Annotated in this window: 95 protein-coding genes (2 of these 95 only partly in view); 29 read left to right on the top strand and 66 right to left on the bottom strand. The window is 57.6% G+C overall.

Annotation, left to right across the window (positions count from 1 at the left end):
• From H8K11_05495 to H8K11_05315, 37 genes are all read right to left on the bottom strand, one after another.
• Window positions 1–300 carry the 5' portion of a low molecular weight phosphotyrosine protein phosphatase gene (locus H8K11_05495; GenBank protein MCS6263194.1) on the bottom strand. Its footprint begins 243 nt before the window's first position, so the window shows 300 of its 543 coding nt (coding positions 1–300); its start codon is at window positions 298–300; its stop codon lies beyond the left edge, outside the window.
• Window positions 301–354: 54 nt separating this feature from the next.
• Entirely contained in the window at window positions 355–1341 is a 987-nt protein-coding gene (locus tag H8K11_05490) for an ATP-grasp domain-containing protein (GenBank protein MCS6263193.1), read from the bottom strand.
• 252 nt (window positions 1342–1593) lie between these two features.
• Complete coding sequence (locus H8K11_05485; GenBank protein ID MCS6263192.1) at window positions 1594–2652, bottom strand: polysaccharide deacetylase family protein; 1059 nt, start codon at window positions 2650–2652, stop codon at window positions 1594–1596.
• Window positions 2653–2668: 16 nt separating this feature from the next.
• A complete protein-coding gene (locus H8K11_05480) occupies window positions 2669–2821 on the bottom strand; it encodes a hypothetical protein (GenBank protein ID MCS6263191.1) in 153 nt (50 codons plus the stop codon).
• A 16-nt stretch (window positions 2822–2837) separates the two neighbouring features.
• The gene (locus H8K11_05475) at window positions 2838–3233 is read right to left on the bottom strand and encodes a sxtJ (protein MCS6263190.1); all 396 of its coding nucleotides are present in this window, start codon (window positions 3231–3233) and stop codon (window positions 2838–2840) included.
• Between the two features lie 62 nt (window positions 3234–3295).
• Window positions 3296–4435: a glycosyltransferase family 2 protein gene (locus tag H8K11_05470; protein MCS6263189.1), complete on the bottom strand. Its 1140-nt coding sequence runs from the start codon at window positions 4433–4435 to the stop codon at window positions 3296–3298.
• Between the two features lie 60 nt (window positions 4436–4495).
• A complete protein-coding gene (locus H8K11_05465; protein MCS6263188.1) occupies window positions 4496–5773 on the bottom strand; it encodes a DegT/DnrJ/EryC1/StrS family aminotransferase in 1278 nt (425 codons plus the stop codon).
• A complete protein-coding gene (locus tag H8K11_05460; protein ID MCS6263187.1) occupies window positions 5770–6807 on the bottom strand; it encodes a FemAB family PEP-CTERM system-associated protein in 1038 nt (345 codons plus the stop codon). The genes H8K11_05465 and H8K11_05460 overlap by 4 nt, the downstream gene beginning before the upstream one ends.
• Before the next feature lie 19 nt (window positions 6808–6826).
• Entirely contained in the window at window positions 6827–8098 is a 1272-nt protein-coding gene (locus H8K11_05455; protein MCS6263186.1) for a glycosyltransferase, read from the bottom strand.
• Window positions 8099–8378: 280 nt separating this feature from the next.
• Window positions 8379–10271, bottom strand: a complete 1893-nt coding sequence (asnB, locus tag H8K11_05450; GenBank protein MCS6263185.1) for an asparagine synthase (glutamine-hydrolyzing) — start codon at window positions 10269–10271, stop codon at window positions 8379–8381.
• A 52-nt stretch (window positions 10272–10323) separates the two neighbouring features.
• Window positions 10324–11334, bottom strand: coding sequence for an SDR family oxidoreductase (locus H8K11_05445; protein ID MCS6263184.1), 1011 nt, complete (start codon window positions 11332–11334; stop codon window positions 10324–10326).
• Between the two features lie 36 nt (window positions 11335–11370).
• Window positions 11371–13215 carry a carbamoyltransferase gene (locus tag H8K11_05440; protein MCS6263183.1) on the bottom strand — a complete coding sequence of 615 codons (1845 nt, stop codon included), beginning with the start codon at window positions 13213–13215 and terminating at the stop codon, window positions 11371–11373.
• A gap of 124 nt (window positions 13216–13339) precedes the next feature.
• A complete protein-coding gene (locus tag H8K11_05435; GenBank protein ID MCS6263182.1) occupies window positions 13340–14503 on the bottom strand; it encodes a glycosyltransferase family 4 protein in 1164 nt (387 codons plus the stop codon).
• Between the two features lie 68 nt (window positions 14504–14571).
• Complete coding sequence (locus H8K11_05430; GenBank protein ID MCS6263181.1) at window positions 14572–15480, bottom strand: glycosyltransferase; 909 nt, start codon at window positions 15478–15480, stop codon at window positions 14572–14574.
• A gap of 26 nt (window positions 15481–15506) precedes the next feature.
• The gene (locus H8K11_05425) at window positions 15507–16745 is read right to left on the bottom strand and encodes a glycosyltransferase family 4 protein (protein MCS6263180.1); all 1239 of its coding nucleotides are present in this window, start codon (window positions 16743–16745) and stop codon (window positions 15507–15509) included.
• Window positions 16746–16786: 41 nt separating this feature from the next.
• Window positions 16787–17857 (bottom strand): NAD-dependent epimerase/dehydratase family protein, encoded by a 1071-nt coding sequence (locus tag H8K11_05420; GenBank protein MCS6263179.1) that lies wholly within the window; start codon window positions 17855–17857, stop codon window positions 16787–16789.
• 48 nt (window positions 17858–17905) lie between these two features.
• The gene (locus H8K11_05415; GenBank protein MCS6263178.1) at window positions 17906–18988 is read right to left on the bottom strand and encodes an SGNH/GDSL hydrolase family protein; all 1083 of its coding nucleotides are present in this window, start codon (window positions 18986–18988) and stop codon (window positions 17906–17908) included.
• Between the two features lie 36 nt (window positions 18989–19024).
• Window positions 19025–19861 (bottom strand): hypothetical protein, encoded by an 837-nt coding sequence (locus tag H8K11_05410; protein ID MCS6263177.1) that lies wholly within the window; start codon window positions 19859–19861, stop codon window positions 19025–19027.
• 141 nt (window positions 19862–20002) lie between these two features.
• Entirely contained in the window at window positions 20003–21454 is a 1452-nt protein-coding gene (locus tag H8K11_05405; GenBank protein ID MCS6263176.1) for a hypothetical protein, read from the bottom strand.
• 92 nt (window positions 21455–21546) lie between these two features.
• Window positions 21547–22770, bottom strand: coding sequence for a glycosyltransferase (locus H8K11_05400; GenBank protein ID MCS6263175.1), 1224 nt, complete (start codon window positions 22768–22770; stop codon window positions 21547–21549).
• Complete coding sequence (locus H8K11_05395; protein ID MCS6263174.1) at window positions 22749–23750, bottom strand: hypothetical protein; 1002 nt, start codon at window positions 23748–23750, stop codon at window positions 22749–22751. Before H8K11_05395 ends, H8K11_05400 begins: the two co-directional genes overlap by 22 nt.
• The gene (locus H8K11_05390) at window positions 23747–24712 is read right to left on the bottom strand and encodes an NAD-dependent epimerase/dehydratase family protein (GenBank protein MCS6263173.1); all 966 of its coding nucleotides are present in this window, start codon (window positions 24710–24712) and stop codon (window positions 23747–23749) included. Before H8K11_05390 ends, H8K11_05395 begins: the two co-directional genes overlap by 4 nt.
• Window positions 24690–25631 (bottom strand): phytanoyl-CoA dioxygenase family protein, encoded by a 942-nt coding sequence (locus H8K11_05385; protein MCS6263172.1) that lies wholly within the window; start codon window positions 25629–25631, stop codon window positions 24690–24692. The genes H8K11_05390 and H8K11_05385 overlap by 23 nt, the downstream gene beginning before the upstream one ends.
• Before the next feature lie 158 nt (window positions 25632–25789).
• On the bottom strand, window positions 25790–27049 hold the full coding sequence (locus H8K11_05380; protein MCS6263171.1) for a DUF4910 domain-containing protein: 1260 nt from the start codon (window positions 27047–27049) through the stop codon (window positions 25790–25792).
• A 121-nt stretch (window positions 27050–27170) separates the two neighbouring features.
• Window positions 27171–28406: a class I SAM-dependent methyltransferase gene (locus H8K11_05375; GenBank protein MCS6263170.1), complete on the bottom strand. Its 1236-nt coding sequence runs from the start codon at window positions 28404–28406 to the stop codon at window positions 27171–27173.
• Between the two features lie 65 nt (window positions 28407–28471).
• Window positions 28472–29833 (bottom strand): UDP-glucose/GDP-mannose dehydrogenase family protein, encoded by a 1362-nt coding sequence (locus tag H8K11_05370; GenBank protein MCS6263169.1) that lies wholly within the window; start codon window positions 29831–29833, stop codon window positions 28472–28474.
• Between the two features lie 14 nt (window positions 29834–29847).
• On the bottom strand, window positions 29848–30981 hold the full coding sequence (locus H8K11_05365) for an NAD-dependent epimerase/dehydratase family protein (protein MCS6263168.1): 1134 nt from the start codon (window positions 30979–30981) through the stop codon (window positions 29848–29850).
• 85 nt (window positions 30982–31066) lie between these two features.
• Entirely contained in the window at window positions 31067–31837 is a 771-nt protein-coding gene (rfbF, locus tag H8K11_05360; GenBank protein ID MCS6263167.1) for a glucose-1-phosphate cytidylyltransferase, read from the bottom strand.
• A gap of 515 nt (window positions 31838–32352) precedes the next feature.
• Window positions 32353–33624 (bottom strand): ABC transporter ATP-binding protein, encoded by a 1272-nt coding sequence (locus H8K11_05355; protein MCS6263166.1) that lies wholly within the window; start codon window positions 33622–33624, stop codon window positions 32353–32355.
• Complete coding sequence (locus tag H8K11_05350; protein ID MCS6263165.1) at window positions 33625–34470, bottom strand: ABC transporter permease; 846 nt, start codon at window positions 34468–34470, stop codon at window positions 33625–33627.
• Window positions 34471–35022: 552 nt separating this feature from the next.
• A complete protein-coding gene (locus H8K11_05345; GenBank protein MCS6263164.1) occupies window positions 35023–35910 on the bottom strand; it encodes a DUF3473 domain-containing protein in 888 nt (295 codons plus the stop codon).
• 9 nt (window positions 35911–35919) lie between these two features.
• Window positions 35920–36987, bottom strand: a complete 1068-nt coding sequence (locus H8K11_05340; GenBank protein ID MCS6263163.1) for a TIGR03013 family PEP-CTERM/XrtA system glycosyltransferase — start codon at window positions 36985–36987, stop codon at window positions 35920–35922.
• Window positions 36971–39325 carry an AAA family ATPase gene (locus tag H8K11_05335; protein ID MCS6263162.1) on the bottom strand — a complete coding sequence of 785 codons (2355 nt, stop codon included), beginning with the start codon at window positions 39323–39325 and terminating at the stop codon, window positions 36971–36973. The genes H8K11_05340 and H8K11_05335 overlap by 17 nt, the downstream gene beginning before the upstream one ends.
• A complete protein-coding gene (locus H8K11_05330) occupies window positions 39322–40812 on the bottom strand; it encodes a hypothetical protein (GenBank protein MCS6263161.1) in 1491 nt (496 codons plus the stop codon). The genes H8K11_05335 and H8K11_05330 overlap by 4 nt, the downstream gene beginning before the upstream one ends.
• Before the next feature lie 91 nt (window positions 40813–40903).
• On the bottom strand, window positions 40904–41527 hold the full coding sequence (locus tag H8K11_05325; protein ID MCS6263160.1) for a polysaccharide biosynthesis/export family protein: 624 nt from the start codon (window positions 41525–41527) through the stop codon (window positions 40904–40906).
• Window positions 41528–41588: 61 nt separating this feature from the next.
• Window positions 41589–42290 (bottom strand): polysaccharide biosynthesis/export family protein, encoded by a 702-nt coding sequence (locus tag H8K11_05320; protein MCS6263159.1) that lies wholly within the window; start codon window positions 42288–42290, stop codon window positions 41589–41591.
• 54 nt (window positions 42291–42344) lie between these two features.
• Window positions 42345–42743: a PilZ domain-containing protein gene (locus tag H8K11_05315; protein ID MCS6263158.1), complete on the bottom strand. Its 399-nt coding sequence runs from the start codon at window positions 42741–42743 to the stop codon at window positions 42345–42347.
• A 464-nt stretch (window positions 42744–43207) separates the two neighbouring features.
• Here H8K11_05315 and H8K11_05310 point away from each other — a divergent pair, with 464 nt between their 5' ends.
• Complete coding sequence (locus H8K11_05310) at window positions 43208–43729, top strand: response regulator transcription factor (protein ID MCS6263157.1); 522 nt, start codon at window positions 43208–43210, stop codon at window positions 43727–43729.
• 138 nt (window positions 43730–43867) lie between these two features.
• Here the strand turns inward: H8K11_05310 and aepY are convergent, their stop codons facing one another.
• On the bottom strand, window positions 43868–44995 hold the full coding sequence (aepY, locus tag H8K11_05305; protein ID MCS6263156.1) for a phosphonopyruvate decarboxylase: 1128 nt from the start codon (window positions 44993–44995) through the stop codon (window positions 43868–43870).
• A gap of 117 nt (window positions 44996–45112) precedes the next feature.
• On the bottom strand, window positions 45113–46747 hold the full coding sequence (gene aepX / locus H8K11_05300; protein MCS6263155.1) for a phosphoenolpyruvate mutase: 1635 nt from the start codon (window positions 46745–46747) through the stop codon (window positions 45113–45115).
• A gap of 809 nt (window positions 46748–47556) precedes the next feature.
• Between aepX and H8K11_05295 the strand changes: the two genes are divergently transcribed.
• Window positions 47557–48054: a hypothetical protein gene (locus H8K11_05295; protein ID MCS6263154.1), complete on the top strand. Its 498-nt coding sequence runs from the start codon at window positions 47557–47559 to the stop codon at window positions 48052–48054.
• A gap of 25 nt (window positions 48055–48079) precedes the next feature.
• On the opposite strand, the gene glgA is transcribed toward H8K11_05295, so the two are convergent.
• From glgA to H8K11_05210, 17 genes are all read right to left on the bottom strand, one after another.
• Window positions 48080–49570 (bottom strand): glycogen synthase GlgA, encoded by a 1491-nt coding sequence (gene glgA, locus H8K11_05290; GenBank protein MCS6263153.1) that lies wholly within the window; start codon window positions 49568–49570, stop codon window positions 48080–48082.
• 63 nt (window positions 49571–49633) lie between these two features.
• Window positions 49634–50095 carry a hypothetical protein gene (locus H8K11_05285; GenBank protein MCS6263152.1) on the bottom strand — a complete coding sequence of 154 codons (462 nt, stop codon included), beginning with the start codon at window positions 50093–50095 and terminating at the stop codon, window positions 49634–49636.
• A gap of 43 nt (window positions 50096–50138) precedes the next feature.
• Window positions 50139–50495, bottom strand: coding sequence for a DUF971 domain-containing protein (locus tag H8K11_05280; protein MCS6263151.1), 357 nt, complete (start codon window positions 50493–50495; stop codon window positions 50139–50141).
• A 63-nt stretch (window positions 50496–50558) separates the two neighbouring features.
• Window positions 50559–51362 carry a DNA repair protein RecO gene (gene recO / locus H8K11_05275; protein MCS6263150.1) on the bottom strand — a complete coding sequence of 268 codons (804 nt, stop codon included), beginning with the start codon at window positions 51360–51362 and terminating at the stop codon, window positions 50559–50561.
• Window positions 51363–51371: 9 nt separating this feature from the next.
• Window positions 51372–52709, bottom strand: coding sequence for a magnesium transporter (mgtE, locus tag H8K11_05270; protein MCS6263149.1), 1338 nt, complete (start codon window positions 52707–52709; stop codon window positions 51372–51374).
• Between the two features lie 103 nt (window positions 52710–52812).
• Window positions 52813–53697 carry a GTPase Era gene (era, locus tag H8K11_05265; protein MCS6263148.1) on the bottom strand — a complete coding sequence of 295 codons (885 nt, stop codon included), beginning with the start codon at window positions 53695–53697 and terminating at the stop codon, window positions 52813–52815.
• On the bottom strand, window positions 53694–54059 hold the full coding sequence (locus H8K11_05260; protein ID MCS6263147.1) for a septum formation initiator family protein: 366 nt from the start codon (window positions 54057–54059) through the stop codon (window positions 53694–53696). The genes era and H8K11_05260 overlap by 4 nt, the downstream gene beginning before the upstream one ends.
• Before the next feature lie 2 nt (window positions 54060–54061).
• Window positions 54062–55348 (bottom strand): phosphopyruvate hydratase, encoded by a 1287-nt coding sequence (gene eno / locus H8K11_05255; GenBank protein MCS6263146.1) that lies wholly within the window; start codon window positions 55346–55348, stop codon window positions 54062–54064.
• A gap of 112 nt (window positions 55349–55460) precedes the next feature.
• A complete protein-coding gene (gene gatB, locus H8K11_05250; protein ID MCS6263145.1) occupies window positions 55461–56888 on the bottom strand; it encodes an Asp-tRNA(Asn)/Glu-tRNA(Gln) amidotransferase subunit GatB in 1428 nt (475 codons plus the stop codon).
• Between the two features lie 2 nt (window positions 56889–56890).
• Entirely contained in the window at window positions 56891–57211 is a 321-nt protein-coding gene (locus tag H8K11_05245; protein MCS6263144.1) for a YtxH domain-containing protein, read from the bottom strand.
• Window positions 57201–57602, bottom strand: coding sequence for a DUF948 domain-containing protein (locus H8K11_05240; GenBank protein ID MCS6263143.1), 402 nt, complete (start codon window positions 57600–57602; stop codon window positions 57201–57203). Before H8K11_05240 ends, H8K11_05245 begins: the two co-directional genes overlap by 11 nt.
• Before the next feature lie 18 nt (window positions 57603–57620).
• Complete coding sequence (gene gatA, locus H8K11_05235) at window positions 57621–59096, bottom strand: Asp-tRNA(Asn)/Glu-tRNA(Gln) amidotransferase subunit GatA (protein MCS6263142.1); 1476 nt, start codon at window positions 59094–59096, stop codon at window positions 57621–57623.
• Window positions 59096–59461, bottom strand: coding sequence for an aspartate 1-decarboxylase (locus H8K11_05230; GenBank protein MCS6263141.1), 366 nt, complete (start codon window positions 59459–59461; stop codon window positions 59096–59098). The genes gatA and H8K11_05230 overlap by 1 nt, the downstream gene beginning before the upstream one ends.
• A gap of 25 nt (window positions 59462–59486) precedes the next feature.
• Complete coding sequence (gene gatC / locus H8K11_05225; protein ID MCS6263140.1) at window positions 59487–59780, bottom strand: Asp-tRNA(Asn)/Glu-tRNA(Gln) amidotransferase subunit GatC; 294 nt, start codon at window positions 59778–59780, stop codon at window positions 59487–59489.
• Window positions 59781–59925: 145 nt separating this feature from the next.
• Window positions 59926–61758: a glutamine--fructose-6-phosphate transaminase (isomerizing) gene (gene glmS / locus H8K11_05220; GenBank protein ID MCS6263139.1), complete on the bottom strand. Its 1833-nt coding sequence runs from the start codon at window positions 61756–61758 to the stop codon at window positions 59926–59928.
• A 9-nt stretch (window positions 61759–61767) separates the two neighbouring features.
• On the bottom strand, window positions 61768–63393 hold the full coding sequence (gene glmU, locus H8K11_05215; protein MCS6263138.1) for a bifunctional UDP-N-acetylglucosamine diphosphorylase/glucosamine-1-phosphate N-acetyltransferase GlmU: 1626 nt from the start codon (window positions 63391–63393) through the stop codon (window positions 61768–61770).
• A gap of 51 nt (window positions 63394–63444) precedes the next feature.
• On the bottom strand, window positions 63445–64119 hold the full coding sequence (locus tag H8K11_05210) for a DUF502 domain-containing protein (GenBank protein MCS6263137.1): 675 nt from the start codon (window positions 64117–64119) through the stop codon (window positions 63445–63447).
• Between the two features lie 131 nt (window positions 64120–64250).
• Here H8K11_05210 and H8K11_05205 point away from each other — a divergent pair, with 131 nt between their 5' ends.
• The 7 genes from H8K11_05205 (at window position 64251) to H8K11_05175 (ending at window position 72859) form a co-directional block, all read left to right on the top strand.
• Window positions 64251–64979 carry a dTMP kinase gene (locus H8K11_05205; GenBank protein ID MCS6263136.1) on the top strand — a complete coding sequence of 243 codons (729 nt, stop codon included), beginning with the start codon at window positions 64251–64253 and terminating at the stop codon, window positions 64977–64979.
• Complete coding sequence (holB, locus tag H8K11_05200) at window positions 64966–65997, top strand: DNA polymerase III subunit delta' (GenBank protein ID MCS6263135.1); 1032 nt, start codon at window positions 64966–64968, stop codon at window positions 65995–65997. The genes H8K11_05205 and holB overlap by 14 nt, the downstream gene beginning before the upstream one ends.
• Window positions 65998–66042: 45 nt before the next feature.
• Window positions 66043–68034 carry a methionine--tRNA ligase gene (metG, locus tag H8K11_05195; protein ID MCS6263134.1) on the top strand — a complete coding sequence of 664 codons (1992 nt, stop codon included), beginning with the start codon at window positions 66043–66045 and terminating at the stop codon, window positions 68032–68034.
• A gap of 1 nt (window position 68035) precedes the next feature.
• Complete coding sequence (locus H8K11_05190; protein ID MCS6263133.1) at window positions 68036–68902, top strand: hypothetical protein; 867 nt, start codon at window positions 68036–68038, stop codon at window positions 68900–68902.
• A gap of 87 nt (window positions 68903–68989) precedes the next feature.
• Entirely contained in the window at window positions 68990–70774 is a 1785-nt protein-coding gene (gene hflB, locus H8K11_05185; protein ID MCS6263132.1) for an ATP-dependent zinc metalloprotease FtsH, read from the top strand.
• A 104-nt stretch (window positions 70775–70878) separates the two neighbouring features.
• Window positions 70879–71820 carry a cation transporter gene (locus H8K11_05180; GenBank protein ID MCS6263131.1) on the top strand — a complete coding sequence of 314 codons (942 nt, stop codon included), beginning with the start codon at window positions 70879–70881 and terminating at the stop codon, window positions 71818–71820.
• A 73-nt stretch (window positions 71821–71893) separates the two neighbouring features.
• Window positions 71894–72859: a GTP-binding protein gene (locus tag H8K11_05175; GenBank protein ID MCS6263130.1), complete on the top strand. Its 966-nt coding sequence runs from the start codon at window positions 71894–71896 to the stop codon at window positions 72857–72859.
• Between the two features lie 5 nt (window positions 72860–72864).
• On the opposite strand, the gene H8K11_05170 is transcribed toward H8K11_05175, so the two are convergent.
• The 4 genes from H8K11_05170 to H8K11_05155 form a co-directional block, all read right to left on the bottom strand.
• Window positions 72865–73452 carry a phosphatase PAP2 family protein gene (locus tag H8K11_05170; protein ID MCS6263129.1) on the bottom strand — a complete coding sequence of 196 codons (588 nt, stop codon included), beginning with the start codon at window positions 73450–73452 and terminating at the stop codon, window positions 72865–72867.
• A 5-nt stretch (window positions 73453–73457) separates the two neighbouring features.
• The gene (locus H8K11_05165; protein ID MCS6263128.1) at window positions 73458–73700 is read right to left on the bottom strand and encodes a type II toxin-antitoxin system HicA family toxin; all 243 of its coding nucleotides are present in this window, start codon (window positions 73698–73700) and stop codon (window positions 73458–73460) included.
• Between the two features lie 332 nt (window positions 73701–74032).
• Window positions 74033–74455 (bottom strand): hypothetical protein, encoded by a 423-nt coding sequence (locus H8K11_05160; protein MCS6263127.1) that lies wholly within the window; start codon window positions 74453–74455, stop codon window positions 74033–74035.
• A 223-nt stretch (window positions 74456–74678) separates the two neighbouring features.
• Entirely contained in the window at window positions 74679–74984 is a 306-nt protein-coding gene (locus H8K11_05155) for an antibiotic biosynthesis monooxygenase (protein MCS6263126.1), read from the bottom strand.
• 308 nt (window positions 74985–75292) lie between these two features.
• Here H8K11_05155 and H8K11_05150 point away from each other — a divergent pair, with 308 nt between their 5' ends.
• The 6 genes from H8K11_05150 to H8K11_05125 all read left to right on the top strand — a co-directional run bounded on the left by H8K11_05150 (window position 75293) and on the right by H8K11_05125 (window position 80551).
• Entirely contained in the window at window positions 75293–75586 is a 294-nt protein-coding gene (locus tag H8K11_05150; GenBank protein MCS6263125.1) for a type II toxin-antitoxin system Phd/YefM family antitoxin, read from the top strand.
• Entirely contained in the window at window positions 75576–75887 is a 312-nt protein-coding gene (locus H8K11_05145; protein ID MCS6263124.1) for a type II toxin-antitoxin system RelE/ParE family toxin, read from the top strand. Before H8K11_05150 ends, H8K11_05145 begins: the two co-directional genes overlap by 11 nt.
• A gap of 243 nt (window positions 75888–76130) precedes the next feature.
• The gene (locus tag H8K11_05140; protein MCS6263123.1) at window positions 76131–76952 is read left to right on the top strand and encodes a hypothetical protein; all 822 of its coding nucleotides are present in this window, start codon (window positions 76131–76133) and stop codon (window positions 76950–76952) included.
• 571 nt (window positions 76953–77523) lie between these two features.
• Window positions 77524–79314 (top strand): hypothetical protein, encoded by a 1791-nt coding sequence (locus H8K11_05135; GenBank protein ID MCS6263122.1) that lies wholly within the window; start codon window positions 77524–77526, stop codon window positions 79312–79314.
• Window positions 79311–80021 (top strand): DUF1508 domain-containing protein, encoded by a 711-nt coding sequence (locus H8K11_05130; GenBank protein ID MCS6263121.1) that lies wholly within the window; start codon window positions 79311–79313, stop codon window positions 80019–80021. The genes H8K11_05135 and H8K11_05130 overlap by 4 nt, the downstream gene beginning before the upstream one ends.
• A 155-nt stretch (window positions 80022–80176) precedes the next feature.
• Window positions 80177–80551, top strand: a complete 375-nt coding sequence (locus H8K11_05125) for a hypothetical protein (protein ID MCS6263120.1) — start codon at window positions 80177–80179, stop codon at window positions 80549–80551.
• A gap of 248 nt (window positions 80552–80799) precedes the next feature.
• Here H8K11_05125 and H8K11_05120 read toward each other — a convergent pair whose 3' ends face one another.
• Together H8K11_05120 and H8K11_05115 are read right to left on the bottom strand one after the other, a co-directional pair.
• Window positions 80800–81282 (bottom strand): hypothetical protein, encoded by a 483-nt coding sequence (locus tag H8K11_05120; protein MCS6263119.1) that lies wholly within the window; start codon window positions 81280–81282, stop codon window positions 80800–80802.
• A gap of 63 nt (window positions 81283–81345) precedes the next feature.
• Entirely contained in the window at window positions 81346–81993 is a 648-nt protein-coding gene (locus H8K11_05115) for a hypothetical protein (protein ID MCS6263118.1), read from the bottom strand.
• A gap of 355 nt (window positions 81994–82348) precedes the next feature.
• Between H8K11_05115 and H8K11_05110 the strand changes: the two genes are divergently transcribed.
• The 11 genes from H8K11_05110 to H8K11_05060 all read left to right on the top strand — a co-directional run bounded on the left by H8K11_05110 (window position 82349) and on the right by H8K11_05060 (window position 105548).
• A complete protein-coding gene (locus H8K11_05110; GenBank protein ID MCS6263117.1) occupies window positions 82349–82840 on the top strand; it encodes a DUF3015 family protein in 492 nt (163 codons plus the stop codon).
• Window positions 82841–83028: 188 nt separating this feature from the next.
• Window positions 83029–85290 (top strand): hypothetical protein, encoded by a 2262-nt coding sequence (locus H8K11_05105; protein ID MCS6263116.1) that lies wholly within the window; start codon window positions 83029–83031, stop codon window positions 85288–85290.
• Window positions 85275–88598: a hypothetical protein gene (locus H8K11_05100; GenBank protein ID MCS6263115.1), complete on the top strand. Its 3324-nt coding sequence runs from the start codon at window positions 85275–85277 to the stop codon at window positions 88596–88598. The genes H8K11_05105 and H8K11_05100 overlap by 16 nt, the downstream gene beginning before the upstream one ends.
• Before the next feature lie 13 nt (window positions 88599–88611).
• Complete coding sequence (locus tag H8K11_05095) at window positions 88612–91038, top strand: S8 family serine peptidase (protein ID MCS6263114.1); 2427 nt, start codon at window positions 88612–88614, stop codon at window positions 91036–91038.
• On the top strand, window positions 91035–94313 hold the full coding sequence (locus tag H8K11_05090) for a hypothetical protein (GenBank protein MCS6263113.1): 3279 nt from the start codon (window positions 91035–91037) through the stop codon (window positions 94311–94313). The genes H8K11_05095 and H8K11_05090 overlap by 4 nt, the downstream gene beginning before the upstream one ends.
• Window positions 94314–94333: 20 nt before the next feature.
• Window positions 94334–96931, top strand: a complete 2598-nt coding sequence (locus tag H8K11_05085) for a hypothetical protein (GenBank protein MCS6263112.1) — start codon at window positions 94334–94336, stop codon at window positions 96929–96931.
• Between the two features lie 20 nt (window positions 96932–96951).
• Window positions 96952–97761, top strand: coding sequence for a hypothetical protein (locus H8K11_05080; protein ID MCS6263111.1), 810 nt, complete (start codon window positions 96952–96954; stop codon window positions 97759–97761).
• A gap of 27 nt (window positions 97762–97788) precedes the next feature.
• Window positions 97789–103107, top strand: coding sequence for a hypothetical protein (locus tag H8K11_05075; protein MCS6263110.1), 5319 nt, complete (start codon window positions 97789–97791; stop codon window positions 103105–103107).
• 2 nt (window positions 103108–103109) lie between these two features.
• Window positions 103110–104825 carry a hypothetical protein gene (locus tag H8K11_05070; GenBank protein ID MCS6263109.1) on the top strand — a complete coding sequence of 572 codons (1716 nt, stop codon included), beginning with the start codon at window positions 103110–103112 and terminating at the stop codon, window positions 104823–104825.
• Window positions 104826–104925: 100 nt separating this feature from the next.
• Window positions 104926–105258 carry a type II toxin-antitoxin system RelE/ParE family toxin gene (locus H8K11_05065; protein MCS6263108.1) on the top strand — a complete coding sequence of 111 codons (333 nt, stop codon included), beginning with the start codon at window positions 104926–104928 and terminating at the stop codon, window positions 105256–105258.
• A complete protein-coding gene (locus tag H8K11_05060; GenBank protein MCS6263107.1) occupies window positions 105255–105548 on the top strand; it encodes a putative addiction module antidote protein in 294 nt (97 codons plus the stop codon). The genes H8K11_05065 and H8K11_05060 overlap by 4 nt, the downstream gene beginning before the upstream one ends.
• An 805-nt stretch (window positions 105549–106353) precedes the next feature.
• Here the strand turns inward: H8K11_05060 and H8K11_05055 are convergent.
• Window positions 106354–106845, bottom strand: a complete 492-nt coding sequence (locus H8K11_05055; GenBank protein MCS6263106.1) for a MarR family transcriptional regulator — start codon at window positions 106843–106845, stop codon at window positions 106354–106356.
• A gap of 241 nt (window positions 106846–107086) precedes the next feature.
• Here H8K11_05055 and H8K11_05050 point away from each other — a divergent pair, with 241 nt between their 5' ends.
• Window positions 107087–108253, top strand: coding sequence for an efflux RND transporter periplasmic adaptor subunit (locus H8K11_05050; GenBank protein MCS6263105.1), 1167 nt, complete (start codon window positions 107087–107089; stop codon window positions 108251–108253).
• Window positions 108254–108265: 12 nt separating this feature from the next.
• A complete protein-coding gene (locus tag H8K11_05045) occupies window positions 108266–111463 on the top strand; it encodes a multidrug efflux RND transporter permease subunit (protein ID MCS6263104.1) in 3198 nt (1065 codons plus the stop codon).
• A 90-nt stretch (window positions 111464–111553) separates the two neighbouring features.
• On the opposite strand, the gene H8K11_05040 is transcribed toward H8K11_05045, so the two are convergent.
• The 3 genes from H8K11_05040 to H8K11_05030 form a co-directional block, all read right to left on the bottom strand.
• The gene (locus H8K11_05040) at window positions 111554–112021 is read right to left on the bottom strand and encodes an energy transducer TonB (GenBank protein MCS6263103.1); all 468 of its coding nucleotides are present in this window, start codon (window positions 112019–112021) and stop codon (window positions 111554–111556) included.
• A 204-nt stretch (window positions 112022–112225) separates the two neighbouring features.
• Window positions 112226–114664, bottom strand: a complete 2439-nt coding sequence (locus H8K11_05035; GenBank protein MCS6263102.1) for a TonB-dependent receptor — start codon at window positions 114662–114664, stop codon at window positions 112226–112228.
• Between the two features lie 104 nt (window positions 114665–114768).
• Window positions 114769–115089: a hypothetical protein gene (locus H8K11_05030; GenBank protein ID MCS6263101.1), complete on the bottom strand. Its 321-nt coding sequence runs from the start codon at window positions 115087–115089 to the stop codon at window positions 114769–114771.
• Between the two features lie 173 nt (window positions 115090–115262).
• Here H8K11_05030 and H8K11_05025 point away from each other — a divergent pair, with 173 nt between their 5' ends.
• Window positions 115263–115343, top strand: partial view of a 3-deoxy-7-phosphoheptulonate synthase gene (locus H8K11_05025; protein MCS6263100.1) — the start only. It continues 978 nt past the right edge of the window; the window shows 81 of its 1059 coding nt (coding positions 1–81); its start codon is at window positions 115263–115265; its stop codon lies beyond the right edge, outside the window.

The following is a 115343-nucleotide window of genomic DNA, read 5'->3' as shown; positions in this document are numbered from 1 at the left end:
TTCTTTGTGCAGTGGTTGCGTTGCATGCTTGGTGAGCAAAAGCCCCCCCTGCGTGCCGACGACTTGCGCGAGCGGATGCGCCGCCTTTCCAAACGATGTTTCAAGCCCCGCTGATTCAACCACAATCGGTAACCCATGCTTTTCAACTCGATGCTTGAGATAGGCCTCTGCTAACGGGCTGCGACAGATATTACCTTTACAGACAACTAAGATCGCACGAACGGGACTCGGAAAGGCCTGCCGACTAATCAGGCTCCGATAGCGCCACTGATCTAACGCCTCGTTCACAGCCCTCTTCATCGAACGAGCGACTCCTCGCAGAGAAGCAGAATCAACTTGGGACATCACAATTCCCTATGCCAGCTTAAAATACCGCATGACCTCAAGCCGACTAGGCCCGAAATCATCAATACGCTCAACTTCATAAAATGTATTCCGTTCGAAAAACCGGCAGAAGGACAGGACTGCTTGAAGCCTGGATGGGGTGCCAGGCGGAAGATTCAACGCACGATCACTCTTCCTGATGCGCATGACTAATTGATCCAAATCACCAAGCAACCACCGGGACTTGACTCCGACACGATATCCATTTTCAGGTATCGTCTCGGGCACTCCCATTGCCATATTGAGTAAGTGAAGGGGAAAATTGACGCCCGCATCCACAGCCAGCTGGAGCGATCCCCAAAACCGCCCATTAATTTCCATAAGCAAGGGACGCTGAGTGGCGGCATCTACTTTGAATTCCACCATGGCCACCCCATGCCACTTCACACGCTGTAACAACTTCAGGGTAGCCTCAACCATGGGTTTCGGCAAGGCAATACTCTCGCGCAATACGCTGACTCCGCCGGAGGGAGGCCGTTCACGCACTCGCCTGTGAGCAAACATCCCCAAGGGTGTTCCCTCCTGCATCAACACAAACAGCCCCTGGCCTTCACCGATCACACGTCGCTGGATCAACGAGGGCTGCCGAAGATAAGGCTTATCACGATAGATGCTCAGAAGCTCCTCACGGGACTCGGCATAGCAGACACTGGTTTTTGTCCACCGATTGCCGTCTTTCACCAATGAACAACCGGGCTTCACCACCACGGGAAAATCAACAATTTCCTGTACGACCCGTTCGACCTGACCATCAGGGAGAAAAATGGTATCGGGAATTGCTACACCCTCCGTAATAGCCTGTTGCATCAATCGATACTTATCGGAGATTTCTTGAAATGCCTGGGGACTGGGAGCCGGAAAATGCGTATATTTTTCGAATTGAGCCTTCTCTGGTCCGAGGACATGCATGGCAATATCAGACAAAGGAATTAAGGCATCGACTCGATGGGTTCGCACGGCCTCCATTAATGTGGCGATGAAACGTTCAGGTTCTTGATAAGGAGACGGATAGGCAATGCTCTGTCGGCAGTAACGCGAGGAACCTGCAAGAGACCGTTGGGACTCTGCCCCAACAATCACCTCTACTTGCTCACCTCCCAGTGCCCTGGTGACCGCAAGCGCAGCCCGCTCATTTCCGTCAGTAATCAATACTTTCACAAGTATTCCCGCCCCAAAGCGATTCCTCTCATATCCATTGCCCTTGTCGACCTACACCGAACTCGGTTGGGGACCGAACAATCGGAAAGAAAAAAGCGGGATGGTGTCCGATATGTCGTTGTGTATTCCTATCCGGCGAATGGCATACCTATTTTCTGGGCAGTTCCCTTCGAAGCCCATTCGCACTGACACTGCAGCTTCATATCCATGAGCTTTAACCAGATCCTCAATGGAAGCGTCGCTGTTCCCATTCGGGTAACAATAGACCGGCACAAAGTTGACACCCTGATCAAAAAGAACCTGCCTTGACCTCACAAGCTCTTCGGAAACCTCGTCCAATGTGATGGTCGTCATAATACGATGTGTGCAGGAGTGGGAACCGAATGACACCCCTCCCCGAGACATTTCACGCACCTCGTCCCAATTTACAATCACCCGATCCAGCGGTAATGTCACTCGTACTTTTGCAGCCAACGCCTGCACCAATTCTCGGATGCGCTCTATCGGCAAATGCTTACAGCGCTCGATAATTTCGTCCCCTAGTTGCTCTTGGCGAACCGACGCTTCAACCAACCGAGAAGCATCTTCACCCAGGAAACCGGACAACACACCCTCAACCGCTGCCAGAGGTTCCTGACGCTGTTTCCGATCCGCCACAACTTTACACAAAACCGCCAGTTGATCAGGCCAAAACCACTCGTTCCTTCCCACATAGTCAGTGGGAAGAAAAATCGTCGCGGGCATACGCAGCTGCTTCAAAACTGGATACGCGTGGCGATAGTTATCCAACCAGCCATCATCGAAGGTAATCACGCAATACCGCGCATGGGCACTCCACTCGCCCCGTTGCCACAGATCCAGAAGTTCCTGGAGCGACAGCACCGTAAAATTACGCCTTACAAAAGACATCTGTTGAGCAAATACGCTGTCGAGCACGTACATTCCCGGCTGAACCGGATAACGAGCAACTTCATCTTTGGTCAGCACGCGGTGATACATTAGCACCGCCACCTTGCCTCGATGACGCCATCGATAGATAGATGAAGCGTGGAATGTCCCTGCTACCGCAAAGCGAATTGTTTTTTTTAACCGTCCCAGCGAGAAGTTCATCTCAACAACTGAGTAATTAGAACAACGTATAGATAAACGGAGCCACCGCTGATCCTTGCGTCAGCACGATCAAGCTGCCCAATAGCACGAGCATCACAATAATCGGCAGCAGCCAGAATTTTTTACGTTCTTTCATAAAGGCCCACAGCTCTGTTAGGAACTCGCCCATATCGCCCTCCGTTTGCTTAAAATTGCCTGGTCATGTGGTTGCGTGGCCTCGCCTGCCGCACGACTCGATAACTTTCGGCATCTCGCCTTAGCGCTCTTCGCATGGAGTCCCAACCAAACATCCGCATGATCACCCCCATCGGGGTGATGAGTCCAAAATACAGAATCCCTAAAATGATCCTGGTGTTAATCCATCCCATCACGTGGCCGACTTTCATCCACACTTTGAAAAGAGGCACAAGAATGGTCGGCGCGGCTAATCCCAATGGAACTAACAGTACCCCCGGCACGATGGCCCATAGACGAATCCCCTCACCATAACGAATCATAGGCCAGACGCCGATCAGAATGAAAACACCACCAACAATCAACCCAAAGTTTCGCAACTCCTTCTTTTCAACCATCGTATCCATTCAGTACCTCACTGTAACTATGTTTTCCTACGCGACCGGCTGATCGATCTGCCCACCCTCGCTCAACGTTTAGACGGCTCCCAACGAAACACCCGATCTCCCCGAAAATACCGCACCCAGGCGTCGATGATCGAAAGGTTCACAAGAACAAAAAACGAAGGCAACCGAAACACATTGCTCTTTGGCATCCAACTACAGCCAGCATAGGCTGCCGCAATGGCATAAAATAGGACCTGTCCCAGCAGAAGAATCCGGTATAACCCCGAATCTATTGCCAACACAATATTCGAAGCCAGCATACCAATCATCGCGAATGGCACCAACCATCGGCATAGCTTGTGGCTGAAGAGCTGCCAGGCAAAGATACCGTACCGAAACGGATTGAGCATGGGAAGGCTTCGCATCAACACCGCGATTCCCCTTAGAACGGTCCGGACCTTACGCTGATATTCCTTCTTCTCATCAGTCAAGTTTTTATAATAGCCCACGCTCGCCGGATCCGAGACACCACGTAGTCCGGCCTTCATTGAATTCAGCAATGTATTAAAGTCGCTTTGCAGATCGTCTGCCCAAGGACTACAGACAGTCCTCCTGGCGGCAAAGAATGAGCCGCTAAGGCCGACCAAGGTATTCACCTTCGTTTCCAACTGACGCAGCAGCATCTCATACTTGACATACGCGCCCTCCCCGCTGAGATTGCCCTGGGCATCCACAAACTGATCCACACTACTGACGCAGCCGACGGTGGGATCGTTGAACGACTTCACGATATTGACAATACCTTGAGGAGGCAAGGTCGTAGCGACATCGGAGAATACCAGTATCTCTCCGTCTGTCTGGCTGACCGCCAGCTTCTGAGCCGCTTCTTTGCCTTTTCGCTCTTGCGCACGCACGAGGCGCACACCGGAAGCTGCGTACGATCGCACAATGTCATCGGTACGGTCCGACGAACAATCAGAGGCCACAACAATTTCAAGGCACTCAGGGGGATACTGCTGCTGGAGACTGTTCTCAATCTTCTCTCTAATGCGGGCTTCTTCATTGTAAGCGGTTATTACAAACGAAACCCGCGGTTGAATATCGCCAACCAGCACCGGTCGATTTCTAAAAAAAGACAGGATGAGCAACGCGAGCAGGTATCCGGCATAGGAATAAAACATGAATACCAGCGAGCCCCAGAATATCCATTCCATAAACCACATCATTAGCGTCCTACCGTGTGACCACTCTACCGCCGCTCACCCCCCCCATCAGCCAAGCGATTAAGTTATCCGGGGCAGCGCAGGAGCCTGAGGTTGCCCGCTCGTAAAATCCTGAGGAGGAACCGTGGCTGCACCGCCAACGCGCTGAGCCGCTTGAATGGCACTGGAAATCCGATCGATATCATCACCTGACACCAGTTCATGCGTTGGAAGCGTCACAAGCCGCTCTGCGATCAGAGTGGACTGGGGCACATCCTGACTTGAGAGGGTGTCACGAAGCTCAACAATCTGCTGAAGTGACGATGGATACAAGGGACTGATTCCCAGCCCCTGATCGGCTGAGGCACGACATACTGCATCCTTTTCCTGCTTCGAACGCATCAGCACGGGCAATCGCAGATACACTGACTGTCCTTGCCCAGAGGGTTTGATAGTCTGCACATTCGATCGAGCCAACGAGCGGAGCATCTGTTCGGAATGCATCACTCGACTGGTGGTCGAATTGGCGAGCCGACGTTTCCAGCGACGCAACAATCCGGCACGGATTGGGTCCAGACGCACGATGGGAAAATCCGTGTAAAACTTTGTCTCCCCCAACTTTAGAAACGGAAGTCCAGCCGGGAGCCAATAGAGCGCAGGGTTGATCAACACCTTCGTAACCGCGACCTCGAGCCAATTCTTTAACATATCGATCAGCGATACTTGGGGAAGCAGCGCATATTCACGAGCCAAGGCTTCTCCTATTCGATCCTCATTCGTAAGAATAGCGCCTCCTGAACCACAGGTAATATTTTTCCCTCTCCCAAAACTGAGAAACGAGACATTACCCATCGACCCGAACGGTACTCCCGCGCGTTCACCGCCAAACGCCTGCGCTACATCCTCCACGACAAAAATGCCCCGTTGACGACACAGATCCACGACCCGGGGGACATCAACACCAATTCCCAACAGGTGGGTGACCAAGACACACAAGGCACTCGAATCAGCCACTGTGGAAAGTTTTCCAAAATCGAAATCCAACGACACCGGATCCACGTCACATAGAGCCACCGACAGTCGAGCACGAACAACAGCCGACGGCACAGAAAAGCACGTATATCCCGGAAGAACCACCTTATTGCGACCGGACAGACCATGCAGTGCGCTGAGAATAAGACTGAGAGCGGCCTTTCCCGATGACACAAACCACACATGTTTCACACCGAAGTGCTGGCGAAAGTCATCCTGCAGTCGCTCAACTGCCGCTTCCGAATGCACAAGACCTAGTAACCCCTCCAAGAGGTCTTGCCATTCGATCGGTGCAGCCGATGGAGGAAGCGTTCGCTGGACTTTCATGGAAGATGTTTCACAATGTGGGGCCCAAGCACGTTGGCGACAACCACAGGCAGTTGCTGCCACAGACGAATTGCAAGAGCATATTTAGGGTTCTGCGGGTTGAGTTGAGGAACTGCGTGCCCATCTTTCATCCAATAGTACCAGTACAGCTGATGAGGCAGAGCTCCCCACTGCTCCTTGAATCGATACGTTCCGCTATCGGGACTCGAGCGGCCAAAATCGAAAATCTGAAACCCTTGCTGACAGGCAAATTCCAACACCGTGCCATAGAGCAACATGTTTGGAGCCAGCTTGTTGAACCGCTTGTCGGACGCGGCCCAGGGAATCTCCAGCGAAGAACGGAATCCATAGAGAAAACCTGCAGCAACCGGCGTCTGCCCATGAGAAACGATGCAGATGCGCGCCTCCTTCGGAAACACCTCAAGAATCTTTGCAAAGAATCCCTTCGCATAAACCGGCGTCCCTAAATCGCGCATGCATCGAGAAAAGACAGTGTAAAACTCATCGAGGCACTCACTTCCCCCTACCCGGGCCGTCATGCCTTCTTTTTGAGCCCGACGAACCTGGCTTCGCAATTTGGAGGGAAATCCTTTTACCAACTGCTCATACGTGCTCGGCAACGGAAGCCGCATAGACACTTTTCGTTCGGTGGACACCCAAGAAGTATCCATCAACGCCTGATGTCGAAGCTCGATATGGTCCGCATTCAGCTCCCGAGCTTGCTCAACAGCATGCGCTTCAAGCAGACGATATGCTTCCGATGAACTCGCAACTACGCCGCCGTAATTTAGAAACGGCAGGGATACGAGGAAACGGCCAAACCCTCGGCTGGCCAGAAACACCAGCGGCAGAACGCCCTGCGGTTCGCCGTCTCTCCCCCGCACCAGCAGATAGTATGTTGGATGCCCAAAGGCCTCCTCAATCACCCGCCGCCAGCCGCACTGATGGTATGCCGACGCGAGGGGAGAACTTAGAACATAACTTTCCCATGCGAGGATTTCGGCATCGGTTCGGCCAAGTCTTGAAGAGACCATCGTACTCATAATGCCAACACTAGGAACGTTCCTTCGCCCCGACGGCCGCATCGAGTACAGCCGCCAATTCTCCTGTCAACGATCGATAATCGAACCGGTTCACACGCGTCACGTCAGGCCGAACAAGTTTTCGCACCCCGGTTGCCAGCTCGTCGAGAAGCCGTTTGATCGCCGCCAGCTGATTCGGACTACTGATACCCAAGGCATGCCGAGTGACTAAATCGGCGGTTGCACCCTCCCCACCGATCAATAGCAGCGGACGACCAGTCGCAACATATTCGTAGATTTTTGCCGGTACCTGCAACGGGGAGTCCGGTTGAAGCACCAACAGCACGCTGGATCGCTGCATCTCCATCAGGCACAGGCTGTGCGGGATCGGCGGCTCGCGCCGCAAAAACGAGTGTTTCTCGAGCTCTGCGGCATATCGCTCACACTCCAGATCGGTCGAGTCCCACCCGCCGACGAAACGCAATCGGATCGCGTCGGGTTTCAATCGACCCTCTTGAAACAACTCCCATATTGCCTGCAGTAAGACACGCGGAGTCCGCTTCCCGTAGACCGTCCCGAAATGACACAGTTCGTATCCTGCCGAGGAGGAGGGAGCATCCACTTGTTCAGCAGGGATCTTCCCGAGAGGCAACACGTCTCGATCAAACCCGTTGGGGATCCAAGTACAGCGATCTCGGAGCTCGCTATATTCCGCAATGAGTCTCTCACGAAGTTCCTCGGTATTGGCGATGACATGACTAGCGGCCTGGCACACTCTTGCCTCAACCACTTGTGATTTCCTAGTAAGCATCCGAGAACTAAAAGAATAATAGGGGTTACAATTCCATGGATCGCGATAATCCAGCACCAGTGGCCGATTGAACTGCTTGGCAAGGATTGAGCCGACCAAAAAACTTGTCCAAGGCCCACCCGTTGCAAAAACCACGTCCGGAATCTGATTTTCGTCGAAATGCTGAAAATGGCGCACAACCTCCCCGAGCCAGCCACATTGGCGATCCGGAAATGCAAATGCCCAATCCAGCAGAAAACCTTTCAGCGTTGAACGATCGGTCTCTGATTGAGGCGGCGAAGAAGGCGCTTGGTTTGATTGAATCTTCACCGTCTTATTCTGCCCCACTTGTCCTTTCAGCATCCCCCGGACCACGTCGCGATAGTGCAACATCTGCTGAAGGCGATCGGTATAGGGCACACGAGTCACGCCGACCGTCCCCGGCACACGTTCACCAAGCTTCTCATCAACTTGGTGCGCCGGATAGACACACTCCGGAGACGTTGTCAGCACGTGAGGTTGCCATCCAAATGTCGGTAGATTTCGGCAGAAACCAAGCGGGCGCATCGCACCACTCGCCGCAACTGGCGGAAAATAGTAGGCGACTATGAGGACTCGCTTCACAGACTCACCATCTGTCCCCCGACGTGGCGACGTTGGTTGGATAGACCTTCGGCAAGCTGGCGAACACGCCTGGGATCACAATGTGGGGAAACGATGAGTTCAGAAACATGGCCATCCCGCAACCGAACAGACACCAATGTCTAACGGAACTCACCAGAACACTTAACAGCTATGCGAGACCGGAATCATGACGCAGGAGATCTGAAAAAATCTCGAATTCCGCAACGTGGAATAGCTTATTGGCGAAGTCTGATTCTCCTCGGTGGTGACGCTCCAAATCCGCCGTCAATGCACCAACGTTGTAGATACCTCGCTCCCGAACAACCCGACTCCCAAGAATATCGCGAAGCGGCTCATAGAGATCATGCGCAAACCACTTCTTACTGGCAGTGGGAAAACCCATCTTGTCCACACGTGATCGCACTGACTCTGGGATCCGACCCCTCATGCCTTCTCGAAGCACATATTTATTCCAGGGCCCACGTATCTTCCAGTCATCGGAAAGGCCCGACACGAATGAGACCAGGCGATAGTCCAAAAAAGGAAGCCGCGCTTCCACCGAGTGTGCCATAGAGTTGCGATCCTCAATCCGTAAGTACAGAGGCAACGGCGCGGAAACAACTGACTGCTTCAATGAGTTCGACAAGGTCATAGACGTCGGGGGGACATCTTCGTTGATAAAATGTTTGGTGAGGTCATCCGTAAACCACGGATTTTGACGGAGACGTGCCTGGCGCCGAGCCAGTGCCCAACCACGGTACGCGTTCACTTTATACATTTCCCATGAGAGGCACCGGACAGCAGCCGCAGCAAGACGTTGACGCGAATTCCCGCCATGAGCCTCTGTATAGGCGGTCACAGCCTGCCACGCTTCTCGCACATGCCCTTGTCGAAGAAGTGATACCCAATAGTCCTGGAAATAACTGGAATAGCCCCCAATGGTCTCATCAGCTCCCTGTCCGTTTAATACAACACGGATTCCATGGGAGGCAGCTAGACGCATGAGCTGGTAGCCCACTACGGCAGTCATCGTGTGCACCGGCTCGTCTTGAAACCAGAGAAGTTGTCGCAAGTCACTCCATAGCTCTGCGGGACTAGTTTCGAGTTGCCTGAGTTGCGCTCGGGTTTGAGTCAACGTGTCGGTAATATATTTCGACTCGTCGAACTCCTTTGCCATATAGCAAAAAGCCTGGAGAGATTCGGACTGCCCAGCAGCCGTCTCACCTCGCTGACGAGCTGCTGCACAAATAATCGCTGTCGAATCAAGTCCCCCGGACAAACATACTCCCACTGGAACATCGCTTCGCATTCGAATTCGAACCGAATCTTCAAACAGCTCCGCAAACGTCGCTGCAGGGTTCTTGGATGCACTCGGAGGCAACTCATCAAGCGACCAAAAAGACCATTGATGCCAGGTGCCATCCAGCGTCAGTTCAAACCCGCTGCCCGGAGGAATCTGCTCGATACCTTGGTAGAACGTCTCAACCTGGCTGTCCAATCGACCCTCGAACAGGAACCTGGCCGCAGTCCGCCAATTGATCTCACCCGGCTGATAGCCAGATGCTCGCAACGCCTTAATCTCCGAAGCGAATTGCATCACATCGGAGGTACGGCTGTAGTACAGCGGTTTGACACCAAATCGATCGCGCGAGCCAAAAATCAGCCGATGTCGACGATCATAGATCACAAACGCCCACATCCCATTGAGTTTGGACAAGCACTCACGACCCCATTCACGATATGCCGCAAGCAGGACCTCGCTGTCCCCACTGGACCGAAACTGATACCCCAATTGACGAAGTTCCGATCGCAGTTCGACATAATTGAAGATTTCGCCGTTGAAGACCAGCACATACTGCCCATCCTCACTGACCATGGGCTGATGGCCCGCTTCTGACAAATCAAGAATCGAAAGACGACGAAATCCCATTCCGACAGCACCATCCAGATAGATGCCACCGTCATCGGGGCCCCGATGAAGCAAACTTTTGGCCATCCGTTCAACGGCCACTCGCTCGATGGGGCGACCATTCAGCCCTATGACGATTGCAATCCCACACATAATAACTATCTGCCACCCCTGCCCTTTCTAGCCTAGCGTCACCGGACACCCATTACTTCGCAATAACCTGGCGAAAGTACTCCGTGGCCTTCCGAATACCATCTTCGAGTTCTACTTTCGGTTCCCATTCTAAGAGACTCTTGGCTCTCGTAATATCAGGCCGACGAACCTTCGGATCATCTGCTGGGAGCGGACGCTCTTCGATGACACTCTTGGAACCGGTAATTTTCAGAATGATCTCAGCAATACCACGAACCGTAAGTTCTCGTGGATTCCCGATATTGACCGGATCATGAATGCTGTCCAGGATAGCGTCGGGCTTCTGAGTGAGGAACTTCGTACGATCAGTGCGTTCCGCCACAGACTTGTCTGATTTCACCATCAATAACGCCACGATACCACGAACCAAATCATCGACATAGCAAAAGCTACGTGTCTGGGAGCCGTCGCCAAAGACCGTCAGCGGTTTTCCCTGAAGGGCCTGTACGATGAAATTCGAGACGACCCGACCATCCTTCGGCCTCATCCTGGGGCCGTACGTATTGAATATCCGAACGATTCTTGTGTCGACTCCATGATATCGGTGATAGGCCATCGTCATAGCCTCAGCAAATCTCTTCGCCTCATCATAGACCCCCCGCGCGCCGATGGGATTCACATTACCCCAGTAGGTTTCCGGTTGAGGATTGAGCAACGGGTCGCCATAGACTTCAGAGGTGCTCGCCAATAGAAACCGGGCCCCTTTGGCTTTCGCCAATCCCAACGCCTTGTGTGTTCCCAAGGCCCCCACCTTCAAAGTCGCAATGGGCATCTCAAGATAATCCTGAGGGCTCGCCGGGGACGCAAAATGCATTACCGCGTCCAATTGCCCATCGACATGCAAATAGTCACACACGTTGTATTTCACAAAGCTGAATTTCGGATTTCCGATCAGGTGAGAAATATTTTCCGCTCGTCCGGTGATCAAATTATCCAGCGCAATCACATCATGCCCCTGCCCAATCAGCAGATCGGATAAGTGACTACCGAGAAACCCTGCTCCACCCGTAATCAGAATTCGCATGAACCAATTCCTCCTTCGTATTCACTATCTTACTGGTTAGTCGAGCTCAAACTCTTTCTTCCAATCAGAATCGCCTTCAAGCGGCTTCTGATCGCCTTTCAGCAACACGCAATTCTCCAGCACGAGCACGTCCATTTCCGTTCGCATAAAACATCGATAGGCATCTTCCGGCGTGCTGACAATTGGTTCCCCCCTCACATTGAAGGAAGTATTTACCAACACGGCATGCCCCGTCTTTGCTTCAAAAGCTTTTAGCAACGAATAGTAGCGTGGATTTGTGTCCTGATGGACAGTTTGAATCCGCGCTGAGTAGTCAAGGTGAGTCACAGCGGGAATATCAGACCGCGGGATATTCAACAGTTCGATCCCCCACAATCCATCTTGCGCGGAACTCACAGGAAGACGTCGTTCTTCTACGACAGGAGCTACGAGTAGCATATAGGGGCTGTCGGCATCGAGGACGAAATAGTCGGAGACTCGTTCGCGCAAGACCGACGGTGCGAAGGGCCGAAACGATTCCCGATACTTAATCTTAAGGTTCATCACAGACTGCATGTCCCGATTGCGCGCATCGCCTAGTATGCTACGGCCTCCCAATGCCCGAGGTCCAAATTCCATTCGTCCCTGTAGCCAACCCACGACCTTCCCTGCAGCAAGTTCTTCGGCTACACGGGCATAGAGTTGATTCTCATCGAGCCTGACATACGGCGCATCAACCTTTTTCAGATAGGCTTCAATTTCCTCGTTGGTATGACAGGGACCTAAATATGATCCCTTAATACCATCCTTGCCGGAAGTCACCTTGCGCGGTTGTTGTTCATACTGATGCCAGGCAGTTAATGCAGCACCTAACGCACCTCCGGCATCGCCTGCAGCAGGCTGTATCCAGAGACCCTTGAAGGGTCCCTCCCGAAGAATACGCCCGTTCCCGACACAATTCAGCGCCACACCACCGGCCATACACATATAGTCTACTCCGGTCTCTCGATGGAGCGTCCGCGACAGACGTAGCATGACCTCTTCTGTCACTTCTTGAACTGAACGAGCTAAATCCATCTCCCGCTGCGTCAGCTTGGATTCAGGTTTGCGAGGTGGCCCCCCAAATACATCATCAAACTTGCCGCCGGTCATCGTCAGTCCGGTGCAATAATTGAAATAATCCATGTTGAGCCGGAACGTTCCATCCGGCTTGAGGTCCAGCAAATGTTCGTAAATCGCTTTCACATACTTCGGCTCGCCATAGGGCGCCAAACCCATTACCTTATACTCGCCCGAATTCACCTTGAAACCCGTATAGTACGTGAAGGCGGAATACAGCAGTCCAATGGAATGAGGGAAAGGAATTTCCCATAGTGGCGTCAACGTGTTCCCTTGCCCAAGCCACGCCGACGTAGTAGCCCACTCCCCAACCCCGTCCATGCACAAAACCACCGCTCTCTCGTAGGGAGAAGGGAAAAAAGCCGATGCCGCATGGGATTCATGGTGCTCGGAAAACAAAATCTGTGGCAGGGAAGATGTCGTCAAGTCCGGGGCATGCTGGAGGAATTCCTTCTGCAGTAAACTCTTCAACAGAAGCTTCTCTTTCAACCACACCGGCATGGCAGCCACGAAAGATTGAACACCCCTAGGCGCAAAAGCAAGATAGGTTTCTAGCAATCGCTCAAACTTCACCAGCGGCTTGTCATAGAAGACGAGGTGCCGCACATCTTTGAGCTCTATCTGTCCTTCACGAAGACAGTAGTCGATGGCTTTATGAGGAAACCCCGGATCATGCTTCTTCCTCGTGAAGCGCTCTTCCTGAGCCGCGGCAATGATTTCCCCGTCGCGCACCAAACATGCGGCACTGTCGTGGTAAAAGGCAGAAATACCAAGAATATTCATCGCGACTCCCCGCCTGTAAAAGAAATGTGTCTCTGCACTAATCTAGCACCGTTTAAGCAATCCCACAGTACTCTGTGAGAGGGGGTAGCCCCGGCTTCTACTGAGATGGTTATTATCATGATACTTACCGGTGGGCCTGGCACTCCTCGATGAAGCCAAGGTATCGATGTGCAATTGCTTCCCAGTTGTATTCTCGACAGGCCCACTCTTTTCCCTGCTTAGCGAGAGTCTCCCGAAAAGCTACGTCAGAACACAACCGGATCAGGCCTGTTGCGAGAGCTCCAGAATCCTCTGCCGGCACCAGAATTCCGGTTGTGCCGTCATGAACAATTTCTGGTACACCGTCAATATTGCTCGCAATGACAGCCTTCCCACATGCCATCGCCTCTGCGATGACCAAAGGCATCCCCTCTGCTCGCGAGGCCAGCACAAAAGCAAGGCACGTCTTCATCAGACTGAGTACCTGCCTATGGGATTGATTGCCCAAAAATCGCACCTGACTTGACACGCCCTGGTCGCGTGACTGGCGTATCAAATTTTCCCGTTCCGGTCCATCACCTGCAACAACAAGCCGCAACACCACACCCCGCTCTTTCGCTTCCCGCAATGCGGCGATCACGAGGTCTATCCCCTTCCGCTGAATCAGGTGTCCAGCGGTCAAAAGATAGTCTGGAGGCAGATCAGAACCCGCCTCACCTGCTTCCACCGACCGGATAACGTCTAGCGGTGCGCCATTGGGAAGCTGTCGACTGCGCCTAAGCTGGACGCCCTGCAAAACTGATTCAACTTTGGCCAGGAGCGTTCGTGAGACGCCCAACACCAGGTCAGCCTTCTCCAATAAGAACCGAACCAATCGTTGTTCTCGCCGATCCCATAGACATAAGTCATGCGCATCGTTTCCTTGATAGGTGATGAGCAGAGTTCCTCCGAATACACGCTTTAATATCCCAAAATAGAACATCGCAGGAAGCGGATACTGAATTAACACTGCATCCAGCTGTTTCTTCTTAGCCAGCCAGATGAGTTGTACCATCGTAATCGGAAACCAAATACAACACATGACCATGGCACGAAGAGGATACTGCGAAGAGACAGGCGACCGGAGATACATGCCGTAGACTGGGATTTCATCCAGTGTTTCAATTTGACGAAGCCGATTCTCGCGGTCGGCAACAAAAATGGTGATATTGTGACCTTTCTTCTGAAATTCCCCCGTCAACCGCGCAACAACGGTACTGATCCCCCCGGTGAGGGAAGGTCTCCAGGGGGTAACGAGCATAATGTTCATAGTTGAATTGCACCCACTCCTACAAACCGCCTGCCGCTTTCGTTATTAAACCAGAGGGTTCGTTGCCGTCAGGACACTTGCCGACTGACATAGGTCTTGGCGAAGTCCATATACAGCTCCAGATTTAGCGGCCACTGTCGGATTAGGGCACCAAGCCGTTGCCGCGCTACTGCACCCGAACATTCCCGTCGCTCAAGATACGCCAGTTGCCGCTGAGTTGTGTACAGCTGAGCTTTCACCAGTTGCATGATCTCAGGCCCCTGCGACCGTTCAAGACCATACTCCGTTGAGAGAATTTCGTATATCTTCACAAAATCTCCCAGAAGCCGACGCTGGCTGGACATGAGACTCCCCGCCCTCCAGCGATATTGGCCCAGCGGTTCAGGCAGATATCCAATTCCATACCCCTGTAGGCCCACACTAATCCAATGCAAATAATCCTGAGCAACCGGCAGGCGCGGATCAAATTTTCCTGCATCGTCAAATGCGGTGCGACGCTCCACCACCGTCAACGTCTGGATATGAGACCGCAGCAACAGATCCCTGACACACTGCCCCTGGGGAATAGGTCTCTTGGTGTCCTGATTGAAGCAGGCGTGCAGGACTGTGTCCTGTTCATCGATTACCGACACCTCTGTATGGACAAATCCGCAGGTGGAATGCGCATCAAGAAATTCGACCTGTCGAGACAACTTGTCGGGGCGCCAAAGATCATCGGCGTCCAGGTAAGCGATAAGTTCTCCGCTCGCTCTCGACAGGGCTGCATTCCGTGCCGCCGAAGCCCCCTGATTGGTTTGATAGACGTACCGTACCGATTCCTCGTAGGCCGCTATCAACGCCTGGGTGCCATCCGTCGATCCATCATCGACGACAATGATTTCGAAATCTCGGTAGGTCTGTCTCAACGCAGAGTCGATAGTCCGCCCAAGAAATTTGGCACAGTTATAAGTCGGAACTACTACGGATACGCGGGGCATGTGGGAATGTACCCAGGAAAAGCGACCTATACAACCTTGCCCGACAGCCGCGGTCGCAAAGCGGCCAGTGTCTTCTCCGTCGCAGTCTCCCAGGAAAACCACTCGGCGGCAAGCTTGACAGCACCAGATCGAAGGCGTTCACGAAGATCAGCACGGTCCATCACTTCCAGCAGGAGCCTCGTCACGGCCAGATGATCTTTGGGTTCGCAGGTCAGAACATTTTCTCCATGGACAAATGCCTTGTCCATTAAAGGCCCGCGCGTCACGATGATGGGAAGCCCGTGCGCAACCATCGAAGCGAAGGAGCTGTTGTTTAGCTGAACGCCTTCAAGAAAAGGTAGCACACATACGTCTGACGCATGAAGAAACAGCGATGCTTCCTCCTCCTCAGACTTAAATGCGCCTGTCCATGTTGTGACTCCGTCTATGTGCAACTCCTTCGCAAGCGCCTGCATCTCATCAAAATAGGAGGCACCACCTTCAACCTCCAAGCCAACCTTCCCTCCAATGAACAGGAGACGGGCTTCGGGTCGTTGCGCGGATACAGCCGCAAAAGCCCGTAACAGTGTTTCAATGCCTTTAATCGGATAGAGATATCCGAAAAACGTGACAACAAATTCGGATGACGTGATGCCTAACCGTTTCCGTCCGCGTTCGCGTGCCGTGCCCCCCGCATTCGACGCGATGAACAAGTTCGGAGGTGGAGGGATTAACGCCACCTTTGGGCTGACGGGAGGCCATTCTTCGTGCAACATAGCACGGTGACGTTCGCACAATGCGATGACAACATCACTATCCCGCAACAGTGTCCCCGAGCTATACGCCACATCCTTCCCGCCAGCCCATTGAACCATCAGCTTCCTGAACAAACGCGAAACAATGCCTGTCTTCGACGGATCAGCCCCCACAAACGCGCTCTCATACCGGGTTACAAACGGAACGTTTCGAAACAACCCCTTGGAAAGCGTGGGCAGGAAAGTCACCATTGGATGAAATTTGTACATGAGTCCGATATACATGAGAAACACAGCATCCGGCGAACAGTTTTTGAGAAAAGACCGAACCCTTAGCAACTCAAGCCAGCCCCATGTCTGCATGATAGGATACACGCGAATCTGAGGATCGTCGGTACCAACATTGCCAACCGACGTGAGCACATGTACGTCAATACCCCGCTCAGTCAATTGCCGACACAAGTGGTAGGTATTGGTAGCCTCCCCTGCATGCATCGGAAGATAGGCTGCTGAAATTACCAGGACCTTCATGGCGTATGTATTTCTTCCAAGTCTGAGTTAGCACAGATTTTTCAGATCGGCCCATTCATCGCAGCAGCCCGTTTCATCCAGGACTGGTGAATTTCCTCGAAGATGTGCTTCAACGTTTTCGTAATCCCCCAGCCGGGATACTGCGTCGTCATTTTCTTCAGATTACTGATATAGCAAATATGATCACCTTCGCGATTCTTGTCGACATATTCATACAGCATCTTCTTACCAGAAATAGCTTCGATCATCTCGAATGCCTCATAAATGGAGCAACTGTTTCCACGCCCCCCTCCGAGGTTGTACACCTCACCGCTTCGTGGGTTCTCGATGAACGCGTGAATGAATCGTGCGACATCCAGGGAATGAATATTGTCCCGAACCTGTTTTCCTTTATAGCCGAAGATGCTGTACTTCTTACCTTCCAAATTGCATTTGACGAGATAACTCAAAAATCCATGCAACTCCACGCCTGAATGATTGGGTCCGGTGAGGCAACCTCCACGCAAACAACAGGTCTTCATGCCGAAATAACGCCCATATTCCTGCACCATGACATCCGCGGCCACTTTCGAGGCACCGAAAAGCGAATGCTTTGACTGATCGATGCGCATGTGCTCCGTGATTCCATCAAAATCATTGGGAGACGCATAATCCCAACGTTTATCCTGCTCCACGAGGGGCAACTCATTCGGGGCATCGCCATACACTTTATTCGTAGACATATGGACAAACACTGCTCCTGGCGTGTGCAACCTGGTCGCTTCAAGGAGGTTCAGCGTACCCACCGCATTGGTATCGAAATCATCGAACGGAATCTTGGCCGCGAGATCATGCGAGGGCTGTGCTGCCGTATGCACAATCACATCAGGCTTGAGCTCTTGAATGAGCGCCAATGCACCCTTGCGGTCTCGGATGTCGAGTTCATGGTGGCGGAACTGTTTCAGATCAGCCTGCAGCCTGCGTTGATTCCAACGCGTGTCGCCTTGTGGTCCAAAAAACGTGGCCCGAGTGTTGTTGTCAACTCCATGAATTGACCATCCTTGACCATGGAAGTACGCGCACACCTCAGAACCGATGAGACCAGAAGACCCGGTAACAAGCATTCGCTTCATGATGTGCTTACTCCCTCCCTATTCTCGACTCACTATACTCAACATTCATCAAGGGCGGGCTCCAGTTCTCATTTCAGCGCGAAAATGACTGGCGAGCGCCTCTGCTGCCAATTGATGCCCCCGCTCATTCCAATGACCACCATCTGCAGCGTAGACGTCTTCCCCACGATGGTGGGCTTCATGAACTACCGACGCCACATCGTCCCAATAGGCAATGCCATGACGGGCCGAGATGTCACGAAATGCTTGATCGTAGGGCTCGGCTCGCACGCAATTGAATGCCATGATCGATCGATTTCCCACTTTCCTCCGGACCCTCCCCATCAACTCATCGGTAACTCCTACCGCACGAACAAATCCAGGATGTCGCATCCCCTCCGATTCAATAGCCACTTCAACCGTGTCACGAGTCCTCACCGCTCGCAGCCGGTCAATACGGCTCACAATAAAATAGAGGAACCGACTCCTACGGTTGATCCACTCTCGAACTTGAAGTGAGGACTCCTTCGGTGATAACAGCTGCACCTGCCCCTTCTGCAAATAAGGCCTGACCCACCCATTGTTATTCACAAGGCTCAATCGCTCAAGCTCATTATCATTATTGATAAAGTCGTTCGCGCAATACTGCCAGAGAATGACGTCTGGTCGAATGGTATCGATATACCGATCGAGTATCATGAGTTCCTGCAGTGTCCCGTAACCACCAGCACCGTAAGCAAATACCTCAACGCCCAGTAGCTGGGCTAATAAAGCATGGTACGTACGATCATCCGAAACTGCCGTGGCATGAGTAAACGAATCGCCAATCACCAGAAGCCGAATTTTCTTGGAGTCGAGATCGCCGAACTGGCGAAATCCGTACTGTTTTTGAGAGCGCCGAACTGTATAGGGCCGACCTGCATTGGTTCTCTCTACCAATGTCTCCTGGTAATGTTCGGTCGCTTTCCAGCCGAGTTCGTGATCTAGGCTAATAGGTCCAATCCTTCCACCGTCGACACTTTCGAAAAATGGAATTCCGTCTCTCAGCAAATGGATAGACCGAATCGTCAGTTCGCCAAGACCAAGCATGATCGCAGCAGAAACTACCGTGGCGACACCTAGCGCCACGACCATCGCAAAACGTCTTGCCATCGCCGACCCCATCTGTGGCTACACTGGCCCTGTCGATCAAGCCGCGTGCGGCGTAATCAGATAGGGTTCCCAAAAAGAGCGATCGTAGCGTGGCCAGGCATGACATCCAAATGGCAACTGGTGGTGATTCATGTCGTAACACAAGCGAGGTGCCACCTCGAACGCAAAGCGCAGGCCGACTTCGACCGAGGCGACTCTGAAGTCAGGCACATAGTGCTTGGCACGATCAGACCAAAAATGGTCTTCATTCTTGGTCCCGTCAGGACGGAGGTGCCACTGTGACATCTCAAGACGTGCATTGTTCAGCCAGGATAGCCGCTTTGCAAAACGCCTCGGCAGATTAAGCATTCGGACATAGGCAGGCATTCCTGCATACCTCTCCCGCCAATATTCTTCCGGCTCCATCCAATAGACGTCCGATTGGAATACCTTGAGGAAACTCTCGATCTTCCGCAGAGACAACCCGCCATTTCCCACCCGTGCTTCCTTCACCCAGGGGCTGTCCGCACAGTGAATCCATGGAGGACCGATATAGTCCAGCCCCATATCGCACCAGGCTTCTAACTGATCCGAAAACACCAACGCATCAAGATGATAAATCAGTATGTATTGGTACTCACTGAAGGAACGGTAAAAGGTTTCGGACAATAGGAGGCGTGTATTCGCGGCAACACTCCCGAAATATTCATCGCCAAAACGCTTGAGCGAACAGCTGGGTAAATCGATGTTGAGTGAGTTCGGCACCACCAGATACTTGTCATACGCATGCAGATAATGTGTGAGATGTTGAAAAGAGATCTGCTCATCAGGAGTGAGCTCACTCCGATTATGCATCGGCACTACGACAGCTACTTTTTTTTGATGTGTATTCACCGTTTCAACCTGTCCATTTCAAAGCATTCTGTTCTGATCGACCTCAAGAACGCAAGAATCGGAGCCACCGCAGGCCACAAACAGGTATGTAGCAGAACACACTTACCGGCTCGATATTTCGACACACACGATCGGCAGACGTCACAGTTTCCCTAACTGCCTGACCACCTCTTCGCCTACGAGCTTATGCCCGGCTTCATTGTAGTGAGCGTATCGTCGAAACGGAAAAAGCGATAAGGGATCCGGATGGGTGACAAATACCTCATGCATGTCCATTACATGCACCTTCAACCGCCTGGCGATCCCCAGCACGTTGTCGCGATCCTTGCTGGCCAGTTCAGGGAGGCGATATCGTTCCCACGTTGGCAGATAGACAAATACGACACGCCCTTCCCAGGTCTTTGCCGTCGCCTGGGCCTCGGCCAGAATATGCTCGAACAGTTGAAGGTCTTCCGGAGCAGCGGGTGCGCCGGAATGACGAAGGAACTCCATCAATTCAGCCGGAAACCCCTGTTCTGCTGGGCGGCGCTCATAAAATGACTGCACGGCATGACGGAGATGGTGAAGCTTCAGGATGTTCTCAAGAGAGATCGGAGCGGTCGCCTTTGCCATTGCGGCATCAAGATAGTCCCTCAACAAACGATCGATTTCAAGTTGCCGCTCAAATAAGTGTTGAGAAAATGAGGGTGACAAATACTTCATCAAGAGCGGAGAGTTCTTCTCCCATCCGTCGAGATCTCTGAGATCATTGCCTTCATAATAAAACCACAGCACCAGTTTCGGCTTAAGAACCGGACCGTACTCTTTAAGCGTCGCTAAGCTCGTGAGCGGACCATGGCTATTTACGCCCAAATTCATCGTATTCGGATGATGTCCCCGGACCACTGCCACGAATCCTTTATCTGACGAAACGCACACTCCATGGGTATAGGAATCACCCAGCGCAAGAAGTTCGACCGGTCTGTGTTCCCACATGCCACGCGGATTGTGAAAGCCGTGCTCATCGCTTTCGTATACGACATACTCCCCGCTCTCGTTGCAAAATACCGTCGTCGTAGCGGCCATTCCAGCCACTGGCAAGAATTCCTCCTGCTGGCTAGTCAGTACGGATTGGATACTGTCACTGGATGACGGTGCAAACAGGACCATTGGGAAGACATCCGGATACGCATTGACGCCATGTGCCCGCATATCCAGGATCACCTCCAACCGCGAACGAGCATCGAACTTCTGGTGAGTCTCCTGCACAGTCTTCATTCGTTCAGCCGCAACCCGTACGTTTTCGTCCTGAGGGAAGCTTAACCACCCTTGAGCCCCCAAGGAGGTAATTGCTGTGCCGGAATAGGCGAGGAGCAATTCAGCCAGATATACCGCGACACATGTGGATACGCCGACAAGCACACTGTTGATCCTGGCGGATTCCGACATTCGTACGCCGAGCGCCAGTATCACTGCAAGCCCCACGAACACCAGATAGCGGAGCGACATGCCATGGCGCCATGCCAAGAAAGCGAACAAGCCCGCACAGAGCGCAGCCCCTAACAAAAGCACACAATTTGCCAATATTCCCAGCTGACGCCCAAGCTTAGCCATTCGTCGGTGCGCTCCCTACGCCCCACAGAGGCTTGACGGCGAAGACATGGTCCTCCGCCTTCTCCGAATCGAACATCTTTCGGCAAATGCTGCTATCGTCTTCCATGCTTTGCCAAAATCATTTCTATCGTTGCACGATAGGAACGCGCAAATTTCTCCGGCGTGTTATTGTTGTGGGCCGCTTCCCACGCTTTTTTAGCCTTCCGACGCAATTCATCCACAGACATCGCGGCAATCTCGCGCACCTGACGCATGATGGTTTCGATCGAGGCGTCCGCCAAAAGGAAACCAAAATTCTCCACGTCAATTGAAGCTTCATAGGTCACCACAGGGATTACCCCTGCAGCCATGGTCTCTACCACAGCCGCCGCCCCTGCCTCAGAACAAGAGGGAAAGACATGTGCGAGGGATTGCTCCAAAACCATTCGAAACTCCTCACTGGACTTATCAAGCCAACCTACACACTTGATATTCGGCGTGTGGAACAATTCCTTCCGATAAACATTCACAAACTCTGGTTCATTGCTTACGGGGCCCACAATGGTAAGCTGGTATTCCGGCATTCTCGCGAAAGCCTCCAGCACCAAGTCGAGTCCCTTGTGAACCATTCCTCGACTTCCAAACCAAAGAAACCGGTGGCGGGACACATCGAAGTCTTTGTTCTCCGGCCAAGGCCACATCTGCTGGACAACCATGGGTAACCGAAAAATCGGCTTATCCGCATAGGTATATGTGTTCACCGTAAACTCATTGCCGCAGGTCGTGAGGTAATCCGCGTGTTCAACCCCTAAATGCGGTGTTTCCAATCGATTCGCCGGAACCGTGAGCCCCTTCCGCCGTTGAAACGCCAACATTCTGCCCATTTCAGCCGCGTTTTGGTAGACAATCTGAGCCGTATCACAGTGCAAAATCTTGATGCAGGTAGAAGGCAAATAAGGTTGTAGTCGCTGCAAATTCAGACGTGTATCAACCACAATATCGTATGGCTTCCAGGGAATGAATCTCTGATTCTCACAGTGAATCACATCTACGTCATAGCCCAAATCGACAAAGGTCTGCGCCATGATGATAGTCTTCAGAAACTGAGGGTGGCTGGTGGGTATGGGTTGCTCTCGCATTTTACAGAGCAACCCGTGATTGTCGTAAGAAATTAACACGTGACCGTGTGAACTTCCCGCGGCGTGCAAGAAAACAACACCCCCACGGAACTGAGGCCAGACACGGCGAGCCGCAGCAATCACTTCTCGTACCCATAGATACAGTTGGTACCGTTGCAAGTATCGCCACAATCGTTTCAACACGTCGCCCTCTGCCACCCTTCAGGAATCGGCCACCCAACTTGCCGCCAGCCATCTACTGCGGCAATCCATTGATGGGAATCCAGAGGATGGGAATCGATATGATGCATCCCGCCTTGGGTCCAGAGCCTCCAGCTCGGACCGAATAATGGACCACGCGAAGCGGGCTGCTCACGGTAGGTTGAAGGAGTCAGCTCCGTAATTTCGAACGCCCGCACCCTGGTTCCATAGACCGGAAAACAGTCCTGGGCAAACCTGAGGATACGATCGCCCACAACCACGACTCGTCCCGCCGGCCTTGCGATATGGGGGTTCTCTTGAATGATCGGAGATCGAGGATGCTCCTGCCAGGGCCCCCGAAGGTCAGGAGCATGATAGAGACGAAGCGTATCGTGAGCCAAGGTAGGGTTGGTTTCACTGAATAACCACCATCTACCGTGATGATAAAAGATTGAACTATCATTGAAACGATGGCCTCGGAGCAATGTGTCGGTACACTCCCACTTTGTCGGAAATGATCGAGCCTCGTAGAGACGCACACTCTCCGCCTGGTGGGTTTCCGGAATCATGTAATATCGGCCGTGCCACTCGAAGACGTAGGGATAGGACAGGTGAAATGATTCTTGTAATACAACTTTCTGATAGGTCCAGGCAAACCCATCCTTGCTGGTAGCCCAGGCAATCTCGCCACGATCAGCATCAAAATTATACACCTCGAAAAACATGTGCCACAGATCCCCGACTCGAAGCAGGAATGGATCCGCGACGAACATCGCCCTCACGTCCGAAACATCTTCCCGAGTTAGTACCGGATTGAGTCCGCCTGGCGCGTGACGAAGACGCAAGGGCGACGCACCGGTGACAATCCCTATCGACCAGAGTTGATGAATGGCCCCCTGTTCCCCCAACAATCGGTCCGCAATGCTCAAAGGACAAAGCTCGCGAATTTTTCGCTTCGCATACCACTTTAGGACCTGCTGCATCGCTGTGGCGGTCATGCATACCCCATAGCAGCATGAGTAGTGTACCAAGCAATCGTCCGCCTCAAGCCCTCATCCAGGGAAATCTGTGCACGCCACTTCAACAGTTGGTTGATTTGCATGATATCGGCGCTTCGCACCGGTTCCGACGGGCGATCCGGCAACATACCGAATAGCGGTTGCGTCTGCTCTCCCATCAGTAAGAAAATCCGCTCGACCACTGACCGGACTGTCCGGTTAGTTCCCGTTCCCACATCAAAACAGTTCCCCTCAATGTCCGGAACCGCCGCAGCCGCCAGGAACGCCTCCACGAGATCATCGATAAAAATCCAATCCACCTCCCAGAGGCAGGAAGACAGCCGAGGGGATTCTCGCCTGAGAAGTGAAAGAATGACTGACGGAATAATTTTGCTTCGGTCCTGGCCGGGCCCGAATGTCATGAATGGAGTAAGAACTACGGTCGGCGTCTGATAGAGCAGATGAAACATTCTCGCATAGGCGCTCGACGTCCATTTCGCCGCCGCATAGGGAGAACTTGGAATCGGTGCGTGCTCGCTCCAAGCCGGTTCAGTAAGTGATCCGGTCATCACAATACGGCCAGAGCCAGCCTCTGTTCCCGCCACAAGTATATTAACAGCGCTTACCACAAGCCCTTCGAGGGTAGGTAATACGAGATCAAGATCCGGTTTCGCGCCGGCAGAGCCAGCCAAATGGTACACCACCATTGGCTTCAAGTCCGTCAGCAGTTTCCGCACACGATCGATGGCCGTAAGATCAACCTGCCACCAATTCGGCCCACCCGGCTGCGATCTCCGCTCAACGCGTGAAGTCGCGTGTACTTCCGCCCCCAGCTCGAGCAACCGTCGACACAGATGTGATCCGAGAAACCCACTGCCTCCCGTTACGAGTATTCTTTGGCCACGCCACCGATTAAGATTTGGCATAGAAGCAATACGTTTACAGAGACGAAGTAGGGACATCCTTTGGCTTGTACTGCAACTCGCCGTTTTCCTGCACGCCATCATCGTAGAGTGCGACGATCTCGGCAGGGATCTGGGACAAGTCTGTTCCGCGCAGGTAGTCTCGCATGGTCGTTCCCGTGCACTCTTCATCAACGTGAGGTGCGCCCCGGCGAGCGGCAGCATCATCCACATTCACCACACGGAAATCGATACTGAATCGGGTCTTGCCGGAGGTATTCGGCACACTCGAATGCAGCTGAGCCGCCGAAAACAGAATAATTCCGCCGGCAGGAACAATGATGCGAATTTGGGGATCGATCTCAATCGTTTCAATAGGCTTGGAAAGAGGTCGTGGGTCGGCTTTCAGAAATTGAGAGACATGTCCACCCCGATGTTGCTTGTTCCACTCGTAGTAATTGTGACTGCGGGAATCATTCTTGACAGCCCGATTCCAGTACTTGGGATGAAAGGCCATCGCATTATCCGAACGGATGTCGTAAATAGGAATCCACCAATTGATTTGACAAGGCGGGGCTGAATACCAGGTATCCCGATGCGGATGCCACGCATACGCTATTCCGGTCGTCAGATAGTTATCGCTGGTTGAACTTCGCATTTTGGGGACATCAAAGTAAGTTTTCTCGGGATCAGCCCCCATCTCCGCCAACAACGCTCTCAGGTGTTTCTTGGAATCCTGGTGATGAATAAAGTGTGGCTTCAGTTTACCTAGCACTTCGGCGTATTGCTCAACCGGCAAGTGATATTGCGCGGTCTCAGGATCGAGCGGGGCAAAAGCCTCTTCGATCAACTTGCGTGCATGGGCCACTAACGCTAGGGAATGCTCTCGAGGTGAATACGCTACCAGCTGCCCTTCAAAAATCAGTTTCCTTCTCTCGTCATCAGTCAATTGGGCATCATAGTAAATTGTGTTATTCATTCGGTACCTCCTTTGGCGTTACGCGCTTGATGATGCGCGTTCGCAACTGGACCGCGACACGGCGCTCACTCACAAACACCCAGACCCTCCAAGAACCATCGCATTGCGGCTAGCATCACTGAGAGTTCTGATTCCCATCTGCGCACGCTCTCGGCACCCTAACCAGCAGGACGTAGCAATCCCTGACCTTCCAACGCATCAGCGGCTAGCTTGATGGTTGAAAAGGGCAACCCCGCTCGCTCAGCTATTTGCAATAAGGTGTGCGCCCCGTCAGACAGGTTCAAGACCCAGAGAAGAGCCATTTCCGCGCTCTGCCCCGTGACGTTTCCTCCGATTGTGCGATAGAGACCACGTTTGCCTAGCTGTGGTTCGCCATGGGGGGACGTGTTGACGTACCCCCTATTTGACTCCAACACCTCTACGACTGACTGGACCACTTGGAGGGATCGCGACAGTGATGTCGGTTTGACAAAATCAAGATTGTCGGCAGACGTGTGATACTCCGGATACCCTCCATTCGCCCGACGCATGAAACATCCGACGGGAAGGTTAAATCCCGGTGAACCATACTGGCGCTCATCGTATCCATATGGGATAAATTCAGTGACCGCAAACGACTCTCCCGAGTGTCGTAAGACATGGGCAAATGCCGCATCAATGTCGGCATTGCCATCTCGACTTTTCTTGTAGGTGAAGCCCCCCTCATCACCCACGCCGGTCAGGACAAAGCCATGCTTGATGTTGGACACCTTCTGCTGGTTGAGGGCTAGCCAGGTGATCGCCCCGATAGTAACCGGAAGGAAGAGGAAACGATATGAGTATCGACGTGAGCCAGTCTGTAACGATTTAGCCAGGAACGTCGCTACCGCAATTCCTGATAGGTTGTCATTACACAGTGATGGATGGCAGGCATGACATGAAATGAGCACCTCTTCTGTAGTGTCCCCGGGCAAATAGTATTCGCCATAGGTGAGGTGTCCCGGCTTCAAGGACGAGTCAATCACGACGTCATAGTCTTCATCACGAAGGTCCAGATATTTACGATGGCTCAGACAAAATCCCCAGGACTCTTTGTAATAGGACGTTCTATAGGGGATCCAATCCGGATGATCCGGCAGCGTGAAGAGGTGCGCTTTGAGCTCGCGTAGCGGCATACGCGCTGCGGTCGGGATGCTATAACTCACCACATGCAAGTTGGATTGCTTAAAATCAATAACTCGCACCCCCTGACGATCAGCCACGTATGCATCCCGAATATTCCACTCGAGCGGGACCGTCCAATCAAACACCTGCGTTCCGCTTGGCACGGCAGTTATGCTCAACGGGATATGCTGTTGAATGCGCCCGAACGTGTCCCGGATACCCTGTCCTGTAATACTTCGACAGATCGGATAGAGTTCAGAGATAAATCGATACATCTCCTCGCCGCAACCGTCCGGCAAAACTCTGCTTGCATCAAAACTCTTCACGTCACCAGGCCCCTCAATATCCTCACCCACCAAGATTCATTCGGCAAAACAGCTTCTCTCTACACATCGATCAGGGGCATATTCGAACTTCCGGAATCGGCACAACAAACTGCCCACCCCAATTTCTGACGTAGCTCATTTGCTTCATGATTTCTTCTTTGAGATTCCAGGCAAGAATCAACACATAGTCGGGCTTCGTTTCCTTGATGCGTTCGGGGTCATGAATGGGAATATGCACCCCGGGTAGCCAGTGTCCTTGCTTGTACGTGCTTCTATCCACGAGATAGTCAACAAAGTCCTGGCGTACCCCGCAATAATTGAGCAGCGTACTGGCCTTCGCCGCGGCACCATATGCGACTACTGATTTCCCTTCACGTTTTGCCCGAATCAGGAACTCCAAAAGCGCTCGTTTCGTCTCCCGGGCTTTCTCAGAAAAAGAAAGATAGTGAGCGAGTGTCGCGAATCCCTGTATTTCTTCCTTCTTCTTCAGGGCCATCAACCGCTCGGTCACCGGCTTTGAATGATGCTCATCATGACGAGCGTAGATTCTCAACGAACCACCATGCGTCGATATTTCATCGACATCGAAAATGGTCAGGCCATGTTTCGCGAAGACCTGGTTCACGGTAGTCAGTGAAAAGTAGGAAAAATGCTCATGATAAATCGTATCGAACTGATTCAGGCCCATGAGATGCATCAGATGAGGAAACTCAATCGTGATAATCCCCTCAGGTGCCAAGAGGATTTTGAGCCCTCCGACGAAATCATTCAGGTCCGGCACGTGCGCCAAGACATTATTGCCGATGATCAAGTCAGGACGCCTTTCCTCCGCTACTAACTCTCGTGCCGTCTGGGTCCCGAAAAACTTCACGCAGGACGGAACACCCTTCTTGACGGCCACTTCAGCCACATTCTTGGCCGGTTCGATCCCCAGCACGCGAATGCCTCGTGCCACAAAATTTTGCAGTAGATAGCCGTCATTGCTCGCGATCTCCACGACATAACTTTTGGCGCTCAGCGAGAATCGTTCCACGGCCATATCGACATAATCTTTGGCATGTTGGAGAAACACGTCGGAGAACGAAGAGAAATATGCGTAATCGGAGAAGATGTGGTCAGGGCTCTCAAATTCTTCTAGTTGGACTAACAGACACCGCTCACACACAAATGCCCGTAACGGATAGAACGGCTCCATCTGGTTTAGTTGATGGGCCTTTAAATATGAATTGGCCAACGGAGACATGCCCAGATCAAGAAAGACGTGCTGCAGAAGCGTCCCACAAAATCGACATCCGTCACGAAGCATGACCTGTTCTCCTTTGGCTAGAACGATAACGATACGGGCGCGCAGTCACTCAAGGGAGTCTTTCTCTAGGTAGATTCTGGCGTGTATCCAACGCCGCGCCACACGACCCCTGCCGCGGCCATTGCTGCAGGCTCGAATACGCCACGACCATCAATCACAAGAGCACGGGTCATCAATTTTTGAAAATTAGTCGGCTGAATACTTCGATACTCTGGCCACGCCGTCACGAGACAACAGGCGTCGCTCTTCCTCAACGCTTCAGCCCAATCTTCAGCAAACACGACATCCCGGAATTCCGGCCGCTTCTTCGCATGGGGCATGGCAATGGGGTCATGGACGAGCACCTTCGCGCCTTTCTTCCGAAGCTCAGCCACCAAGGGCAAAGCCGGTGATTCCCGCAAATCATCCGTTCCAGGTTTAAATGCGAGGCCCAGCACGGCCACAGTCTTGCCTGCTAGGCTCAACTCTTTTTCCAGCAGGGCAACCATTCGGAGAGGCTGGTCGGCATTAATGTCCAACACGGCGTCCAACATCCGAGTCTGTTCGCCCACCGTACGCCCAAAGCTTCGAAGCGCCGCCACATCTTTCGGAAAACAACTGCCGCCAAACCCCAAACCATGCCAAAGATACTCCGTTACTCCTGCCGCCCCACCTACCGGTCCATTGATTGGCGTGAGCCGCCTATCAAGATGAACCCCCTTCCACACCAAACGTGCGTCGACACCGGGTACTGCGGAACACATATTGCCGATTTCATTCGAGAATGAAATCATCGTGGCAAGCAGGGAATTTGATACATACTTAATCATCTCAGCCGTGCGCGGGGTTGTCACCAATTTAGGACAGGTGAAATCGGCATAGACGTTTAGAAACACCTCTGCGGTCATGGAGTCTGTGGCACCGACCACAATGCGGTCCGGAACACGAAAGTCCTCGACGGCACGACCTTCCCTCAAAAACTCCGGATTCATGCACAACCCCCAGCCGTCGCCCACTTTCCTACCCGAGTGAGACTCAATAGCAGCCTTCACCGGTCCCTCCGTGGTTCCAGGCAATACCGTACTCTTCACTGCCACAACATGGTATCCACGTTTACTCGCTAGAGCTGACCCGATTTCCTTTGCGGCAGCCACAATTTGCGACATGTCCATCCGACCATCCACCGTGGGCGTACCAACACAGATTAGCGTTACATCAGAACCAAGAATGGCGGTCTTGGCATCCGTGGTGGCAGACAGCGTTCCCTTGTCGCGCGCCGAACGGAGTAAATTATCTAATCCTATTTCATGAATCGGTGGACGTCCGGCGTTAATTTCCTGTACCACCTCAGGCCTGATATCGATACAGGTCACCTGATGCCCGCGCTCTGCCAAGCAGGTCCCTGATACAAGCCCCACGTATCCTGTCCCCATCACTGATATCTTCATGGTCACCCTAATGGTTAGCCGACACGTTCATCTTTCGCCAGCTCTTCCAAGCCAACGAACTTCTTGTACCACTGTAGCATTCTGCTCAGTCCAAACCGGAGATCGACCAGCGGGGTATAGCCGAGAAGCGATCGAGACTTCTCAAGATTCGGGCAACGGCGGTTAGGATTATCCGTCAGATAGTCGACTTCCTCACTCGGCGTATGGATAACTTTCCGCTTACTACCGGCCACCTCCAGCAACATACGCCCAAGCTCACGCATTGAAATTTCGGGAGAATCACTACCTATGTTGAACGGTTCAGCATGATGCGATGATAATAGGGTCAAGAGATATCCGGTCAGTGCATCCGAGACATAGCAAAACGTGCGGGTCGGACTCCCATCCGAGCGAAGGACGATATCGCGATCGGCCAGGATATCGCGACAAAAATCAGGCAACACGCGGCCGTCGGCCAGACGCAATCCAGGGCCAAAGTTGTTAAACGGTCGGACGATCTTCGCGCGCACATCATGTTGCTGATGGTACAAATAGCAGAGCGTCTCGCCCAAACGCTTCGATTCGTCATAACACGCCCGAGGACCGATACATGACACATTGCCACGATAGGCTTCGTTCGTTGGAATTTCATGAGCCGGCGGATCACCGTAAATCTCACTTGAGCTGAAGTAGAGGATACTTTCAGCCCGATGACTCTTGGCAAGCTCGAGCATATGCCGCAAACCGGAGATATTCGTATCCAAAGTTTCCAACGGGTATTGTCGATACACTTTCGGGCTGGCTATGGATGCACCGTGAATAATGAAATCGAACCGATGGCCCGCTGGTCCTGTCCAGGGCTTGGTAATATCTTGTCGAACCAGCTGTATGTCGGGGCTTGCAGCGACTAGCTCAGTCAGCCAGCGTGGACAACCCCGAATGTAATTGTCGGCGGCGACAATGGACAGACGCCCAGTCTTTAAGAGGTTCCTATTGAGATACGAAAAAAAATGGAGGAATCCGAACCCGAGAAATCCCGCTGCCCCCGTAACAAGAATATGCTTCCCGCGAAACGCCTCCAACCGAGGGCCCAGCGTCTTCTCCATTCGCACCCAATCTTCATCCAACCATGCCTGCGCCTGTGCGAACAAAGATGTATCAGCCGTCATTGACATTTGCTCCTCTCTGCCGGTCCACGATGCCGCCGAACGTCCGCGACTTTATGCATTTCAGAATCCCTATATTCAGTGTTCGTCACCATAACTTCCAGGGAGCCTTGCCAGAATTCCACAACTCCTCCAGGTAACTTTTTTCTTTTAGGGTATCCATGCACGACCAGAATCCGTAGTGTTTATACCCTACCATCTCGCCGGCGTGAGCGAGACGTTCGACAGGCTCACGCTCCCACGCCGTATGATCACCATCAATATAGTCCAGGGCTTTTGTGTTGAGGACAAAAAATCCGCCGTTGATCCACCCTTCCCCAGACTCAGGCTTCTCAAAAAACTCAGTCACTCGGTCTCCGTCAAACCCAATCCGACCAAATCTCGCTGGGGACCGGACTGAGGTCATGGTTGCAATTTTTCCATGGGAACGATGAAACTCCAGCAACTTGCTAATGTTCAGATCTGCCACGCCGTCTCCGTACGTCAACATGAATGTTTCATCGTTTTCTAGCCATTTCTTCAAACGCCTTACCCGTCCACCCGTCTGCGTTGTCTGTCCTGTATCGGCCAGATGAACGGTCCACTTCGGCTGGTTTCCATCATGGATTGTCGTTTTTCCCGTTGAAAGATCCACCGACAAGTCATTGTTGATGGCAAAGAAATTCAGGAAGTACTCTTTGATCATTTCCCCTTTGTAGCCAAGGGCGATGATAAACTCGGTCACCCCATACACCGCATGAATTTGCATGATATGCCAGAGGATTGGCTTGCCGCCGATTTCAACCATCGGCTTTGGACGAAGCACTGTTTCCTCGGACAATCGAGTTCCCAATCCCCCAGCTAAAATCACCGCTTTCATGTCCCTACCTCCAGCAATCAATCATTGTCGCCATCCGTACTGACATGGAAACCTACGTCAGAGCGTCGAGTACACTTCCTTCGCCTTCCCAGCATACGCCTACCTGCAGCAAGCACGAGGCATACTTGACCGGTAAGGCATTAGTCTTTACCATACCATCTTTAAGCTGAAAGACCTCCTCAAATGGCATTCTACTCGCAAGAAGGTGCAGCTGAGCTTTCCCGTTAAGACTTCCCATCGTCTCTGCATCATTCACACACACAAGGATCATTCCCACAGCCCAACGAGCCAGGAAACGTGAGGCTTATCTCGATCTCCGGCGTTACACAGACGACTATCTCCTATTCACACCGAAATCCTGCTCGCAGGCCAACAGAGTTACTTCTACGAACACATTTGCTTGCGTATTAGCCAGTCACAGAAAAACCAACAGCACAACGCTATCAATTGTCATGATGCCATCCTCTCAACCCAGCGAGGAGCAACCATACCAGTACTACCTACTGGTTCCCTCGTTATAGCGAGCGATGCTCTGTTGTCCATCGAAGCAAGGGCCTTACAACCCCCTCCCACCGTCCTGTCACGTCACCCCGTGCCGTATCACCGGTCCCGGGATCCACAACGCGAAAACCCACAGCTCGCGGCACATCACAATGTTCATGCCAAGGATCTTCCGAAAAGATCCCTCCCCCTACTACCATTGTTCCCTCTGACAGAAAGTTCCCAGGAATCCAGGCGGTACTGATATATCGACCTACTGGACGAGGACGCCTGTACCATACTGGGTCCCGGTCGTTGACGATGAACGCGATCACGTCTTCTTCGGTATTGAAACCAAATTGCGCAACAACCATCTGCCCTGGCTTGAGGATGTCATACTCGATTTCTACGCGCATAGGCTTTCGAATATCGATGACATCCGTAACTTGCCCCGCTTCGGATCTGACCCGTAAGGCACGGAGGCGAGCGACGTCATTGCCCGGAGCCTGGGTTGGATCCGGCCATTCCACTGCCGGTTGGATGTGTCCGGCATGGAGGTAGTGATTCACCACCTCATGCGCCGGCCCTGCCTGCACGATCTCCCCCTTGTTCAGCAGAATCGCGCGAGAACACATCCGCGTGATGGCCGGCATGTCGTGGGAGACGAGGATCACCGTCCGCCCATGCTGCCCCACATCTTCCATCTTCCCCATGCACTTCTTTTGAAACCGGACGTCCCCGACCGCCAACACCTCATCGACGATCAGAATGTCCGGATCCATATGGGCCAGCACGGAGAACCCTAACCGGACATACATGCCGCTGGAGTAATGTTTCACCGGTGTGTCGATGAACGGCTCCACTTCGGCGAACGCCACGATCTCGTCGAACTTGCGGGCGATTTCCTGTCGCTTCATGCCGAGAATCGCGCCGCTCATGAAGACGTTGTCGCGACCGGTCAGTTCCGGATGAAAGCCCGTGCCCACTTCCAAGAGGCCACAAAAGCGGCCGTGGATGAGCGCACGGCCTCGGGTGGGTTCCGTCACCCGCGAGAGGATCTTAAGGAGTGTGCTCTTACCCGAGCCGTTGGTGCCGATGACTCCGAAGACTTCGCCTTTTTTGATCTCAAACGACACGTCGCGCAGCGCCCACAGGGTGTCTTGGGTCTGGGGGGACGCCGGCTGCCCATTGATGAGACGGCGGAGCCCACGCGTCAAGGCTCCGGCCAGAGAGCCGTCTTGAGCATGCGTCGTCCCCAGGCGATAGCACTTGGAGAGCCCGGTGACGCTGACAGCGATGTTGCTCATCTAAATCAGATCAGCGAAGGTTCGCTCCACTCTCCGAAAAAACATGACACCTCCGATCAGCAAGAATCCCACAACAACCAAACTCACCGCCACCATAGTCCAGTCGGGGGCCGACTTGCCGAGTAGCGCCCACCGAAATCCCTCGATCACACCTGCCATAGGATTTAAACCGTAGTACCACCGGAGCGACTCGGGTACCAGAGATGCCGGGTAGAGCACCGGAGAGGCGAACATCCACAACTGCGTCATCAATGGGACGACCGAAGCCACATCACGATATTTCACATTGAGGGCCGACAGCCACAAACTTACCGACAACGCCGTGAGCAGCGCGACAACAACGAACAGAGGTAGAAACAGCACCGTCCACTGGGGCAGCACTTGATACCACGTCATCATTCCCATAAGGATCAGCAGACCGACGGTAAAATCAACGAGATTAATGAAGGTGGCAGCGATTGGAATGATTAGCCGTGGAAAGTAGACTTTCTTAATCAGGCCGCCTTCGGTCACCACGCTCAATGTGCTGCGCTCCAGGCTTCTCGCAAACAGGGACCATGGAAGAATGGCAGCGAATGCAAAGAGTGGATAAGGCAGTCCATCCGAAGGCACTTTTGCCAAGTGGCTGAATACCAGGGTGAAGATCAGCGTGCTGAGCAAAGGCTGCATGAGGGCCCAGCCAGCCCCGATAGCAGTCTGAGCATAGCGGGTTTTGAGATCACGCCATGCGAGAAAGTACAATAATTCCCGTGAAGCCCACAATTCACGCCATCCCACCTGGATATAACCTGTGCGGGGTTCTATTACCAACACGGCCATGCTTTCCTGCTCTACCGTAGATTCCATCGTGATACCTAGCTATTGGATTCCGCCACCCGAGGCGAAAGTTCCGGCGCAACTACCTCTCTGCTCCTTCTCGAGCACATGACCGGAATCCACTTCTTTTCATAGGTCTCCCCCAAGCGGAATATGTCAACGAATGTTGACGGATCCACACCACAAGAGTAGCACAGCCGCAGGAAATGATTTCTATCCTAATCAAATGCACTGCTTATGATCGAAGAATAGTGCACACACAATGAAGGCAAGCGAATACGCTTCTCGAGAGGCAGAGAACCATCCTGTTGAACTACAAGCACCCGCGCTTATGCATGTGAGAGAAGCGACTCGAGACGGGATCTGCTGATACCACTCTCGCAATGCGCCCCAACAGGCAAGAAGTCGACCCACGATGCGACTACTGAACGTCAGCACAGTTTGAGTTTTGTCGACATAAGGAGGAACTATCTAATCGCGAGCAACAAAACGTCAGTGAAGCCTGGGTATTGTCAATTTCAAAAATTGCCCTGAGAAGGATACTAACTGGGTAATGCCGGACGGACTTCTTTCACAATGCACCTACACTCCAGAAATCTGAGAAACCAGCCGCGCACTGTGCATTTGTTCAATTTGTGGAAAGACTTCTCGAATTGGAGCAAAAGAGAAATCTTGCAAGAGTTTCCGCATTCTGATTTCGGTCTTATCAAGATTCAAGTAGTGTCGCATTCGCGACACCACCGAACCCTCCATTCTTGGCTGATCTGGGTCGAATTCCCACGGATGCATATACATCACTAGTGAAGCTCCCTCGGCTTCCAACTTGTGAAGGAGCGCACGCAACAGCGCATACGGATACAACCGAAAATACCCACCACCAGCAACGGGTAGCCGCACCCCCAAGCACTTAACCGTTGAGGGAGGTACCTCCCACAGGAGACCTGATGCGGTCAACAGTTGATGTGCCTCCGGGTTTGCAGAGGGCACGCCATAGCGATCGTGGAGTACCGGAAAAATACTGGAATCGTAAACATAGCCCTCTTCAACCAGGATCTGAGTCGCCCACATCGTCTCTTTGGTGATGGAAAAGCTTGGTGCGCGATAGCCAAGTATAGGCTGAGAAAGAATGTTCTCTAAGATGCCCTTGGCCTTACGAACATCCTCGCGAAAAATACCAGGAGTTTGGCTTGTTATGAGTTCATGGGCATACCCATGTGAAGCCACTTCGTGCCCACTGGATGCGATACGGCGAACTAACGAAGGATACCGCTCTGCTACCCATCCTAGAATAAAGAAGGTTGCGTGAACGCCTCGACTTTCTAGCAACCCAAGCAGTCTCTCGGTATTGCCTTCGACGCGACTCTCAAATTGCCCCCAGTGCCTTCTTCGCATTGGGGTTTCAAATGCCGAGACCTGAAAATGTTCCTCGACGTCAAATGACAAACAATGTCCAGGAATTGCATCAGGCATTTGCGCCCCCTACCGTGCCCCCTCACCCATCAACATTACTTTCACTGTATGAATAACAATTCGCAAATCCAACGCCAATGACAAATTCTTCACATAGAAGAGGTCATATTGAAGCTTGACGTGCGAGTCTTCCTTCGATGCACCATACCGAAAACGGGTTTGTGCCCACCCTGTGATTCCTGGACGAACGGTATGCCTCAGATCGTAATAAGGTATGGTGTTTCTGAGTTCCTGCACAAACACCGGCCGCTCCGGTCTTGGGCCAACCAAACTCATCTCGCCCCTCATCACATTGATCAGTTGAGGAAGTTCATCCAACCTCCACTTCCGAATCCATCGACCAACTCTGGATACCCTAGGATCTTCACTTGTGGCCCATCTCGCCCCGCTTTGTTCAGCATCTTGTCGCATGGACCTGAACTTCCAGATCATGTAAGGGCGGCCGCGAAGCCCGACTCGCATTTGCCGGTAGAACACAGGACCGGACGAGTCTACCTTGATAAGGATAGAGAGAAGCAATACCAGCGGCACCAGTGCGACTACTCCTACGATTGCCACTAAAACATCCAGGCACCGTTTCAGGAGCATCGTGACTAGTCGACGCCGGAACCCCGTCGAAAAAATGAGTGCACTCGGCTTGAGATGGTCAATCGAAAGGCGGCCTGATTCTTCCTCATACAGATAGTGGCCATCAACAACATCACGCCCCATGGCCTTCATGTCCAACAACGTCTGAACGGGCAGAACTGCGCGACGATCTTCCAAACACACAGCCACGGTATGAACTTGATATCGCTCCGCAATCTCAAATAGTTGATCGTACGTGCCGATGATGCTCGGATTTACCAACCGCTCACCAACCCGACTCGCATCCTTATCAAGAAATCCCACCACTTCGGTAAAACCGGTTCGTTTAGACAGAAGGGTCTGACAGAGATCTCGAGCAAGAGGCCCAACACCTAAAATTAACACTCGCCGCGTGAATTTAGGAAAGCTGACCGACACCGAAACCAGTGGTGGTTGGGTGACCACATTCTCGAGGCCGATCTCCTGTTCGGACTTACTTGAGCTGTTCATGGTGGGCTTCGCGGTAATACTCCTGCTGCATATAGTAGGGAGTGGTATGTGCATCTAAGCCATTCAAGATAATCCCCACATTGGTGGTATCACCGATGACCCTCAATGCCTTTTGTACAACATCGCGACCAGTCATGCTTGCCTTCACCACATAGGCGAGAAGATCTCCCATGCTTGCCAATACCTGCATATCAGCAAGTGGCAACACCGGCGGAGCATCAATGATCACGTAATCAAATTTTTCTTTCAGTTCAGCAATCAGATCAGCCAACTGATGCATTTTCGATAAGGCCAACGGGTTATCTCCGACCGCCCCTGCGGTAAGAATCCATGGGCCCGCCTCCCCAAGTTTCTGCAAGCAATCTTCGACCGCCTTGGTGCCACGCAGAACTTCAGCCAGGCCCGGCTGCTGCCAGACTCCTGCATAGATATGTTGCATAGGCCGCTTGAGGTCGCAATCGATCACTATGGTTCTACGATCAAGATCTTTCGCCAGCACGTAGCCCAAATTAAGGGCCGTAGAGGACTTTCCCTCTCCCATGACAGCACTAGTCACAACTATCGCCGTACTCTTTCGATCCCCTGTCATCAACTCAAGCCGTGTGGCCGCAACACGATATTGCTCCGCCACAAATGAAAGCGGTCGCCACATTGAGACCAACTCTAGACCAGGAGTTGGGTCATTTAGCTTCCCATTGGCACCTCTGGACTTGCTAACCGATGCAGCGGGAAGGCCTCCAGAAATCTCCAGACTTTCACCCTGTTTTCCATAACGCGGGAGCAACACTGCAGTATTTCGGCTTTTGCCAGATAGTGCCCGCACGGTTTGCATTGATCCGCCGAACGCACTTTCGTACAGTGGAATTGAAGCAATCACCGGGAGGCCCAAAGTCAGCTCGACCTCTTCCGCAGACCGGAATCCTCGTCCCATCAGCTCAAGCCCGACGGCACCGCCAAAACCCAACGCGCAGCCAAGGACAAGTCCCGCCGCCATAACCAACGGAATATTGGGCACAACAGGAACAACCGGCGTATAGGCCGGATCTACGATGCTAAACTTGGCACCCTTGCGTCCTTGGGCCAAACTCTTCTGCATACCGGCACTAAGCTTCTTGTCCAGAAGCGATTGATAATTCTTTTGAAGGTTTTCATAGTCCCGTTCAAGTGTCTTTAGCTTCTGTTCCCGCTCTGGGGTATGTTCCACCCTCCGCTCATACTGAGATATTTCACTAGAAATATGTGCCTGGTGGCGTTTTACCGCATCCAACTCAAGAACAATCTCCTCACGCTGTTTGAGAAGTTCAGCATGGTATGGATCAATTGCCTTGCGCTTAGACTTCTTCCCAACAGCCGGTTCTTCAACGCCCTCGCTATCAGGCAACAAATCGCGATATTGAGCTGAAGTCATCTCTCGGAGTTTCTTAATCTCCTCCTTAACTTGTACCAGATCGGGATAGGTCTCTTTATATATTGAGGACAGCTCCACTAACCGCCGCTCCAATTCCTTGATTCTCCCAAGGCGTGGATCCTTATTACGCTTGCTGGAACCGCCGACCGGCGAATCACTACTGATTTCTCCAGTCTCCTCGTAATCTTTAATTGACTTGTCGATTTGGGCCAATCGATTGGCCAGATTCTGGGCCTGCTCACTCTGCGACCGCATGTCATCCTGAAGTCGATCCAGCTTACGAAGATTGGCATCTATCTGCTGCGGAAGTTCACCGAGATGTTGTTGTTTGAACTCTGAGATAGTTTTCTCTTTTACCTCGAGTTCGGCTTTTGCGTGCTTTAACTCTAGCCCGAGAAAATCTTCGGCCGCCTCAACGCCTCGCTCCCGATCCTTCAACGTCTCTTCAATGAACAGATCACTAAGCCTTGACGTCACATCTCTCGCGATGATCGGATCTTCATTAGAGAATGAAAGAGTGATAAACAGCTTGTCCTTGGTAGGCTCAACCTTAATCGATCCCCGCATGGCTCTGATGGCATTCTCTGATTCTGGAGCATCCGGATGATCTTTTTCGTATCCAAAAAGCCCAAACTCTCCCGCAATTTGCCCAAGAGTTTTTCTCCCCATCACAAACTGTCGCACTTCCATGACGCGATCATCCAGTGTAGGGGAATAGCCGCTTCCAGCTGGAGTAGGCCCGCTCACAATGGACTCTTCGATCTTCGCACCCTCAAACCACATTTTGGTCGCTGACTGATAAATCTTCGGCATGAGCGCACATACCACACCAGCAATACTCAGCGAGACCAAGACTGCAGAAATAACAAACCACTTTCTGCTGACAACCGCTCGCCAATAATCCTCCGGAGACAATGTGCGCGTGTTCATTTCTTTGTATCCACTCCTCCTGATCCAGATTTACTCACTCCTGACTCAGCAGACGAGGAGGCACCGGAGGGACCTTCCCAGAAAGCACCAGACCGGAAAAAATCTCCTCGTGGTGAATACGCGTATGTGAAACCAAGCAGAACTACTTGTTTTGCAAAGCCGAAATCCGCAGCACTCACACCACTCGCCTGATTATCAAACTTGAGCCACTGGTGACTTAGTCTGGCAGTCAACATAGGTGTGATGAGGTAATTGAGGGATACAGTCGTCCCATAGGTGCTGAACGTCGTACCAATGGCTTCAGATGTGTAACTGCTCCGAGCATAGTTAAAAAGCGCCTGAGCACTCAGCCTATCAGTGATTCCAGCGGTACCACCCAATAAGATCGTATGCGTATATATAGGCCCAGCAGATTGAACAAAGCTTGGAAACACGCCGAGGTTATACATGAGGGTGACTCGATAAGACCCGGGAGCTGCAATTCCTCCGGGCATATTCATTCCAGCAAGAAGTGGAAGAAAGCCTCCACCTCCTACAGAACCGGCACCACTCGTTCCAGTCGCCTCTTGAATTTCACTGCCTAACTTCCTAAGAAAGGAAGAGCCTGAGGCATACGTTACGCTAAAACCCCCAGTCGGAAACATTGTGGCAGGGATTCTTCGCTGCCCTCCGGTAGTAGAGAGGTCCGGAATAGGCTCAACAAGAGTCAGCCCCCCGTTAAGCGAGGAACTCAACTCCTTGGTCCACGCTCTCCCCCAGCCAAGTGTCCCACCATGCGTCGCATAGTCGCCAAATTGGGCTTGAGACATTTGCATAAACGTATACTTCACGGTTAAGGTGTCGATAGCGGAAATCTGTGACGTCGGCCCTGCTGAAATGGAATGGGTCGTGGTATCGAACACCGTGTTCTGGGCTTGCCCGGACACTGTCGTAGATGGGGTGAATGACCCACCGAAACTAAGCTGAGAATAGGTGTAGGTAGTTTGAAAATCTGTAGTCGGCGAAAGGGAGTAAGAGTTTGCAAACCCAGCGTTGAACATGGTGGTTCTAATTCGCTGAGTGAGCAGTCCCGAGTCAATCGGCCCTGCAATCCCGATCCCTCCTCCTCCGAAACCTCCCCCTCCCATTCCAGCCCCACCCCCGAGGCTGCCAGCACCGAATGCAGGGGCCGAAGGGGTATACATGTATGTTCCAAAGATCCGAGCCCCTCGCATTCGTGGCAGAATCCTATTCACAGCTTGGGAGAGATCAATTCCCGTACTCGCGTTGAATCCGACGTTGTCCAGGGCTGAGTTATTTACGAATTTCTGAACAACCGCGCCAACTGACAGATTTGTTTTCACCAGTGAGTTACTCTGCATAAAATTTAGCTGAGGAGTAACTACAGTGATAAAATCATCGACTTTTGTACCTGGTGCCAATAACGACTTCGGTGTGAAAAATACGTTACTGTCGTACTGCTCGATAACCGAGATTGACGGCACCACGCGTATCTGTTGCGCGGCAGAGTCGGATATAGTCCAACACGACACCAGGGCAAAAACGCCGCAACACAACCAACCTATCTTCAAGCACTGGTCACGGCACAACAATGACATCACCCGCCTTGAGGAAGAAATTTCCCTCCGAGTTTTTACCTTGAATAATGTCTTCATAGGGAACAGGAATTTGAACCTGTTTCGGCTGCCCTTGACCATTGGGAACAACCCGAAGCACATGGATTTTATTTCTCGAAGCAAACGTTGTGAAACCTCCAGCCAACGAGATGCCTTGCAAAACCGTCGCATACGACTTTAGCGGCACCTTACCCGGCTTTGATACTTCGCCGAGAACGTACACATAATAACTATTGACCTCTTTGACTTGCACCGACACTGTCGGATTGGACATAAACTCAGCCAACCCATCTGCGATTCTCTTCGCCAAAACATTGGATGTCATTCCTGCGGCCTGAACATCGCCAATTAAAGGCATGGAGATTTTCCCATCAGGACGAATGATGACTTCTCGGGACAACTCTTGATTTCGCCAAATATTTACAACAAGAACGTCCTCCGGTCCCAACAAGAACTCATTCGGTGGGATATAGGTAACATTAAAGTCGATTTGTTCATTCCCGATCCAGCACCCTGGGAGAGGTAGAAGCAGGCTGAAAACAATACATACCCCCCCTCGCAACCATCTGCAACCGAAAGTTTTCAATTTCCCCACTCCTTTGGCTCGCTTCAGCGAAATGTCACCCGTAAATTCGACCGACGAGGCTCTACCTTGACGGCAACACCACCATCGTTTCAGAAGGCACGACAATCTGATCTCCGGGCTTTAGCTCTATGTTTTGATCGGATCCATCTCTCAGAACAATATCGTCGTAACTCGCCTTAATCTTGTTCAGCCCCTCGCCGTCTTTCCCGAATCGAAATACCACAATCTTATTGCGCGCAGCCACTTGCGTAAAACCATGCGCGATCGTAATCGCTTGCAGCAAGGTTGTTTTGCTTTTTAAAGGGTACTTACCAGGTGCATTCACCTCACCAAGAACATAAATTTGATAACTATTTACCTCTCGAACCAAGATCGAAACTGTCGGGTTTTCCATGTAAGACTTCAGTCGAGCAGAAATCTCTTCGGTCAGCTGAGCCGCAGTTCGTCCCACTGCTGAGACATCGCCAATGAGCGGAAGTGAAATCCTTCCATCAGGTCGAACTTGAACTTGCTTGGAAAGATCAGCATTTTTCCAGACTGTAATCTCTAACACATCTTCTGGGCCCATAATATAATCCGGGGTCACCGTAAGGGATGATTTTTCTGCCCCTTCGCCTCCGTGGCGGACCCCAGACGAACTTGCCCCTGGAGACGATCCCGCTACTAACGTCGGCTTGGGCACCTGGTCAAATTGTCCGGCATGCGCCACACCGATCACATTTCCCACAAGGATAATCCCGCTCAATAAGGCCTTACCATTCATGACTTATTCTCCTGAAGAAATTCCAGCTGGCCACTTGCAACAACTGCCTAGCATCTACCTTCCCGCCGAGAACAAAAACTTCAAACCCACGAAAAAGGATGCCTCACTTCCCGACGCTGAAAAGGGGACTTTTCTAATCCAGCGCACTTCCGCAAGTGTTGGGGTCTCGGCCAGCGCAACAGGGGTCGGAACATGTACCTTGATGACCTGATCAAGCAGTGGCGCCTGAGCCATGAGGATCAACATCCCACCACTGCTAATGTTCAATGAGAGCGCCCGTCCGTGGAACACGCTGGGTCCGTTTTGACCACTTTCATGATTCGGTAGGGACATTTCATAAGGAATTGGGCGAAGGAGCGCTAGCCGCTCGGCGTGCTTCTCGCTGGCCGCAATTGTGGGCCAGTCCCATCCGTCCTGGGCTACAGGCCCATTTTGACTGCTTAGATCACGCATCTCCAGGGACCTCATTACCGCACAAAACTTTACAAAGCGCCTGGCTGGAACCCACCATGGCCTATACCATTAATAACTAAGCAATTTACGGTTGATGGACAGATCCGGTACGCCCATTGAACACCGGCTAGCGAAGTCATTTACCAGTTCATCTCATGCTAGCTGCCCTAACCAACGATAATTGCCTCTGCTTTTGCAGTATAGAAGTACGAGCGCCAACGAACAATACCAATGACGTACGGATAACTCCCCCACAAGTATAATTTGACTACCTCGAAAGTATTATGTAGCATTACTAGTAACAGACACATGCTTTAGGTTATCAGAAATAGCCTGATTGTCTAGAGAGATTAAGGACCATACGGAGTATAACCGTGGCTCAAAACGCTGTTCACTCTCAGGAACCTGCAGATAACCTGGCTGACCAACGTGCAGGTGCCGGAATCGTCGTTTTATCCTCCTCCATGCAACTGCTGCATATGAATCGACAAGCCGCTGAGCTGTCCAAGCTCATCAATATGGCTGAAAACGGTGGCGCACCTGCAAAGTCCGCCCAGGGGGTGCTTCCCGCTGCCTTGACCGAACTCTGCACCGAAGTTCTGAAAGCACTCCAAGTTCGCACCGAGGCAAAGGACTGGGAACAATTTGAGGTCAAACGAATCGCAGGAAACCCAAATCAGCCCGTCCTCCTTCGAGGATTTGGCTTACCCGATCGAGGTGGCATCCAGTATGCCCGCCTTGTCGTAACACTAGAAGAACTTGGCCGCCGGCAGCAACTTAATACCGATCAAGCCAAGGAACGCTTTCAGCTCACAAACAGAGAACAATCAGTGGTCGAAAATCTGGCAAAGGGATGGACCAATAAGGAAATCGCCAACGCGCTGAAGATCACCGAACAGACAGTGAAGGAACACATCAAACACATTATGCGAAAGACAAATTCAACGACTCGAACAGGAGTTCTAGTCCAAGTGTTCCGATCTTAGCATTCTAGTTGTCATCCTGCGAGAATAAGATTATGGATTTCAATCGGAGCCAGCCACAGACCTGACGCTCACTTACTAGACTGAGCTTCGCCCAAACTACCATCCTGCCCAAAACGCTCGAGCGAACCACCCCACGCCTCAATTCTCGACAAAATCCATGAACGCATTCTTGTTCTGACTTGGAGTTGTTACCGGGCGCCCGATATCCTTCCTGGCACCACAGCGTACTCGGACCTCCAACAAGCTCGGACCACTTGAACGCTGTAACTCTGCCAGACGGGACTGAAGTTCCTGCTTAGTTTGAGCACAAAATACCGATTCGTAGCCGCTAGCATGGGCAATGCCCGGAACATCGACATCAAAGGCCACAGTCGGCTGCCCGCCTACCGAATCGTGAGCCCCATTGTTCACAATGATATGCTTAAAATTGCGGGGTTTGAGAGCGCCAGTGATAGCAAGAGCCCCCATGTGCATGAGCAGAGCGCCATCTCCATCAAGACAATAGACGGGACGTCCCGGTTTTTGGAGCGCAATTCCCAGGGCAATTTGGGAAGCGTGCCCCATCCCTCCCACGGTTAAGAAATCCCGCTGATGGCCTTCCCCCCGCTTGCTCCTATACTCATATACTTCACGCGATGGCATGCCGGTCGTAGAAATGAGCACATCGCGTTCGCCCAACGATTCGATCACCTGCTGAATCGCCTCTTCCCGGGAGAGCGGAAACTCTGTTTTCTCAACCTTGGGTACAGTAAACGGTTTAAAAGTCCCTTTCTTGATGACGAGCGCATACGGTGCGCTCATCTTTCGAACATGAGCCAGGGCATCCGCCAGCGCTGCCTGCGGATCAACTAACTCAGGCCCCAAAATGGAATGGGGAATTTCCATCGCTTCGAGCATGGAGAGCATCACCCGCCCTTGCTTCTTGTGTTGCGGTTCATCATGGACACCTGGCTCTCCCCGCCACCCGATCACAAGCAAGAGAGGAACCGAATATACTTCGGGGTCGGCCAATGACAAAAGAGGATTGATGATGTTTCCCAACCCGGAATTCTGCAGATAGACCAGCGGAACCTTTCGTGTTGCGAGATGGTACCCGAGTGCCAGTGCCACAGCACCCCCTTCGTTAGCACCGATGATGTGGTGACCGGCACGAGGCAGATGTTCAAGGCAGGCACAGAATTCCTTCAACAGAGAATCAGGTACCCCAGTGCAAAACTCCACCCCATTGGCCTGAAGGTGCTTAATAAAATCCTGCGGATCAATCATGCCGTCGTATCTCCTGAGGCGGACGCCTCGTGTAGCTGGACCTCACCTGTGCTTCTACTGCAGACAGGATTTTTCATCCGGCCATAACCACCTAACCGAATCTACTTGGGTGGAAACTCAGAAATTCCCAGCCTGGACAACATCCTCCAGGCTGTTGACATCCAACCAATGACCGACCGTATACAACACACGAACCGGGACGTCCTGTTTCAGAAGTGCCTGCAGCAATTGCGGAATGCCGGCCCTTCGATTCGCCGGATCGGCAAGCATGTCCAACAGGAGATCATTGACCTGGCTGGCCGCGCTGGAAGAGAGCTTAAGAAACCCCATCCAGACTCCATGGATCGACTCTTCGGGAAGGGTCTTCCCCAATTGCTTGAGATGGATTTTGGCATTGAAGGCCTTCCGCGAATTCGGAATGGAGCATTCGGCAAAACCGCCCAAGCGGGCATAACTGCTCTGATCTCTCCAGTTGCTGTCGACGAAAATCACGCAGTCATCCTGCTCCTGGCACAACGCCTGCGGAATATATTTATTGAACAATACATCTCCATAGGAAACGATCGTCGGCTGGAAACGACCCCTTCTGGATTGCAATGCCTGGGACAAGGAGGCCAACTCGCCGGTCTCAGCAAATTCGAGATTGTCGATATACGTCAAGTTGGGGAGGTTCACCGCCTCCTTCTTATAGCCACGGACGACTAAAATATCTTTAATCCCGACCGCATTATACGCATCGACGATATGGCTCAGGATGGGAACGCCCTGCACTTTCACCATGGTCTTGGGTTGGTCCTCGGTCAGCTCCCCCAATTCCTCTCCCCGGGAAGCGGCCAATACTACCGCTGAGGTGCCCTCGGCACCTCGGGGCAGATAACGTTCTTCCGCCTCCAGCAACTCCGCGGCATTCTGCAGCCGAAATATTTCGGAGACCGGCGCGACCTTATCCTCAATGGAGAGGAGATGCTCACTCTCCTTCAACGCGCGCGCGGTTTTCTGCATGCTGGCCACGGCCGCACGCAGCATATGATTTGCCCAGATCACCATCGAAAAACCATGCTGCCGAAACACATCCGTCGGCGTCGCATAGTATTTCGTGGGCACAATCACCACCGGACAACGATTGCCCCATTCCCGCTTGAACGCGAGGATCTCATCCGGCACCGAGAGCGCGCTATGAATGAGAATGCCGTCCGCGCCCGCCTGATGATAGGCCTCCGCACGCCGCAGCGCCTCCGCCAGCCCCCACCCGCAGATAAAGGCCTCAACCCTGGCAATCAGGCAAAAATCAGGGTCGGTCTGCGCATCTTTCCCAGCTTTAATTTTGCCGCAAAATTCCTGCATATCGGCGAGCGGCTGCGCATCGCCCTTGAGAAAACTGTTGGTCTTGGGGAACAGCTTATCTTCGATGCACACCGCGGCGATGTTGCGCTGTTCGAGTTTGCGAATGAGCCGCTGCATGTTGTTGAAATTGCCGTACCCCGTGTCACCGTCAAGGAGGATCGGAATGCGGGTGGCATCGGACATGAATTCCAGGTCTTCAAGCACCTGGGTCCAGCTGGCCTCATTGTTGTCACGTACGCCGAACTGAGCCGAAATAGAGAGCCCGCTGGCCCAAATACCGGGGAACCCGGCCTCTTGGACGATTTTCGCGCTGAGTCCGTTGTGGGCTTCGCAGATGAACTGCAGTTGTTCAGAGAGGAGGAGGTTTCTGAATTGACGTGTCTTGGTCAACGCTTGGCTCGCATTCATGAGCGGAGGAACCTTTCACCAAAAGGATGGCACTCGATACGGTTTGACTGCTGGGATAGATGTCAAAACGGTCAGGCAGTCGGATGGCAACAACCGCCCCATCTGCGGAACCAGCTGCTTGAAGCAACGCGTGCCGCCGGGGTACATGACCAGACACACTGCAGAGGACATGCACACCACGAGTCCCCGACAATATCAGCCACGCACAAAATTCGCTAGAGCCACAACCGCCAGCACTCTACCCGAACCATGTGAGGGGCATTCACCCAACAATGGGCTCCTTCATCTTTAGCTACCACTGATGCCCCACTTCGCTACATCCGCCGCCCAGTTGCAGAATAGTAGCCCAGTGACGGGCACTGCCGCCACCGCATCGTCACAGGAATACCATCTCGCATCCGTCGTCCTGCGAGCGATGGCCGAGCACGGACTCGGTCATGGAAAAAGTCTGTATCACCGAATCTGCGAAATACCGCCGAGACCATCGCAGGGCAACGCTAACCAGCACTGAAAACTCAGCTACACCGGACACTACCCCTCGGTCACCAGGCGATCCGCGCAATCTCAACATCTGGATGGACCTCCAGGGAAGGCACGCTGCGACCACCGTTTGGTCATTCAAGATCCCTGTCCGGCTCTCATCTTTCGTGTTCTATTCAACACAGTGACATATTATTGAGACAGGAACGGCCTCAAATCACGAACTTTACCTCAACTATTTCAATTATTTATGATTGCACACCCTGGCCCGACACTTGCTCAATACCTTGATGTCTCGACAAAGAGACAGGGATTGGAGGAGGCGGCACATGAGCGATAGACGAGACATCAGAGTCGGCATCCTCGCCATTCTGGTCGCTGCCCTGTCGGTCGTTGGTTGCCAATCCAACCCTGCGACCACCTCGGTTCGATACGATAATGTCCGATTTATGGATGTGTGGAGCACCTACACACATTGCTTGGCCTCGAACCAAAGCCAATCGGCCCTCCTCGATTCGCACAAATTACGCGAGGTCAGTCAGGCCCAAGCTCTCCGCTCACCACTCGAAAACTTCCTCCCGACCAAGCTGAAGAGCATGGTGACCCAGCCGGCCTCGAGACTGGCGGTGGACGTTCATGCCATGGCCGCTGCCTGTAGCCTGTATGCTGGGAATCTGGCCGTGTCAGTCGGAGAACATGATCTGGCAAGAAATGAGTTCAGGCTGGTGCTAGAAAACCAGACACAATCCGACTATTCTTACTACGCCTCGCAAGCTCGAGAACGGCTGTCGTACCTCGACCTCACACTCCAAGCCGCTCTCCGGTAGTCTCTACGCTTCGCGCAGGTGAGCCCTACTTCCGCTGCGGCGCTTCCCCTTCAAGCAGCTCCTGGAATAACCGCAGATAGATCTTGGCTGATCGAGCCCACGACAAATCTTGCTCCATGCCCGCCCTGACGATGCGGTGCCAATCCGCCTTTTTCCGGTAGATCGACAATGCAAGCAAGAGACAGGTCAAAAGCGAGTCCGCGCTGGTATCCGTAAAGCTGAAACCGGTGACACGCGATCCCTTGAAAGCGCTCGGCGTATAGTTGACCACAGTGTCGGCCAACCCTCCGGTCTTCCTCACGATAGGAACAGTACCATAGCGAAGGCTGTATAACTGACTGAGGCCGCAAGGCTCATAACGGGACGGCATGAGAAACATATCCGCGCCGGCTTCAATCCGATGGGCCAGCCCTTCGTCAAAGACGTTGCGCACCGCGAGTCGCCCGGGATACCGTTCCGCCAACTCACGCACCAGCTGCTCATACTTCACATCTCCGGTCCCGAGAATCACGACCTGCACATCGAGTTCCATCAGTTCCGGAATAATATCGATCACGAGATCGATACCCTTCTGACCGGTCAGTCTCGCAATCACCCCGACAAGCGGCCCCTTGTCGGTACGAAGCTTCAGTTCACGCTGAAGCCCTTTCTTGGATCGCGCCTTTCCGGACATATCGGACAGAGAATACTGGGTCGGCAGGTGGGGATCCTTGGCGGGATTCCAGATCTCAGCATCAATGCCATTCACGATTCCGTGCAGCACGTCCTTCCGCCCGCTGATCACCCCTTCCAGCCCACAACCATATTCTGGCGTCTGAATCTCTTCACTGTACGTGGGACTTACCGTGGTGAGCAGATCGGCGAAGACAAGCCCTCCTTTTAAGAGATTCAGTTTCCCGTAAAACTCAAGCGCAGCGGGGGTAAACAGCTGGGCAGGCAGGCCGGTGAGGGAAAAATGTTCAGCCGGAAATAATCCCTGATATCCCAGATTATGGATGGTCAGCACGCTGCGGATCTTGCTGAGGGCGGACTTCGCTTGATAGAGCGTCCGCAAGTAGACTGCACACAGGGCGGCTTGCCAATCATGCACATGCAGCAGATCCGCCTGCCATCTGTCCTTTTCACCGAAGTGCACCAACAATTCCATGACGGCTCGACAAAAAAATGCGAACCGCTCGAGATTGTCGGGATAGTCGTGACCGGCCTCCTGGTAGAGACCTGAGCGGGAAAAGAACGCATCGTGGCGAACAGTCAACACTCGCAGGCGTCCAGAACCTGTCACATGCGAATGCGGGCCGGTGCGCTCTTGGATACGCGCCTCTACCAGCCCCTGCGCGGTCGGCACCGCCAACCGGGCATAGTCGACCACCTGATAGCCCAGCGCATCGACCTGCCGATAGGCAGGAAGCAGCACACAGACATCATGCCCCAGCCTGGCAAACTCGGTCGCGAGGGCTCCGACCACATCGGCGAGTCCGCCCGTCTTCGCAAAGGGTACGACCTCGGAGGACACCATACAGATCTTCAGGGGACGATGATTGGAAGGAGGAGCCATCATAGGAGGAGGAGCCGCCACCACTTACTTCATGGCCGGAGATAATTCGAGTCGCGTCTTGAACTGAGATTCGTACTTCCAGGTCTTGCCGACAGCATGAACCTTCTCGGGCGTCATGGCCTCATGGTACACGAGCGCCTCATCGAGAAACACCAGATACTGGCCACGATCGGCATAGGCCAGGAATAACGCATCGCCCGCGGCAAGCCCCGTCTCCCACCCCTGCGGAGACTCTCCGAGCGCCATGCGCGACTGAGGAATCAGTTGCCCGTCCTGCATCCCGAAGAAATGCGTGAACTGCTGATGGGTATAGGTCGGTTCCCCCCAGGTTTCAACGAAGGCTCTCGGGGTCAGCTGATGGATTCGATAGTCCCCCTGCTGAACCAGCTGTTTTTGCTGATCCAACGAAGGAAGACTCGAACAGCCCGCCGAGAGGATAGCGACAAGCCACCACCATCCCACAGCAATGATTCGCGCTTGTGTCATCTGAGTAGACCTCCCGTTCCGTCATACACCTGCGTCCGACCGATCAGAGCAACCGTCTGGACCGCGGCTCCACAGGTTTCACCGGCTGGCACACATCGCACTGGCACATCCGCCGAAGAAACGTATAGGAATAGATCCCCGTATCGTGCCCGTCACTCCATGTAAATTGGAACGCATACCGTCCCACCGGCTGCACATCCTGCAACATCATCACCATCGGCACGTCATCCGGTTTCAGCCGAAGCTCTCCCGTCCACTCGTCCGTACAGGCGGCGCACGGGCAATGCTGCCGGAGATAACGGACAGGATAGAGCGCCTTGTGCCCGTCACTCCACGTGATGCTCAAGACACCCTTCGCCACCCATTCCATGTCGGTCGGTTCAAGCACCGTCTCAGTCATAACAGGCAACGCTCCCTTACTAGAAATCCGAAAACACCTGCAACACTCAAACCGGATGCCCTTTTACACAGGGCTTCCACTGGTCAAAAAATCGACCGGCGGAAGTCGTCGCCCCGCCACCACCGTGACATAACTTTCTATGGCCGACTCGACTTCAGTCCGCACCTGGCCGGCCGCATGCAATCGATTCAAGAGCGCCGGCTGCATATGCAACGCTTGATGGAGAAATGCGACGCTTCCGCGGGACAACGCCGTACAACGAAACGGCTGACGGCTCGCGCACCGCTCGCACACGATCCCCCCGGCCATGGGTGAAAATTGCGGGAGCGAACTTCGATGCACTTGGCCGCAGGTCGCGCACTGCTCGGTTTGCGGCCGGAACCCCGTCATCCCCAACAGTCGAATCTGGAACAATAAGGTCGTCCATGCCGCGTCCCGACTCTCCAACAACGTGCGCAACCCCGACTCCAACATCTCAAATACCCGCGGCTCCGGATCGCCTTCCGCCATGACGGCACTCACAAGGTTGACCATGCGCCCCGCGGCGGTCATGAGGGTCAGATCGTCTCGAAATTTGGCGAACGGCTCATCCAGCGCGACCTGTGAAATCCGGTAGAGTGAATCGCCGGGCTTCTCAAACAGATCCAGCTGGCAGAGGGTAAAGGGCTCGATCATCCCGCCGAGACGGCTCTTCAACCGACGCGCGCCGCGCGCGACCCCGCGCAACTTGCCTATACGCATCGTATAGAACGTGACGATCCGGTCGGCGTCACCCCACTTTCGGCTGTGCAGCACGATGGCAGCAGTCTTCACCAACGGCATCTCACCACCCAGCGTGAAGGATGACAGGGAAACGAGGAGACCCACCGCGCATCATTATCGAATTTGCTCGAGGAAGATCGTCGCCAGCGTGAGGTAAATAGCAATGCCGGTGATGTCATTGGCCGTCGTCACGAACGGACCGGCGGCGACGGCAGGATCCACGCCCATCCGCTTCAAGACAATCGGCATCACCGTCGCCATACTCGTCGAGACCAGGAACGCCGTAATGAGCGACACACCGACCACCATGCCCAAAAAGACCTGATGCCACAGCCAGCCCACTACGGTCAGCATCAGGCTACAGGCAATGCCCATCAAAAAGGCAATCTTCGCTTCGCGAAAGAAAATCTTCCACACGTCGGTGAGTTCCACCAGGCCGGTGGCGAGCCCTCGAATAATCAGCGTGGAGGACTGCAACCCGACGTTGCCCCCCATGGCCGCGATGACGGGGATAAAACTGACGATGGCCACCACTTCCTGAATGGTATACCGGAACATCCATAACAGCATGCCGGACAGGAGGCTCCCGACGAGATTGGTAAAGAGCCACGGCAGGCGCACACGAGCAGCGGCCATGCTGGAGGACTTGAACATCGCATCCTCTTCGATGGCGCCGGCCATTTTCAACATGTCTTCGGTCGCTTCTTCACGGATGACATCGACGACGTCGTCTACCGTGATGATGCCGACCAATTTGCCGTCTTTCTCCACCACCGGAATGGCCAGCAGGTTGTAGCTCGCGACCTGGCGCGAGACCTCCTCCTGATCCATGTCCACGGCCACGCTGATCAGATCCCGGGTCATGATGTTCTTCAACGGAGTCGCCGGAGGGACGGTCAGTAATTGGCGGAGCGATAACACACCGACAAGCCGGTCCTCCTTGTCCGTTACATAGATGTAGAACACCATTTCCGCGTCGGTGGCCTGCTGCAAGCGACGAATGGCTTCCTGCGCCGTGGCATCCTCGAAGAGCGCGAAGAACTCCGTGGTCATGATGCCGCCGGCCGTGCCTTTGGGATACTTCAGCAGGTCGGCGATTTCAGTGGAGTCCTCCGTCCGCATCAGCGCCAGGATCTCCTTGGCGCGATCGTTCGGAATCACACTCAAAATGTAGGCGATATCGTCGGAACCGAGGTCTTTTAACAACCAGGCGGCATCGGAAGGCAGCAGATCGGACAACACCAGCGTGATGCTCTCGCCGTCCAATTCGCTGAGCACCTGCCCACGCTTGACGTCTCCGCGCACCAGTTCGAAGATTTCGCGTTTTTCTTTCAGTGAGGAAAGATGGTCGATGACGTTGGCAATATCCGCCGGATGCATGCGCGCCAGCATCTTGGCCAGATTGGTGATGGCGCCACGGCGCAGAAGCCGCTGAATGGAGACCAGCCGCACGTCGGGCTTAGCCTGTCCGCCGCCGGCGTCACGAGACGCATCTTTCCCGAGCGGCTCCCGATCAGGAAGTCGCGCAGGCTCGGGCGGTTGGATGGTGAGGTCGTTAATAACCTAACTCCGCAAGCGTTTGTTCGTCTTCCCGCCAGGATTCGCGCACTTTGACCCAGACCTTCAAAAAGACCTTCGTCCCGAACAGGCGTTCCATATCTTCCCGGGCCGCCGTCCCCACCAGCTTGAGACGTTCGCCGTGTTTGCCGATCAGAATGCCTTTCTGCGACTCTTTCTCGACCAGCACCACGGCGCCGATCTTGGTCAATTTCTTGGTCTCGATAAACTCCTCGATCTCGACCGCCACCGAGTGAGGCACCTCTTCGTAGGTCTGCTGCAGAATTTTCTCCCGGATCAGTTCCGCCGCGAGGGTGCGCATCGATTGATCCGTGACCACATCGTCGCCAAACGTCGCCTCACCTTCCGCCAGGAGCGACACCGTCACCGACAACAGGCGATCCACATTGTCCGCGGTTTCCGCCGAGACCGGAACGATTTCCGTCCAGGGGAAAATCCGCAGATACTGCTCCATCAATGGCAACAAACGCGACTTGTTCACCAGATCGACTTTATTGATCACTAGCACCACCGGCCGCGCCTGCTTGGCAACCGCCTGCTTCACATGTTCGATGACGGCGAGATCACCAGGGCCTGGCTGAGCGGTGGCTTCGACCACCACATACAGCACATCAGCATCGTCGAAGGTGTCCAGTGTCGTGCGCACCATGCGGCGGTTCAACAAGTGATGCGGCTCGTGAAACCCGGGCGTATCGAGAAAGACAATTTGAGCGCCCTCAACATGCGCCACACCCAGAATCCGCGTCCTGGTGGTCTGCGGCTTGTCGGAGACAATGGCGATTTTTTCTTTCAGCAGACGATTGAGGAGCGTCGATTTCCCGACATTCGACCGTCCGATGATGGCCACACTTCCAAACTTCATGGTGTCCTCACCGTGGGAAACCGTTCCTTCTCTCCAATCGGAGCCAATTGATACACCGTTTCTCCTTTCCGCACATACCCTAACCGTTCCCGAGCCAGTTCTTCAATGCGAGTCGGATCGTATTGCACACGATCCAGATCCGTGCGCAGTTCACCGTTCAACCGCTGAAGCTCGGCCAGCTCCTGATCAAGCTGCTCCGCATGGTCACGCAAATGCAAATACCGCGAAATCCCCATCTCGCCGAACAGCAGGGTTCCCATCATGAGGAACAGCGCTCCGAGCCCCACCCACTTGCCGGCGGAACAGAGCTTCCGTTGCCAATCCAACCAGTCGCGACCCCGGTTCGGCTTGATCATCATCACGATTAGGCCCTCGATGGGACCGCTGCACGGCCTCGATAGACGGCCGCTGCGCCCAATTCATCCTCAATGCGAAGCAGTTGGTTGTACTTTGCGACTCGATCCGTCCGGGACAACGACCCGGTCTTGATCAATCCGCTGTTCGTCGCCACCGCGACATCCGCGATCGTCGTATCTTCCGTTTCCCCCGAGCGATGGGAGATGATGGCCGTATACCCGGACCGCTTGGCGAGTTCAATGGCATCCAGCGTCTCCGTCAACGTGCCGATCTGGTTGAGCTTGATCAGGATCGAATTGCCGATGCCCTCTGCAATCCCCTTGGCAAAGATCTCGACGTTCGTGACGAAAATGTCGTCGCCCACGAGTTGCACTCGCTTGCCGAGCTTTTCCGTCAGAATCTTCCACCCCTTCCAATCCAGTTCGCTCAAGCCGTCTTCGATCGAAAGGATCGGATAACGATCCAACAGCTTGCCGTAATAGGCCACCATTTCCTCGGATGAACGCTCAGGATTCTTTTCAGCCTCCAGCCGATACCGCCCTTTTTCATACAGTTCGCTGGCCGCGCAGTCTAAAGCCAGCGCGATATCCTGACCGGGGCGATACCCGGCGGCTTCGATCGCTTCCATAATCAGCGCGAGGGCCTCTTCATTCGATTGCAAATCAGGCGCGAATCCCCCCTCGTCGCCGACAGCCGTGTTGAGCCCTTTTTTCTTCAGGAGCGACTTCAGCGTATGAAACACTTCCGTGGCCATCCGCAACGCATCACTGAAGCGGGGCGCACCCACCGGCATGATCATAAACTCCTGCAGATCGAGCCGGTTATCCGCATGAGCGCCGCCGTTGATAATGTTCATGAGCGGCACCGGCAACACCCGCGCGTTCGTTCCACCAAGATAGCGATAGAGCGGTTGACCGGTCTCGTTGGCCGCGGCCTTGGCCACCGCCAGTGACACGCCCAGAATGGCATTGGCGCCCAATTTTCCCTTGGTCTTCGTTCCATCCAGCGCGATCATTTCGTGATCGACGGCCGCCTGATCCAACGCCTCCATGCCCATCAGCCTTGGCGCGATGGTCTTACTCACATTCGCAACCGCCTTGGAGACACCCTTCCCCATCCAGCGCTTCTTGTCGCCGTCACGCAATTCGATGGCTTCCTTTTCACCGGTCGACGCCCCGGACGGCACCGCCGCACGACCGTGCGCACCGCTCTCCAGGAGCACTTCGACTTCCACCGTGGGATTGCCCCGTGAATCAATGATCTGCCGCGCCTTCACGTTTCTGATTCCGCTCATGCTCGTGTCTCCTCCAGGTACTCACACTGAACCATCAACACTGCCGTCTCGCTAACCGCTTCACCGAACACCGCGTCGCCATGCGTGACGCGGCGACCACCGGACACCAGCCTCAGGCCAAGGCTTTCTTCAGCAACTCATTCACTTTCCCGGGATTGGCCTTACCGCCGGACGCCTTCATCACCTGTCCGACGAGGAACCCCAGCACCTGCTGCTTGCCTTCCTTAAATTGCCCGACCTGGGCAGGATTTTTCTTCAAGACTTCATCAATCATCGTCGCCAAAGCCCCTTCATCGGAGACCTGCGTCAGTCCCTTTTCCTGGACGATCCGGGCCGGCGCCTTACCCGAGGCATAGACATCAGGGAAAATCTCTCGTGCCACCTTGAGACTGACCATCCCTTGATCCACCAGGGTCAATAACTCGACCAACCGTTCAGGCGTCACGGGAGAAGCGTCCGCTTCAGTCCCGGAGTTGTTTAATTCACGCAGCAATTCGCCCATCACCCAATTGCTCACCGTTTTGGGTTGCGGGTACAGTTTCACGCAGGCGTCGAAATACATCGCCAGCGCTTTGCTGGAAGTCAGAATCCCCGCATCATACTCGGGCACGCCGTACTCCGTGATAAATCGCTGTTGCTTGGTCGAGGCCAGTTCCGGCAGTCCCTCGCGCAGTTGCTCGATCCATTCGGACGAAATCTCCATCGGGACCAAGTCAGGGTCTGGAAAATACCGATAGTCATGCGCCTCTTCCTTGCTACGCATCACAGCGGTTTCCCCGCGCTCGTGATTCCAGAGCCTGGTTTCCTGATAAATCTTCCCGCCCTCGTTGAGCACCTTGGTTTGCCGCTTGATTTCGAAATCAACCGCGTCCTTCACGAACTTGAACGAGTTGATGTTCTTCAACTCAACCTTCGTCCCGAAGGTGGTCTGCCCAACAGGCCGCAGAGACAGATTCGGCTCGCAGCGGAAGCTCCCCTCTTCCATGTTTCCGTCACAGACATCGAGATACATCAAGAGGTCGCGCAAGGCCTTGAGGTACGCCACTACCTCTTCAGAAGAGCTCAAGTCCGGTTCGGTCACGATTTCCAACAGAGGCGTCCCGGCGCGATTCAGATCCACGAGGCTCATCCCGCTGCCGGCCTCATGCAGATTCTTTCCCGCGTCTTCTTCCAAATGCGCGCGCCGGATGCGCACACGCTTGCGACTGCCGCCGGCCGCAATTTCAATCCAGCCGTGTTCACAAATCGGCGCTTCGTATTGCGAAATCTGATACCCCTTCGGCAGGTCCGGGTAAAAATAGTTTTTGCGCGCAAAGCGGTTGCGGATCCCGATCGTGCCGTTCATAGCCAACCCCGCACGTACCGCCATCTCTACGGCCTTCTCATTGATGACCGGCAAGGTCCCTGGCAAGCCGAGGCACACCGGACAGGTCTGCGAATTGGCCGTGAGACCGAACGTCGTCCCGCAGGCACAAAACAACTTCGACTGCGTGCGCAGCTGCGCATGCACTTCCACACCGATGACGACTTCGTATGCCACGCTCAGCTCTGCTCCCCCTTCGTAAACTGCTCACGCTCCCGGCGCATCGCTTCCCGCCCGGCATCGAACGCATCCCGCAACACGGTTTTCTTCGATTCAATGAAGTCGCGACCTTCCTCGACCGCCCCTTCAAACCGCTCACCCGCTTCGCCGACCAAATCCCGCAACCCGTCCTCCGCGCGCCGGGCATAGCCGCGTAGCATCTCACGTGATTCCTGTCCGGTTCGCGGCGCCAACAAGATCGCTGTTACCGCACCCAACGCCGCTCCGCTCAGGAAGCCCAACAATACCGCTGCCGACGATGGACCTTGATTATCCGCCATTGTGATGCCCTCCCTCTTTGAAACGTTCCGTCACCACTTGCTTGGCCGCGCGAAACCCCGCCACGACACTGGCCACATTGGCCAACAACGAACCGCCTGAGCCCCGCACCATACTATGTACCTGATTGACCGATTCGCCGATCTCGCCCACGGCATGCAGCAGAACTGCCGCATGCTCAACCCCGCCGCGTGCCTGCTCGGTCACATCATTCAAATTCTGACTCATCGCGCGCAATTCGGTAATTAGCGTCGGCAACTCGACGTTCAACTTCGTCACCAGCTGCTCCGATTCGGCCACCATCTTGCGTATTTGAATCAAGAGCGGGACGAGGTAGCCCACGAGCACCGCAAAGGCAATGGCAACCAGAATCGCGGCGACATCAACAATCATAGGGCCTCCTTGTCAGGCTCACCGAATCGCCGGCCGTTTTGCCCGCCAGTTCGTTGCCTGCTCGTAGGCATGCGCCCCACGCAACAGGGTCTCTTCTTCAAACGGCCGACCGATCAACTGAAAGCCGATCGGCAATCCCGCCTTGCTGAATCCACAAGGCAACGCAATGGCGGGCAGCCCGGCCAGATTCGCCGAAATCGTGTAGATGTCGGACAAATACATCTGCAACGGATCCTGGGCCTTCTCTCCGAACTTGAACGCGGTGGTCGGAGTCACGGGGGTGACGATCAGATCGACCGTCTGGAACGCCGCCTCAAATTCCTGCCGGATCAACGTCCTGACCGCCTGCGCCTTCCCGTAGTATGCGTCATAGTAGCCTGCGCTCAGCACATAGGTCCCCAGCATGATCCGGCGTTTGACCTCCGGGCCGAATCCTTCCGCTCGGGTCTTCAAGTACATATCCAGGAGATCTTTGCTCTCCGCTGCCCGCAAACCGAACTTCACGCCGTCGTATCGTGCCAGGTTCGAGCTGGCCTCGGCGGTGGCGATGACATAGTAGGTCGCGACGGCCGCATCGGTGGTCGGCAGTTTGATCTCGCGGATGTCTGCCCCGAGTTCCCGCAGGCCTTCGATAGCCGTGCGCACCGCCTGCTCCACTTCCGGATCGAGCCCGTCGGCAAAATACTCGGCGGGCACACCCACCTTCAGCCGTTTGAGATCTTTCCGTTTGAGTGCCTTGAGGTAATCCGGAACCGGCACGTTCGCGGACGTCGAATCGCGCGGATCGTGGCCCGCAATGGCGCCCAACAAAATGGCCGCATCCGTCACATCCTTCGTGATCGGACCGATTTGATCCAGCGAGGAGGCAAAGGCCACCAATCCATATCGAGACACACGGCCGTAGGTCGGTTTCAACCCCACGACGCCGCAAAACGCCGCAGGCTGGCGAATGGAACCGCCGGTGTCGGATCCCAGTGCCGCAACACATTCATCAGCCGCCACCGCTACCGCAGACCCGCCGCTCGATCCGCCGGGAACAGTCTGAATGTTCCAGGGATTGCGGCTGGCGCCGAAGGCCGAATTTTCGGTGGACGACCCCATCGCAAATTCATCCAGATTGGTCTTGCCGAGCAAGAGATAGTTCTGCGCCCGCAACTTGGCGACTACGGTCGCGTCATAGGGCGGCACGAAGGTGTCGAGCATCCGGGAGGCGCAGGTCGTCCGCACGCCTTCCGTGCAGATATTGTCCTTCACCGCCAGGGGCATGGCCATCATCGGCGTGGTTTTCCGCCACCCCTTCAGGGCCTGGTCGAGACGCTCCGCCTGCGCGAGGGCCGCTTCTTTGCACTGCGTGAGATAGGCGTTCACCTTCGGCTCGACCTGCGTCACCCGCAGGAAGTAAGCGCGGACGATCTCCGTCGCCGTGACATCCCCGGCCGTGAACTTCCGCTGCAATTCCGACAGCGTGAGTTTGTGCAGCAACGTCAGTGCCATCAGCGCTTCACAGCCTTACGAGTAATACGGTTTTTGCCATCGACCTGGATGATCTTCGGCTTATGCCGCTTGATCTCTTCATCGCTGTAATACTCGTAGCAGAAAATAATAATCTGATCCCCCACCGCCGCCTTGCGGGCGGTCGGCCCGTTCAGCACGATCTCCCCTCGTCCGCGCTTTCCCTTCATGGCGTAGGTCATGAACCGTTCGCCGTTGTTGAGATTGGAACAGACGATCGCTTCATAGGGCAGAATACCCGCCGCGTCCAACAGATCTTCGTCCACCGTGAGGCTGCCTTCATATTCCAGACAGGCCTCGGTCACCGTCGCTCGATGTATCTTTGCCCGCAACATTTGTCGAAACATAGTCGATTGATGCTCCTTCGATCGCTTAGGATTCTTGGATGATTTTCGGAACCCGGAAACACTGCGCCTCCGCATCGGGAGCATTGCTCAACGCTTGCTCGGTGGACAGCGACGCCTGCACCTGGTCCGGACGAAAGACGTTACTCTGCCCCGGCACGGTCGACGTCGGCTCCACGCCCTCTGTGGAAAACGATTTCAACTTCTGTACATAGCCCACGATCTGATTCAGCTGCTGCGAAAAGGCCGTGGTCTCGGCCTCGGTCAACGCCAACCGCGCCAACTTGGCCACCTTCTCGACTTCCTGCTTCGTGATCTCCATCTCATGCTCCCAGTTCTGTAAGGATGTTCAGCATGGTCTTCCAACAAGGCTGCAGGAAGCCCGGCGACGAGTCGTACCCTCTGGGTACGTCGCAGGAGGCCGGGCGACCGGGAACGCAGTCGGAAGCCATATGTTCAACATCCGACTACTCCACCGTCACACTCTTGGCAAGGTTCCGCGGCTGATCCACATCTTCCCCGCGCAAGACCGCAATGTGATAGGCCAACAACTGCAGCGGGATCGTGAAGAGAATGGGCGACAGCAACGGATGCACATCGGGAATCGTGAACACCGCATCGGCGATCTTCCCTAACTCGCGCTCGCCTTCCGCCACGAACGCAATCACGGGGGCCCGGCGCGCTTTCACCTCCATGAGGTTACTGACGGTCTTCTCATAGAGCCGGTCCCGCGGGGCCAACACCACCACCGGCATGTCCTTGTCGATGAGCGCGATCGGTCCGTGCTTCATCTCTCCCGCGGCATAACCCTCCGCATGGATATAGGAAATCTCCTTGAGCTTGAGCGCCCCCTCCAGCGCGATCGGATAGTTGATCCCGCGCCCGAGAAACAAGAAGTCCGGTTTCTTGTAATACCGTTTCGCGATCGCCAGAATCTCCGCTTCCCGGCCGAGCACATGTTTCACGAGCGCCGGCAACGTGACCAGGCGATCGAGCCAGGACTTCCCGTCCGCCACGCTCAGGACACCCCGCACCCGGCCGAGATGCAAGGCCAACATGTAGAGCGCCGCCAACTGGCTGGTGAAAGCCTTCGTGGAGGCGACGCCGATTTCAGGACCGCAATGGGTATAGAGCACCCCGTCGGACTCGCGGGCCAGCGTGCTGCCCACCACATTGACGATGGAAACGACACGCGCGCCTTTTTGCTTCGCTTCCCGCGCCGCGGCCAGCGTATCGGCGGTTTCACCCGACTGCGAGATCGTGATGAACAGGTCGTTCTTTTCAATGAGCGGGTCGCGATACCGGAACTCGCTCCCGATATCCACCTGCACCGGCGTGCGAACCATCTCTTCGAGCAGATACTTCCCGACGAGGCCGGCATGCCAACTGGTTCCGCAGGCCACGATCCAAATACGTCCGACTTCGGCGAACTGTTTCGGCGTCAGTCCGATATCCGGAAGATCCGCCTCGCCGCTCTCATAGGAATAGCGGCCCCGGATGGTATCCAGAATCGTCTGCGGCTGTTCGTGGATTTCCTTCAGCATGAAGTGGGGATACCCGCTCTTTTCAGCGGCAGAGGCATCCCACGTGACCTTCGTCTTCTTGCGCGTGACGGCCCGACCGTCGAGATCCGTAAACGTCACCGCTCCGGCCGTGACTTCGACGACGTCGCCTTCTTCGAGAAACGTCACGTCCCTGGTATGGGACAACATCGCCATCACATCCGAGCCGACGAACGACGCATCGGCCGTGCGACCGATGACCAGCGGACAACCGGACCGGGCCGCGACCAGCATGCCGGGCTCCCGCTCCGAAATCACCGCGATGGCATAACTTCCGCGAATCTCTTTCGCCGTCGCGCGCACCGCATCCGCCAGATGCAGCTTGCTTTTCTTCATGTGTGTATCAATCAGGTGCGCCACGACTTCCGTGTCGGTTTCAGACTGAAACTTGTAGCCGTCCTTGACCAGGCGCTGTTTCAGCTCGACGTAATTTTCGATGATCCCGTTGTGCACGAGCACGCAGCTTTCGGAGCGGTGCGGGTGCGCGTTCTGCTCGGAAGGCTTGCCGTGTGTCGCCCAGCGCGTATGCCCGATGCCGCACATCCCGCCGATGGCCTTCTGCTCCAGCGACTTCTGCAGATTGATCAACTTGCCGACGCTGCGGCGAATCTCGATCTTCTCCCCTCGCTGAATCGCCACGCCGGCCGAGTCGTACCCGCGATATTCCAGCTTCGACAACCCGTTCAACAAAATCGGTACTGCGTCCTGATTTCCCACGTAGCCAACGATGCCACACATAGGTCGCCGTTACCTCCGTTTTGAACGTTGCACTGCCGGTTGCTTCTTCATAGTACGCTTCGCGGATGCCCCTGCCTTGGCAGGCTTCGCGGACTTCGCACGCTTCACAGTCTTGGTAGACTTCACAGGAGTTACACGGTTCACCGCAGGAGCCGGAGGCGGGACCTGCCCGCTCTGTAACGCCCGCCGCCTGGCCGCCCAGCCCTCGCGGGTCACCTGGGGAACCCGGGCAATCACCAATGCATCCTTCGGCACATCCTGCGTCACGGTAGCGCCGGCCGCGATGATGGAACCTTGCCCGACCGTCACCGGCGCAACGAGCTGCACGTCGCTGCCGATGAACACGCCGTCCCCGACCACCGTGTGAAATTTCTTATAGCCGTCGTAATTGCAGGTGATGGTTCCGGCACCGATATTCACTCCCGATCCGATCGTGGCGTCACCGAGATAACTCAAATGGTTCGCCTTGGAGCCCTCACCGAGTTCCGTCTTTTTCATCTCGACGAAATTGCCGACCTTCGCTTTGCGCCGCGCGATGACACCCGGTCGCAGGTGCACGAACGGTCCGAGATGACAGTCCTCCTCCACCTGCGACTCGCGCAGAATGCAGTGATCCAGAATCTCCACCCTGTTGCCGATGGCGCAATCCGTTATCCTGGTGCCGGAATGCACGACGACGGATTCGCCGATCACGGTTCGGCCTTCGAGCGTCACATGCGGATACAACACCGTGTCACGGCCGATGGTCACCTCAGCATCGATCCAGGTCGAGGCAGGATCCCGCATCGTGACACCGGCTTCGAGCCATCGCTCGCGAATCCGCCGGCGAATCACGCCCTCAGCCTCCGCCAATTGCACTCGACTGTTGATCCCGAGGCCCTCGTCGATGTCCCGCAGCCGCAAGGCCGACACCGTGCGTCCCTGCTGAACCGCCATCTGCACGATGTCCGTCAAGTAGTACTCGCCCTGCGCATTCCGGGGATCGAGTTTGTCGAGCGCCGGAAAAAGAAATTTGCCGTCGACGACGTAGGTCCCGACATTGATCTCGCGCACAGCCCGTTCGGCCTCAGAGGCGTCCTTATCCTCCACAATGCTCTGCACCGCGTTATCCGCCGCGCCTTGCAGCCATTCATCTCGGCGCCGGCGAATGACCCGTCCGTAGCCGGACGCATCGTCGAGCACGGCGGTCAACAGCGTCACCGCAGCACCCTGCGCATCGTGCATCGCCAGCAATTCCCGCACCGTCGCTTCCGTCAAGAGCGGCGTGTCGCCATTGAGAATCAAGTAGCGGGACGGCTTCCGATGCGAGCCATCGCCGAATACCGGACGCGCCTGCAACACCGCGTGACCTGTCCCCAATTGCTTGGTTTGCTCGGCGACGGCAACCTGCCCGCCGACCGCCTCCACCACCTTCCGCACCTCCGCGCCTTGATGGCCGACGACGATCGCAACCCCTTGCTCCGCCAACCCGCAGGCGATATCGAGTACGTACATCACCATCGGCCGACCCGCGACCGGATGCAGCACCTTGGCGAGCGCCGACTTCATGCGCTTGCCGAGTCCCGCCGCCATGATGATGACACCGAGCCCTGCAATGGAGGATGGCACGGCCTTGTCCTGCGATGAATGAGTCATTGAGTCTTCACCATAAGAAATCGACGCAGGGTCTGTCGAGTGCACAGGGGATCAGCCGACCTGCACACCTGCGTCTGGTTGCTTAATAGGCGCCCACGCTTTCCCACCGGGCTGGGACGCGCCGCCTGAGGGAGGAGTGGGTGTGTAGAGCCCTCCCGAGACGATCAATTTCATGGCCTCTTCCACCGTGATGTCCACGGCGATCACTTCACGCTCGGGCACCAGCAGGAAATATCCGGACGTGGGATTGGGCGAGGTCGGGACGTAAACGTGCACCAGCGGGTCCGGCGAGAGCTGCTGCATTTCCCCCTTGGTCACACCGGTCACAAACGCAAAACAATAGTGGCCGTTCTTGGGGAACTGAATCAGCACCACGCGGCGGTAACTCTCCCGCTCTGCAAACGACAAAATGTCCATCATCGATTTGATGGTGGAATAAATGCCGCGCACGACCGGCACGCGATTGAGTAATCCCTCCCACTGCCGCACCACATGACGGCCGATAAAATTCGCGGCGAATAAGCCGGTGACAAAAATGATCAGGATCAGCGCCACGATCCCCAAGCCCGGCACATAGTAACCGGGGGTCACCAACCGAGCGGCGGCGTCGCCGAGAATACCGTCCAGACTCACGAACAGGGTCTTCAAGATCAGGATGGTCCCCCAGAAGGGGATCATGATCAGCAAACCGGTGAGAAAATAGCGTTTGAGTGAAGCTTTCAACATGTGTGGCTGAAGGGCCCTTGGTAGAGCTGCATGATACTGGTCTTTCACCAATCGTCGCAAGCCTTTTCTTGCTATTTTCAATCACTTGGAATAGGATCCGACCCTCTTGCTCCGTAGTTTTTCAGACCCGAATGATGACGCCACGTAGCCGACCACCCCGGGGCCTGTTCATTACCCTCGAGGGAACGGAGGGGTGCGGAAAATCGACCCAGGCCAAACTCCTGGGCGAGCACCTCCGGAACCGGGGATATGACACGGTGGAAACCCGGGAGCCGGGCGGCACTCCGCTCGCGGAAAAAATCCGTTCGCTGCTCCTGGATCGCGCCGACGAACCGGTCGCGCCGGAAACCGAAGCCTTTCTGGTCCTCGCCGCGCGCCGGCAACATGTGGCCCAGGTCATCGAACCGGCACTCGCGCGTGGCAGCATCGTGCTCTGCGACCGGTTCATCGACTCCACGCTTGCCTATCAGGGCTATGCGCGAGGATTGGACATCGCCACACTCGAACGACTCAATCGCCTCGCCACCCATGCGCTCATGCCGGACCTGACGCTGGTATTCGACCTCCCCGTTTCGACGGGACTGGCGCGGCGGCGTTCCGCCGCCGCGCTGAATCGGCTGGACCGCGAGTCCCTACGGTTCCATCAGAAAGTTCGCGCCGGATTTCTCGATTTGGCGAAACGTCACCCCAAGCGAATCAAGGTCCTATCCGCAAGGACATCGAAAGAAACGGTGGCTCGAGCAGTCGCCCGGGCCGTCACACCAATGCTCGGTCACATCCGCCGGGGCGTAGACCACAACAGGCCGGCAGCAAGCCGGCCGTCACCTCAGAAGGCACAGGCTCGCCATGCCGTTCGCTGATATCATCGGCCATGACAGCGCCAAAACCTTGCTCCGGTCTGCAATCCTGCAGAATCGGCTTGCGCACGCCTACCTCTTCCATGGCGACGATCGCATCGGCAAACGCCTCCTCGCCCTCCGCCTGGCGCAAGCGCTCCTCTGCGAAACCGTCTCGAACGAGCAGACCCCGGACGCCTGCGGCGCCTGCCGGGCCTGCCGCCAAGTGGATGCGCGCACCCATCCGGACTTCATGGTGATCGAGCCGGATCAAGAACTCGCGAATCCCCAAATCAAGATCGAGCTCATTCGCGACATCGAACACCAGATGATCTATCGCCCGCTGATCGGGAATCGAAAGATCTGCCTGATCGACGACGCGGATCGCATGACGATCGGCGCCGCCAATGCCTTGCTGAAAACATTGGAAGAGCCGCCCGACCACAGCCTGTTCATTCTGGTGTCGAGCCGACCCTATGCCCTGCCGGCGACGATCCGTTCCCGCTGCCAGGCCTTGCGCCTCACGGCTCCGGCGCAAACCCAGGTGGAGGCCGCCGTCATTCTCAAACGCGAGCTGCCTCCTGCCGACGCGCATTTCCTGGCAGTGCTCAGCGACGGCCAGTTGGGGCGGGCCCTGGAATGCGATCTCGAACAGGCGCGGACCAGCCAGAAGGAATTCGCCGTGATCTTTTCCGCCAAAGGCCTCCAGTCTTATTCCACGGTGCTCGCCGCTGCCGAAGCCCTGTCGAAAGAAGAGCGCGGACCGGAAGCCTTCGACTGGCTGCTGCGGTGGCTGCGCGATATTCTCCTGGTTGCCGTCGGCGCCGGCTCCGATCATGTGCTCAACCTGGATCAGAAAGCCGGCATGCAGGCGCTGGCCGAGCGCATCGACATCGACGAACTGCTGGACCTGATCAACGATCTCGAAAAACTGGAACGGCAGGCCCATCGAAACCTGAACGTGCAGATGGCGCTCGAAACCATCCTGCTACGAGTCCGTCACCTGCTGACGCCTCAGGACACCGCCGACACGCCGCGATAAGCTAGCTTTCACCGCAGGCATCTTGCTATCTTCACTCCACGCCATATGAACAAGCGCGACACCTTCTACATCACGACGCCGATCTACTACGTCAACGACGTGCCGCACATCGGCCACGCCTACACGACCGTCGCCGCCGACGTGCTCGCCCGCTACTGGCGATTGCGTGGACGCGACGTGTTTTTCCTGACAGGTCTGGATGAACACGGGCAGAAGGTTCAGCAGGCCGCCGCGAAGGCCGGTATAGACCCGCAAGCCCACTGCGACCGCCTGGCGCCGCAGTTCACAAACCTCTGGCAACGGTTGAACATTTCCAATGACGCCTTCATCCGCACTACGGACAAGCAACATCAAGACGTGGTTCAACGATACCTTCAACAGCTCTATGATAAACAGCTGATTTACAAGGCAGACTACACGGGATGGTATTGCACGTACGATGAGCGGTTCTGGACGGAAAAGGATGTCGTCGGTGGGCTCTGTCCAGACTGCAAACGGCCGATCGAACAACTGAGCGAGCACAATTATTTTTTCAAAATGGGGCAGTACCAGGAACGGTTGATCGACCACATCCGAACCCACGACGAGTTCATTCGCCCCGTTTCCCGGCGAAACGAAGTGCTGGGATTTCTGCAGACTCAAAAGCTGGGCGACCTGTCAATCTCACGCCCGAAATCCCGCCTCTCCTGGGGCATCGAACTTCCGTTCGACAACGAGTACGTCACCTACGTCTGGTTCGATGCGCTGGTCAATTATGTGTCCGCCCTGGAGTACAAATCGGGACTCGAGCGATTCTGGCCGGCCGATGCCCATCTCGTGGGCAAGGACATCCTCACCACCCACGCGGTCTATTGGTCCACGATGTTGATGGCGCTGGAACGCCCACTACCTCGTTCGATTTTTGCACACGGCTGGTGGACGGTGGACGGCGAGAAGATGTCGAAGAGCCGCGGCAACGTCGTCGATCCCAACACGATGATCGATCAATTCGGCGCGGATGCGTTCCGCTACTTCCTCCTGCGCGAAGTGCCGTTCGGACAGGACGGAGATTTCTCGCGCACCACCATGGTCACGACCATCAATAGTGCACTCGCCAACGGCATCGGCAACCTCCTGAGCCGGACGCTCACCATGATCGAGCGTTCCTGCACGGGCGCCATTCCCGATCGTGGCCCTGCCGTCCTGCCGGAGCTCGAACAACGAATCGAAGACCTGGCCCGGCAACTGCCCGGCAGGATCGAAGCCGGCTACAAGGCCCTGCTCTTCCGGGATGTGCTGCTGATGATCGAAGAATTGAACAGCGCCTGCGATGAATACATCGACAAGAGCGCACCCTGGAAACTGGCGAAGCAGCCGGAGGCACAACCGCAGCTCCACACCGTGCTGAATACGTCCGCGCGCGCACTTCGCCTGCTGGCCATCCTTCTCTACCCGTTCATGCCCACAGCGGCGCAGCAGATGATCCACCAGCTCGGATTGACACTGGATTTGTCACAGCCAGTTTTGGACGAGAACTGCGGCTGGAACCACACTCTCGCCGGCAGCCGGATCCAGAAAGGCGCCTCGCTGTTCCCTCGCATCGAAACCAAACCACAAGGAGCCAAACCCGTGAGCGAGATACCTGCTTCTCCGCAGACGAGCCCTGCCACTCCCAGCCCCGCCGCAGCCCAGAGTCCGGCTGCTCCGGCTGCCGCCCCCGCTGCCGCGCAACCGGCGCAGATCAGCATCGACGACTTCATGAAAATCCAACTGAAGGCGGCGAAAGTTTTGGCGGCGGAGCGTGTCCCGAAATCAGAGAAGCTGCTCAAGCTCCAGGTCAGCCTCGGCAGCGAACAGCGGCAGATCGTCGCCGGTATCGGCAAAAAGTACGAGCCGGAAACACTCATCGGAAAAACCATCGTCATCGTAGCGAATTTGAAACCGGCCAAACTGATGGGCATCGAATCGCAAGGCATGGTCCTCGCGGCGGGCGACAGCGAAGTGCGCGGACTCGCCACCTTCATCGAAGATGTGGAGCCCGGCACCAAAGTGAAGTGAAATGAGTCGCCCCCTCTTCATCCGACTGATCGGCACCTGCCTTCTCGTGCTGCTGAGCAGTGCGGGTGCAGCGTTTACGCCTGAACCGTCCGACTCCGAGCTCGAAAGCAAAACCCACTACAACGACCCCCTCCCCACGACCGTGCTCGTGCGAGTCGTTGCACACCGCTCGTTGGTGCTCGGCCACGACGTCGGCGGCGCGCGCGTCACAATCACCGATGTGGCGAGCGGGCAACTCCTGGCTTCCGGCCTCCAGCAGGGAGAACCGGGTGACCAGACTCAGATCATGCGCACGCCGCACCTCATGGACGAACCGGTCTATAGCAGTCGCCCGGCGGCGGCGTTCTCCACCACCCTCGAGCTCACGCGCCCGATGCTCGTGGAAATTACCGCGGAGGGACCGCTGGCCTATCCCACTGCTCTGCAACGGGCGAGCACGACGGTCCTCCTGATTCCCGGTCACGACCTGACCAACGATGGCATTGTGCTGCACCTGTATGGTTACCTCGTGCAAGTTGAGCATCCGAAACCGGGTGAGCCCCTCATCGCCAAGGAAGATGTCATGCTGCGCGCGTCGGTACGCACCCTCTCGGGAGCGCTGGTGCGTCCGCATAGCGACTGGGACTCCCGGAAGATTCACATCTACGCCGAACTCCTGATCGGCGACCGGATCGTAGAGCGCCTGCAGATGTTTTATGCGGGCGAGAAGAGCCGCTTCGAAGCGCCGTTCTTCGTGCCGATTTCGAAAGATGCGCCCGACGGCATCACGCTGCGCGTCATCGCAGCCGACACGGCGACCGGCAACTTCGGGATGGGAACCGCGCAATACCCGGTGCTCTCCGAACGACTCAGGCCCAGGAAGAATTAATTCAGGCGTGGTATGGTGACTGAGTAACGGACGAGGATCTTCGTTCAATCACCGGATCACCCAACTACTCAATCGTACGTTCTGCGTATGGATCCTAAACAGCGGCAATTCTCCATCTGGTACATGTTCATCGCCCTTTGGGCGCTGATCCTGCTCCAGACGTTTCTCCCATCGCTCTTCAACCCGACTGAAATCCCCTACAGCGAGTTCAAAGAATCCGTGGCGGCGGGCAAGGTCACCGAAGTCGCGGTCTCGCCGCAGATCATTCACGGGAAACTGAAGGAGGACAAGGTCTTCCACACGATTCGCATCGAAGACCCGGATCTGCTCAGGAACCTTGCGGAACATCACGTGAAGGTCACCGGCGTCATCGAAAGCACCCTGTTCCGCGACGTGTTGTCCTGGATCGTGCCGATCGTCCTCTTCTTCGGCGTCTGGTGGTTCCTGTTACGGCGCATGGGGCAGAGCCAGGGCTTCATGACGGTCGGCCAGAGCAAAGCCAAGATCTATGTGGAAAAGGAAGTGAAAGTCACGTTTGCCGATGTGGCCGGGGTGGACGAGGCCAAGCAGGAGCTGGAAGAGATCATCGAGTTTCTCAAGACACCGGAAAAGTTCCGGCGGCTGGGCGGCAAAATTCCAAAAGGCATCCTGCTGGTCGGCCCGCCGGGCACCGGGAAAACCCTTCTGGCGAAGGCCGTGGCCGGAGAAGCAGGCGTGCCATTTTTCTCCATCAGCGGCTCAGAGTTCGTGGAGATGTTCGTCGGCGTCGGCGCAGCCCGCGTCCGCGACCTCTTCGAGCAGGCCAAAGGCAAGGCCCCCTGCATCATCTTCCTCGACGAGCTCGACGCGTTGGGCAAGGCCCGCGGGGTCGGTCCAATGGCGCATGAAGAACGGGAACAGACCCTGAATCAGTTGCTGGTCGAAATGGACGGGTTCGATTCACGCGTCGGCGTCATTCTCGTGGCCGCCACCAACCGCCCGGAAATTCTCGACCCCGCCCTGCTGCGGGCCGGGCGATTCGATCGGCAAGTGCTCGTAGACCGGCCGGACAAGATCGGACGACTCGCGATCCTGAAAGTCCACGCCCGTTCTATCACGCTCGACAATCAAGCCGATCTGGAAACGATCGCCGCCATGACACCGGGCTTCGTCGGCGCCGATCTGGCCAATCTGCTGAACGAAGCGGCGCTGCTCGCCGTCCGGCGCAACAAAGACACCGTCAGCCTGTCGGAACTGCAGGAAGCCGTCGAACGGGTCATCGGCGGACTCGAGAAGAAAAACCGCGTCCTCAACAAAATGGAGCGGGCCCGGGTCGCCCATCATGAGGTCGGCCATGCGCTGATGGCCCTCTCAATTCCCTGCGGCGATGCGGTGCACAAAATCTCAATTATTCCTCGAGGTATTGCCGCGCTTGGCTACACCATGCAGCTCCCGACCGAAGACCGGTTCCTCATGACCGTATCCGAACTCAAGAACCGGATCGCCATCCTGCTGGGTGGCCGGGCGGCGGAAGAAGTCATCTACGGCGAAGTCTCCACCGGCGCACAGGACGATTTGCGCAAGGCCACCGATATCGCCAAGAGCATGGTCAAGGCCTACGGCATGAGCGAGAAGCTCGGCCAGGTGAGCCTGGAACGGGATCGGCAGTCCATCTTCCTACAGACCGGTCCTTCACAGACACCGGGAGACTACAGCGAACGTACCTCCCGTGAAATCGATTGTGAAGTCCGGCTGTTGATCGATGAACAATATGAACGGGCTCGCGACCTCATCAAGGCTCAGGAGGCCACGCTGCGGCATGCCGCCCAGGTCCTGCTCGAAAAGGAAACGATCAGCGGAGAAGAACTCAAGACACTCGCCGCATCACACTGAAGCCAGCCCGATCCAACCCCTTCCCCGATGCGTCCCTCCCGCTCTCGCAACAAAACCATAGCAACGTCTTGCCCCCGTCGATCTCTCATGAGACACTGACTACGATGGTTCCCCACACCTATCATGAACTCCACTCCCGATTGAGGATTGCCCTCGCCCTCAACGCCGTCATCATCGTCGCAGAATTTGTCGGGGGCTTCCTCACGAACAGCATCGGGCTGATCGGAGACGCGGGCCACAACCTCGTCGATCAGGGCTCGCTGTTCCTGGCATTGTACGCGCACATCCTGACCGCGCGCCCCGCCACCGACAGCCGGACCTTCGGCTATCACCGGGCCGGCATCGTCGCCGCATTCCTCAACTCCTTTATCCTGCTGCTCACCGCCGCCGGCATCACGATCATGAGCGCCCAGCGCATTCTGACTCCTGTCCCGATTCCCGGCGGCTGGGTCATGCTCATCGCCCTCATCAGCTTTGTCGCCAATCTGTCGATCGCGCTCCTGCTTCAACATGGCGCGAAGGACGACCTCAATATCCGCAGCGCGTTCTGGCACATGCTCAGTGATGCCTGGGTCTCCTTGGGGGTTGTGGTGAGCGGCGGTGCCATCATGCTGACCGGCTGGTCCGTCCTCGACCCGCTGGTGAGCCTGTTCGTCGTTGTGGCGATCATTCGCGGCGCCTGGCCGCTCTTTAAACAATCACTTGAGGTCCTCCTGGAATCCACCCCGCCCGGCGTCAGCCCCGCGCAGGTCGCCGCCACCATCGAATCCATTCCCGGCGTGAAGAACGTGCATGACCTCCACATCTGGGCGGTCGAGCCGCGCCTCATCATGATGACCACGCATGTACAAGTCGATGGGCACGATGAGGCCCTGACCAGCGACCTCCTCCATACCATCCGAGAGCGCATCACAACCGACTTCGGCATCAAGCACCTGACGATCCAGCTCGAAACCGAATGCTGCCATCCCGAAGCCGTCCACTGCGACCTCTCGAAACTCCACGACCAGCATTCCCATCCCGAGTTTCTGCACAGCCATCATTAACCGGATGGTCGGAACGTCGGAATTTTGAAGCGCCCGCTATACCTCCCTCAGCCCCGACAGTTACAATAGCCGCATGAATCAGCCGCAGACACTCCCCGTTCCCTTTTACGTCCTGTGCGGATCGCTCGGCGCCGGCAAGACCACCCTGCTCATGCGCCTCCTCGAATTCTGGAACAGCCAGGGACATAAGGTCGGCGTGCTCATGAACGAGGCGGGCGAAGTCAGCATCGATGGGCCGCGCGCGGGCACGATCGCCGAGCAAGTTCTCAATCTTGCCGGCGGCTGCATCTGTTGCGACACCAAAGACGATTTGGCCTGGAGCATCACCCAACTCGTGCAGGACTACCAATCCACGGTAATCGTGCTGGAATGCTCCGGCATGGCGGACCCGGCGGAAGTGGTCGATGCCGTGACGGATGCCTACGTGTCACGCATCGCGAAGCTCGAACGGATCTTCGCGATGTTGCATCCCGTGCCCTTGCCCGATACCGGCATGGCGGAACTCGTCACCCGCAACGCCATTCGTTACGCCGATGACCTGATCCTGAACAAACGGGATCTCTACATCCCCGGTCATTGGGAGCAGTTTCGCGAAACCATCACCCATCACAATCCTTATGGACGGATCTGGGAAACCAACCACGCCCGGCTGGACATTTCTGCGTTGCTCGCCGCGCCGGCGACACGCACAGTGCCGACCAACGTGTCGTTCGGGAAACCGCCCACAGCGGACGAGAGGCACGACGCGCGCGCACCTCATCACCCGATGGTGACCACGGTGCGGCTACCAAAGCCGCTCGACCGCAAAAAGTTCATGGAATGGACGAAGTCGTTACCGGAGGGAATGGAACGAGCGAAGGGATTTTTTCGGTTTGCGGGAGAACCCGAACTGCAGGAGTTTCAGTTTTTTCCGCCGCGCACCAGCACCGTCGAGCCGGTCATGCTGCTCGATGAACCGGACCATGTCGTGGTGCTGATCGGACGCGATTACGATCAGGAACGCTGTCGAGCCTCCCTCCTCGCCTGCCTCATTTCATAACATTGTCAGGAGATCGAACCGGCCGAAGGCTGTCGCACGCCGGCGGGAGCCATGCGCTCAGTACGCGGCCGGAATCGCGACCAGCGGGTGAGTGACCAGGCCACGCCCCCTCCGATCAATCCACCCACCACCCATCCGCCCATCACATCCGTCAGATAATGAGCCCCGATGTAGATGCGCGAAATACCAATGGCCGCCACAAGCGGCCAACCGATCCATCCCGATTTTGGATAGAGCACCTGGAAGAACGCCGCCGCCGCCGCGGTATTGGCCGCGTGATTGGAAGGAAAGGAAAAGGCCCCGCCGCAGCCCAGCAATTGATGCACATCCGCAAGCGTCACACAGGGACGTGGACGCTGCACAAGCCCCTTGAGTTGCGTGCCCAACGCATCCGCCGCTCCGATCACGCCGGCCAACGCCGCCGCTCCGATCAGACATTCCCGCTGGTTCTTCCAGAACCAATAGGCCGCAGCGAGCAGAATGGGATACAGCAGATTGCCCGGTTTGGCCAATTCGACCATCACCCAATCAAGCAGACTCGACCGACCGGCAACACCATTGATGCTGTGAAAGAGAGTTTCGTCCAATCCCATGCCTGTCACTCAAAGAGTTGGTGATGGAGTTGCTCGCGGGTCAACTCGAAGTGTGCGGCGACGTCGGTGAGGATTGCGGAGAGTGTTCCGATGCGAAGAGGACTGTGCTGTGGAATCGTAATATGATGCTCGCCGTGTTCAGTGGTCGTCAGCCGCAAATGACTGCCGGTTTGTTGCGTGATCGAATAGCCTACCTTCCGAAGAATATGGGCGAGATCGTGTCCCGATAGATCCCGCGGAAGCCTCATACGGTAATAACTTCCTCCCGAACATGATGGAGACGGATAACCTTGGGGGCTTGTCCTGCCTCAAAGTGACAGCGAACGGCATCACGAACCTTTTCTGGAAGTTCGGCGAGCGAGTCAGCCTCCGTGAAAATCGATGGGCCCAGGGATCGAGCCACGAAACCGCCCTCTGGCGCCTCCTCGACCATGAAGATTAGCTCGGTCATTCTTGCCCTCCGTATAGCGCCAATAACGCCATGCTAATCATATCCGAAGCCAATGTCTAGCGAACCGATCATTCGCTCGCCGGGGAGGAGCACTCTGGTTCGGCACTGACCAGAGCGGGTTCTGCGCATTCACTCCCAGACGATATTGGTGACGCCCGGAATCGCAGGAACAAGCTCGGCAAGATGAGTGTTCAATCGCTCGATCTCAGGCGTGGGGTCAACGCGGTTGAAAAGGCGCTGAAGCACCGACAATTCTGCGACGGGGTAGACTGTCCATTCCGATGTGCTGCCTTCGGTGTTGCTGCATGCCAGCCACAACAGAAACGGTGCGCGCGAGATCATCACCACCCACCCGAAATCCTCCGGGATGACTCCCTCCACGGATACCCCACGCTCACGAAGCCGATCGGCCAGCCAGTTGGCCCAGGCTTGGCCATAAACACCCGGGTTCGTGTGCTCCTCTTCACCCGCGATGGGTGTGAAGAAATCGGAGGTAAAGGTGATTTGAGTGCCGTCTTCATAACGTCCTGTCTCCTTCCATCTATCAAAGATTCACAGATCAGGGGAGAATCCGAGACTGGCATGCCAGCGGGCAAGCCCTGCAATCCTCATGGGTTCAGACGCGGTGACAACGCCAGAATGCGAGGAAGCTGAATGCGGTTGGTCGAGAAATTGCGGAGTCGCACAGCGAGACGAGCGGCGAGCCCGCCCGCCGACAGGCTCGCCGCAGCTGCGAATCCGTGATTGCAGCAGACACGCTCATGAATAATGCGGGCTAAAGGCTTGTCGTGCCCGGCACCGCTTCAAAATGAAGGACTGTCGGAAAGGGATCATAGAAGTGATGTAGGAGCGCTTTCCACTCCTGATACTGGGGAGAGCCGCGGAAACCCGTCTCATGAGCATCGACTGATTCCCACCGTACCAAGAGAATGTACTCGTCGGTCCGCTCGAGACAGCGCTGCAACTCATGAGACACGTACCCGGGCATGCTGCTGATAATCCGTTGCGCCTCACGAAAGGAGTTCTCGAAGGCTTGAGCCTGACCGGCGCGAATGCGAAGCGGCGCCACTTCAAGAATCACGGACGTGCCTCCGATATCGGCGGCAAGCAACAAAGAAAGTGCGGCTTGAGTTCCATAGGCCTTGAACTTCGTGAGCATTCGTCACCGAGCTGCCTCACGATGAAGTCTGCTGCGGTTGACAGGCGCAGCATAACACGGAAATCCGCGAGAACTGCCGGAGTCGCACGCTAAAAGTAAATTCGACGCGTATCAAGAGATCGCTGCGGAGCCCCTTCGACGATTCCACTCCTTGGGCCAGGAATGCTTAACCTTGTGATTCCGTATAATCATGCGCTATATTGCACACATAACTAAGCATGAGGTAACACATGGCCGTGGCGTACAAGAAAGAAGAAATCCTCAGCGCATCTCGAGTCGCGCGGTCCTTCGGAAAAGTGCTGACCGACCTGAAGGCCCAGCACCGGCGGCGAGTGGTCGTCCTCAAAAACAATCAGGTGGAAGCTGTGATCGTGCCGGTGGATGACTATGAAAAGATGGCGGAGGCGCTCGATCTCCTGGAGCACATGGAGATCCACCGCCATGTCACGCAGCGGGCACGCAAGAAAGGAAAGAAACCCATCACATTAGAGGCCTTGCTGAAGGAGCAAGGCCTTGCGATATAGCGTCGTCCTGACTGTCGCTGCCGCCGAGGATTTTCGACATCTTGACGGATCGCTGAAAGAACCGGTTGCGAAGCAGCTCCTGAAACTCGAAACCGCCCCACGGCTCGGCGAGCATCTTGGCAATCGCGCTGGTCTCGATCTCACCGGCTACTACAAACTCTACGCAGCGAAGAAATCGATCCGTATCGTGTACCGGATCATCGACCAACAGATCCTGGTCGAAGTCGTCGCTATTGGCAGGCGCGAAGATCTCGCGGTCTATCAGGAAGCACTCAAGCGGTTAACGCACCGGGACCGATAGGAGAACTGTTCCTCCGGGCCTGTATGCGGCCATCAGTCGCTCCTTCATCCCCCTACCGCCTCTCGCATATCCACGGCGTCTCGAATCGTTCACGTTCAGCCAGATCAGGTACAGGGTCTTAGCCTCCATTCCTGTTCCCTTACATTTCGTCCATGTCACGATCCTGGGCGGCCCCGCCAGCCTCTCGCCAGAGCGGCGCCACTCACGTACAATCCGATGCCTCACAGCAAGGAGGGATGTCTCATGACCATACGAACGTGTGCGCCGCGTGTCGGGCTTCTGGTTGCGCTGGGAGCCGCGCTGCTACTGCCGGCCTCCACGCCGTGGGCCGGGACGGGTGCCGTGCGTCCGGGAAGCGGCTACATCATCGCCGGCCATCCGTTGGATGACCACGACCCGCAATACACGGTCAACGACTATCGCACCTACGTGATTGCCGGCTGCGTGCCGAAGCATCTGCCGATTAAGGGGCCCGTGGGTTCCGTATGGGTGGCCTGCAACGATCTGGATTACGCGAAGGACAAGGTCGTCGAAAGCCGGTTCGTATCCTGCCTGGAAATGTTTCAGGACGGCGTGCTGCAAGGGCTGTTCATCAAAGAGGTGAACAACCGCACGTGGGAATCGTTCCGGTTTTCCTGCCGGGAATTGCAGGCCGACGGCACGGTCGGGCCCCGTTGGGAGAAGAGCCCGTTCCTCTTCAATTACGAAAAAGAAGGCACACTGTTCGAGACCACGGTGCCGACAAACCGCCTTTCCATTGGCCTGTACGAGGTCTACAACAAGCTGCAACTCCGGGAGAGTCTCCTGCAGGTAGGGCTGGAACATGCCACCGCGGAGGATATCCACGAGAACGGGTTAAAGGGAAAAGATCCGCAATCCATCCAGGTCAGTCCCAGGGTGCCGGATGCGTTCGGACTGGGAGGCATCGCGGGCACGCACAAATGGGAATGTCCTCCGGGGATGGTGGTGACCGGCGCCGCCATCGGCCACGTGCCCGATAACAAGGGAAAACACACCCGGCCGGTCTATCTCCTCATGGAGTGCCGGAAACTGTTTCACGGATAGGAAAGAGTCGGAGATGGGGCGATATGAGGTTAGGTCTTTTTCCGTGCATGGTCGCTGTCCTGGCGATTCACGATTCGGCTGATGATCGAATAGAAGCCCACTGCCTGCCCGATCTCGGACAAGCTGGATCGAACACAAGGGGTAAGATCAGACAAAGGGGTCTGACCCCTTATTCCCTGAACCCCACACGATTTACGGAGACCAAATGGCATTATGCACTCCCACCTTCATCGGCCTATTGACTCCGTGGGATCACATAGCTCGCTCCACCAAAAATGGAAGTATAAGTGCCTCGTGTCGTTGCGCGCGCATTGACTGAGTCAACCCAGGCGCCGATAATGCGCCACACATTGGCCGATAAGGACGGAGCAGAGTCGCCCGTCTCAGACCGTTACAACTAGACAGTCACGGATTTCAGGGAGAGCTCAGTGAGTGGCCACGGCCACCCCCACGATTCGATCGTATTCTGTATCGGAAAGCCCCAACCAGTGCAGGATGAATCAGACGAGATCTGGGGCTTCCGTTTTTCTATGCCTCCGGTTTTGCGACGGAGCCTTCGTTCGAGGATCGTATGATTAGCGGACCCGGCGCGGCCATGCTGGACAGCAAGCTCTTTGTCTCACGCCTGAACGGCGACTTCCCCGACCTGTACGAGCGATGGTGGGATGGAGACGAGTGGATCTGGATCAACCACGGCAGACCTGCCGGCAGTGCTGTCACCGGCACGCCCGGCGCGGCGATGCTGGAGGAAAAGCTGTTTGTCGTCGTGGCCGACGGCAGTCTGTGGGAGCGGCATTGGCGGAGCGATCTCGGACGCTGGGCTTGGAACAGCCATGGCCGTCCCGGCAATCGTCCCATCGTGCACGGTCCCGGCGCTGAAATGATGAACGAGAAGTTCTTCGTCGTCACGGACGACGGGCATCTGTGGGAGCGGCATTGGCGGAACGACCAGGGGCGTTGGGTGTGGAACGACCACGGCACGCCGCCCGCCACCACCGTCGCGACAGCCCCTGGTGCAGCCATGATGGATAGCAAACTCTTCGTCGGCACCGCGAACGGGCGGCTCTACGAACGTGCCTGGAACGGTACCCAATGGGTCTGGGTCGATCATGGCCTGCCGGTCGGCACGTCGGTAGCCACGGCGCCTGGGGCGGCGATGATGAACAGCAAACTCTTCGTCGGCACCGCGGACGGACGACTGTTCGAGCGAGTGTGGAACGGCAGTCAGTGGGTCTGGGTCGACCACGGCGCTCCGCCCGCGACGACCGTCGCCACGGCCCCCGGCGCGGCGATGATGGACAGCAAGCTGTTCGTCGGAACCGGCAATGGGCACCTGTATGAACGGGTATGGAACGGCAGTCGGTGGGTCTGGGTGGACCACGACACCCCACCCGGCACCACCGTCAACGCCGCCCCCGGTGCCGCCATGATGGACAGCAAGCTGTTTGTATCCACGGCCAGCGGACGGTTGTACGAGCGCACGTGGGATGGGGCACGCTGGACCTGGGTGAACCACGGCACAGCCCTTCACGATCGCGCCGAGCATGCGGTGGGCAGCCCAGGATCTGATCCCAAACTCTCGATCCTGATCATGGGGGACGGGTATGCCGAGGCCGACATGACTGCCTATCGGTCACAGGTAACCAGCCAGGTTCTGGGCGCGTTGCGCCTGGACCTGCTGCTGTTGCATCAAGGCGCGTTCCGTGTCGTTCGTGTCGACTTGGTGTCGGTGGAGTCCGGCGTTCGAGAGCGACGCTACAACTCCAGGGGCACTATCATCTCCGATGTGTTCAAATCCTCCCGGCTCGGTCTCATCCCCAACGACAGCTGGGACCGTTGTTGGTTCGATATGTCGACGTTTACGGATGCGCGTATCGAAAAACTCCGCCAGCGGTTCGCTCCCGATGCCGACCATGTCATTGTGCTCGTCAAGTCGGACACCTGGGGTGGGTGCAGCTCGGTCGGCCCCGGCACCGGCTATTTTACGGAAGGCAGCGGAATGACGACCGTCGCCCATGAAATGGGGCACAACCTGTTTGCCCTGGGCGATGAATACGTCAGCGCCACGGAGACGTTCACCGGCGTGAGCAGGTACCCCAATACCTCGGAGGCGCCCTCAGAGTGGAACATGCTCAAATGGTTTGACCTCGTCGCCCCCAATACCCCGTTACCGACGAATGCAGCCCGTCCACCCGCCGGGTGGAATCGACGCACCAGCGTGGGCGCGTTTGAAGGGGCCGGAGGCTCCTATGCGACGGGGCTCTTCCGGCCGGTACTGGAATGCCGGATGAACCAAAACAATCCGCCCTGGTGTCCGGTCTGCGGGCGAAAGATTCTCACCGATCTGGAGGTGTTCGAATGAGCCCACACCCCCAATGGCGCGGGCAACGGCGTATCCGGGTCGCGCTCGAATTTAGTGCACGAGGAATTCGCCTCGCCGGCATGAAGCCACTGGAAGGGCCGGCCGTCCAACGGCCGGTTCTGGAAGGAAGCTATCTGGCTGAGGTCACGGTCGGTGGCACGACGGCGATCGTGCATTCGTTCAACGATCCGCGATCGGTTCGCGGGATTTCCAGGCCGCAACAGCCGGGACACAGCTTTACTCGCCAGGGCACGGCCGTCGTCTATGTCGATGTGCCGATCGCCCACGAAGCTCCGCTGGGGGACATCTTGATCAACGTGACGGACCTCTCTAAGTTGCGCCAACGGCCGGTCGATCTGGCCGAGGTCCAAGCCCTGCTCGGCCGTGCGCCCAAAGGAATCCGCGCGGCAGGACGCATTACAGGTGAGCAGCTGCGGGCGCATCCCGATTGGGGGGCGTTGGGGCTCCCTGGTATTCCATCGGCGCCACGCCTTGGATTCTATGAAATTTACCGTGATCGAGAGAAACAGGTCCGGTGGCGCCTTCGTCACAGCGACGGGCGAACTGTGGCCGAGTGCGCCGGGCCGTACCCAAGCCGTGCCGAGTGTGAAGCAGACCTCCGTTGGATGAAAGAATCGGGCTCACGAGCGGTTGTCCGTTCGCTCGATATTCCATCTCCACCGACAGCCGCGAAGAAGCGGAAGTAGCTCTCTGCTGAACGTTCGGATGCCCCCGGCACACCCACACCTCACCCCCCGAACGATCGGCCTTGCCGGACGCTGATGCAATCTGGTGCTAGGCATTGCGGCAGGCGGTGACGTAGTGGAGCGCTCGCGGAAATGCTAAGCGAAGCCAACGGGCCATGCCACCTGCCCTAACTGATCAAGGGACACAATTCAAGATCCGACCCCGATTTGACCGCCTTTCCATTGGCCTGTACGAGGTCTACAACAAGCTGCAACTCCGGGAGAGTCTCCTGCAGGTAGGGCTGGAACATGCCACCGCGGAGGATATCCACGAGAACGGGTTAAAGGGAAAAGATCCGCAATCCATCCAGGTCAGTCCCAGGGTGCCGGATGCGTTCGGACTGGGAGGCATCGCGGGCACGCACAAATGGGAATGTCCTCCGGGGATGGTGGTGACCGGCGCCGCCATCGGCCACGTGCCCGATAACAAGGGAAAACACACCCGGCCGGTCTATCTCCTCATGGAGTGCCGGAAACTGTTTCACGGATAGGAAAGAGTTGAACTAGGACGTGGGGCGAGGAATCTAGCAACTATGCCATGGCCGACGTTAGCCTGAGTGGTGTCGCGACACAGTCACCCGGATTTATTAGCGGAATGGTTCTGAGCATGATGCCCAATCCGTCCCGGTGCCGCGCCCAGTACAAGACCTGCTCCCAAATTGTGGTGATCAATTCTCCGCCCACAGCGAGGGCGACTTGACACGATATCGATTCGCTGCAGCGCCCTGGCTAGGTCACGTCATCCAATACTAAAAATAATCACCGAACTCTCGTCCAGAGTGCTCAAACTCTGCCGGAATGCCTGAATACCGTCGAACATCCACTTACCTGCATCTGGCTCGTCTGTCTCGTTGAACCCACAAAAATAATCGCGCATTGCCTGCTCTGAAAACTGACCGTCCAGCTTCGAGAGAAATGCCCGCTTGTGAGCATCGGTAAAAATAAAGTGCGTCGCCTTGCGAGAATCGGTGAGAAACTTGCCAAGCTCATCATACTCCGAGTCCATGAGCGTGATCTGGTGCTGCTCGTCCAAATACGGCAAAAGCGTGCCTAGAACAAAGCCTGACCACTGATAGTCGGCGACCTCCTGGCCATGCTGCTGCAAATAGTCGAGGTAACTGTCGCGTGGCGTGCCAAAGAGCCGCTTCCTGGGAAGGGCGACCTGACGAAGACCCTCAATAGCGGTCTTTGGTAGCTTGATGAATGATGCAATGGCAGACATAAACACACAGCCGTCTAATAGTCAGGTGACTCACCCTGTCGCCAATTCGCTGCAGCGCGCTGGTTAGCCCACTGGTAATTTCTTTCCAACATTGAGCCCAAGGCGTAATACCGCTGCGAGGTTCTGTGGTGGTGTCGGATAAGTGACGCCCATGCGTCGCCAAAAATCCACAAAGACCCAAAAATCTCCAAGCGTGAACTCGTCATTGGGATGCGCCTTTGCCTCGGGAGTAGGCAACGAGTCAACGTCCACGATGTATGGCTGAATGACCTGCGGTGAAATGCCAATGGATGAAGCCAAGCGTGACGGCTCCGTGTCGTAACCGGACATGCGCTGAAAGTCGTCGGGTGACTCCTCCTTCCAATAGCGAGAACGAGAACAGAAGGCATGCAACTCCGTGCCGCCTGAACAGCAAAGATGCTCCCAATACTCATCATCATAAACGTGAACTGTAGAAACGAGCCAACCCTGCGAAGCTGCGAGAGTGCGCACCAATGGAAAGTCGTGGATGTTGAAATACGCCGGCCAGAATATCACCGTCCAGCCAGCGACAGGGGCATAAATCTGTGCATCGCGCTGGGGGACCAGCTGCGAATCAACTGGAAGAGACTCGCAAGGCACGCCGTATGACTTCATGTGATCGATGACAACGCGTGCCAGGTCGGCAACAGAATCCGTTTTGAATGCGGTGACTGCGAGGAAGTATCCCATTATGGTGTAGTGCGAAGTGGGCTAACTATGTTTCCGCCGATCCGCATAAGATCTGGATCCGCCAGTCCCCACATGCGGAAAAGGTGCCAAGAAGCATCATGGGCACCCTATGCCTGCAAGTAAGTTTTATCCCCTCCCACGTCAATGATACCCATGAACAGACGCGGCAGATACCTACGCCGAGCTTGCGGTCCTGTCAAGCAGAACGGAAACGTACCGTGCGCTGTCCCACACGCTGTCCGCCTCGCCATGAATCAAAAGCCTCGGCATAACTAGGGCTCCTCCTAGGGTCGGCCCTGGCCCCCGATGTGGTACTTCACTTGTGTACACATCGGGCGAACCCAGGAGGCCTCATATGATGACAAGATTCATAACAAGACGTTTTGCACTGATGCCCGGATTGCTCCTCACCCTCGGCGGCTGTATGACGAATGCCACCGTCGAGTTGACGAAGGCGCCGTTCGACGCGACGACCCAACTCACCAACGGCACATCCGGAGCCACCAAAGAGTTCCTCGATCCGACGACCGAATTCACGTCGAGCACCACACCGGGCGCGCTCGCCGACGGCCGTCTGCTCAGGGCCAAACAAAAGGCCACCGTCTTCGCGATGCATACCCACGAAAATCTCCGCGCGGACATCGCCCGCGGCCAGGGAGAATATCTTGCGTCGTTGGCTGCCCTCACCGGCGTCTCTGCAGACCGGTACCCGGACTTTCAGGCGACGATGATCGGTTCGTATCCCACGCTGTTCGATCAGCAATTGTCGCTCTCACAGTCGAATGAGCGAGTGATCGATCTGGCTTGGACAAATGGCTATGGCATGCCACAGCCGGCAGTGAAGTGATCGCGTTCCCGATGCCTCATCGTGGACCCGATTAATTCAGGTGAGCTCGTGAAGGCACAGACCATCACGACATCGTCGCAACATGACACAGCATGCCTGTCTACCGCATAAATACACGTATTCTCACGTGCCTTGACGGTTGACAGGGTCGTGCGAGCGGCGTAGGTTTCGGTCGTCTGACGGAACCTATGGCCAACATCAGCATCCATGGACGTATCATCGATGAGCGGGGGGCCGGCATCGCCGGCTTGACCGTTCGCGCGCTCGACTTCGATCCTGTTTTTAGCGAAGACGATGTGCTGGGCGTCGGCAAGACAGAAGGCGACGGCACCTTTCTCATTTCCTACTCGCCGGACGCCTACCGCACCTGGAAGGTCGATCGGAATCCCGACCTCGTCGCCCAGATATTCGGCCCCATCCACGCAGACCCGGCACTCTTCGGCACGCGCCTCCTGCACGAAACCCCGGAAGCGAAAGATGTCACCGACTCGAACCACGAGGTCGGCACCATCACCATCCATCGCAACAACATCGAGGGCTGGCTCGTCACCCATACGACGTTGAACCCCGCAGTCGGAGAACCCGTCGCGCTTTTTCACCACAACCGCATCACACACTTGATCGACGGGGCGAAGATGTTCCCCGCGGTGACCGACGCCGCCGAGGGCGCCACCGAATCCATCAACCTGATGACGCTGTTTTTCGACGTCGGCAACAATTTCATCACCAAGTTCAAAAAAACCAGCTTCGACCGTTTCAACCCTCCCTCCACCGGCTGCAAGCAGGCGGCGGAGGCCACTCTGGAAGAGGTGCTCAAGAACAAGGGCGGCAAGCCGGTGAACGTGCTGGTGACGAACCTGCCGCTCTCCGCGGAAGACACCGTGACCGAGGTGGCGGAGTTTTTTGCCCAGACGGCGGGCGTGCGCACCAATGCGTTCAACAAGGGCTTCGCCCTGCTGCATGCCAAGGCCATCGTGGTGGATGGGGACCACGCCATCCTCATGGGGTCGCCGCTGAAACAGTACTACTTCAGCGACACCGACCATGCCATCCGGGACGCGCGCCACAAGGGCTCGCTCATGCACGACGTCAACACCGATCTCAAAGGCCCGGCGGTGTCTCACATCGAAAAGACGTTCGCGAGCATCTGGAATGCCACCGGCAAACCGATGCTCATCCCTCCGCCGAAGACCTTTCCCGAACTGGCGGTGACGCCCGACGGCGACGTGGCCTCGGTGCAGGTTCTGCGCACGCTGCCGGGCGGCTCGATCAAGCGCGTCAACCCGAGCGATGAAGACCTGCCCTACGGCGAAACCGGCATCCTCGAAGCCTACGAGCGCGCCATCGCCAATGCTCAGCGGTACATCTACATCGAGAACCAGTACTTCACCTCTCCCGAGATCGTCGATGCGCTCATCGCGAGGATGAAAGATACGACCAAACCCCGGTTGCAGATCATCCTGGTCCTGAACCTGCGCCCCGACCTGCCCGGCTATCCGGATCGCCAGATCGATAACGTCAACCAACTCCGCAGCGCCGCCAAAACAGGCGGGCATCACCTGGGCGCCTACACCCTCTGGAGCCGATCGGAGAAAGCAGGCAGCGGCGGCCCGGGGAATCCGCGGCGCTACGACGTGATGCCGGTGTATGTCCACAGCAAGGTCGCCATCATCGACGACGTGTGGGCCACGGCCGGCAGCGCGAACCTCGACGGCACCTCGATGAACTACCACGAGATCGGCCTGATCATCACCGGCTCCATCCTCGACCGCGCGATCGAAAAGGCGAAGCTCACCAACGACCCGGGGAAATTTCTTTGGGAATTGTTCTGGTATCTCTTTTTCTTCGTCTTCAAGCAGATCCTGTTCGATCTCAAGACATTGCTCGTCCTGCTCTTCGTCGCCTACAAACTGATTTTCGACTTCAAGGAAACGCTGGAGACCATCCGCGAGACGTTGGGCGACGTGGCCGACATTCCCCAACTTGTGAAAGACATTTACACACGCACCGCCCGACATGCCCTTCCCAGTCGATCGCGCCAGCCGTCGCGCAGCGTGGAACTGAACCTGGTGATGTACAGCGGCATTGCCGGCCTGCCGGAGAACGGCGTGGTCAAGGCCCTGCGGCATGAACTGTGGCAGGAGCACCTGGGGCTTGCCTCGCTGCCGGATCGGCTCAAGACCTTGCCCGCCGACCCGACTTCCATGACGTGGGTCGCCGAATGGGAAGCCGCCGCCACACATCATGTGGATGCCATCAAGAACGAACAGGCGCCGCCCGCCGACCATGCGCCGCATCTGTTGCCCTGGATGCCGGAGACCAGCCCGAAGGACTATCTGGCCGCGCTCAAGATCCGCACGTCCACCCTGCGCAACAAGGCGCAGAAGTTCGATTTCAAAACCTGCAAGGTCGACGACAAGAAGGATCTGCTCCCGTGGCCGATCATCTAATCCAGAACGCCACCGCCGGGATCGGGCGGCTGCTGTCGTCCCTCGAAATCGTCCAGGGCGATGTCGAGGAGGCGCGCGCGTTCCTGAAACTATTGGGCTGGGAACTGCCGCCCGGCCTCGACGACATCGGCCTGGCCGCACTCAATCTCGGCGATTTCTTCACAAAGCTCGACGCGGTCATCGGCGCGTCCGATGCGGAATGGAACGACGACCTGGCCATGGCAGGCCGCATCGCCGACCTCGCGCTCGCGATCGAAGCCCTCACGCGGCAGATTCACGACCTGGCGCAGACCCTGCCCGCCAAACTGGCGGCCTTCGGCGACTACGTCGAGCGTACGCAGATCCATAAAGAACTGCCGAGACGCCTCTTCGATTTTCTCGTCGCGAATTTCCTGGCCCAGACTTCGCCGCTCAGTTACGCCGTCCTCCACCTGCTGAACATCATCGACTATCCCTACTACGCCGCGGATCCAGCAAAATTCCAAGTCGAACACGTGCGCGCCACGATCAACTATCACCTCTTCAAGGTAGCGGTCACGAGCCCCGATCAGCTCTTTACCGAGGCCTACGGCTGGCATACGCCCGACTTCCAATCGATGACCTTCCTCACCAGGCTGAGTCAACTGCTGCAAACGCTGGGGCTACGGAGTCGTATCCAACCCATGAGTCCCCAGGCGCAAGAGGCCTGGCTGGGACGAGCCGAAACAAGTTCCAACCCACCGCCGCAACTCATCACCTTCCTGCACGAGGAACGCGGCTCCGCATTCGGGGTGCGACTGGGCCTCTCGCTCTTCGGCGCCGCCCCCACATCGGCAGGCGCGAGTGATGCCGGCCTCGGCCTCGCCCCCATCTTTCAAGGCCACGCAGAGGGTGCCGTTCCGTTCCCTCGCCTGGAGGACACGCGGATTGAATGGTCCGGCAACGTGGACGTACTCAAGCGGCTGGCGGTGATCCTCAGGCCCGGGCAGGACCTCACCCTTCGCAAGGGAGCCGGGCTCGCCGATGCCCTCAACGGCCGCTTCACGCTGGGGCTTCGGCACGGCCAACCCGCCGGCGAGTTCAAGCCGTTGGTGCGGTTCCCCGGCGGCTCGGCCCTGCGTTATCAGCAGTTCGCCGTCGCAGGCGGCCTCGACGCCTCCTCGGCGACCCGCATGGAGACGTTCGTGGAGCTTGCGCTGCTGGGGCTCCGCTTCGACCTCTCACTCGCAGATGCAGACAACTTCATCCAAGGCACGGTCGGGCGCGAGTCTGTCCAGGCCCCGTTCGATCTCACGTTGCGCTGGAGCAGCCGAGAGGGACTGTCGTTCCCAGGCAGCGGCGGACTCCACGTGGCGTTGCCGTTGCAGCAGGCCGTCGGCCCCGTGAAGCTGGATGCGGCCCACATCGGCATCGACGTGGGCGAAGAAGGCATCGACACGGAAACCAGTATCAACGCCCGCTTAGTGCTCGGCCCGGTCACCGCGACCGTCGAACGGATCGGTGTCACCGTTGATCTGTCTTTCATGGAAGGCAACCTTGGCCTCTTCGGCCTGTCGCCGCGCTTCAAGCCGCCGACCGGCATCGGCCTGGCGATCGCAACGGCGGGGGTGACCGGCGGCGGGTTCCTGGGCTTCGATCCCCAACGCGCCGAATACAGCGGGATGCTCCAACTGGAGCTGGCCGAGACGATCGCCCTCAAAGCCCTGGGCCTGCTCACCACCAAGATGCCCGACGGCAGCAAGGGCTACTCGCTCATTATCATCTTGACCGCCGAAGGCTTCGCGCCCATCCCGGTCGGCTTGGGCTTCACCCTCACCGGCATCGGCGGGTTGGTCGCGTTGCATCGCACCGTCCGTACGGATGTCCTGCGCGACGGCCTCAAGACCGGGACGTTGAACTCCATCTTGTTTCCGCCCGATCCCCTCCGGAATGCCCCGCAGATCTTCAGTGACTTGCGCCGCGTGTTCCCACCGACCGCCGGTCGCCATGTGGTGGGCCCGATGGTGCAACTCCGCTGGGGCAGTCCCACCCTGCTCACGCTCGACCTGGCCCTGCTCGTCGAACTGCCGGCGCCGATTCGGGTCGTGGTCTTGGGCCGGCTGCAAGTCTTGCTGCCGGACCAGAGCCATCCGTTGGTGCAGATCCGCATGGATGCCCTGGGTGTGCTGGATGTGAGCGCCGAGACCGTCTCGTTGGATGCGACGCTGTATGACTCGCGCATTCTCCAATTCACCCTGACCGGCGACATGGCGTTACGCGCGGGCTGGGGCCGTCAGCCGCAGTTCGTGCTGGCCATCGGTGGCTTCCATCCCCGCTTTGCCGCACCGCCGGGTTTGCCCGCCTTGAAGCGACTGGCGCTGCAGCTGGCCGATGGCGACTCGCTCCAGTTACGCTGCCAGGCGTACGTCGCCGTCACCTCCAATACGGTGCAGTTCGGCGCCCGGGTGGATCTGCATGCCGCGGGGGGTGGGTTCAGCTTCGATGGCATGCTCGGCTTCGATGCGATTATCCAATTGGCCCCCTTGGCCTTCGAGGTGGAGGTCGGCGCCGCGCTGGCCCTGCGCTATCGCGGGCGGCTGCTGGTGGGAGTCTCGTTCAAGGGGCGTCTGGCCGGCCCCACGCCCTGGCAGGTGGAGGGCAAGGCCTCGATCAAGCTCCTGTTCTTCTCGGTGTCGGTGTCCTTCTCGCGGACGTTCGGGAGCAAGACGGCGCCGCCGCTGCCGGCGGCGGTGGATGTCGTGGGCTTGATCGCGACGGCTCTGGCCGACCGGCGCAATTGGAGTGGGGCAGTCCCCCGCAGCAGCGCCCCGGTGGTAACCATTCGGGAGACGCCTCCGCCGGCCAGCGGCCTGCGCGTGCATCCCTGGGCGGAGCTGACGTTGCGCGAGCGGATCGCGCCGTTGAACAGACCCCTCACGAAGCTGGGGACGGCCCCGCTGGTCGGCGGGCCCACGACGGTGACGGTCACGGTGACGGATCGCGCCGGCGCGCAGCCCTGGCGCACGACGCCGGTCCACGAGCCCTTCGCCCTGGCCCAGTTCGAAGACCTGCGCGAGGATGAGCAGTTGGCGCAACCGGCGTTTGTGCCCTTACAGGGCGGCCTCACGGTGGCCGCTGACGACCTGGCGGTGGACGACGAGGCCGGGCTCGCGGCGCCGATTGCCTATGAGACGCTCTTGATTGATCCGACGCGGCCGCCGGAGCGGCCGAAGCCGGGCTACGTACTCTCGGCGGCAGTGTTGGCCCGCGTCGCCCCCTTCGGCGCCGCCGGCCAAGCCCCGGCGCGGAAACGGCGACGGGGCCACGCGGTCGCTCTGGTAGAACGGTGACGAGGATGCCTCGATGAACAAAAAACTCGATCCCGGACTGCGGTCGAAACTTCGTACCAACCGGGCAGCCGATGCGGCAGCCGCAGCCGTGCCAAGAACACGCTCCCGCGCAAAGAGTGAGCAGGTGGGCGTCATCGTCGCCTTCACCGGCAACGTGAACGACCTGACCGCCGTCGGCTTCGTGCAGCGCACGCTCGTGCGTCATCCGCGCAAGGGCTACGGCATCGCCACCGGCACCATCGCGTTCGACCGCCTCGACGATCTCGCAGCGATCCCCCACGTCACCGCCGTGGAGGGGCCGCGCCGCATGCATCGCGAACTCAACTTCAGTTTGAAAGAAATCCGCGCCACGGCCGTACACACCGGCCCCCTGTCGCGCAAAGGAAAAGGCGTCGTCGTCGGCATCATCGACAGCGGCATCGACTGGCGGCACGGCTCGTTCGTCGATGCGAACGGGAAATCGAGGATTCTCGCGATCTGGGATCAAATGTTGCCTTTCCGGGCGGGCGATACGAGGGGACCCAACAATATCGGGGTCGTCTACGACCAGGACCGACTCACCCAAGCGCTGAAAGGCCGGGCCAGGGTACGCACCAAGGATGTCGATGCGAGCAACAACCGGGAGGGCCACGGCACCCATGTCGCGGGCATCGCCGCAGGTAACGGCACGCCTCCTACCTGCTGCCACGTCAGCCAAACCTATGTGGGCGTGGCACCGGAGGCCGAGCTCATCGTCGTTCGCTACGACTATACCGACGCGGAGGAGATCGGAGAAAACCAGCGCCTTATTGAAGCCATCGATTTCATCTTCGGGTTTCTCGGCAGCATCGACAAACCGAAGGTCATCAACATCAGTCAAGGCGACAACCTGGGCCCACATGACGGCACGAGCGCCGTCGAGCTGGCGATCGACGCCCACGTGGAAACCGGCGACTTCCTGCACCATCCGCAGCTCGTCGTCAAATCGGCCGGCAACGAAGGCGGCGCACTCAGGCACGTGCAGGGTCGCGTGCCGAGTAACGGGAATCTGGAGATTGAATTCGAAGTACCCGAGGGTCGCAGGTTTGAAACGCTGCTCGACCTCTGGTACGACCGGGCCGGCACGCTGAACCTGACCGTCACCGCTCCGGGTGGCGCCGCCAGCGGGGTGGTCAACCATGGCACCGACCTTCCGGCCAATGCCGCCGCCCCGCCGTTTATCGCCAATCCCGCGGCTGCCGCCAACCGTCAGACTCGAGTCTCGATCGACGGGACCATCAACGGCGAACATGACCGGGACAATAACTTTCGTATTACCATCGCACGCCCCCGGCGTGGAAACATCCTCCACGGCCCTTGGAAGCTGACGCTCGCCAACCCGAATGCCGGGGATGTCAATTTCCACTGCTGGATCGAACGCGGCACGAACACACCCTGGTTTCTCCCGCCGAAAACTCCGGATGACGGCAAGGTGCGGGCAAGCCTCGACGCGACCCTCAGCATTCCCGGGACCGCCGACCAGGTCATCACGGTCGCCAACCACGCGTCGCGCACGAGTCGCTGCGATTGCTGGCCCTCGACGGGCATCGTGTCCTCGTCGAGCCGAGGCCCCGTCGCAAGGGGCGCCGCGACTAACCGCAAGCCGGACATCGCCGCGCCGGGGTTGGAGATCACGTCCGCCAAAGCCGATGCCGCCAACTTACGCGGGCGCTGTTGCGACTGCTGCCCCGATGCCTGTTGTTGTCTCTATGAAGACCTGACCGGCACCAGCATGGCGGCCCCCCATGTGGCCGGCGCCATTGCGCTGCTGCTGGAAGAAAATCCCCGCCTGACGAGGGCCGACATCGTCCGCCACCTGCAGGCGACGGCGCGAGACCGGCCGGCCGGCGGATGGGACGCGACCTGGGGCGGGGGAAAACTCAACATCCAAGCCGCCATCGATGCGGTGCGTGCAGCAGCAGCCGGGGGCGGCGGTGCCGGAGGCGGTGGAGGCGTCCCTCGGATCTCTCCGCCGTCCGGCTTGGATGAATCGATCCAGCGCGAGCCAAAAGCGTCGGCCATCACCGGGAACTCTGCGCCGTTCACGTCCTGGCTCCGCACGCTCCGCGAGCGGCTCAAGGACTATCCTGAAGGCGAACATGTCGCCGCTGCCATCAGCCGCCACTTCAGCGAAGCCCGGCGCCTGATCAACAGCAACCGGCGCATCGCGACCATGTGGCATCGAGCGGCGGGACCGGCGCTCTTGCGGCGGCTCATCCACGGCACGAACGCCGTTGACGGTCCCCTGTCGATCGAGAAAGAATCAGCCTCCCGATACCTCGACCGTTGTCTGGACCTGCTGGCCAGACAGGGCAGTCCAAGACTGCGGCAGAGCCTCGACCGGTACCACTTTTTTGTCTCCATGCTGCTGACGGAGAGTTTCACGGCTTCAACCGGATCACGGACCATGCCGCAACCATGAGTACAGCCGTCGGGTCGCTCGAACAATTGGCCGGTGAACTCGCGCGAGTGTTCGAACCGCTGGTGCAGCGCGCCGAAACCGGGACGCTGGACGACGTGCTGCCCTGGTTGGGCCTGCGCGTCTTCGAGATTGAGCCGGATGCGACTTCGCTGACTGACGCGCTTACCGCCACGGCTGCCGCTGCCGCCGAACTCGACCCCCTGCTCAACGACCTCGCCCAGGCCGTGACGCAGGACGATCGCGCAGCCATCGCCGCCACGGTCGCCGCCTTGCTGCAACAACTGCGTGCCACGCTCCAGGGCCTCGAGGGAATAGTGCGGGCTCTCCACACACTCGGCAATGATGCAGCCCTTCCACCTCAACACAGGACTGAACTCGCCGCCTTCGCTCGTCTGTTCCCGGAACGGCTCCTGCATCGTTTGGTGGCCGACTACTTCGAAGTCCGCTTCCCTCAGATCGCCCTGCTGCTGCTCGGCACCGGCGCGATCGAGGTCGTCGACGAGCCAGGCCTGCCGGAAGGGTCGCTTCACGGTCCCTACGTCCGGAAGACCCTGCATCTCAATCGCCTGCTGCAGCTCTTCACCGACCCGACGGGATTGTTGCGCGACGTCTATGGCTGGGGCGCGCCCTCGTTCGACGGCCTGACGCTGTTCAGGATGTTGCAGAGGTTACTACACGAGAAATTCGGCATCCCCGCTGAGATCCTGCACCCGTCCGGCGAGCCGGCGCTATTGGAAGCCTTCGGATTCAACGCCGAAGTCAATCCGACGTTCTCCCCTCCCGGCCTCGACGTCACGTTGCGCGCACCGACCTCGATCGAGCGCAGCGACACTCTCGACGAGAGCGCGTGGCAAGTGACCTTCGATACGGTCGTCCGCGTCAGTAGTGATCTGACCGCTTCCATCCGTCCGACCTTGGATCTCGATTTCCAGTTGCCGGCAGGAAGCGCGATGGACGTCACCGTGGGGGCCCGGTTCGTCCGCACAGGCGACGCCGAACCTTTTGTCGTGATCGGCTCGGCGGGAGGCTCTCGCTTAGCCATGCAGCGCGTCCGGGCTTCCGTGAAACTGGACCTGCATGTCGACTCGGCCGCACCGGCTCGCGCCACAATGGACCCGGCGATTGCCTTCGCCGTCGAGCACGGCGAGGTGGTGATTGATTTCTCCAAAGGTGATGGGTTTCTCGCGCAGGTTTTCCCTAAGGATGGTCTTGCCGTTCCGTTCGATCTCGCCGGTGAGTGGTCGTTCCGCCGTGGGCTCTCGCTGCAGGGCGGGGTGGGATTCGAAGCGACCCTACCCCTGCACGTCACCCTGTTCAATGCGATTTCGATCCAGCTGCTCCGGCTCGCCGTCCGGTCGCACAACGGCGAGGACCAGGGCATCGACATCGAGGCCGCCACCAACGCCGCCATCAAACTTGGCCCGGTCACGGCGACCATCGAGCAGGTGGGATTCTCTGCGAGCCTCCGGCTTCCTCCGAGCGGCGGAAACTTGGGCCCACTTGACCTCGCCCTCGGCTTCAAGCCGCCGACCGGCATCGGCTTAGCCATTACGACGCCGGGCCTGACCGGGGGCGGCTTTCTGGGCTTCGATCCCCAGCGCGCCGAATACAGCGGGATGCTCCAACTCGAACTGGCCGAGACGATCGCCCTCAAAGCCCTGGGCCTGCTCACCACCAAGATGCCCGACGGCAGCAAGGGCTACTCGCTCATTATCATCTTGACCGCCGAAGGCTTCGCGCCCATCCCGGTCGGCTTGGGCTTCACCCTCACCGGCATCGGCGGGTTGGTCGCGTTGCATCGCACCGTCCGTACGGATGTCCTGCGCGACGGCCTCAAGACCGGGACGTTGAACTCCATCTTGTTTCCGCCCGATCCCCTCCGGAATGCCCCGCAGATCTTCAGTGACTTGCGCCGCGTGTTCCCACCGACCGCCGGTCGCCATGTGGTGGGCCCGATGGTGCAACTCCGCTGGGGCAGTCCCACCCTGCTCACGCTCGACCTGGCCCTGCTCGTCGAACTGCCGGCGCCGATTCGGGTCGTGGTCTTGGGCCGGCTGCAAGTCTTGCTGCCGGACCAGAGCCATCCGTTGGTGCAGATCCGCATGGATGCCCTGGGTGTGCTGGATGTGAGCGCCGAGACCGTCTCGTTGGATGCGACGCTGTATGACTCGCGCATTCTCCAATTCACCCTGACCGGCGACATGGCGTTACGCGCGGGCTGGGGCCGTCAGCCGCAGTTCGTGCTGGCCATCGGTGGCTTCCATCCCCGCTTTGCCGCACCGCCGGGTTTGCCCGCCTTGAAGCGACTGGCGCTGCAGCTGGCCGATGGCGACTCGCTCCAGTTACGCTGCCAGGCGTACGTCGCCGTCACCTCCAATACGGTGCAGTTCGGCGCCCGGGTGGATCTGCATGCCGCGGGGGGTGGGTTCAGCTTCGATGGCATGCTCGGCTTCGATGCGATTATCCAATTGGCCCCCTTGGCCTTCGAGGTGGAGGTCGGCGCCGCGCTGGCCCTGCGCTATCGCGGGCGGCTGCTGGTGGGAGTCTCGTTCAAGGGGCGTCTGGCCGGCCCCACGCCCTGGCAGGTGGAGGGCAAGGCCTCGATCAAGCTCCTGTTCTTCTCGGTGTCGGTGTCCTTCTCGCGGACGTTCGGGAGCAAGACGGCGCCGCCGCTGCCGGCGGCGGTGGATGTCGTGGGCTTGATCGCGACGGCTCTGGCCGACCGGCGCAATTGGAGTGGGGCAGTCCCCCGCAGCAGCGCCCCGGTGGTAACCATTCGGGAGACGCCTCCGCCGGCCAGCGGCCTGCGCGTGCATCCCTGGGCGGAGCTGACGTTGCGCGAGCGGATCGCGCCGTTGAACAGACCCCTCACGAAGCTGGGGACGGCCCCGCTGGTCGGCGGGCCCACGACGGTGACGGTCACGGTGACGGATCGCGCCGGCGCGCAGCCCTGGCGCACGACGCCGGTCCACGAGCCCTTCGCCCTGGCCCAGTTCGAAGACCTGCGCGAGGATGAGCAGTTGGCGCAACCGGCGTTTGTGCCCTTACAGGGCGGCCTCACGGTGGCCGCTGACGACCTGGCGGTGGACGACGAGGCCGGGCTCGCGGCGCCGATTGCCTATGAGACGCTCTTGATTGATCCGACGCGGCCGCCGGAGCGGCCGAAGCCGGGCTACGTACTCTCGGCGGCAGTGTTGGCCCGCGTCGCCCCCTTCGGCGCCGCCGGCCAAGCCCCGGCACGCAGACGGCGACGAGCCACGGCACTCACGACGTAATTCAATTGGGATGACACACCATGCCTGAACAGACTGCAGCCACCTATCGCTTCTACTCCTGGCTTCGCCAAGGACTCCTCGCGGGCCTCTCCAGCCAGGCCACGGCGGGCCGCCTTGCGTTGCCCGTCCGTCTCCGGGTGAATGACCGTGCGCCCATCGACGTGAACGTGCAACTCTATGGTCCCGGCGACGTCACCGGCCTCGACGCGCGCGAGATCATCCGCACGGAGCCCCACGCCCACATGACCGACTTCGAGCCGAATTATTTTCCGGCCATCGAATTCGATCGCCCCGATTTTCCCTGGCTCTTCACGCCGGCGGCGGCCGACAGCGCGCGGCGCCTGCGACCGTGGATCTGTTTGATCGTCGTTCCCAAGGAACGGGCCACGCTCAAGACCAACCCGCAGCGGCCCTTGCCGGCGATCACCTGCGCACCTGAAGAGTTGCCCGATCTCGACCAGTCTTGGGCCTGGGCCCATGCCCAGATCGTGGCAAGCCAGAGCTCGACGCCCGATCCCTCGCCGCGCGCGACGTTGCAGAAGCTTCTGAACGACCATCCGGAACGCACACTCTCGCGGCTGCTGGCCCCGCGCCGCCTCGATCCCAATACCGCCTACTACGCCTGCCTCGTGCCCACCTACGACGTGGGGAAGAAAGCGGGGCTGGGCGAGCCGATCACGCCGGAAGATGAACAGGCATTAAAACCGGCTTGGGCGAAGAGCGCCGCGGCCGGACCGGTCACACTGCCGGTCTTTTTCCAGTGGGAGTTTCGGACCGGCCTCGCAGGAGACTTCGAATCGCTCGCGCGCCGATTGAAGGCCCAGCCCCTTCCGTCCACGGTTGGCTTGCGACCGGTGGACATCCGAACTCCCGGCTGGGGCATGCCGACGTTGCCGCCTGGAGCGCCGGGCAGCCTGTTGGATCTGGGTGGAGCCCTCCTGACTCCCGAGACTCAGCCGCGTGACTGGCCGGAGCAACCGCGCAAGACATTCCAACTCGCCCTCGGCGCTATCCTCAACGCACCGGCAGCGATGGCCGGCACGACCGGATCCCCCGCCCTCCTCGGCCCGCCCCTCTATGGGCAATGGTACGTAGACAGGGACAGCCTGCCTCCCGCAGACCAACCGCCGCACTGGTTCCGCGATCTGAATCTGGATCCCCGCCACAGAATCGCCGCCGGTATCGGCACGATGGTCATCCGCAACGAGCAGGAGCCGTTGATGGCCTCGGCCTGGGATCAATTGGAACAGGAACGACGGGATCGACAGCGGCTCAAACGCGCGCAGTTGGCGGAGGCCGTCGGCGACAGTCTCTCGAAGAAACACTTCGCCGCGCTCGACCCGGCCGGGCTGCTGCAACTCACGGGACCGGCGCTGCGAGCGTTGACGGGCATCGCCACATCCCCCACGACGCCGCCGACCGCCGCCGGCAACCTGTTGTCGGGCCATCCGGCCGTGACCGGCGCCTTTCGCCGTCTGACCCGCGCCCATGGTCCGATCGCGTCCCATGCCGCCACACTCGACGCGGTCCGGCTCCCCGCCACGTCGCCCGCCTCGACGGCCGGACAGGCGTTTCGCCCGCTCATGCAATTTTCCGTCGCGACCAAGCAGCGGCAGGCGCCGGCGTTGCGCGAATGGTCCGAGCTCAAAATGGACATGCTGCGGCGCCTGGCTCCGAAGGAGGCGGTGCTGGCCGCGGTGAAGAAAACGATGCCTACCATCGAGAATACGGAGTTGACGACATTCGCCCCAAGTTTCCCCCAGCCGATGTACGAACCATTGCGCGACTACGCACCGGACATGTTGTTGCCCGGCATGGACCAGGTGCCCTCGAACTCCATTGCGCTCCTCAAGACCAATCCCGAGTTGATCGAGGCCTATCTGGTCGGACTGAACCACGAGATGAGCCGCGAACTCCTGTGGCGCGGGTTTCCGACCGATCAACGCGGCACCTACTTCCGGCAATTCTGGGATGCCGGCGGCGATGAACTGCCAACCACCGATGCAGAGCGCGAGGCTCGTTTCGACATCACGCGGATCACCTCCTGGACGGCGGACAGCCGCCTTGGCTCCCACAGTGCGCGTGGCTCGGCGGTCGGCCAGATGGTGCTGCTCATTCGCGGCGACCTCCTCCAGCGTTACCCACGCGCCATGGTCTATGCCCTCGAAAGTGTCTGGTCGCCGGACGGCACGAGACGTGAGCTGGGCACGACGGAACGTTATCCGATTTTCCGCGCGACGCAGGCACCGGACATCACCATGCTCGGGTTTCCGCTGACCGAGGCGGACGTTCGCGGAGCCGACAACAAAGCCGGAGGACACCCGGGCTGGTTCTTCGTGCTGCAGGAACAGCCGACGGAACCGCGATTCGGCATGGATGTCGCCACGACCTATGGCGGTACCCCCGCGCATTGGCCGGACCTGACCTGGGGCAACCTGGCGCCGGACGAGGCCGCGCTGAAACAAATCGTGTATGTGCCGATCGATGGCCTGTTGAAAAACGCCGTCGTCGATCAGATTCCCTGGGGAAAAAATTCGGCGCATATGGCTACCATCACCAGACAACCGCCGTTCCGCGTGGCGGTCCATGCGAGAACCTGGCTGCCGGCCCGGCAGTAGCGGCGGAAAGAGACGAGATCATGCCCTATTTGGAACAAGAGACTGCGCGACTCCAGACGGCCCTGCAAGCCTTGGCCGCGCAACAGACTGCGTTGACGACCCAACTCACGACGCAACAGCAGGCAGTGACGGCGGCACAAGCCCAGCGCAGCAACGCGCAGAACGGCGTGGCCCAGGCCCAGGCCCGCATTCCGCCGCTGCAGGCAGCCGCCGCCGCAGCGGACGCTCAGGTCGCGGAGGCGCAACAGGATCTGCTCGATGCATCCGAACCGCCGCAAGGCATCCCCCCCGCCACCTGGAGGGCGCGCCTGGCCGCGCTGAGAAAAAAACTCGCGCTCGCCCAAACTGCCGCGACAGCCGCCCATGCGAAGGTGACGGAAGCACAGCAGGGCGTGGCGCAAGCGCAGGCGCAAGTACGGGCTTCGGATGTTCAGGTTTCGGCGGCGACCGCAGCGGTGCAAGCCACCCAGGCCGCGATCGCCGCCCTTCAACCTCGCCGGCAGGAACTGCAAACGAAGCTCGCGGAGATCGAGCGCATGAACGCAGAGATCACGCGCGACCCGCTGGCGAGGGAAACCCTGCAACAGGTGGCAGCGGGACTGTCCGCCCGCACAGCGACGTTGGAAGATACTCTTCTCACGACGCGGTTCGACTTGGAGGATGCGGAGACGCTCCTCGCAAGCGGGATCACCAGACGCAATGAACTGACGACGCTGCTCGCCGACCTCGCCAGGCAGATCCCGGAGGCGGAGGCGCAAGCGGCGCGGGCTCAAGAGGCGCTGGCGGCGGCCGAAGCCGAAATCAGCACGCATTTACAGGATGGGCCGTAGGTTTCTGTTAAAGAAAGGATCAGCCGCGTGAGACCGATCGCTGAAGGACCAGATATTCCCGAACGGGTGCCCCCGGCACTCCTCCGGGCATGGGCAACGAAACTTCGGCAGTTGCAGGCGGCGCACGACCGGGCTGTTGCGAGGGCCCAGGCCGCGCAACGGCGGGCCGCCCTGCTCATCAGGCAACGGGCGCTCCACCAGGCCGAGTTGGCCCGGGTGAACGCACAGATCACGGCCACGCAGGAAGCGGTGGCCCGGAAGAAAGCCGACGTGGCGGCACTGTCGGCGCAGGTCGACGAGCATCGAACCGCCCGCGATGCCGCGACGGCCCGGCTGCTTGGCACGGATCGCCTCAGCGGCACAGTCGCGACGACGCATCCCCTGCTGCTGTTCCCCGTCCGCGTAGAAACCAGGTTTGCCGCGAGACGCACGGGACCGGGCACCGACCTTCTGCTCCGCGTCTATCCCGACGACATTCATCTCGACACCCACGAACCGGCTCTCACCGAAGAAGAGGAACGCCGCGGCAAGGAGTTTTGGGCCCATGTCGCCGCCGCGCCAACAGGTACGGACCGGCAGGAGCACATCAGGCAGGGCTGGCAACGGCTCACCGAACAATTCGGCACGACCCGCGCCGCCTGGATCGCCCATGTGCTCGATCCCTCCCAAGCCGGAACGGTCACTCGCCGCAACGACAGCTGGACCCGCGCGCCCCACACGCAGGTCCTGCCGGACCGCTGGGTCGCCGTCGGCTATCGCGGCGATACGGCACGTGTCACCGCCTGGGGCAAGGCCATCCCGGAGACCGTGGCGGTCGGCCCTGACCCACGCAGCACAGGCCAGCTCGGCAGCAACGGGATCCCGCCCGTCGATGACGGCATGAAGTGGATCACCGATTTCGATACGGCCGAATCCATCGGGATGGGGCTACGTATTCCCATCACGGAGGAAGACGCCCGGGCGGGTTTCGATCGGATCGTGGTACTGGGCCTCAAGGCCTCATGGGACGCCCCGACCACGGCCGACCGATTGGTTCGATTGTTCGATGCCCACCATTACACCGGCAGCCTGGCCCTCGTGGAGCAACAGGTGCCGACGAACAATACCGCGGAAGCCTCCGCCGGGTATCGATCGACCGGGCGTAATGCCGCCGACAGCATGGGCGTCGAACTCGGTGCTTCGCTCATCCGTCCCGGGTCCGACGGCGAGTTGCTGGCGCAGGCCCTGGGCCTGCCGACTTCCGTCTTTACCCATGTTCGCGGCGCCGACGGATCGGAGCAACGACGGTCCTCGCTGATGCAATCGGCCCTACTCGCGCTCTGCGACAGTCCGCTCTTGCGGCAACTGCTCGGCGCAGCCGGAGCCGATGTGCTGCGCGACCAGTTCACGAAGTACGTCCGTGCCCGCGGGCCACTGCCGGTCCTGCGTGTCGACAGCCAACCCTACGGCCTGCTGCCGGTGGCGGCGCTCGACCGCTGGACCCCGACGACCGATCAGGACCAGGACAAGGCTCTGGCCAACTGGTGGCGTGCGCAACGATTGACACGCCGCCGCCAGGCGTCACAAGCCCTCCAGACCACGGTGGAATCCAACCCCGTCGTACTCTTGGCGCAGGAAGCGAACGCCTTCCGCTACATCTTGCGCGAATTTCCCGAGATCTCCACTCAACAGCCGCCCGTTCCGCGACGGCTGCTGACCGAGGCCTTCCGGACGTTGCTGCTGACTCGCGCACTCTCCACACCGCACGAGCCGGCCTGGGACGAATTGACGACCCTGCCCGAACCGGTTCGGCAGCAGCTACTCGCGGAAGTGATGGATCTGCTCACCTACCGCCTCGATGCCTGGGGCACATCCCTCGCCACCAAGCGGCTGGCCGTCATGCGGCAGGCGGCGCCCACCGGCATCAGGCTCGGCGCCTACGGCTGGCTGGAACAGGTTCGGCGTGCGGCCCCGCTGCAACCGGTCCCGGCACTTCCGGCCGGTGTCCCTGCACCGCTCTTGCGCTCAGAACAGAACAAGGGCTTCGTCCACGCTCCTTCGCTGGGACATGCGGCGGCCGCTGCCGTGCTACGAAGCGGTTACCTGTCGAATGAGTCGACTCGCGCACCCGGCGCTTCGCCCTTTGCCGTCGACCTTTCATCAGAACGGGTGCATCGCGCCAAGTGGCTGCTCGACGGCGTGCGCCAAGGGCAGTCCCTGACCGCCCTGCTCGGGTATCGATTCGAACGTCGCCTCCACGAACGCGGGTTGGACCGCTACATCCAACGCTTCCGCGCCCTCACGAGCTTCACCGGCACCGACCGCTTTGCCGACATTCGCGCGACCCTCACGCGCGCCGAACGACTGGCGCATGAGGTGACCCTGTTGACGGCGCAACGTGACCAGGCCCTGCGCCGGGCTGAAGATGCCCGTGGATTGAAGGCCGAACGAGAGCGCCGCGCAGACACCTATCGCGCCGAACTGGGAACGATCGCCACGCTCGCACAACAGGCGCAGACCGCGCAGGCACAGGTGGCGCAGGCGGCCCAGGTGCTGGCGCAACAACAGGCGGCGAAACCGCAGGGCAAGGTGATTCAACCCACCGTGCGGCGGTATGCCGTCCAATTGTTGGAAGCGCGGGATCTGGATGAGTGGGACAACCGCGTGGAACAGCTGACCCAGGCCCATACCACCGCCCTGGCTCAATCCGCCGCCGCACAGCAGGCCGTCAGCGCCCGCGATGGCTCACGCCTGCTCGCGGAACGAGCCCAGGCCAAGCTGCTCAACGCCGCCGATCCGGATTCCATTCCCGCCGCGCAGCAGATGGCAATAGGACAAGACACGCTCGCCGCCGAACTCGACCGCCAGGTGCTCGCCAAGGAAGGCGGGCAACGCGGTAAGGCCATGAGCGATCTCCTCGCCGCCAGGGCGGCACTCACCACGCGCCTGGCCGCGCAATGGAATGAGGCGCTGAAGTCACTGCCGGCTGCCGCCGTCGTCGACGGGCTGGCCCTGCACCGACGATGGGCCGCAAGCCAACAACGCCAGGCGCCACAGACCCCCTGGGATGTCACCACCATTCCGTTCGGCAACGCGACCTTGGGATTTCCGCCACCCGGCAGCCCGGACTTCACGGCGCTGGTGGAGGCGCTCAAGGCACTCGACGATCTGGTCGGCTCGGTCGGGGACAGTGTCGTGGCCGAAAGCGTGTATCAGCTCGTGCAAGGCAATCCGCTCCGTTCAGGCGCCACGTTGGATGCCATTGCCGCGGGTGAAGTTCCGCCGCCGGAATTGGACGTGATCCGTACGCCGAGAAGCGGGATCGGACTCACGCATCGCCTCTGCACGTTGTTCCCGGCAACCGACGGGACGGCACCGGCCGGCTGGCCGACGACCGCCCCATCGGCACGCGCTCAGGCCGAACCGATCCTCAACGCCTGGACGGCGACGTTGCTACCCGACCCGGCTCAGGTCCGTTGTAAGGCGGACTACGTCAATCAGCAGGACGGACAGGTTTATCAAACAGTGGAGAGCTCGCTGAGCTCGCTCGGACTGGCGCCGCTGGATGCGGTCTACCTCGCCGAAGGCAACACTCGGGCACAGCAAGCCGAGTTGGAGCAACGTTGGCGGTTCGTGTTGCAGCAGACTCGTCCCGCGACCGTCCCGCCGGATGCGCTCATTCGACTACAATTCGGCCGCGACAACGGCTGGAGCGCGGAGATCGTCAGCGTGAGCGAATGGTGCGAGGTTGCGACCACGGTGCGGCGCCTGCTCAGCAACGCCCGCTCCCTGGACGGCCGCGACCTGTCGTTGCCCGAATCGCCCGCCGACTCCGGGCTGAACCACGAAGAATTTGCCGGTCGCGCCACCCGCGCATTGCAAGCCCTGACCGACGCGCGCGGTAGACTCAACGGCCTCCTGCCGCCGCCCTCGTCGGATGATCTGACTGCCGACCTCGACGAGGTGCGCCGCACTCTGCTCGGTGTGGCGAACTTCGGCATACCGAGCGCCGTCCCGATGGACATCGGCGGCACGGGACCGGAAGCGCGGTCGTTGCTCCTGACCCAGGCGCGGTCGGTCGTCCTCGAAGCGCAACGTCGGCTGAACCGCGCGGCCGAATCCGAGCAGGACTTTGTCCGCGCGAACGCCACGCCGGAAGAACGGCGCGATCACGACCTGGCTCGATTGCGCATCATCTTCGGCCAGGACTTCCTGGCGTTACCCCGCGTGACGGCAACCAACGCAGCGCAATTAAACGAGACATTCGCCGCCGGACTCTCGCTCCAGGGCCAAGATCCGATGGCCGCCGTCACCTGGTTCCAGCGTGCCGCCTACGTCCGCCCGGGCGCGACGCGGCTGAACGAAGCGATGTTGTATGGCGAAACCGTGGGGCGCGCCGCACTCCGGTTCCACGTCGGACAACTCCCCTTTCAGGCGCAGGATCGCTGGGCGGCCCTGCCGCAGGAGCCGGACCAGCCATTCCCACGCGGGCGCCTCTCGCTGGTGGCGCAGATGGCGTCGGCGCAACCGCTCCGCTTCGATCAACCCTTCTGCGGGCTCCTGATCGACGAGTGGGTGGAGACGGTGCCGAGCCCCAACGAAACGACCGGCCTGGCCTTTCATTACGATCAACCGAACAACGCCCCTCCGCAGGCGCTGCTGCTCGCCGTGCCCTCGGACCGGCGGACGACCTGGGACCTCAACAGCCTGGAAGCCGTCCTGCACGAGACGATGGACTTGGCCAGGCTCCGCGCCGTGGCACCAGACAGCGGCGAGGAATTGATCTGGGTGGAGGATCAGCTGCCGGAAGGCGCCACGCCCCTCGGCGACGGCGAGGGCTGGACCTGGGTACGCATGAAGCCGGAACCGCTCTCCGGTAGGCGCGCCCATCAATCGGCGGTCGCCGCCGGTATCCACCAACACTTTTTCCAAGGCGCCAAGGCCGCCCTGTTCGTCAGTGTAGGAGACCGGCTGTTCGCGCACGTCTATCTCGATCCCGCGCGTATGCCTCGACAGGTCATGTTGCAGTGGCACGCCGACAATTGGGACCACCGCGCCTATTGGGGCGAGAACCTCATTCCCTGGGGCACCGACAATACCGTCAGCCGGCAGTACATGGGGCCCCTGCCGCCATCAGGCCGATGGGTGCGACTCGAAGTACCCGCCGCAACCGTGGGGGTCGAAGGACGGATCGTGGACGGCATGGCCTTCACCCTGTTCGACGGCATGGCCACGTGGGATCGTTCCGGCAAACACGCATTGCAGCCGGTCGGTACCGGTGAGCAGGATCCATCGGCACCGGCGCTGCTGTTCACCGGCGGCACCCCCGACTTCACCAGCGTCATCGATCCAGCGATAGGAGCCTAGGCATGCCCGCTCGAATCAGACTCGACCTCAGCACCCACAACCCGGATCTGCAAGACGGATTGCAGGCGCGCATCCACGACCCGCTCTGGATGTTGGGCCGTCAATGGCAGTTCGGCGAGTTCAACGGGGCCGACGCCGGTTCGCCTGCCGCCGCGCAGGTGCTCGTGGACACCGCCGCCGTCACCCGCTACCAACCGGGACCACGCTCCGGCCCGCATCCGGCCAGACCGTACGCAGCCGCCGGCCTGGCGTTGGAGACGCTGGTGGAAGCGGAACCGGTGACGGACGACTCACGCCCCAACTGGCGGCTTGCGGCCGAATCGGGACGGCATCTGCTCCGCCTGCTGGAAACGGCCGGGCTCGGGCCAACTCGCGCACAGTGGTTAGCTAGTACGTACGTCCTTGCCGCTCCCTCAGCGGAGCTGGGAAAGCAGATCGATGCCGCGAGCCTGTCCTTCATCCGTGTACTGAGCGGCCGCACTATCGATGGACTGCGGGTTGCCGCACGCGTGCGAGTGCTGCAGGCCGGCAATACGCTGGCGGAATTGTTTCGGGAAGCGCCGTTCGATCAAGTGACCGAGGTGAATCGCCCGAAGGTACTTAGCCAGGTCACCGTCTGGCTGACCTGGCTCGACGCTCTCTTTCAACAGGGCAGCGCTCCCTCCGCCTGGATTCCTGAACGGATGGAGTACGCCCTCAGTGTCTCCGCCAAGACGACGTCGAGTGAAGTGGTGCTGACCGCGCCGGAATATCTGGATGGACGATTGGACTGGTTTTCGTTCACGACGAGTTCGGGGACCGGCCTGGGCGCCGCCGAAAGCCGCACCGCAGTCACAGAGGCCTTTCTCCCCGCGCCGGTCTCGTTTCGCGGCATGCCCTCCGCGCGCTTGTGGGAATTCGAAGACGGCGCCGTCAATTTCGCGAGCGTCCAGGCCGCACCGCAGGACCTGGCCCGCCTGCTGCTCGTGAAGTTCGCACTGGAATACAGCAACGATTGGTTCCTCCTGCCGCTCGAACTTCCCGTCGGGACACTCTCGCAGATCCGCGCGCTCGTCGTGACCAACACATTCGGCGAACGGTTCCTCATTTCCCACACGACCGACGTGGATGGGCCCACCACGCCCTGGCGGATGTTCAACCTCACGAACGATACCCAGAAGTTGTTCTTCTTGCCGCCGGTATTGGGACCGATGCTGGAAAGCCGGCCGGTTGAAGACCTGTCGTTGTTGAGAGATGAAATGGCCAACGTGGCTTGGGCCGTCGAGCGGGTCGTCGAAAGCGCTGCCGGTCGTCCATTGGATCGTCATGAAGCCTATCAAGAAACGCTGGCAGAACAGCCGCCATCCCCTGCCGCTGACGGCGCCCCGTTGATGTACCGGCTCGGCACCACGGTGCCGGACTATTGGATTCCGCTGCTCCCGGTGAAAGACGGCACCACCCTGCGGCTCAAACGCGGAGTACTCCCGGCATTCGGCGAGGGCGGCATTCAAGGGCTGCAACTCCCGAAGGGACGACTGCTCGAACCGAACCGCGAATTGTTGCTGTATGAGGAGGAAGTACCGCGCGAAGGAGCCCGAGTGACACGCACTTATCAATACGCCAGATGGATCGACGGCTCGACCCATCTCTGGATCGGCCGGCGCAAGGAACCGGGCCGTGGCGAAGGCTCCAGCGGGCTGCAATTCGATGTGGCGGAGAAGAGAGAAGAGGGGAATTAGCTGATCCGCTGCAATGAGCTGTAAGGCTTGCTCGTTCAAGTTTCGGACGACGGTCATTGCGTACTTGCCAGATAGTAGCTTATAAGCTACACTTGGATTCGTGGAGGCCACCCCGAAAGAGCTGCACATCTATGTCACGGCAGAGGGCCGTGAGCCCTTTACCGAATGGCTGAACTCGCTGCAGGATCAGAGGGCACGAGCGAAGATTCGCGTCCGCTTGGATCGAGTGAGCTTAGGAAACTTCGGCGATTGCCATGGTGTGGGAGACGGGGTACAGGAACTCCGGATCGATTACGGCCCAGGCTTTCGAGTGTACTTCGGACAAGAAGGGACGACGGTCGTGCTGCTCCTTTGTGGGGGTGATAAGAGCACCCAGGCCAGGGATATCCAAACGGCCCAGCGCTATTGGAGCGAATACAGGAGGAAGCCATGAAAAAGAGCAGAGCGTATCAGCCGGATCTGATTGAGAGCCTGCGAGATTCGGAGGAGGCTGAAGAGTATTTGAACGCGGCATTGGAGGAAGATGATCCCGAGCTGTTCTTGCTCGCACTGAGGAACGTCGCCGAAGCGCAAGGTGGGGTCGCACAACTTGCCGAGAAGGCGAAGCTGAACCGTGAAAGCCTCTATCGAATGCTGTCAGATCGCGGCAACCCGGAATTCAGAAGTCTCGATGCCCTTCTCCACGCCTTGGGATTCCGGCTCGCGGTCACGGCAACTCGTTAACAAACCATTTCCCGCACCTGACGGCGTTAGACGAGTACAAGTTTCAATAAACGCACAAACTGAACAAACGCGACAACCTAACAACGGTCATGGAGCCGCACTATATGAATCCTGGCTCCTGCCGCTCACAGTAATTTTGATTGTCCCCATGTGCCTATACCATCGCCAGCGTCAAGTTTCATATGCTGGGGGGCTATGCTTGATAAAGTGGCCCCCAGAGAGCGAATCTTTCTATGGATAGTGTCTTCGGAAAAGACTATTTACTGAGCGATCAACAGGCACACTTCCTCGTGTGTCTGGCGATGAGGCAGAGCGACGGTCGAGCCGACCTTGCATTGTGTAAGCGATATAAGGAGAGACGATGAAGAAGTTTATTTTATACCCGAAGCAGTGCCCGGAAGCTCTAGCACACAGCACGAACCTATGAATGCGTCAACCATGCAACACTGGTTCGAAGATCAGCCATCTTGGTGCGTGACGGCCCCATGGTATGCAGTGATTGCTGAGGCAGAAGTCGAGGGAGGAGGAACAATTCGAAGGAATAACCCCATAGTCGCGATGTATTGGCCGCCTCGACGAAATGAGCTATGGCTTCTTGTTGGATCTCGAGAAGAATGGTTAACAGCCGAGAATAAAATCAAAGTGCCGGAAAAGGGAGTCTAAGACCTATTTCTCCCCTCTTTTGATAACTGTCATGCTTGCCATGATTTAATGCGATCGGAAGTAAACCCCTACGCTGAGGGCCGCTGTGAGCTCCTCGCCGTTGGCTAAGGTGTACACGCTCCTCCCATCATACCTACTCTCTTCACCCCTGCAATCGACTCCAGAGCTTCTCCAGCGTTTTCACGAAGGCTTTACATTCCTGATCGCTCAGATCCGAAAACAGCTCCGCGACCTGCTCTTTGTACTCCGTGCAACGCGGGGAGAGCTCGGTCATCACTTTGTCCGAGAGTTCAATCACGGTGGCCCGGCGATCCGTCGGGTGTCTGGTTCGCACGACCAATCCGTCTTTCTCGAGCGAATCGACGAGCGCCGTCACGTTCGTTGCCGTCACGCCTAGTTCTTTCTTCAGGTCGCTCATGATTCTCGGGCCGCGCTCATGGATCGAACCGAGAATGCGCAACCGTTGAGGGGACAACCCCTTCTCCACCAGTAGAGATTCCGACCAGCGTTGATAGGCCGGGGCAAAGCTCCACAACAGTTCGACCAACCGGTGCCGTGGCAACGTCGAGATGCAGGGAGAGACGGAAGACTTTCCTTTGATCCTGGAAGGCTGGACTGTTTGAGTACGTCTCATCGTGACGCAACGGTACTTTAAACACGTTCAACATTCAATCATAAATTATTCACAACCTGATCATTCATATATTGACTATGTTTCACGGCATGCCGGATACTGCGCAACATGGCGCGTCGCGGTCAGGAGAACAGCCTTTGAGCCGCAGGCTCTGTGGTCTGAGACCATTAATTCAAACAACGTCGACGGCCGTCTTGATCCAGGATTCTCTTTCACGAAGAATACTTGCACCAGGTACATCATGATCATGTTCAGATATTGCCCTTGGCTGTTCGCGTTAGTATTGACCATCACCGGCTGCAACAGCGAGCAGGCCAGCAGCGGCGGACAACCGCCTCCCCCAGAAGTCGGCGTCGCGCAGGTGGTCTCGAAGTCGGTGCAACAATGGGACGAATACACCGGTCGCATCAGCGCGATCGACACGGTGGAATTGCGACCGCGGGCCAGCGGCTACGTGCAACGGGTCGCCTACAAAGAAGGCCAGGATGTGAAACGAGGCGATTTGATGTTCCAGATCGATCCTCGTCCCTACCGCGCCGCGTTGGACAACGCCGAGGCGCAATTGGCACGCGCCCGCGTGGCGCAACGGCTGGAGACCATCCGCAACAAACGCGCCCAATCACTCATCGAGGATAACGCCATCTCGCACGAAGAGCTCGACTTGCGCCGTGCCGCGCAAGCGCAGAGCGCGGCCGATGTGCAGGCCGCCGAGGCTGCTGTGGCGACCGCCAAGCTCAACCTGTCCTTCACCGAAGTCCGCGCCCCGGTCTCCGGCCGAGCGAGCCGGGCCCTCCTGACGGTCGGCAATCTGGCGACCGCCGACGAAACCCTGCTGACGACGGTCGTGTCGCAAGATCCGATGTACGTCTATTTCGATGCCGACGAGAACAGTTACCTGCGCTACAAGGAGCAGGAGCGCAAGAGCGAGCGCACCGCGAAGGACAACGCCGTGCACGTCGGCCTCGCCAATGAGACCGGCTATCCGCATACGGGGAAGGTCGACTTTCTCGACACTCAGGTGAATCCCACCCTCGGAACCGTACGCGCGCGCGCCGTGCTCCCCAATCCAGACCGCATCTTTACCCCCGGGCTCTACGCGCGCGTCCAGTTCGTCAGCGGCCAGAAGGCGCAAGCCCTCTTGATCGACGACAAGGCCGTTCTCACGGATCAGGATCGCAAATACGTGTACGCGGTCGACAAGGACGGCAAGGCACAACGCAAAGACATCGTGCTGGGCGGGATGGTCGATGGGCTGCGCGTGGTCCGGTCCGGCCTCGCACCGGACGACCGGATTGTCGTGGTCGGCCTGCAGAAAATCTTTTATCCCGGCACGCCGGTCATGCCCGTGGAAGTTCCGATGGACAAGCCGTCGTCACCGGCCTCGCCCGCAGCCATGGCCGAGAAATAGGGAGCCAAGGCTGTGGACTTTTCCAAGTTTTTCATCGACCGCCCGATCTTTGCCGCGGTACTGTCGATCGTCATCTTCGCCGCCGGCTTGATCGCCATCCCCATCCTCCCGATCAGCGAATACCCCGAAGTGGTCCCGCCCGCGGTCATTGTGCGTGCCATCTATCCCGGGGCCAACCCCAAGGTGATTGCCGAAACCGTCTCAACGCCACTGGAAGAACAGATCAACGGCGTCGAGAACATGATGTACATGAAGTCGGTCGCGGGCTCCGACGGCGTGTTGCAGATGACGGTCACGTTCCGTCCCGGCACCGATCCCGACGCCGCCCAGGTGCAGGTGCAGAACCGCGTCAGCCAGGCGTTGTCGCGGCTGCCGTCGGAAGTGGTCAGCCTGGGAGTGACGACCCAGAAGCAGTCACCGACCTTTCTGGTGATGGTCCAATTGCTGTCGCCGGACGGGAAATACGATGCGCTCTATCTGCGCAACTACGCCAACATCAAAATCAAGGATGAACTGGCTCGCCTGCCCGGTGTCGGCCAGGTGCAGATTTTCGGCAGCGGCGACTATGCGATGCGCATCTGGTTGAACCCGGACAAGATCGCGTCGCGCGGGATGACCGCCGGAGACGTCGTCGCCGCGGTGCGCGAGCAAAACATCCAGGTCTCGGCCGGACAGCTCGGCGCGGAACCGATCGCGAAAGGCACCGACTTTCTCATCTCCATCAATGCCCAAGGCCGCCTGCGTACGGCTCAGGAGTTCGGCAACGTCGTGCTGAAGATCGGGGCCGGCGGCGAGGTCGTCCGCCTGTCCGACGTCGCCCGCATCGAACTCGGCGCCAACGATTACACGTTGCGCGGACAACTCGACAACCAGGATGCGCCGCCGATCGGCATCTTCCAGGCACCCGGTGCAAACGCGCTGACCGTCCGCGATGCGGTGATCGCCAAGATGGAAGAACTGAAGACGCGCTTTCCGCCCGGCCTCACCTACCGCTCGGACTACGACACCACGGTGTTCGTGCGCGATTCCATTCAGGCGGTCGTGCAGACCCTGATGGAAGCGATTCTGCTCGTCGTGCTCGTCGTCATTTTGTTCCTGCAGACCTGGCGCGCCTCGATCATTCCGCTCATCGCCGTCCCGGTCTCGGTGGTGGGCACGTTCGCCGCGTTATACCTCTTCGGTTTCTCCATCAATACGTTGACGCTCTTCGGCCTCGTCCTCGCAATCGGGATCGTAGTGGATGATGCAATCGTGGTGGTGGAAAACGTCGAACGCAACATTGAAGAGGGACGGACCCCGCTCCAGGCGGCGCACCAGGCCATGCAGGAAGTCTCAGGGCCGATCGTCGCGATTGCGCTCGTGCTCTGCGCCGTGTTCGTGCCGATGGCGTTCTTGAGCGGCGTGACCGGCCAGTTTTACAAGCAGTTCGCGGTGACGATTGCCATCTCGACGGTGATCTCGGCAATCAATTCGCTGACCCTCTCGCCGGCCCTGGCGGCGAAACTGCTCAAAAGCCACGGCGCACCGAAGGATGCCCTGTCTCGCTGGATCGAGCGTCTGTTCGGGTGGGTGTTCCAACCGTTCAACCGGTTTTTCAAAGCCAGTTCCGGCCGCTATCAAGGTACGGTCTCGCGCACGTTGACCCATCGCGGCTCCGTGTTCGCCGTCTATGCGCTGCTGCTGATCGGAACCGGTCTCATGTTCCAAGCGGTGCCGCGCGGCTTCATCCCGACTCAAGACAAACTGTTCCTCATGGCCGGGGTGAAACTGCCCGAAGGCGCCTCGCTCGAGCGCACGGACGCGGTCCTGCGCCAGGTCGTCGCAATCAGCAAGACCGTGGACGGCATCGCCCACGTCGTCGCCATGACGGGTTTGAATCCCCTGCAGTTCACGAACACGCCGAACTACGGCATCGCCTTCCTGATTTTGAAGCCGTTCGACGAGCGCCACCGCAGCGCCAAGGAAATCAGCGAGGAGATGAATCAAAAAATCTCCGCCATCAAGGAAGGCATCACCTTCGTGTTGATGCCGCCACCGATTCTTGGACTCGGCAACGGCGCAGGATATGGGTTATTCGTCGAGGATCGGGCCGGACTCGGCTTCGGAGCGCTGCAAAATGCCGTCAGCAGCCTGCAGGGCGCGGTCATGCAGACGCCGGGTATGGGGTACCCGATCTCGGGCTATCAGGCCAACGTGCCACAGCTCGACGCCGAGGTGGACCGTGTCAAAACCAAGACACAGGGCATCGCGTTGACGGAGCTGTTCGCCACGCTGCAGATCTACCTTGGCTCAGCCTATGTGAACGACTTCAATCTGTTCGGCCGCACCTGGCGCGTGTATGCGCAGGCCGACGGCGACTTCCGCGGGAAGGTCGAGGACATCGCGAACCTCAAAACCCGTAATAACCAGGGCGAAATGGTCCCGATCGGCTCAATGGTGAAATTCAGCCAAACGTATGGCCCCGATCCGGTGCTCCGCTACAACGGCTATCCGGCCGCCGATTTCATGGGAGAGGCAGATCCGACCAAGTTCTCGTCGGCACAGGCGATGGACAATATTCGCGACATCGCCGCGAAGGTGCTGCCCAACGGCATGACCATCGAATGGACCGACCTAAGCTTTCAGGAAGCCTCGCAGGGCAAGGCGGCGCTGCTGGTGTTCCCCGTGGCCATCTTGTTGGCCTTCCTCGTCCTCGCCGCGCTGTATGAGTCCTGGACCTTGCCCCTCGCGGTCATCCTGATCGTGCCGATGTGCATACTGTGCGCGCTGGCCGGCGTCAAGCTTACCGGCGGTGACAACAACACCTTCGTGCAGGTCGGCCTGGTGGTGCTGATGGGACTGGCTTGCAAGAATGCGATCCTGATCGTCGAATTTGCGCGTGAGTTGGAACTGCAAGGCAAGGAAATCGTCGAGGCGGCACTCGAAGCCTGCCGACTCCGTTTGCGGCCGATCGTGATGACATCCGTCGCGTTCATCGCCGGCACGATCCCACTCGTGCTGTCGCACGGGGCCGGTGCGGAGGTGCGTTCCGCCACAGGCGTCACCGTGTTCGCCGGCATGATCGGCGTGACCCTCTTCGGTTTGTTCCTCACACCGGTGTTCTATGTCGGCCTGCGCATGCTGTCTGGACGCAAGCTGGTCCAACACGATGACTCAGTGGGACACGAATCGTTGGAAGGCGCGTCTAGGCAGGTCGATAGTCCTCGTTAAGTGCCCCGTGATTACTCACGGACACCATGCCTCTCTTCGCACTGTGGATCGCTTAGATAGCGGCCATGGGCTATCAGCTCTTCGAGCCAATTACTGCGACCGGAAGTGAATCCGCACGGTCAGTTCGCCATCGACAGGATCGTCGCCTTTGAGTTGCGGGGCGAAGGTCCACTTGTTGAGTGCGATGATGCCGGCGATCGTTAGTTCACGGTGCTTCGCCGGTTCCAACACCACCACCGTCACCTGCGCCTCCTTGGAGACGAGCAGTCGCGCCTTCATCCAATCGTCGATGGGTTTCCCGTCCAATGAGGCAGGAATGGCGGGCCAGGGCGTAGACTTCGGCACCGGCCCGACCTGCTGATCCTTATTCAACGGCAGCCCATGCACATGCACTTCCGGCAGTTCGATGATGTCCGCATCCAACGCATGGTCCGCCTCATGCGTCGCCTCATCGCCCGTCACGGCGTACACAGAACCCGGCAATAGGCACAGACACAAGGTCCAGGTCCCGACCATGCGTCCTGTCACGCGGACTATTGTATCGATGATGTTCGTCATATCCTCGTCCAAATTATTACAAAGTGATGATGCTCAAACGGGCCATCCAGCAAAGGCTGCATTTTCTCACAGTCGGGAGCAGATGCCCAACAAGGTTGTCCAGCAAGGCCGCAGGGAGCTCGGCGACTGAGGCGTACCCTTGCGGTACGTCGCAGGGAGACGAGTGACCGAGAACGCCGCTGGCGACCTTGTTGGGCATCTGACCTAGAAGAACCATTGGCCGCGGAAAAAGAACGACCGTGGCATCCCCGCGTGCGACACTCCCAACCCGATACTCCCCTCTCCCTGATTAATGTAATACCGTTGATCGAACAGGTTGACGATATCGAAGCCGAGCAGGAATTTCTGCCCTTCCCAAGGCAACGGAAACACATGGGCAATCGAAAGATTGTAGATCGTGTAAGAGGGGCTGTGGCTGGAATTCGTCTTGGCGTCCTCGTTCTCCGACGTGCGCAGTCCTGAGGCAAACAACATCTGCCCCGTGAACGTCGTGCGCTCCAGCAGCCGGTAACTCACGATCGCCGAACTCGTGAGGGTCTGCATGTGATCGCAGAAGACCCCGCCCTGCGAATTGATGTCCGCAATTTCCTTGGCCTCCAGGAGGAAATGACCGGACTGCAACCCATAGCCTTTGCACTGGCCCCAGGCTACGTTGCCGCGCGCCGTAAGATTCTCGGTCAGTTGCAGTTTCAAGGCCCCGTCGATGCCCCGCTGCCAGCCGCGCTCAAATGCAAAATAATTCAGCAACGGGGTCGTGCCGAACTGCCCCGCATCGGACAGGAAGTTGCTGAGCTTGTACCAGCCCGTAAATTGCAGCGTGGCATAGCGGTTCAAGGCATGGTAACTGCCGACCTCGAAGTAGTGCGCCCGCTCGGCGCGTACGCTGTTGTTGGTCACATCTTCCGGTTGCGCTCTGGTCCCGAGCGTATTGAGCTTGGCGAACGAAATGGCTTCCAGATTCGGCGGCGTGAACATGCGGCCGTAAAACACGTGGAACACATTCGACGGATTGTACTTGTAGCTTACGCCGATGCGGGGGCTGACCTGCCCCTCGTTGCGTTGATATTGCACGATGTCGCCGCGAAGCCCGAGATTGAACGTCCACTGGTCGTTGGGGCTCCACTGATCCTGAATCCAGAACTCCTGGCGATAGCCGATCTGACGGTTGTCGGCATTGAGACTCAGCAGGTCACCGGTCGGATTGCCGGCCCCGTCGTCGGCAAACGTAAACAGCCTGGTCTTGTTCACCGACTGCGTCCGGTCGAGTTGGAACCCGGCTTTGATGAGGTGTTGTTTGCTGTGCACGTAGGTATAGTCGAAACGCACACCGGTGGAATACGCGTTGCGATCCTGATCGGACGCCGAGAACGGCTCGGCCGGATCGGCCGTGTAGGCTAACAGGTTCAGCGGATCGGTCTTGAACGTGGCGCGCGTATGCCGCATGTAGCCCGACAGGCTGAAGAAGTTATTGGCGTTCACGTCATGCCGCCAGACCATGTGGCCGTATTGGTTGTTCTCTTTCTGAAACTCGTCGATCGCCTGCGAGGCCACGGGCGAGAACCCCGGCCGACTCCCTTGCAACAGCGGCAACATCTGCCCGCTCGGATCCAGCTCGCCGCCCGGCGCCGTGGGGATCTGATACTTGGCCACCGAATTCAGGAACAACCAGGTAAAGTTGTTTCTATTGTCGTGCTGATAGTCGCCGCGGATGAAGGTTTGATTGCGCTCGCTCTGCCCGTGATAGACCGATCGGCCCAACGTCGGCGGCTCGATGCCCCGATTGGTGGCCGTGTGGCTGTTCAAAATATAGAACCGGAACTTTTCGCCGATCGTGCCGCCGTATTCGAAGGACGGATTGATGGTCTTGTTCGACCCGCCCATCATCTGCACCGACCCGAAGGACGGCTTCGTGCCGCTCTTCGTCGTGATGTCCAGCACCGCCGCCGCTTTGTTCCCGTATTGCGCTTCCATGCCGCCCAGGATGATGTCCGCCCGTTCCCACGCTCTGGGGCTAATCACATCGGAGAAGGTCGAAGAGACGGTATCCGGAATCGGCACCCCGTCGATTCGCAATTGAAGATTCGCATGGTCCTGGCGAATGTGCACTTGCTTGAGCGACCCGTAGACCGCGCTCGGAATTGTGAGCAGCACATCGTGGAGTTCATTGTTGTTTCCGCGCGGCAGGGCCTCGATCTCCTTACGGCTGAGCGCATAGGTTTCGCTGGAGGCTTTGTATTGAATGGGCGCCAAGGGCGACACGACTTCGAGCGCGATCTCCTTGGTCTTCGAGAGGGTCAAGGTCACCGGAGCGACCGGCTCGGCTCCGAGTTTAATAATGGCATATTCGCTGCGATACGTATCCTGAACCGCGCTCACCGAATAGGTTCCCTCGGACGGCAGATCGACGGAGAATTCTCCGGCCTCGTTCGCGACCGCCGCGCCCACGACCGTCCCTTCCTGGTCCTTCACCTCCACCGAGGCCTGGGGCACCCGCCGAAGGTCCTGGTTTTGCACCGTCCCCGTAATCATTCGCCCTTTGGCAACCGCCGGCTCCTGCGCGAACACCGGCAAAAGACCGGGCGCAAGAGCCATCAACAACAACCCAAGACACAGTTGAGACACACCTCGAACCGACGACAGCATGCGAACCTCCCCCCAAATAATCCCGCACAGGTCAGAGCCCGACACAAAGCCGTGGCCGAGACGAAGCGGTGAAAGCCAAAATGAACGTAGCGATGGCGTTGAGGTTAGGTCAGAGGCGGCGCGCGCGAGGTTCTGGTGGTCGAGAGAGACTGAGAACTGAGGATCGATCGATAGACGGGAGGTGGCGGAGCTTCCGCCAGGAACGAGCAGGGCGGCGGTGCGTCACCCACCAGCGAATGGCCCGTGTGATATTGCACCCACTGGCAGAGGTCAGTATCGGAATGCTCATGGCCGTCGTGGTCCGCTGCCGCCAGCTCGTGATGAATCTCCAACGCCGCGGCAAACGGCGCCATCGCGAGCAGCATGCAGGCGAGGAGAAGCGCGACGACCGAGCTGGATTTTTTCTGGGCGAAATGACGAAACATGACCGTCCGAGCCGACAGATTCGTGAGGCGTGAGTTGTAACAAAGGGCCCCCTCGAATGCAAGCCGATCCTCCTACAACCGTCCATACTGGACTTTATCCTATAGAATTCGATATCTTGTTTGGCAATCTTGAATCGACGCGTGAACTAGACAGACCTTTCAAAGGGATAAGCATGAACAGGCCGATCGATAATCAGCATGTCATAGAGATTAAACCGCTCCCCTCGCCCCGCGATGTCAAAACGCAGCTGCCT

The organism is Nitrospira sp. (assembly GCA_024998565.1).
Classification (GTDB): Bacteria; Nitrospirota; Nitrospiria; order Nitrospirales; family Nitrospiraceae; genus Nitrospira_A.
The sequence above is the reverse complement of the archived record's forward strand: the minus strand, read 5'-3'. Positions and strand labels throughout refer to the sequence as shown.

Bases quoted from the DNA above. Each gene is read 5' to 3' on its own strand.
- H8K11_05485 (MCS6263192.1), bottom strand. From the start codon at position 2,652: ATGAACTTCTCGCTGGGACGGTTAAAAAAAACAATTCGCTTTGCGGTA.
- H8K11_05480 (MCS6263191.1), bottom strand. From the start codon at position 2,821: ATGGGCGAGTTCCTAACAGAGCTGTGGGCCTTTATGAAAGAACGTAAA.
- H8K11_05475 (MCS6263190.1), bottom strand. From the start codon at position 3,233: ATGGATACGATGGTTGAAAAGAAGGAGTTGCGAAACTTTGGGTTGATT.
- H8K11_05470 (MCS6263189.1), bottom strand. From the start codon at position 4,435: ATGTGGTTTATGGAATGGATATTCTGGGGCTCGCTGGTATTCATGTTT.
- H8K11_05465 (MCS6263188.1), bottom strand. From the start codon at position 5,773: ATGAAAGTCCAGCGAACGCTTCCTCCATCGGCTGCACCGATCGAATGG.
- H8K11_05460 (MCS6263187.1), bottom strand. From the start codon at position 6,807: ATGGTCTCTTCAAGACTTGGCCGAACCGATGCCGAAATCCTCGCATGG.
- asnB (MCS6263185.1), bottom strand. From the start codon at position 10,271: ATGTGTGGGATTGCAATCGTCATAGGGCTGAATGGTCGCCCCATCGAG.
- H8K11_05445 (MCS6263184.1), bottom strand. From the start codon at position 11,334: ATGCGAATTCTGATTACGGGTGGAGCAGGGTTTCTCGGTAGTCACTTA.
- H8K11_05440 (MCS6263183.1), bottom strand. From the start codon at position 13,215: ATGAATATTCTTGGTATTTCTGCCTTTTACCACGACAGTGCCGCATGT.
- H8K11_05435 (MCS6263182.1), bottom strand. From the start codon at position 14,503: ATGAACATTATGCTCGTTACCCCCTGGAGACCTTCCCTCACCGGGGGG.
- H8K11_05430 (MCS6263181.1), bottom strand. From the start codon at position 15,480: ATGCCCCGCGTATCCGTAGTAGTTCCGACTTATAACTGTGCCAAATTT.
- H8K11_05425 (MCS6263180.1), bottom strand. From the start codon at position 16,745: ATGAAGGTCCTGGTAATTTCAGCAGCCTATCTTCCGATGCATGCAGGG.
- H8K11_05420 (MCS6263179.1), bottom strand. From the start codon at position 17,857: ATGAAGCGAATGCTTGTTACCGGGTCTTCTGGTCTCATCGGTTCTGAG.
- H8K11_05415 (MCS6263178.1), bottom strand. From the start codon at position 18,988: ATGGCAAGACGTTTTGCGATGGTCGTGGCGCTAGGTGTCGCCACGGTA.
- H8K11_05405 (MCS6263176.1), bottom strand. From the start codon at position 21,454: ATGGCTAAGCTTGGGCGTCAGCTGGGAATATTGGCAAATTGTGTGCTT.
- H8K11_05395 (MCS6263174.1), bottom strand. From the start codon at position 23,750: ATGACCGCCACAGCGATGCAGCAGGTCCTAAAGTGGTATGCGAAGCGA.
- H8K11_05390 (MCS6263173.1), bottom strand. From the start codon at position 24,712: ATGTCCCTACTTCGTCTCTGTAAACGTATTGCTTCTATGCCAAATCTT.
- H8K11_05385 (MCS6263172.1), bottom strand. From the start codon at position 25,631: ATGAATAACACAATTTACTATGATGCCCAATTGACTGATGACGAGAGA.
- H8K11_05380 (MCS6263171.1), bottom strand. From the start codon at position 27,049: ATGTATCGATTTATCTCTGAACTCTATCCGATCTGTCGAAGTATTACA.
- H8K11_05375 (MCS6263170.1), bottom strand. From the start codon at position 28,406: ATGCTTCGTGACGGATGTCGATTTTGTGGGACGCTTCTGCAGCACGTC.
- H8K11_05370 (MCS6263169.1), bottom strand. From the start codon at position 29,833: ATGAAGATATCAGTGATGGGGACAGGATACGTGGGGCTTGTATCAGGG.
- H8K11_05365 (MCS6263168.1), bottom strand. From the start codon at position 30,981: ATGACGGCTGATACATCTTTGTTCGCACAGGCGCAGGCATGGTTGGAT.
- rfbF (MCS6263167.1), bottom strand. From the start codon at position 31,837: ATGAAAGCGGTGATTTTAGCTGGGGGATTGGGAACTCGATTGTCCGAG.
- H8K11_05355 (MCS6263166.1), bottom strand. From the start codon at position 33,624: ATGAGCAACATCGCTGTCAGCGTCACCGGGCTCTCCAAGTGCTATCGC.
- H8K11_05350 (MCS6263165.1), bottom strand. From the start codon at position 34,470: ATGGAATCTACGGTAGAGCAGGAAAGCATGGCCGTGTTGGTAATAGAA.
- H8K11_05345 (MCS6263164.1), bottom strand. From the start codon at position 35,910: ATGCCTGATGCAATTCCTGGACATTGTTTGTCATTTGACGTCGAGGAA.
- H8K11_05340 (MCS6263163.1), bottom strand. From the start codon at position 36,987: ATGAACAGCTCAAGTAAGTCCGAACAGGAGATCGGCCTCGAGAATGTG.
- H8K11_05335 (MCS6263162.1), bottom strand. From the start codon at position 39,325: ATGAACACGCGCACATTGTCTCCGGAGGATTATTGGCGAGCGGTTGTC.
- H8K11_05320 (MCS6263159.1), bottom strand. From the start codon at position 42,290: ATGAATGGTAAGGCCTTATTGAGCGGGATTATCCTTGTGGGAAATGTG.
- H8K11_05315 (MCS6263158.1), bottom strand. From the start codon at position 42,743: ATGCGTGATCTAAGCAGTCAAAATGGGCCTGTAGCCCAGGACGGATGG.
- H8K11_05310 (MCS6263157.1), top strand. From the start codon at position 43,208: ATGCAACTGCTGCATATGAATCGACAAGCCGCTGAGCTGTCCAAGCTC.
- aepY (MCS6263156.1), bottom strand. From the start codon at position 44,995: ATGATTGATCCGCAGGATTTTATTAAGCACCTTCAGGCCAATGGGGTG.
- aepX (MCS6263155.1), bottom strand. From the start codon at position 46,747: ATGAATGCGAGCCAAGCGTTGACCAAGACACGTCAATTCAGAAACCTC.
- H8K11_05295 (MCS6263154.1), top strand. From the start codon at position 47,557: ATGAGCGATAGACGAGACATCAGAGTCGGCATCCTCGCCATTCTGGTC.
- glgA (MCS6263153.1), bottom strand. From the start codon at position 49,570: ATGGTGTCCTCCGAGGTCGTACCCTTTGCGAAGACGGGCGGACTCGCC.
- H8K11_05285 (MCS6263152.1), bottom strand. From the start codon at position 50,095: ATGACACAAGCGCGAATCATTGCTGTGGGATGGTGGTGGCTTGTCGCT.
- H8K11_05280 (MCS6263151.1), bottom strand. From the start codon at position 50,495: ATGACTGAGACGGTGCTTGAACCGACCGACATGGAATGGGTGGCGAAG.
- era (MCS6263148.1), bottom strand. From the start codon at position 53,697: ATGAAGTTTGGAAGTGTGGCCATCATCGGACGGTCGAATGTCGGGAAA.
- eno (MCS6263146.1), bottom strand. From the start codon at position 55,348: ATGAGCGGAATCAGAAACGTGAAGGCGCGGCAGATCATTGATTCACGG.
- H8K11_05245 (MCS6263144.1), bottom strand. From the start codon at position 57,211: ATGGCGGATAATCAAGGTCCATCGTCGGCAGCGGTATTGTTGGGCTTC.
- H8K11_05240 (MCS6263143.1), bottom strand. From the start codon at position 57,602: ATGATTGTTGATGTCGCCGCGATTCTGGTTGCCATTGCCTTTGCGGTG.
- gatA (MCS6263142.1), bottom strand. From the start codon at position 59,096: ATGGCACTGACGTTGCTGCACAAACTCACGCTGTCGGAATTGCAGCGG.
- H8K11_05230 (MCS6263141.1), bottom strand. From the start codon at position 59,461: ATGTTTCGACAAATGTTGCGGGCAAAGATACATCGAGCGACGGTGACC.
- gatC (MCS6263140.1), bottom strand. From the start codon at position 59,780: ATGGAGATCACGAAGCAGGAAGTCGAGAAGGTGGCCAAGTTGGCGCGG.
- glmS (MCS6263139.1), bottom strand. From the start codon at position 61,758: ATGTGTGGCATCGTTGGCTACGTGGGAAATCAGGACGCAGTACCGATT.
- glmU (MCS6263138.1), bottom strand. From the start codon at position 63,393: ATGACTCATTCATCGCAGGACAAGGCCGTGCCATCCTCCATTGCAGGG.
- H8K11_05210 (MCS6263137.1), bottom strand. From the start codon at position 64,119: ATGTTGAAAGCTTCACTCAAACGCTATTTTCTCACCGGTTTGCTGATC.
- H8K11_05205 (MCS6263136.1), top strand. From the start codon at position 64,251: ATGATGACGCCACGTAGCCGACCACCCCGGGGCCTGTTCATTACCCTC.
- holB (MCS6263135.1), top strand. From the start codon at position 64,966: ATGCCGTTCGCTGATATCATCGGCCATGACAGCGCCAAAACCTTGCTC.
- metG (MCS6263134.1), top strand. From the start codon at position 66,043: ATGAACAAGCGCGACACCTTCTACATCACGACGCCGATCTACTACGTC.
- H8K11_05190 (MCS6263133.1), top strand. From the start codon at position 68,036: ATGAGTCGCCCCCTCTTCATCCGACTGATCGGCACCTGCCTTCTCGTG.
- hflB (MCS6263132.1), top strand. From the start codon at position 68,990: ATGGATCCTAAACAGCGGCAATTCTCCATCTGGTACATGTTCATCGCC.
- H8K11_05180 (MCS6263131.1), top strand. From the start codon at position 70,879: ATGGTTCCCCACACCTATCATGAACTCCACTCCCGATTGAGGATTGCC.
- H8K11_05175 (MCS6263130.1), top strand. From the start codon at position 71,894: ATGAATCAGCCGCAGACACTCCCCGTTCCCTTTTACGTCCTGTGCGGA.
- H8K11_05170 (MCS6263129.1), bottom strand. From the start codon at position 73,452: ATGGGATTGGACGAAACTCTCTTTCACAGCATCAATGGTGTTGCCGGT.
- H8K11_05165 (MCS6263128.1), bottom strand. From the start codon at position 73,700: ATGAGGCTTCCGCGGGATCTATCGGGACACGATCTCGCCCATATTCTT.
- H8K11_05150 (MCS6263125.1), top strand. From the start codon at position 75,293: ATGGCCGTGGCGTACAAGAAAGAAGAAATCCTCAGCGCATCTCGAGTC.
- H8K11_05140 (MCS6263123.1), top strand. From the start codon at position 76,131: ATGACCATACGAACGTGTGCGCCGCGTGTCGGGCTTCTGGTTGCGCTG.
- H8K11_05135 (MCS6263122.1), top strand. From the start codon at position 77,524: ATGATTAGCGGACCCGGCGCGGCCATGCTGGACAGCAAGCTCTTTGTC.
- H8K11_05130 (MCS6263121.1), top strand. From the start codon at position 79,311: ATGAGCCCACACCCCCAATGGCGCGGGCAACGGCGTATCCGGGTCGCG.
- H8K11_05125 (MCS6263120.1), top strand. From the start codon at position 80,177: ATGCCACCTGCCCTAACTGATCAAGGGACACAATTCAAGATCCGACCC.
- H8K11_05120 (MCS6263119.1), bottom strand. From the start codon at position 81,282: ATGTCTGCCATTGCATCATTCATCAAGCTACCAAAGACCGCTATTGAG.
- H8K11_05115 (MCS6263118.1), bottom strand. From the start codon at position 81,993: ATGGGATACTTCCTCGCAGTCACCGCATTCAAAACGGATTCTGTTGCC.
- H8K11_05110 (MCS6263117.1), top strand. From the start codon at position 82,349: ATGATGACAAGATTCATAACAAGACGTTTTGCACTGATGCCCGGATTG.
- H8K11_05105 (MCS6263116.1), top strand. From the start codon at position 83,029: ATGGCCAACATCAGCATCCATGGACGTATCATCGATGAGCGGGGGGCC.
- H8K11_05095 (MCS6263114.1), top strand. From the start codon at position 88,612: ATGAACAAAAAACTCGATCCCGGACTGCGGTCGAAACTTCGTACCAAC.
- H8K11_05090 (MCS6263113.1), top strand. From the start codon at position 91,035: ATGAGTACAGCCGTCGGGTCGCTCGAACAATTGGCCGGTGAACTCGCG.
- H8K11_05085 (MCS6263112.1), top strand. From the start codon at position 94,334: ATGCCTGAACAGACTGCAGCCACCTATCGCTTCTACTCCTGGCTTCGC.
- H8K11_05080 (MCS6263111.1), top strand. From the start codon at position 96,952: ATGCCCTATTTGGAACAAGAGACTGCGCGACTCCAGACGGCCCTGCAA.
- H8K11_05070 (MCS6263109.1), top strand. From the start codon at position 103,110: ATGCCCGCTCGAATCAGACTCGACCTCAGCACCCACAACCCGGATCTG.
- H8K11_05060 (MCS6263107.1), top strand. From the start codon at position 105,255: ATGAAAAAGAGCAGAGCGTATCAGCCGGATCTGATTGAGAGCCTGCGA.
- H8K11_05055 (MCS6263106.1), bottom strand. From the start codon at position 106,845: ATGAGACGTACTCAAACAGTCCAGCCTTCCAGGATCAAAGGAAAGTCT.
- H8K11_05050 (MCS6263105.1), top strand. From the start codon at position 107,087: ATGATCATGTTCAGATATTGCCCTTGGCTGTTCGCGTTAGTATTGACC.
- H8K11_05040 (MCS6263103.1), bottom strand. From the start codon at position 112,021: ATGACGAACATCATCGATACAATAGTCCGCGTGACAGGACGCATGGTC.
- H8K11_05035 (MCS6263102.1), bottom strand. From the start codon at position 114,664: ATGCTGTCGTCGGTTCGAGGTGTGTCTCAACTGTGTCTTGGGTTGTTG.
- H8K11_05030 (MCS6263101.1), bottom strand. From the start codon at position 115,089: ATGTTTCGTCATTTCGCCCAGAAAAAATCCAGCTCGGTCGTCGCGCTT.